The organism is Arthrobacter sp. P4_F11 (genome assembly GCF_056401395.1).
In genome coordinates this window covers 1-115343 of the sequence record NZ_JBFUJK010000003.1, presented here as the reverse complement: position 1 = coordinate 115343, position 115343 = coordinate 1, and the positions used below count along the sequence as shown (strand labels likewise).

Genomic DNA, 115343 nt, shown 5'->3' with positions numbered 1-115343 from the left:
GCCGGCGTCGGCGCCGTCCCAGCTGACGGTCGCGGCGTCGATGCGGTGTAGATCGGTGACCCCGTAGTATTCCCGCCGGCCGCCCTTGGCCGTGCCCGCAGTGCGCACGCCGGGGAGGATCCTGCCCGCAACAGGGCTGACCGCACGCAGCCAGCGCGGATGCACCGCCAGAGCCCGGGGGACCAGCCGCGCCACGGCGCCCAGCCGGGTGCGGGACCCGAGCCGGGCGCGGATCCGCAGCGGCCCGGCGTCGACGGCGAGCTGCCCCGCCCCATGCTCTGATGCCAGTGGCACGATGCAGGTCTCGTCGAAGTTATAGACCGCGCTGATGAAATCGGCGGCCTCGACGCTCGGTGCCAGCAGGATCCGGTGGCCGGAGGGCAGCTGGACCATCGCGTCGGTGAAGGACCCGAACGGGGACTGCGTCCACACGCCCACCACCGCGCGCAGGCCCGATCCCGTGCCGAGCCCGGCAATGTGTCCGTCGAAGATCCAACGCTGTCCGTTACGCCAAAGCATGACGCCACAGTACGCCGAAGCGGCGCCCCGCGTCCGCTGGGATAACCTAGAGCAGTGACTTACGAGATTGAGATTGGCCGAGGCAAGCGTGGGCGTCGTGCCTACTCCCTGGATGACATTGCGATCGTCCCCAACCGGCGCACCCGTGACCCCAAGGACGTCTCCGTCTCCTGGCAGATCGATGCCTACAAGTTCGACATGCCGGTCATCGCGGCGCCGATGGATTCGGCCATGTCGCCGGAGACCGTCATCGCCCTGGGCCGCCTCGGCGGACTCGGTGTGCTCGACCTCGAAGGCCTGTGGACCCGGTACGAGAACCCGCAGTCCGTACTGGACGAAATCGCGGGCCTGGCTGACGAGACCAACAGCCCGGCCGTCACCCGGCGCATGCAGGAGCTCTACCAGGCGCCGATCCAGCCCGAGCTGATCACCTCCCGCCTCGCCGAGATCCGCGCCGCCGGCGTCACGGTGGCCGGCTCCCTGACCCCGCAGCGCACGCAGGAACACTACAAGACCGTGGTGGCCGCCGGCGTCGACATCTTCGTCATCCGCGGGACCACTGTCTCGGCCGAGCACGTCTCCAAGGACCACGAGCCGCTGAACCTCAAGCAGTTCATCTACGAACTCGACGTCCCCGTGATCGTCGGCGGGGCGGCCGGCTACACCCCGGCCCTGCACCTGATGCGCACCGGCGCCGCCGGCGTGCTGGTCGGATTCGGCGGCGGAGCCACCACCACCACCCGCCGCGCCCTGGGCATCCACTCGCCCATGGCCTCCGCGATCTCCGATGTCGCGGCGGCCCGCCGTGACTACATGGACGAGTCCGGCGGACGCTACGTCCATGTGATCGCTGACGGCGGCATGGGAGCCTCCGGCGACATCGTCAAAGCCATTGCCATGGGCGCCGACGCCGTGATGCTGGGCAGCGCCCTGGCCCGCGCCGACGAAGCCCCCGGCAAGGGCTGGCACTGGGGCCAGGAAGCCCACCACCTCGAACTGCCCCGCGGCGACAGGGTCAACGTGGGAACGGTCGGGCCGCTCGAAGAGGTCCTGTTCGGGCCCGGCCACCACACCAACGGCACCTCCAACCTCGTCGGCGCGCTGCGCCGTTCAATGGCGACCACCGGCTACTCGGACCTGAAGGAATTCCAGCGCGTCGACGTCGTCGTCTCGCCGTACGCCGGCAACTGAAACCGCGCGCGGGCCGTTGAGGGCCCTGCCCATCCGGGAAACTTGGACGTAGTCTGGTGCCCTACGAGGTTTGATCCGGATGGAGGCGTGACATGAACAGTTTTCCCGGCGGTTCTGCCGAGGCCGGAGGTGCCCTCGGGCCAGCGGCTCGCGAGGCTTCAATCACTGTGCTCAGGGGCAGCACCGCCCCCGGCAAAGAGCTCGACATCCTGATCGTGGGCGGAGGCATCGTGGGTGCCGGCGCCGCCCTCGACGCCGTCACCCGCGGGCTCAGTGTGGGCATCGTCGAGGCGAACGACTGGGCCGCGGGCACGTCGTCGCGGTCCTCGAAGCTCATCCACGGTGGCCTCCGGTACCTCGAAATGCTCGACTTCGGCCTGGTCAAAGAGGCACTGCATGAGCGCGGCCTCATTCTCTCCGTCCTGGCGCCACACCTGGCCCGGCCGGTCCCGTTCCTTTACCCGCTCCACAAACCGTTCCTGGAGCGGCCCTATGTCGGCGCCGGAATCGCCCTGTACGACGCGATGTCCATCACCGGCGGGCACAGCCGCGGCGTCCCCTTCCACAAGCACCTGTCCCGGCGCGGGACCCTGCGCGCCGCCCCCAGCCTCAAGGACGACGCCTTCGTCGGATCCATCCGCTACTACGACGGCCAGGTCGACGACGCCAAGTACGTCGCCAACCTCGTGCGGACCGCGGCGCACTACGGCGCCCACGCGGTCAACCAGATGTCGGTTGTGGACTTCGTGCGCGAGGGCGAGCGCGTGGTCGGCGCCAAGGTGGTCAACCACGAGGACGGCTCCAGCTTCAAAATCCGGGCCAAGCAGGTCATCAACGCCACCGGAGTCTGGACCGACGAGACCCAGGCCATGGTGACAGACCGCGGGCAGCTCAAGGTGCGGGCGTCCAAGGGCATCCACCTCGTGGTGCCCCGCGACCGGATCCAGTCCACGGTGGGGCTGATCCTGCGGACCGAGAAATCCGTGCTGTTCGTAATCCCCTGGGGCAGGCACTGGATCATCGGGACCACTGACACCGACTGGCACCTCGACAAGGCCCACCCCGCGGCCTCCAGCAAGGACATCGACTACCTGCTCGAGCACGTCAACAAGGTCCTCAAGCGCCCTCTGACCCGCGAGGACGTCGAGGGCGTCTACGCGGGACTGCGGCCGCTGCTGGCCGGGGAAAGCGATTCCACCGCGAAGCTCTCCCGCGAACACGTGGTGGCCCACCCCGTGCCGGGCCTCGTGGTGGTGGCGGGCGGTAAATGGACCACCTACCGGGTCATGGCCAAGGACGCGGTCGACGAGGCGACGCGCAGCATGGACGAGCGGGTCCCGGCCAGCTGCACGGAGTCCGTCCCGTTGCTGGGGGCGAGCGGTTTCAAGGCCGCGTGGAACCAGCGGAACCGGATGGCGGAGGAGACAGGCGTCCACGTTGCCCGGATCGAACATCTCCTCAACCGCTACGGTGCCATGACGCCGGAGGTGCTGGCGCTCATCGCCGACAGCCCGGAACTGGCCGAACCGTTGCCGGGCGCTGACGACTACCTGGCTGCCGAAGCCGTCTACGCGGCCACGCACGAGGGCGCCCGGCACGTCCAGGACGTCCTGACCCGCCGCACCCGGATTTCGATTGAAGCGTGGGACCGCGGTGTGTCCGCCGCTCCGGTAGTCGCTAAACTAATGGGAGACGTTCTCGGCTGGAGTGATGCGCAGCGCGAGGGCGAAATCAAGCACTATCTGGCCCGGGTTGATGCCGAGCGCCTGAGCCAACAGCAGCCGGACGACGAATCCGCCGACGCCGCACGGCTGGGCGTGGAGGACATTGTGCCCCTGCGCTAAGACTCAGCGCCGGCCGGCAGCGCAGGATTACAACGCTAGTCATTGGACTGCCGGCCGGCGTCACTGACGCCACTTCGAAGGGACATCTCTTGGCGGAACCACTGGACCGGTACGACGCCGAGCTCACCACACCCGAGATGGTGATCCTTGAAATGGACGCCACGGACAAGCTCGACGCCACTTCCCAGCTCGCGGAACGCATGCATGCTGCCGGACGTATCTCCGATCTCGAGGGCTTCCTCAAGCAGGTCAATGCCCGGGAGCACCAGCTCGCCACCGGCCTGCCCGGCGGTGTCGGTCTGCCGCACGCCCGCAGCGAGCTCGTGTCACAGACATCCATCGCGGTCGGCATCACGAAGTACGGCAGGGCGCTGGACTTCGGCGCTGCCGACGGCCCGGCCACAGTGATTCTGCTCATCGCCACCCCGGCGAGCTCCTTTTCCGATCACCTCGAAGTGCTCGCGACGCTGGCACGCTCACTGTCGAAAGAGTCCTTCCGCGAATCGCTCCGCCGCGCCTACGACGCCGAAGTGATCGCCGAACTGATCAATTCCAGCCTGGTGTTCTTCGACCACTGAGATTGGGGCAGGCCCTTTCGTGTCGACTCCGTCGCCACGCAGGGACCCGGCTGCCCCACTCTTGGGGCAGGCCCTTTCGTGTCGACTCCGTCGCCACGCAGGGACCCGGCTGCCCCACTCTAGGGGCAGGCCCTTTCGTGTCGACTCCGTCGCCACGCAGGGACCCGGCTGCCCCACTCTTGGGGCAGGCCCTTGCGTGTCGACTCCGTCGCCACGCAGGGACCCGGCTGCCCCACTCTAGGGGCAGGCCCCTTCGGCGGCCCGTTTCGCTGTTCTACACAGGGACGAAGTACCTTTAAGGGGTGCTGAAAACTGCCCTCAAACCCCGCTGGATCGCCGGACTGGTGTTCGCGATCGCCATTTCCGGGGTCTTTGTGCTGCTCAGCCAGTGGCAATTCGGCCGTTCAACGCACGCCGAAGCCCCGCTCTCCACCACAACGGAGCAAACGCGGCAGCTCACCTCGGTCCTGCAGCCGGGTGGGTTCTTCCCCGGATCCGTGGCTGACCAGATGGTCTCCGCCACCGGCAGCTACGACCCCCAGAAGCAGGTCCTCGTCCCCGGCCGGCTCAATGACGGTGCGAAGGGCTACTGGATCGTAGCGGCCTTCGCCGTCAAGGATGCCCCGGCCCTGAAAGGCGGCGGGGCCACACCGCAGACCTGGATTCCGGTCGCACGCGGCTGGGTCGCGGATCCCGCGGACGCCGTGGCGCCGCCGTCGGGCACCATCGAACTGACCGGGCGGCTGTTGCCGTCTGAGTCCCCGCTCCCGCGGACGGATCCCGGACCCGGCCGCGCCAGCGCCGTCTCGGTTGCCGAACTTATCAACGACTGGAACGTCAGCAGCTACCCGGGCTTTGTCGCAGCGACCACCGAACTGGCCGGCGGCACCGACGTCGGGGCCGCCGCTGCGGGCGGCGACGTCAGGCCCCTCCGGATCGGCCCGCAGCCGCCCGCGCAGCAGGTCAACTGGCTCAACCTCTTCTATTCCGTGGAATGGGTGGTCTTCGCCGGTTTCGCGTTGTTCATCTGGTGGCGGCTCGTCAAGGACGACTACCGCCGTGACCTCGAAGACGCGCTCGACGAGGAAACGGCCGGGGAAGAGCCCCCAACCGACCGCCACGCGGCCCACCAGGGGGCCCAGGCGCCCACCGACTCCCATCCCACAGCCCCCCAACCCACAGACCCGAGAGTGCAATCATGATCGAGCCCCAGCCCGCCATCCAGCCGCAGTCCACCAACGGCACGGGGAAAGCCGGGAAGAAGCGCCGCTTCGGCGGCACCGAGGCCCAAATCCGGTCCGCCCTGAAGTTCTACAAGGTGCTCGCCTACCTGACGGGCACGATGCTGCTGCTGCTCTGCGCCGAACTGATCGCCAGGTACGGCTTCGGTCAGTACCTCTTCGCCGGCGGCACCAACGCCGTCACTGGCCAGCCGTTCGGCCTCGGATTCGCCGACGCCGAGCCGCCAGGGGTGATCGGGGGCGTCAACCTCTCCATCACGGTCCTGATCGTGCACGGCTGGATGTACGTCGTGTACCTGATTTCCAACTTCCGGCTGTGGTCGCTCATGCGCTGGCCGTTCACCAAGCTGGTGGTTATGGCCCTGGGTGGCGTCGTGCCGTTCCTGTCCTTCTTCGTCGAGAAGAAGTTCCACGCCGAGGTCGAGGCCGAACTCGCAGCAAACCCGCAGGCGCCCCAGCGGTACTGATCCCCTTCTGACCCGCGCCTTCCTGAGCAGTGCCTTCCTGAGCAGTGCCTTCCGGAACAGTGACACGACGCCGGCAGCGGCCGTCGGGCATGTGAGTTCGCTTACCTCGGCCCGCGATTCGGGCCCGCACGGGCTTCTCAATGTGCGGGCGGGCAGCGGCGCAAAGTAGGCTAGTGGGGTGACTACTCCCACTGCATCCCAGACGTCCCACAGGCCGGTTCTGGTTGTTGACTACGGTGCCCAGTACGCGCAGCTGATTGCCCGCCGCGTCCGGGAAGCAAATGTGTATTCGGAAGTGGTTCCGCATACGTACAGCACCGAGCAGCTGCTGGCCAAGAACCCCGCCGCGATCATCCTCTCGGGAGGGCCCTCGAGCGTCTACGCCGACGGCGCCCCCAGCGTCGGTGCCGACCTCTTCGAGGCCGGCGTCCCGGTCTTCGGCATCTGCTACGGCTTCCAGGCCATGGCCAACGCCCTCGGCGGCAAGGTGGCCCAGACGGGCCTGCGCGAATACGGCGCCACCGAGACCACCACCCTCGGCGAGGGCCGCTCCATCCTGGCCGGCATGCCCCAGCACCAGAGCACCTGGATGAGCCACGGCGACTCCGTCCACGAAGCCCCCGAGGGCTTTGAGGTCCTGGCGACGACGGCAGGTGCCGACGTCGCGGCGTTCGCCAATGAGGACAAGCATCTCTATGGCGTCCAGTGGCACCCCGAAGTCAAGCACTCGGCCTACGGCCAGCAGGTCCTGGAAAACTTCCTCTTCAAGGGCGCCGGGCTGGAACCGAACTGGACCACCGGCAACATTCTGGAAGAGCAGGTCCAGCGGATCCGTGACCAGATCGGCGACGCCCGGGTCATCTGCGGCCTCTCCGGCGGCGTCGACTCGGCTGTGGCCGCCGCCCTGGTACAGCGCGCCGTCGGCGACCAGCTGACCTGCGTCTTCGTGGACCACGGGCTGTTGCGCGAGGGCGAAGCAGAACAGGTCGAACGCGACTTTGTGGCCGCCACCGGCGTCAAGCTCTACGTCGCCAACGAGCAGGAGCGCTTTCTGAGCGCCCTTGCCGGCGTCAGCGATCCCGAGACCAAACGTAAGATCATCGGCCGCGAATTCATCCGAGCCTTCGAGGAAGCCGAACTGGCGATCATCGCCGAGGCAGCGGCGCACGGGGAAAAAATCAAGTTCCTCGTCCAAGGCACCCTGTACCCCGACGTCGTCGAATCCGGCGGCGGCGAAGGTGCGGCCAACATCAAGAGCCACCACAACGTGGGCGGGCTCCCCGAAGACCTGCAGTTTGAACTTGTTGAACCGCTGCGCGCCCTGTTCAAGGACGAGGTCCGCGCGGTCGGTGCCCAGCTCGGCCTGCCGCAGGAAATCGTCGGACGCCAGCCCTTCCCCGGCCCGGGCCTCGGCATCCGGATTGTCGGCGATGTCACCAAGGAACGCCTGGACCTGCTCCGCAAGGCCGACGCGATCGCCCGCGCCGAGCTGACCGCGGCCGGACTGGATGACGAAGTGTGGCAGATGCCCGTGGTGCTGCTGGCGGACGTCCGCAGCGTGGGCGTCCAGGGCGATGGCCGCACTTACGGACACCCGATTGTCCTGCGCCCCGTGTCCTCCGAGGACGCCATGACGGCCGACTGGTCGCGGCTGCCCTACGATCTCCTGGCCCGGATTTCCAACCGGATCACCAACGAGGTGGAAGGTGTCAACCGCGTGGTGCTCGATGTGACCAGCAAGCCGCCGGGAACCATCGAGTGGGAATAGCAATCTGAGTGGCCGGCCTTTCGAGGCCGGCCATTTCATTTTGTTCCTGACAATGTTTCTGACAATTCAGCCTGAATTTCGCACCGCCCAGTGTTGCGGCCCCGCACCTGCGGGGGATTCGGGCTACCCTCGAAAGCATGCCGGTATGGTCCAAGGCGTCCCGCGCGAGCCTGGCAACCGCGAGCACACAAGATGCGGCCAGGGAAAGCGCGGACGCAACACAGACGAGCGTTGATACGACGAACCCGCCAGAGTCGAGCCCGCCGCGGTCCGGCACAGAGAAGTCGAGCACAGAAAAGAAGGCAGCAGTGTCAGTTGGTCAGGGCCACCCCGAGGGCTCCGAGGAGTTCAGGAAATGGCTGTCGGGGCTCAAGCCCGTCACCGGTGCAGATACCATGCTGCGCTTCACCAAGACGCCCGAAGGCTCAATTGACCTGACTCATGCCCATCCCTCGGGGCTCGCCCAGCTGATGGCAGGGCGGCGCACCCGGCTCTCGACCCTGATCCGCGACCGCCAGCAATTCGTTGTCGCGGCCAGGGCATCGCGCAACCTGCGCTCCAAGATTTTCGAACTCGCCAATGACCGCGGCATCGACGCGGGATATTTCTCCGCCGGCACGGTCGTCTGGACCTCCGCTGTCGGCGGTAAGCCGCAACGGATCTCGGCCCCGGTCATGCTCACCGCCATTTCCCTCACGGTGCGCCCCGGCGAGGACGACTACGAGCTGCAGCTCACCGAACAGGCGCAGATCAACCCGGCGCTGGTCCGGCACCTCAAGACCGTCCACGGGATCGTTTTCGACGTCAACGCGGTGACGCGGATGGCGTACAGCACGGCACGTTACGACCCGCAGCCCGTTCTGGACCGCCTGGGCACCCTGGTCCAGCCGATTCACGGTGCGGAGGTCGAACACAACCTGCTCGTCTCCACCTTCGCCGACCTCTCCGGCAACCTCGATGACCCGTGGATCAACCAGAACAACCCACTGGTCACCGCGCTGGCTCGGTCCGGTTCCGGCGAACTGGTCGACGTGCCTGCGCTGGAACCCGGCCGCTTCCCCAGCACGGACGACCGTGACCCCGCCGACGAGCTTCTGCTGCTCGACGCCGACACGGACCAGCAGTATGTGGTCGACGCCGTCCGGGCGGGCGACTCGCTGGTGGTCAGCAGCCCGCCGGGCACGGGCCAGACCCAGACCGTCATCAACACCATCGGCGCCCTGGTGGACGAGGGCAAGTCCGTCCTGGTGGTTGGCGACAGGCGGGCCAGCCTCGCCGAGATCTCCGGGCAGTTGGATGGCCTGGGCCTGGATTCGGTCCTCTTGCAGCTGACAGGCAGCGCCAGCCCCCTGCAGCTGAAGGGCCAGCTGGTGCGGGCGATCGTCCGCAACGAGAAGTCGCTGCAGCCGCAACTGAGCAACCTGCACGCCACACTGACCGGGCACCGCCACGCCCTCATGGACCACGTAGCCTCCCTGCACAACGTACGGGCGCGCTGGGGTTGCTCGCCGTATGAGGCCATGCAGTCCCTTGCCGAGCTGACCTCCATCCAGCCGGCACCGGCGACGACCGTCCGGCTCAAGCGCAGCGTGCTGGACAATATCCGGGACCGCGAGGAGCTCGCGGGCCGGCTCCGCCGCGCCGCCGAGCTCGGCAGCTTCAGCCGCGCGTCGACCACCAGCCCCTGGCACGGCGCGCGCCTGCTGACCCGCAAGGAGACGCAGGAAGCGCAAGGCGTTGCCCAGTCCGTTTCGGAAAAACTGCCGTTGCTGCGCGGGCGCATGGATGCTGTGGCGGAACACGCAGAGATCCGGCTCGGCCGGACCTTCGCCGAATGGGGCGAGCAGATCGAACTTCTCGTGGCCGTCCGCGAAAGCCTGGACAAGTTCACTCCCGACATCTTTGACCGGCCCGTCCACGACCTGATCTCGGCCACCGCGTCCTCTGCCTGGCGCCGGGAACGCGGGATCGAAATGCCGTCCATGCAGCGCTCACGCCTGCGCCGCGTGGCCAAGGAGTACGTCCGGCCCGGCGTGCACATCGCGGACCTGCACAGCTCCTTGGTCCTCGTGCAGGAACAGCGCGCCGCCTGGTCCGGCTACGCGACCACGCAGCGGCACCCGGCCGTGCCGTCCGGGCTGGCTGAAATCACCGGCCTTTACCGGGAGCTCGCAGCGGAACTGGCTGAACTGGGCCAGGCTGTCAAGCACACCGCCGCCGGCGGCGACTTGGACCGCGCACCCTACGACGAACTCCTGCCCCGGGTGCGGAGGCTAGTCGCCGACACCGCGACCCTTGAAACCCTTCCGGAGCGCACGCTGCTCGTCGAAAGCATGCGAGAGCACGGCCTGGGCGAGCTTCTCGCCGACCTTGCCGAGCGCGAGGTCCCGGAGGGTTCGGTGACCGCCGAACTCGAGCTGGCCTGGTGGCAGTCGGCCCTGGAGGCCATGATCAGCGGCGATGACTACCTCGCCATGTCCGACGGCGACGCCCTGCGCCAGCTTGAGGCGGAGTACCGTCTCGCGGACAACGCCCATATCGCCAGCGGCGCTGCCCGGCTGCGCTGGAACCTGTCCGAGCGCTGGCGCACTGCCATCTCGGCGTACCCCCGCCAGGCCGAGCTGTTGCGCAGCCTGCTGAAGGACGGCCGGGTGACCCTGGCAGCCCTGAGCGGCCAGGCGCAGGAGCTGCTGCCCACACTGGTGCCGGTGTGCTCCGTCAGCCCCTACCTCATGACGGGCCTGCTGCCGATCGAGCAGACTTTCGATGCCGTCGTGATCCTCGACGCCGAGACGACCTCGTTGCAGGCCGTCCTCCCGGCAATCGCCCGGTCCCGGCAGGTCATCGCCTTCGGCGACGAACAGATCGCCAGCCCCCGGACGTTTACCGTGGGCGTCGAACGGCTCGCCGCGGGGGAGAGCTCCTACCAAAGCGTTGAGAGCTCGTACCGGGCACTCTCTGCCGTGCTTCCGGTCTGGAACCTGAGGACCGTGTACCGTGCGGTCGATGAAGACCTGGTGCGCCAGCTCAGCAAGGGTTTTTACGGCGGGGAACTCACCCGCCTCCCGGAGGGTCAATCCGCCACAGGGCTGGACCGTACCCTCAGCGTGGAGTACCTCCCTGACGGCACGGGGCTGCCCAGCGCTGACCATGACGGCGTCGAATCGGTTGTTGCCGAGGTCAACCGTGCGGTGGAGCTGGTCTTCGAGCACGCCCGGCTCCGCCCCCGGACGTCGCTGGCCGTGGTGACCGGCAGCCTACGACATGCCGCCCGGATCGGCGAGGCCATCAGGGCGCAGCTGCCCAACCACCCCATGCTGGGCAGCTTTTTCAGTGCGGGGGATGAGTCCTTCCGCGTGGTGGATCTGGAACGGGCCCAGGGCCTGGTCCGCGACCACGTCATTTTTTCCCCGGGCTATGGGCGCACCCCGCATGGGCGCACCCTCCACAGCCTCGGGCCGCTTTCCGCCGAAGGTGGCCGAGCAAAATTCGCCCTGGCGATGACGCGTGCCCGCCGGTCCCTGCACGTGCTCAGCTGCTTCCGGCCCGAAGACCTTGACGTCAGCCGCCTCAGCCACGGCGCCGTGGACTTCTACGAACTCCTGGACCGTGAGATCGCGGGCAACACGGACCTTGGCAGCCCCGCCTCCCGGGCAGCGGCCAGCGAGCAGGCGCTCGGTGCCGATCCGCTCGTGGCCGACCTGGGAGACCGGCTCCGGGCCCGCGGGGCACGGGTGTGGCACCAGTACGACGGCGTCCTGAACATGGTGGCGGCCGCCGATCCGATGACCACGATCGGCCAGGACGATGCGGAGATTCCCCGTCCGGTGGCGATCGAGTCGGATGGCACCAGCCACTACCGGCGGATGAGCGTCCGGGAACGGAGCAGGCTCCGGCCGCAACTCCTGGAGCGGCTTGGCTGGCGGTACATGCCCCTGTGGACCATAGAGGTCTTCACCGACCCCTCGGCCTGCGCCGACCGGATTGGCGGCTACCTCGGGTTGGAGAAGCCCGCCGTGTCCAGCCGGTTGCGGACATCGCCCGGGTTCTTCGACGACGGCATTGAGCACCTGGCGATCGACGAGGCGCGGGCCGCCGAGCACCACGTGGCGGCCGAACCCTCGGGACAGGTATTCCGCGGCCACGAAACTGCCGGCCAAGAATTCCGCCGGCAGGCACCAGCATCCGCAATGACAGGCGATACAGGCAGTAAGGAGGCCGGCGGCATGAGTGCGGACGGCATCACCAGCAACACCGGCAAGACCGGCGACACCGACAACACGAACGACGCCGGCAAGACCGGCGACACCGGCGCCCGCGAAGCCGGCGTGGCGGGGGCCACGGCCGACACCGCGGGGCCGAAGACCGGTGAATCGACCGGCGCCGCGGCCGACACCGCTGGGCCGAAGTCCGGCGAAACGACCGGGGAATCGCCCGGCGACGGGCCGGACCAGGAGGCCGCGAAGGAGACGTCCCGCCGCTCCGAGGCACAGGCCACCGTTCCGGAGGGTGTGCTGCCGAACAAGGCGGCGGAAGACGACCCCCGGCGTTGGGGTGACCAGCCTGATAATTACGATCACGACGCCTGGCTCCAGGAACAGAAGCCTCCGCACTGGGGCTGACGGGCCCCAAGCTCGGAGCCTGCGGGCGCGGCCTGCGTCGGAGCAAACCGCCCGGCCACTGGCCCGGCGGGAACGCCCTGCTGGCTGGACAGCTAGCCCGGCGGTGACGCCACAAGCACGAAAAACAATTTGCCCTGGGTCGACGCGCCCGCCAGCCTTCGGGCCTGCTCGGCGGTCGCTGCCACCACCACCAGCCCGTCAGTCTCCGCAGTAGCGGGCCAGGGGCTGGCCTTGCCGCCCTGCGCCGACGTCCAGAGCACTGGCACGGCTTCGGCCAGGATTTGGCTTTCGCCGGGTTGTTCCATGCCGTTGCCGGCAGTCAGCACCACATTGACGAGCTGCCCGGGGGAGACGAGTTGGATGGAGGCCGGATCTGCCATCCTCAGCGGCACGGCCGCGGAGCCGCGTGGGCTTCCGGCGAGCAGGCCCGGTCCCAGGATCTGGGCGTCGGTGAGGAGCTGTCCCTGGCGCAACGGTGCGGCCAGCTGTTTTCCCTCGAAGGCGGTCTCGCTGCCGGGGCTGCCCGCAGGAATAAGGCCGCGTGGCACGCTGATCCTGCTGAGATCGCCGGGTTCCAGGGACTTTCCAGCGGGCAGATCGGCCGCGGCGGCGAAGGCTGCGACAGTGTCAATCGGCGCTGGAGCCAGTTGCTGAACTGTCAGTCCGGCGGGGATGCAGAACAGGAGAGCCGCGATCAGCCGCCGGTTCCGGTTCAGCCAGCTGCGCAGGCGGCGCCACGACGGACGGCCGCGGGGCGGACGCCGGCGGGGTTTCGCGGTACCGATCCGACTCCGGAACGGGAGGCGTGCGGCGGAAAACGTGGCGGCAGGAAGGCTTGCGGGGCGGATCCCGGTACGGGACCAGCGGCCGGTGCCCGCTTCAGGCATTGCGGCGCGGAACGGCCTGAACGAAGGCGCGGAAGACGGCCCGGACGCCGCCGGGGCAGCCGTCTTAAACGAAGGCGGGGAAACCGCGGTGAGGAAAAGTTCCATGCCGCCACGCTACGGATCCGCGCAGAGCGGCGGCAGCCGCGGAACGTCCTATGTGGACAACGGCAACAGCGGCCAGCGCCGGGCAGTGCCCAGCATCAGCCGGCGGCCGGCGCCAACCCGGCAGGTGCCTTAGCTGGCGGCGGCGGCGGCGGGCGCGGGGGTGGCCGCGGGAGCTGCAGGAGCCGGGGAAACCGTGCTGCCCTTGGTGTCGCGCGAATCGGTCCGGTAGAAGCCGGAGCCCTTGAACACTACGCCGACGCTGTTGAACTTCTTGCGCAGCGTGCCCTGGCACTCGGGGCAGGACGTCAAGGAGTTGTCGCTGAACGACTGCACGATCTCGAAGGCGTGGCTGCAGTCCTTGCAGGCGTATGCATACGTGGGCACTGGAAATCCTCCTCAGGGGCAAACGAGCAGGTCCCGTGCCGCCGAGTCCGGATCACCGCCGATATGTCTATCGACCTGTTCCGTCTTTGGCAGTCGCAGGGCCTGAGTGCCAATTCTATCACCTTGGCGGGAACCCGGATCAGGCGGCCCGGGATCGGCCGAGCCGGATGATCCCGCCCGGGGTCAGCGCCGTGTCGACTTTCCGGTCGAACGACTCCGCGGGGATGCTGCCTGCGGGCAGCACCTCCGTGTCATAGACGACGGCGGCAGTCGGCAACGTGACAGCGTCGGCTGCCATGTCCACCGCCCCGTCGGGCGCGGAGGACATGGCAGCCAGGGCGGCAAGGAACTTGTCGTAGTAGCCGCCGCCTTGCCCGATTCGGTTGCCCGAGAAATCCACCGCGGTGGCCGGCAGGAAGATTGCGGTGGCGTCCCGCATGACTTCGGTACCGTGTCGCTCTCCGACAGGCTCCTGGATAGGCGCGTACCGGCTGCGGACAAACCCGGACTGGGGAGTCCAGTAAACCCAGCTGAGCTCGATGTCGGGTTCGCAAACGGGCAGCAGCACCTTGTGCCCGGCCTCGACCAGGGCAGTCAGCAGTGGCAGTGTGGGCGGTTCGGCGCCCACCCCGAGGTACGCAGCGAAGGTGCCCTGGCGGCCGCGGCCAAGCCCGGAGGCCCACTCGAGCCCATGGCTGGCGATGCCCGCCGCGGCGGTGTCCTGTGCGGCCAGCGGGAGTGCAGAACGCGCCGCCCTGTGGCTGGATCGAATTTCATCTTTTGACGCCATCTTGGCCCGTCCTCTGCCTCTTGCGGCCGCGCTGCACCGGGGGGCCCGGCAGGCGGTTCGCATAATGATTACGCAATGATTGGTCCCTCCGTTAGATTAGTCGTGTGAATACACCCATCGCTTCCGTCCGCAAGGCCGTTATCCCCGCCGCGGGCCTTGGTACCAGGTTTCTCCCGGCCACAAAGGCCATGCCCAAGGAAATGCTGCCTGTCGTTGACAAGCCGGCCATCCAGTACGTCGTCGAGGAGGCCGTGAATGTCGGCCTGAACGACATCCTGATGATCACTGGCCGCAACAAGCGGGCGTTGGAGGACCACTTCGACCGCGTCCCCGCGCTGGAGTCCACCCTGAAGGCGAAGGGTGACACTGCGAAGCTCGAATCCATCCAGGCCGCCAGCAACCTCGGTGACATCCACTACGTCCGCCAGGGCGATCCCATGGGCCTCGGCCACGCCGTCCTCCGGGCCAAGCAACACGTCGGGCAGGAGCCGTTCGCCGTCCTCCTGGGAGATGACCTCATTGACGCCCGCGATGAGCTCCTCAGCACCATGATCGAGGTCCAGGCCAAGACCGGCGGGTCGGTGGTCGCTCTGATCGAGGTGGACCCGTCCCAGATCAGTGCCTACGGCTGCGCGGACGTCGAGGCAATCGGCGGTGAGGACTACGTCCGCATCAACCAGCTCGTGGAGAAGCCCGATGTCGCGGACGCCCCGTCCAACCTGGCCGTGATTGGCCGCTACGTGTTGCACCCGGCCGTCTTTGAAGTGCTGGAGCGCACCGCGCCCGGCCGCGGCGGGGAAATCCAGCTCACGGACGCCCTGCAGGAACTCTCGGCCGGCACCGGCGAGGGCTACGGCGTGTACGGCGTCATCTTCCGCGGCCGTCGCTACGACACCGGCGACAAGCTCAGCTACCTCAAGGCCTGTGTCCAGCTCGCCTGCGACAGTGAGGACCTCGGCCCGGGCCTGCGCGAATGGCTGCCCGGCTTCGCGTCCAGCCTGGCCCCCAGCCTCGCCAAATAACTCCCGTGGGGGGCAGCTTCACCTGGCCGGTGACCTTGGAGAGCGGCGATATCCTGTTGCGCCCGATCCGGTACCGGGACCGCAAGGAATGGACAGCGCTCAGGTCCCGCAACTGCGAGTGGCTGGCCCCCTGGGAGGCATCGAACCCGGTCCCCGGCGGCGGCCTGCCGGACTACCGGCAGATGGTGCGCTCGCTCAAGGCGCAGGCCGCGCAGGCCACGGCCTTGCCGTTCGTAATCGCGGAATGGACTCCAGGCCATCAGGCTCCGGTGATCGTGGGGCAGCTGACGGTGTCCTCGATCGTCTGGGGGTCGGCCATGATGGCGACGCTTGGCTATTGGGTCGACAAGGAACGGGCCGGCCGGGGGATCGCCCCGACCGCCGTGGCCATGGCGACCGACTATTGCTTCGGCACCCTTGGCCTGCACCGCATGGAGATCAACATCAGGCCGGAGAACACGCCGAGCCTGCGCGTGGTGGAGAAACTCGGGTTTCGTGACGAGGGATTCCGGCCCCGGTTCCTGCACATCAACGGTGAATGGGCAGACCACCGGACCTTCGCGCTCACGGCTGAGGAAGTGCCGGAGGGCCTTCTCGCGCGGTGGCTGAGAACCCGCCAGTCCTGATGCCCGTGATAGCCGCCTGACCAGCCACGACGCCCCGACGCCGGCCAGTCGCCGCTGCGTGCGCGACACACCCCTGACAATGCGGGGCAGCACCCCATATACCTCATACGGTTTTGAGTGTGGACTTCCCTCTTAGCAGCTCTGTGATCCTTGTCATTGCTGTTGCGCTCTGGATCGTGTGGGTGGCGCCTTACGTTCTCCGGAACGGACGCCACCAGCTGCAGCCTGCAGGCGAATTCCTGGCGGATGTCATTGACATGGAACCAGCAGATCCACATGCGGGGAAGGTTATGAAAATGGCGGCGCAGCAGGAGAAACCCATGATCAGCACACAGCGCGCAGACCCTGCCGGCGGCACACCTGGGCCCGGGGCGGGCAAAGCGGCGACCCCTCGGGTGAGCCCGATTGCTGCGGCGGGCTCCCCGGCGTTCCGGATTCGTTGGGGGCGGCTGGTGCTGGCGGTAGCCGGGCTCCTGGCGCTCCTCACGGCAGTGGTGTCCGGAGTCCTTCGACTTTTCGGCATCGGTTCAGGCTGGCTGCCGGTGACCGCCCTCTTGGGCGCCTTCGCCGCAGTGGCGCTGCTTCGCCGTCTTGCCGTCCGCGATCGCCGGCGGAAGATCAACGCTGCATTCCGTGAAGCCATGGGCAGCCCGGAACGCACCCCTGCGCGGCCGTCCGTGCCCGAACAGACCCCCTCCCTTCCCGACGGACGTCCCGCTGCCCGGCCGGAAAGCCCGCTCTTCGACGCCGAAGCGGGCCGCGACACGCCCGAGCCCGCGCCGAAGCCGCTGACCGCACTGGAACTCCGCCAGGCCGCCCTCGCTGAAGCCGTCGCCTCTGGGGATGCCTCGGCGGCCATGGCAGCCGACACGGGTGCAGTAGCGGAGGGCGCGAGCTGGGAGCCCGTCGAGGTTCCCAAGCCCACCTACGTCGAAGCGCCGAAGGCCGAACGTGCAGCCCCAATGCCCCTCGACCTTCCCGAGGCGCCGAAGGCCGTAGGGAAACCGTCTCTCAAACAGGCCTCGGCGCGACCGGCGGCGTCCGATCCGCAGACCGCCGACGATTCTGAGTCGAAGCAGCTCAGCAAGGCCCAGAGCGCCTTGAGCAACCTGGATGACGTCCTCCAGCGGCGCCGCGCCTGATCCGACCAGTCCTTCCGGAGATTACCCCGGGCAGCCAGCGATGGCGGCCCGGGGTTTTCCATTTCCCCGCAGCGTCGCCGGCGGGCTTCGCTGCGGTAGCCTCGGGTCATGACAAGGATCTGCGTTGCCGGTGGAACCGGGCAAGTGGGCCGAGAAGTGGTGCGCCTGGCCGTCGACGCCGGGCACGCCGTGGCCGTCCTTAGCCGCAACCCGCCAGGGGCCGGCGCCGCCGGCAACATCCGGGGCGCGGAATACTTCCGCGCGGACGTCACGACGGGAGGGGGGATAGCGGCCGCCTTGGCCGGCGCCGACGTCGTGATCGATTGCCTGGACGGACGCGCCGGGAAGGCGCGCAAGAACTTCGCCGACGGCGGTGCGCTGCTTCTGGCCGCTGCACAGGACGCGGGAACGGCCAGGGCCGTCATGCTGTCCATCGTGAACTGCGATCGCAGCAACTCCTCCTTCTACCGGTCGAAAGCTGCCAAAGAACACGCCTACGAGCTGTCCGGACTCGAGACCGTGGTGGTCCGGGCCACCCAGTTCCACTCATTGCTCGCGATGATGTTCGGCGCCGGCTCAAAGCTGCGGATCATCCCCGTGGTCAGAGGTGCCAGGTTTCAGCCGGTATCGCCGGCCGACGCAGCCGCGGTGCTGCTGGAGACCGCCGTTGAACCGGCGCCCGTTCCAGCCGCGGGCCCGCGGCACCGGGTACTGAACCTCGGCGGCCCGGAATCCAAAGACATGGTCGACTTTGCCCGGGAATGGCAGCGGGCCACCCGCGCAAAGGGTCAACTCGTGCGCTTCCCACTGCCCGGAGCGATGGGCCGCTACCTGCGCGAGGGGTTGAACCTGGTGCCGGAAGCGCGACACGGCGCCGAGACTTTCCGCGGCTGGCTGGAAAACAGCGCAGATAGTTTGTAGCCTAGGGACACCGGCAACGCCGTTCCGTCAGGACCGGCGTTGCTTCGGGGCTATAGCTCAGTTGGTAGAGCGCTTCGTTCGCATCGAAGAGGTCAGGAGTTCGAATCTCCTTAGCTCCACAGATTTCAAGGGTTTTTGAACCTTTGAGTGCGCGAATGTGTGCGTGAAAAGACATTGCCGGCCGCCCTCGGCGTCCCTGCCCGGTTCCGGGTCGATGCGATGGTGCGTACTAATGCCCGCCGACTGATGCCCGCCGACGAGGAGCAAACATGGGAGCCGCAGCGATCGGGACCCGGGCGGCGTCGAACGTCGCCCTGCACGTCGGCACACCGGGACCGGCCGTGGCCAGCGAAGCGGCAGCGCTCCTCAACGAATCTCTCGGCTCCGGTTTCACTCAGCCATCAGCTCTGGCGCAACTCTCAGCCGATGGCGGGGGAGTCCTTATCCGTGCCCGCGGCCGGGGCGGCGGGCTCCTGGGCGCGGCAACCGCCCGCGTCCTGGACCCCGTGCGTCCCACGCCGTACTGCAGGACCGCCTGCGCATCACCGGAGTCGACGCCGGCCTGGACGGCCGCCGGGTTGGGGAGCTGAAGTCCGTCGTCGTCGCGCCCGCAGCCAGGGGGACGGGCGTCGGCTCGATCATGATCGCGGCCAGCCTGGACTTTCTGAAGGCCCGCGGCTGCCACGATGTCGTGTCCGCGTCCTGGGTCTCGGCCGATCCACAGCACTCTTCCCTGGGGATGCTGGAGCGGGCCGGTTTTGCGCAGGTGGCCACGATCCCCGCCTTCTGGGCGGACGACCAGCAGGCAGCCGGCTACCTCTGCCCCCTCTGCGGCGCCGGGTGCGTCTGCGCGGCCGTCATCCTGGTCTCCCACTCGAGGGCAGCGCCAGCCGCGGCTAGAGCGCTTCCTTGGCCAGGGCCGCGGTGCCGGGAGGGGTCGTGCGGCCGAGCCGGTCGTCCAGTCTGACGCGCAGCCTGGCGGCGGCGACCCGAACCCGGTGATGCGAGAGGGCCGCCGGGCCGGTAATCTGCGCAGCGACGTGCTGCCCGTTGACTGTGCTTTCCCCGGCCCCGTTCACGGACTCCCACGCGATGTCCAGAAGCTCAAGCTCCTCGTTGCGGGCCAACTCGCTGCGGGCGAGCACATCCAGCGCTGCCAGCCCCAGGGCTTTGCTGTCCCCGTCCTCGTCCAGGGCACGGTCCAGCGCCCATTGGGTCCGTTTCCACCACTCGGCCCGGTCGTCGGCGACGGCCTTCTGGCGCAGAGTCCGCCAGGCCATGAACGCTCCCACGGCTGCCGCTACAAGTACAGCAACAGGGGCAAGCGCGGCAACGATCTGCCACCACTCGGCCGGACCTGTGTGGAGGAGGACTTCAACCGGAACCGGAGACGGGGCAGGTGTTGGCGGCATGCGACCAGCCTAAGCCGCGGCCCGGACAGTGGCAGGCGGCGTGGCGGGCGCGGCGTGGTTCGGCACTCCCGACCGGTCACCGGTACGGAACACCAGTGATTTCATGAGATGGTGTGAACCTGCGTGAACGGCGCCGTGGCCGCGCCGGCGCAGCAATCCGCGCGGCAAGACCATCGTGCAATCCAGCGGCAAGGCAGCCGAATCCAGCGCAGGCATCCAAGATAGACATCCAGCGCAGACAAGGCCACCACCGATGAAGAACACCACCCCGATCGCCCTGGCCCTGCTGTCTGTTCTGCTGACCGCGGCCTGTTCCGCCTCCCCGAGCCCCGAGCCGTCCGCAGGGACCCCTGCGGCGGGCCTGCCGGCGTCGCTGCCCAAGCCGGACCCGGCCCAGCAGGAAGCGTTGCTGGCCGCGCTGGCCAAGATCAACCCCCGCCTGCCAGACGACCAGGCAATCGACAAGGCCCGCCGCCTGTGCGGCCGACTGCTGGGGCAATCGACGGCGGACCAGCTCATCGCTGCCGCAAAGACGGAGTTCAGCGGGGACGTCCCCGCCCTCCCGGACGAAGACGCCCAGCGGATCATCTCGGCGATCGGGGCCAACGGGTTCTGCCGCTAGCCTTGTTAACAACACGAGGAGAACTATGACCACCCTGAAAGAACGCCTGCACGCCGACGTCGTGAGCCACATGAAGGACCGCAACAAGGTTGCCCTGACCACTGTGCGCAACGTCCTGGGCGAGATCGAAACCCGGGAGAAATCGGGTAAGACGCCAATCGTGCTGGACGACGCACAGGTGACCGCACTCCTGCAAAAGGAAGCCGCCAAACGCCGCGACACGGCCCGCATCTACACCGAGGCCGGCGAAGCCGAGCGCGCAGCGGCCGAGATCGCCGAGGCCGAGGTGATCGAGGCCTACCTGCCCAAGCCACTGACCGCGGCGGAAGTCGAGACGATCGTGGACGAGGTCATCGCCGCGCTCAAGGCCGACGGCGTCGAGCTGTCCTTGCGTCAGCTGGGGGCAGTGATGAAGCCCGTCACCGCCACGGTGGCCGGGCGTTTTGACGGCAAGGCCGTCAGCGAAATCGTCCGCAACCGTCTCGCGCAGCAGTGAGCCTGGTCCGGCTGCAGGACGTCAGCGTCCGCTTCGACAACACACAGATCCTCCGCGAGGCGTTCTTCCGTCTGGAGCCCGGGGACCGGGTGGGCCTGATCGGCAAGAACGGCTCCGGGAAGACCTCCATCCTCAAGCTCGTCCTGGACCAGGTCTCCCCGGATACGGGAACGGTCACCGTGGAGCAGGGAACCAGGGTGGGGTACTTCTCCCAGTTTTCCGAGCTCGACGGCGAGGCAACCATCCTTGCGGTCCTTGACGGACTGTTTGTCGAGATCAAGGCTGCCGAGGCCGAGCTGGCAGCCATCGACGCCGCCATTGCGGCTGACCCGGCCGAGGCGGAGCTGGACCGGCTGATCCGGCGCCAGGCCGAGCTGTTCGAGGACATGGACCGCCTCGACGGATGGGATTACCAGCGGCGCATCGACACAGTCCTGACCACGCTGGGGTTCAGCGACGCCCACCGCACGTGCGCGATTGACGAACTCTCCGGCGGGTGGCGCAACCGCGCCGCCCTGGCCAAGATCCTGTTGGAGGGCCCGGACGTCCTGCTGCTGGATGAACCCACCAACTACCTCGACGTGGCCGGTGTCGAATGGCTCGAAAACTGGTTCCGCGACTACCGCGGCGCCGCGATCATCGTCTCGCACGACAGGAAGTTCCTTGATGCGGTGGTCACCCGGATCATCGAGGTGGAAAACTTCCACCTGCACGAGTACCCCGGAAACTTCGCCGAGTACGTGGTCCAGAAGCAGTTCCGGCTCAAGACGCTCGAGGCGCAGTTCGTCCATGAGTCAGAGCTCCTGGCTTTTGAAGCGGAGGGCATCGCCGACCGCAGGGAGGCCGCCAAGGCCGCCAGCCGCGGGTTGGGGAACCAGCTGGCCAAGATCAAGAAAGCGCGGACACCACGTCCCGTGGACCAGATCGTCACCGAGATCTACGGCGGGCTGCACGTGAAGGATGTCCTCTGCCGGGTCGAAGGACTGGGCAAGTCCTATGGCGACAAGGTCCTGTTCGAAGACCTGAGCTTTGAGATCCGCCGCGGCAACAGGATTGTGGTCCTGGGCTCCAACGGCAGCGGCAAGTCCACGCTGCTGAAAGTGCTGACCGGGGAGGAACCGGCGGATTCCGGTGAAGTGGTCTGGGCGAAGGGGCCGGGTTTTGTTTCCTACAACAAAATGCTGGAAGAGCTCGACGACGCCGACACCGTTTCGCACGCGGTCAACGCGCTGCCGGACAGCCTGGCCTTCAGCGCCACTAAGAAGTCCGTCAACAGGTTCCTCGCCATGTTCCAGTTCTCCGAGGCCGACCTCAAACAGAAGATCGGGAACCTCTCCGGCGGACAGAAAGCCCGCGTCGCCATGGCCCAGTGCCTGCTGTCCGGGGCCTCGATGCTGCTCTTGGACGAGCCCACCAACCACCTGGACATGTCCAGCACCCAGGTGATGGAGCGGGCACTGCTCCACTTCCCCGGCGCGGTCGTCGTGGTCAGCCACGACCGCTTCTTCACCGAGAAGATCGCCACCCGTCAGCTGGTCTTCGGAACCGACGGCGCAGAACCCGGCGAGGTCGACGTACGCGCGGCCTAAGGGCGTGGTGATTGCCCCGAGCCCCAGTGTTTGCCCAGCATTGGCTCAGGATGTGGAATGAGCGGCTAAAGGGCCGACAATTGGTTGTTTCCGAGCGGTAGCGTGGCGCTGGCTGCCGACCGGGGGGACGGCAGCGGTCTCATATCCGCTGTGAAAGGATTCTCCCGTGGCAGGAATCATCGGCTGGCTCAGTGCTCTGGGCACCACAGGCAAGGCAGTAGTAGTGGCCTCCGTCGTCGTCACTGGCGGGGCCGGCGCAGCGGCGGCCACCGCGACCACCAATCTCCCGGCTGACCCGGCGTCAACCATGACGGCGACCGGCACCGAAACCTCTGACCCGGCCGAGTCGGGCGGGTCGGAGACTCCGGCAGTGGGCGACCAGGAAGCCGCCGCCGAGGAAGCCGCGATCACGAATCGTCTGATTCGTCTGAACCGTCTGCATCGGGCGATCCGGCTGAGTCGGATGACCAGGGGGCGGACGACCAGGGCGCAGGCGATCAGGGCACAGAGGTGGACGCGGACGACCAGAACGCGGACGACCAGGGCGCGGAAGAGGTCGCGGACGCGCAGGAGCCTGCCGCCCCGGCCCCGGCCCCCGCATCCCCGGCCGCCGAACACCGTGCCGCGCCGGCCGGTCTTGACAGCGACCACGCCGCCAAGACCGGCAAGCGCGGCGACTCGGGCGGGCACGGCCACAGCAAGTAGCCCAAAAGGCATGCAAGGACGGGGCCCGGACCACTGGTCCGGGCCCCGTCGTCGTGACGGCACGAAAATGTCCCGGCACGAAAATGTTGCAGCGCGAAAGTGTCCAACGGTTCGGTCTCAGAGGTGCGGCGCTTCGGGTCCGCGAGATAATGGAACCATGACCAATCAGCAGCAGGACCGCGACCCGTGGGAGGAGTTCGACAAGCTCCAGCCCGCCGGTCCGGACCGGGTTGCGGGGTACCCCGGTGGGGAACCGCAGGGCTTCGGCTTCCGCACCGGCGTCCGCAGCGCCAGGGTAGCCCTCGGATTTGCCGTCTACTCCCTGGCGCTGGGGAGCATTCTGGTCCTCACCGGGGCCATCGTTTTCATCGGCAGCGGGAAGTGGCTGCTGCTCGGGCTGATGGTGCTCATCGAGGTCGTCTTCGTCCTGGCGTTCCGACGGCTCATGGTCCAGGTCCGGCACCGCCGCGCGTCCGGCTAGAGCCAGCCCTTCTTCTTGAAGATGGCGTACATCAGCGCCGCCGTGCCGGCCATGAGCGCGATTGCCATCGGGTAGCCAAGCGTCCAGTGCAGCTCCGGCATGTTGTCGAAGTTCATGCCATACAGCCCGGCCACAAATGTCGGAGCGAAGAAGATCGCGGCCCACGACGAGATCTTCTTGACCTGTTCGTTTTGTTCCGCGCTGGCCTCGTTCTGGCGGTTGGCGGTCAGGGTTCCGTCCAGGGTGAGCGCATTCTGCAGCAGGTCACGGAACGAATCGGCGCGGGAAATCAGCCGCTCCACGTGGTCCTCGACGTCGCGCAGGCTGTGCTGCAGTTCAATGTCCACCCGGTACTTCTCGAAGCCCCGGCGGAGCTGTTGCATCATTGCCGGGAGCGGGTGGATGGCGCGCTGGAAATGGATGACTTCCCGGGCGAGCTCGTAGATCCTCCGGGACACCAGGGGGTCGCCGCTGAAGAGCTGGTCCTCGATCTCGTCGATGTCGTTTTCCAGCCCGGCCACCACGGGACCGTAGTCATCCACCACCTGGTCCATGAGTGCGTACAGGACGGCCTCGGGCCCGTGGCGCAGCAGATCGGGCCGGCCCTCCATCCGGCGCCGGACCTGGCCCACGACTTTCGTCTCGGCGTGCCTGACGGTGACCACGAAGTTGCGCCCCGTGAAGACGTGGAGCTCGCCGAACTCCACGGTTTCGGTCTCGTCCAGGTACCGGGCGGGCCGGAGCACAGTGAACAGGTTGTCGTCGTAGCGTTCCAGTTTGGGGCGCTGATGGGCAGAGATCGCGTCCTCCACCGCCAGCCCGTGCAGGTTGAATTCTGCCGCCACGGCCGCCATTTCCTCAGTGGTCGGCCGGTACAGGCCGATCCAGGCCATGCCCCCGTGCTCGGTCAGGGTCTCGAAAGTCTGCTCGAGGTTCCGCGGCTCGACGCTGCGGATGCCGTCAACGTAGACGGCGTTGTCGATGATAGTCACCGGGACATTATCCTTTGTCCACCTGGAATTCGGCGGACCCGGACCGCCGCGACGCGGACCGGCCGGGAGCCAGCGCGTTGCCTTGGGCGAGCCGGCTGATCAGCGGTTCGGTCCGGTACGGGATATGGGTGTGCAGCGCCAGGACGGTCTCGGTGCGGATGACCCCCTTGACCCGAAGGATCGACCGGAGTGCCGCCTGGAGATTGTGCGTATCCGTCGCCACCACCCGGCACCAGACGTCGCCGCGCCCGGAGATCTCGTGCACTTCCAGGACCTGGGCGATCAGCCGCAGAGCCCCCACGACGCCGTCGAGTTCCCGATGGTTGACCTCGATCGTCACGAACGCGACGACGTCGTACCCCACCGCCTCCAGATCGATTTCGCGGCCGCCGTCGTGCAGCACACCGGAGCGCAGCATGCGCCGCACGCGCGACTGGGCGGTGTTCCGGGCAATGCCCAGAGCGTCGCTGAGCTCGCCGATCTGGATCCGCGGATCCCGGATCAGTTCCAGCAGGATCTTCAGGTCGGTAGGGTCCAGACTGTTCAAATCATCACTCCGGTTCACTTGGACAGCCAGAGAATGACTGTTTTGATCAATTTTGACACAAATGTTGGCCATGCAGATCACTGGTATTGCATTCTTTAGGTACCAATCTTTCGACCGGGCCGTCGGTGTTCCCTACAGGGAACGCATGCGGCCCGATTTCATGCAAGGGCACGGCCATGACAGTCTTTAGCGAACTCCGCATGCGCCCGGCCACAGCTGACCGCTGGGGCTGGGACGCCTCCACCACCGCACGGCTCGTGATGGCAGGGGTGGTGATCTTCACGCTGCTCGTCGGCGCAAATCTTGCGACGCCGCTGTACCCGCTGTTGCAGGCAAAACTCGGAATCACCGCGCTCGATGTCACGGTGGCGTTCTCTGCCTACGTCCTGGCGCTCGTGGCCACCCTCGTCCTCGCCGGCCACTGGTCCGACCACATCGGCCGCCGCGCCGCCCTCGTGCTGGCAGTGCTGGTGGGCCTGGCCGGCGGCTTTGTCTTCGCCACCGCGGACAACCTCGTGGCGCTCTCCGCCGGGCGCGCCCTGCAGGGCGTCGCCGTCGCGCTCGCCACCGGGGCCAGCTCGGCTGCCCTGCGCGAGCTGCTGCCCAGCCGGCCGGAGTGGGCCTCACGGTTCACGCTCCTGGCCTCCGCCGGCGGGGTGGCGGCCGGCCCCGCAATCGGCGGGATGCTGTCCCTCCTGCCGGGCCCGACCTCGACGCCGTACTACCTGCACTCCATCGTCCTCGCCGCCGTGCTGGTGCCCCTGTACCTGCTCAAGGCGCGGCCCGCCATCAGCCTGCACGCCGGTCCCCAGACCCTGCGGGTCCTGGCACCGCGGCGGCCTTCGGTCTCCAGCGACGCGCGCGGCGCCTTCTGGCTGGCGTCGTCCGTGGGCTTCCTGAGCTTCACCGTTTTTGGCTTCTGCCTCTCGCTGGCTCCCGGCTATTTCGCCCAGATTGTCCACGCCGATTCGCGGCCGCTGATCGGCCTGCTTGCGGGCCTGACGCTGGGGTCCTCAGCCCTGAGCCAGCTGCTGGCCATCCGGGGACGGTTTGCCGTGTCCGCCGGCCTGGCCGTCCTGGGCGTCTCCGTCCTGCTGATCGCCGCGGCCGCCGCCTGGAGCAGCCCGTGGCTGCTGATTCTGGCCAGCATCACTGCCGGCGTGGGGCAGGGCGTGGCCTTCCGGACCGTGTTCAACGACGTTGCCGGCAGGGTGGAGGCCGCCCGGCACGCCCAGATCATCAGCACCGTCTATGTGATCACGTACCTTGGCAGCGCCTTCCCGGTGATCGGGTTGGGGCTTGCAGCCGGGATCGTCGGGCTGCAGAGCGCGGTCGCCGGTTTCGTCACGGTGTGCGCCGCCGCCGCACTGACGCTGGCGGCCGTAACGCTGCGAAGCGCCCTGCGCCGGGTCTAACTGCGCTGGGTCTATCTGCGCCGGGTCTAACTGCGTCTGCCGGGCCTGTTAGGGCAGCGGGCCGTGGTTGCCCTGGATGTGGTCGAAGACCAGCGTGGTTTCGGTGTGGCCCACCACGGGGTCGGTGGCCAGGTTGTCCAGAACCCAGTCACGGAGGTCCTCGGTGGTGGCGACGGCGATGTGCAGCAGGTAGTCCACCGACCCGGACGTGTGGAACGTCGAGAGCACTGCCGGCAGTTTGGGCACCCGGGCAGTGAAACGGTCGATCTGCTCGCGGTCATGGGCCCGGAGCCGTACCGCAATGAGGGCCTGGACCGAACGCCCGATCGCGGACAGGCTCAGATTGGCCTCGAAGCCCTCGATGATGCCGCGCTCGGACAGCGCGCGGGTGCGCATCAGCGCGGTTGACGGCGCGATCCCCACGAGCTCTGCCAGCTGTTTGTTCGAGATGCGGGCGTCCGCGACGAGGGCAGCGAGCAGGCGCTCGTCGATCGCGTCCAGCGGTTCGCCGGCTCCCGGCCGAACATTCTTCGCAGTGCTGCTCACGGATCCTCCTAGTAGTGTTCTCCGTTCATCATAAATGGCGTTATCCGACAGTTCCATTCAGAACCCCTACAAAAGCGCGAATTATTGCCAGATACTTGCGGAATTCAATGGTGAATATTCGTAAGGAGCTAGGGTGCTTTCTCAAGATTCATTGGCGGTCCTCGCAGGCCGGAGCGGGCTCACGGAACTGGGCGTCCACGCGGTGCCCATCGATCTGTCCACGACGGCGCCCCTGCCGTCCGTGCACGACGGAGGCCTTGCCTACGAGCACATGGCCACCGGCGGCTCACATGTGGAGGGGCAAAGCACGGTCTACCAGCGGCTGTGGAACCCCACGGTGGCTCGCTTTGAGGAAGGCATCGCTGTCCTGGAAGGCACGCCCGAGTCTGTCGCCTTTGCCACCGGAATGGCGGCGCTGAGTGCGGCGCTCCTCGCGGTTGTGGCCGCGGGCAAGAAGCACGTTGTCGCCGTGCGTCCGCTGTACGGCGGCAGCGACTACCTCTTGGCCTCCGGCGTCCTTGGCAACGAGGTCACCTTCACGACGCCGGAGGGCGTCGGCGCCGCACTCCGGCCGGACACCGGCCTGGTGATCCTCGAGACGCCGGCCAACCCGACCCTCGAGCTGGTGGACATCGCCCGCGTGGCAGCCGCCGCCGACGGTGTGCCGCTCCTGGTGGACAACACGTTCGCCAGCCCGGTACTGCAGCAACCCTTCAAGCACGGCGCGGCCATGGTGCTGCACAGCGCCACGAAGTTCTTGGGCGGCCACGGGGACGCCATGGGTGGCGTGGTGGCCGCAGGCTCTGAATGGGCGGTGCGCCTGCGCCAGATCCGGGCCGTGACCGGCGGCATCCTGACCCCGTGGCCGGCGTACCTGCTGCACCGCGGGCTGGCAACGCTCCCGGTCCGGGTCCGCGCCCAGCAGGCCGGCGCCGAAAAAGTCGCTGTTGCGCTGGCAGGGCACGGGCTCGTGAGGCGGGTTTACTACCCGGGACTGGCCGAATGCGACCCGCAGGGCCTCGTGGGCACACAGATGTCCGGGCCGGGATCGCTCATGGCCTTCGAGCTCGCCAGCGCCGAGCACGCCGAGCGGATCCCGGCCGCCGTCGGCATGATCACCCACGCCGTGTCCCTCGGCGGGATCGATACCCTCATCCAGCACCCGGCGGGCCTGACCCACCGGCCGGTCGAAGCCGCGGCCAAGCCGCACGCGAACCTGCTGCGGATCTCGGTGGGGCTGGAGGACCCGGCCGACATCGTCGCCGACCTCGTGCAGGCGATCGAGGCTACGCGGTAGCCCGCGGGTCCGAGCCCGATGCCGTGACCCTGCCGGCGGCCGCGGTGCCGGTTGCGGGCACCGGCGCGGGATGCGCGACGGCGGTGATTGCCGCCGTCGCGCCGGCCAGTCCGATGACAGTCAGCGCAAGGGCCGTCCAGCCGAACCGCTGGAAGACCAGGCCGCCGGCCCAGCCCAGCACGCTGGAGCCGAGGTAATAGGCCAGGTTGTACAGCGAGGCGGCCTGCGCCCGGCCCGTCGTGGCGATCAGTCCGGTCCAGCCGGAGCCGATGCTGTGTGCCGCGAAGAAGCCGCCCGTGAACAGCAGCAATCCCGCCAGGATCGCGGCCAGCTGTTCCGTGAGCGTCAGGGCCAGGCCGCCTGCCATCAGTGCGGTGCCGGCGATCAGGACGGTGCGCCGGCCGAACCTCGACGTCAGGCCCGCTGCCCAGCGCGCCGAGACGGTTCCGGAGAGGTAGGCCAGGAAGATCAGGCTGATCGCGGTCGCGGGCAGGCTGAACGGTTCCCCTGAGAGCCGGAATCCGAGGTAGTTGTAGACGGCCACGAAACCGCCCATGAGCAGGAATGCCTGGACGTACAGGGCCAGGAGCCGGGGATTGCGGCCATGGCCGGCCAGCGTGCGAAAGGCCCCGCGGAAGCCGCCCGCGGCCGCGGCGGTGAAGCCCTTGGCCCGGGGCACCAGAACCAGGAACAGTACTGCCGCTCCGGTGGCCAGAACGGAAACCGCCAGGGCCGCGGCCCGCCAGCCCCACAGTTCGCCCGCAGGCCCGGCGACCAGCCGGCCGGCCAGGCCGCCCAGGGTGGTCCCGGCGACATAGCTCCCGGCGGCGAGCGCGGCGTGTGCCTTGTTGACTTCCTCGTTGAGATACGCGATGGCGATCGCCGGGATGCCGCCGAGGGCCATTCCCTCCAGCATCCGCAGGGACAGCAGTACAGGGAAGCTGGGGGCCAGTGGGACCAGCAGGCCCAGGACGGTGGCCGCGGAGATGCCCCACATCATTGCCCGGACGCGGCCGATCCGGTCGGCCAGGAAGGACCACGGGAGCACCGTCAAGGCCAGCCCCACCGTCGCCAGGGAGATGGTCAGCGCGGCCTCGGCGGCCGAGACGCGAAGATCCGCCGCCAGCAGCGGGAGCACCGCCTGGGTGGAGTAAAGCTGCGCGAAAGTTGCGACGCCGGCAAAGGCAAGCCCGGCGAGGATCCGGCGGTAGGCCGTGGAGCCCTTCGGATGGCCCGCCCATGCGGCAGCGTTAGCTGCAGGATCAGCTGCAAGATTGGCTGCAGAATCAGCTGCGTCCTTGGCCGCGGGGCGTGGGCCGGTGCCGGTGGGTGCGGAAATGCGTGGCATGCCTTTAGGCTAAAGCCTGCCCGAGGGATGCTTCCAATGCATGATTTCCATAGAATAGATAGCAAATATGGATCAGTGCTGGAGGCGAACATGGACGTCGAACACAGGCAGCTCGTGCAGCTGCTGCCCCTGCTGCCGCTGCTGGCGGAACTGGGGCGGACGGAGCACATTACCGAGACGGCCGAGCTCCTGGGCCTGCCGCAGTCGACCGTGAGCCGTGCCATTGCGCGGGCCAGCGCCATCGTGGGGACGGAGCTGCTGATCCGGGACGGCCGGGGCGTGCGGTTGACGCCCGCGGCGAAGGCGCTCATGCCCCACATCGAGGCCGCCCTGGCCGAATTCCAGACGGGGCTTGACAGCGTCAGGCACGAGTCGGAGGTGGTCCGCGGCCGGATCGCCGTGTCGTTCCAGCACACCTTCGGCGAGGCAATGCTGCCGCTGCTCATCAGTGCGTTCCGGAGCAGGCACCCGCAGACTGCTTTTGACCTCAGCCAGGGTGCACGGGACGGCTGCCTCGCGGAACTGGCCGCGGGCTCCGCCGACGTGGCGCTCACGGCACCCGTTGCCACACCCAGTAAGCGAATCGGTTCGGCCGCGCTGTACCGCGAACCGTTGCGCCTGGTGGTCCACCACCGGCATGCCCTGGCCGGCCGCCGTCGGGCCAAAGTTGCCGAGATCCGGCAGGAGCCCTTCGTGGCGATGGGGTCCGGCTACGGCATGCGCTCGCTGACCGACGCGTTGTTCCGCGAGGCGGGGTTCCGCCCGCGCATTGCCTTCGAGAGCCAGGACTCGCACACCGTCCGCGGCCTCGTCTCGGCCGGACTCGGCGTCAGCATCCTGCCGCCCGGGGGCTCCGCACCCGGCAGAGCCGCACAAAACAGCCACCATCCGTCGCGGGGCACCGAATCCGACGATGGCGGACCGGGCTGGGTGGAGATTCCCCTGGATTCAGACCTGGCGTTCCGCGAGATCGGCCTCGCGTGGCGGGAGCCGGTTTCGCGGAATGCCGTGGCCGATGCCGAGTCCGATCCCGTGCGCTTGTTCCGCGAATTCGTGCTCCGCGACGGTCCGGCGCTCCTGGCAGGCTTCGTGCGCGAACGCTCGGCAGGCTGAACCTGGCCGGGGCCGGAGCGCCGGGGCAGGTGCGCCGGGGCTGGAGCTGGTGCGCTCAGGTCGCCGGTTAACCCCGAGGTCGCCGTAAGGTGACGGCGGTTTGGCACGTTTCCGGCGACTTCGGGGTCCTGACGGTGTCCGGACGGGGTCGGCCGCTGTTCGGACGGGGGTCGGCTGCGGTCAGCGGCCGGCGAGCAGCCCGTGCACGACGCCGGCCACGGGTCCGGCGTGTGCCTTCTGCCAGCCCGTTCCCGCCCACAGGTTCAGGCGTTCCGCGTCGCCGGCTGCGGTGGCCGCGGCCCGGATGGGCGCCGTGAGGTGGTGGACGGCAGGGTAGGCCTCCGGCGCCTCGGGGTGGTCGCGGACGAATTCGTTCTCCAGGGCCCGTGCCTGCCGGCCGGTGAAGGCGCGCGTCAGCCGGGTTCGGGTGAAATGCGGATCGGCCAGGGCATCTTTATGCAACTGCTTGGCGCCGCTTTGGTCAGTGCGGAGAAACGCGGTGCCGAGCTGGGCTGCGACGGCCCCGGCACGCAGCACGGCGTCCAGCCCGACCGCATCCATGATGCCGCCCGCAGCCACCAGCGGGAGGTCGACGGCGGACCGTACCTCGGCGAGCAGCTGCGCCGTTGTGCCGCCCGGCTGCGCCGCGTAAGCCGGCTGCGCCGGGGACGGGAGGAACGCCGCGCTGTGTCCGCCGGCGCTCGTGTGCTGCACGACGAGGGCGTCCACGCCTTGCCCGGCCGCCTGCACGGCCTCGGCCGCGGTGGTGACAGTGGCCAGTACCGCCGATCCCGCCCGCTGCAGGGCCCGAACGACGTCCGGGCCGGGCAGCCCGAAAGCGAAACTGACCAGCTCCACGGGGTCTGAGAGAAGGGCATCGATCTTTCCCTGCCATTCGTCGTCATCGTCGAGACGCAACTGCGGAAGCTCCACGCCGTAGCGCCGGGCGTCGGTGCGCAGCTGAAGCCGGTAATCCTCGAGCTCCGCCAGCACCGCCGCGGAGGGCGGCAGTTGGGCCGGATCCGGCACAAATACATTCATGCCGAACCGGGCGCCGGACTCCCGGAGGGTGCTGATTTCCGCCTGCATGGCCGCCACGCTCTTGTAGCCTGCCGCGAGGAAGCCCAGCCCGCCTGCGCGGTGCACGGCCTCGACGAAGGCCGCTGTGGAGGTGCCTCCGGCCATGGGCGCCGCGATGACGGGTGTGCCGACAAGATCGTGGGGCATTGCGGGCTCCTTGCAGCGATTCAGTAACCTGTTCCAGTGACTAACACTGACACGCCGCCGGCGGCGGACTCCGTTCCATCTTCCACCACGCCATCTGCCAAGGCGACGACGGGTGCCGTGATCGGCCTGGACATCGGCGGCACCAAAACCCGGGGCGTCAGGTTCGAAGGCGGCGCGCCCGTGGCCGATGAATCGGTGGGTAGCTCCAATGTCCAGAACGTCAGCCCCGAGGAAGCCGCCTTGAACCTGGCGGAACTCTTCGCCAGGATCGGCGGGGGAGACGTCGCCCAGGTCTACGCCGGAGCCGGCGGCATCGACACCGATGACGACGCCGCGGCGCTCGCGGCACTGATTGCCCCGCACGTACCCGGCGCCCGGATCACGGTGGTCCACGACTCCCGGCTGCTGCTCGCCGCAGGCGGCGCCAGCACCGGCGTCGCCGTCATCGCCGGCACCGGATCGGCCGCGTGGGGCAAGAATGGCCGCGGCGAGGAGGCCCGGGCCGGTGGCTGGGGCTACCTGCTCGGCGACGAAGGCAGCGGCTACTGGCTGGGCCGGGAGGCCGTCCGCCACAGCCTGCGCCGGATGAACCAGGGGCTGGAACCGGACGAACTCAGCACGGCCCTGCTGGCATCCTGCGGGGTGGATGACCCCAACAAACTGATCGCCATGTTCCACTCGCCCGAGACCGGGCGCCGGTTCTGGGCCCAGCAGGCCCGGCTCGTGGTGGAGGCTGCAGTCGCAGGGCATGCGCCGAGCCGGGCCCTCATGGAACAGGCCGGGCGCGACCTCGCCGACCTCGCCGCGCAGACCGTCCGGCAGCTCGGCATCGAGGGCCCTGTCATCCTGGGCGGCGGACTCGGCATGAACGTGCCGAGGCTGCAGGAGTCGTTCCGCACGGCACTGGCCGCCGCGGGGATCACCGATGTCCGGGTCCTGGCGCAGGAGCCGGTCTTCGGGGTGCTGCAGCTGGTGGCGGAACAGGAGTAGTCGGGGGCGATCCGCCGGCCACTACGCTGGGGGGATGAGCATGCAATTCGACACCCGGCCCGCGGCCTACGCCGTCATCATCCGCGACGCCGGGATCCTCCTGGCGTACTGGAAGCAGGACGGCCGCGAGGGCTGGACGCTGCCCGGCGGCGGCCTGGACCTGGCCGAACACCCGGTGGACGGGTGCCGCCGCGAGATCCACGAGGAAACCGGTTACGACGCCGAGGTCGGCGCCATGCTGGGGATCGACGTCGGGCACTGGCCCTCCGAAGTCCGGCTCGACGGCGGCGTACGGGACTTCCAGTCGCTCCGGCTGGTCTACGAGGCGACGATCACGGGCGGGGAACTGCGTCACGAAGTGAACGGCAGCACCACCCACGCGGCCTGGATTCCACTGGATGAGGTGGCGCAGCTGAACCGGGTCTCGCTCGTGGATGCCGGGCTGCGTCTGTACCGTGAGCGGCCGCTGAACGGAAAACTTTCCGGCTAAACCGCTGGCCAGGCACGGGCACCATGGCTATCCTGAAGAAACCGCCGGCCGCAGCAGGCCGGCAATCGACGGGGAGGTGGAAGCAATGAATGCGATATTTCTGAGCGCGCAGCGCACCGATACACGCCATGTCATTACTCCTGCCCCGTCCCACGGCGCAGCCTAGCCATCGAGCGCTAGTCTCCGCGCGCGGCATCCAAACCGCCGCAGCCCGCGATGCGCCGCACCACGGGGCCCCACCAAAGGGTTTTCGTTGACCATTCATCCTGCATCCCGGGGCGCCGGCAGCGCCCTCATTACTAATTCATCCGAACCTCATTCATCTGTGGCTCATTCATCTGTGCCTCATACGGCCGTGCCCTCCGATGAGGCTGGCCCCGAAGGTCCTGTCCTCTACGGCTACACGGCCGGCGTCGCCGAGCGGTTCGCGGCCCAGCCGGTGCCGGGAGGCGAACGCCCGGGCCGCGTCATCCGGGTGGACCGCAACCTCGTCCTGGTGGCTGAGGGCGGCGGAACCGCCCACCTGCCCTACCCGCGCGGCGGGGAGCTTCCCGCCACCGGGGACTGGGTTTGGCTGGGTCCGAACGCGGCGGGGGAGCCCGCCATCGTGGGCATCCTGCCCCGCCACTCGGAGCTGAGCCGCAAGCGTGCCTTCGAGGCCTCGTCCGAGGCGCAGGTCCTTGGCGCCAACATGGACGTCGTCGGGATCGTCGTTCCGGTGGATCGTCCGCTCACGCACAACCGGCTCGAACGGACCCTGGTTGCGGCGTGGGACTCCGGTGCCACGCCGCTCGTGATCATCACGAAGGCGGACATCGCGGACCTCGCGGACGACGTCGTGGCGACGGTCGTGCGCCAGGCAGCCGGTGTCGACGTCGTCACCACCTCTGCCGAGAACGGCGATGGCCTCGATGAAGTGCTGGGCCATCTGCCGCCCGGCGGCACGCTGGTGCTGCTGGGGCCCTCTGGCGCCGGAAAATCCACGCTCATCAATGCCCTCGCCGGCGTCCCGGCCCAGGAGACGGGGGCAGTGCGGGCGGGCGACGGCAAGGGCAGGCACACCACCACGTCGCGCGCGCTCGTTCCCCTGCCCGGCGGCGCCGTCCTGATGGACACGCCGGGGGTGCGCGGCTTCGGGGTCTTCGACGCCGAGGGAGGAATGGAGGAGATGTTCGGCGACCTCGAAGAGCTCTTCGAGCACTGCCGCTTCTCGGACTGCGCGCACGGCCGGGAGCCCGGCTGTGCCGTGCAGGCGGCGCTCGCCGACGGCGTCCTGGAGGACCGCCGGTGGGCCAGCTACCTGAAGCTGCAACGCGAACTCGCCGCCCTGGCGCGCCGCCACGACGCGGCCGCGCGGCGCGCCTACCAGCGCGAATGGCACCAGAAGATCGCCGTAGCGGGCAAGAGCCAGCGGTCGGCCGAACGGGACAACCACGAGAACGCCCACGGCGGCGGCGGCGGAAAGGGCGGTCACGGCAGAAAAAACAGCGGCGCGAAGGGTGCGCGGCGGCCCCGCTGAAGCACACCGCCGGGTGGGACAAGGGCGGCGGTGGTGCGCCGGAAGGATTTCCGGCGCACCACCCATCCAAAATCGTTGTGCTTCCGAAGCCTTATGGGAGCCCCGCGCCGCTGACATAGTCCGGGGTGCTGGTTAGTCTATGAGCTAACTGCTTTATGGCCAGCACACTGACGAACAGTGCGCTGGCCCGACCAATGTTGCCGCCAACAGTTAGGTAAGCCCGGAAATGGCCGAAGCCATGATCGAGTTCCAGAACGTCACCAAGCAGTACCAGGGCGGTCAGGCCGCCGTTGACGGGCTGACCATGTCCATCGATAAGGGCGCCATCACTGTCTTCGTCGGACCCTCCGGCTGCGGTAAGACCACGTCCCTGCGGATGATCAACCGCATGGTGGAGCCCACGTCCGGCGTCATCACCGTGGACGGGGCCGATGTCACTTCAATCCCTGCCGCGCAGCTGCGGCGGTCCATGGGGTACGTCATGCAGTCCTCCGGGTTGATGCCGCACCGCTCCGTGCTGGACAACATCGCCACCGTTCCCCGGCTCAACGGCGTGTCCAAAGCCGACGCCCGCAAGCGCGCCCAGGAACTGCTCGACGTCGTCGGGCTGGCCTCTTCGCTCGGCAAGCGGTACCCGTCCCAGCTCTCGGGCGGACAGCAGCAGCGCGTAGGCGTGGCCCGGGCACTCGCGGCCGATCCTCCGGTGCTGCTCATGGACGAGCCCTTCAGCGCCGTGGACCCGGTGGTCCGCGATGAACTCCAGAAGGAGCTCCTCCGGCTCCAGCATGACCTGGCCAAGACGATCGTATTCGTCACCCACGACATCGACGAGGCCACCGTCCTGGGCGACAAAGTGGCCGTGTTCGCCGTCGGCGGCAAGCTGGCGCAGTACGCGGCCCCGGCGGAGATCCTGCGGGCCCCGGCGAACGAGTTCGTGGCCTCCTTCGTGGGCCGTGACCGCGGGTTCCGGCACCTTGCGTTCAGCCCCTCCGACGGTGTCACCATCCACCCCGTCCCCACTCTCACGCCCGATCAGCTCAGGGCTGAGGGCGGCTCCGATGAATGGCAGCTGGTGGTCGACGACGCTCTCCGGCCCCTGGGCTGGGCCGGGCCCCGCAGCGCCGCCGGAACCGCCCCGGCGATGGTTCCCGGCGGCTCCCTGTTCCGGAAGGGGGACACGCTCCGCCGGGCACTGGACGCGGCCCTGTCCTCACCTTCGGGCCTTGGCGTTGCCGTGGACGACGACGGCCGGGTGGCCGGAGTCATCGGGGCCGCCGAAGTCCTCGCCGTCATCGAGTCAGACCGCAACGTCCGGCACGGAGGGCTCTGATGGAGTGGTTCCTGGCCAACAGGGCGGAAGTCTTCAGCCTCGCCGGCCAGCACCTCATCCTGGCCATCCTGCCGATGGTGTTCGGGGTCCTTATAGCCGTTCCGCTGGCCCAGCTCGCCCGGCAGAGCCGCGGGCTCCGGTCCGTGGTGCTCACCGGGTCCTCGTTGCTGTACACGATCCCCTCGCTGGCGCTTTTCATCATCCTGCCGACCATCCTCGGGACCCGGATCCTGGATCCGGTCAACGTGGTGGTGGCCCTGACCATCTACGCCATCGCCCTGCTGGTGCGCGCCACGCTGGATGCCTTCGACTCGGTGGACGAGGACCTGCGGCAGGCCGCCGTCGCCATGGGGTTCAAACCCTTCGCCCGCTTCATGCAGATCGACCTGCCGCTGTCCTTGCCGGTGCTGTTCGCCGGGCTGCGCGTGGTCTCGGTCAGCAATATCTCGCTGGTCAGCGTCGCGGCACTGCTCGGCATCGGCAACCTCGGAATGCTCTTCACCTCCGGCCTCCAGCGTGACTTCGTCACCGAAGTGGTGGTGGGCATCATCGCCATCCTTCTCCTGGCGCTGCTGATGGACGCCGTCCTGGTGCTGCTTGAACGGCTGCTGACGCCCTGGACCCGTGCCGCGGCGGCCACGGGTGGCGGCACCGGTTCGGGCGCCGGCCCGGACAGGACTGGCCCCGCCGCGGCGGCGATGCGGTTTTCGCGTCCCAAGACCGGAGGGGGAAACGCGTGAATAACGTCGTCACGGACACCTTTGCCTGGCTCAGCGATCCGGAGAACTGGTCCGGCAGCGCCGGAATCCCGGTGCGCCTGGCCGAACACCTGTTCTACACGGGCCTGGTGATGGTGATCGCCATCGCCATCGCCGTCCCGATCGGCCTGTTCGTCGGGCATACCGGTCGCGGGCGGGTTGCGATCGTGTCAGTCGCGGGCGCGCTGCGCGCCCTGCCCACCCTCGGCTTGCTCACCTTGTTCGTCCTGCTCGCGGGCATCGGGCTGATGCCGCCGATTTGGGCGCTCGTGATCCTGACCGTGCCGCCGCTGCTCGCCGGCACCTACGCCGGAATCTCCAGCGTCGACCGCAACGTGGTGGATGCCGCCCGCGCCATGGGCATGACCGAGTGGCAGGTCCTGTTCCGGGCGGAATTCCCGAACGCGCTGCCGGTGATGTACGGCGGGTTCCGGACCGGGGTGCTCCAGGTGATCGCCACCGTTTCCGTGGTCGCCTACATCAACCTGGGCGGCCTGGGCCGTTATCTGTTCGACGGGCTCGTGCTCTCCGACTTCCCGCAAATGCTGGGAGGCTCGCTGCTGATCGCCGCCCTTGCCATCAGCGTCGACCTTATCCTCGCCCTAATTCAGAGGCTGTTCCTGTCACGGGGCGCCTCATCCAAGCCGAACCGCAGCCAGCAGGCTGCGGTTGATCTCACAGACCCCGCGATCGCGGAGACTGTTGTTCAAGGAGGTACGTCATGAAGGAATCCCGCCAACGAGGTCTTGGCCGGCGCGCATTCGGCGGCCTGGCCGTCGGCGTCGGCCTGGCCATGGCCCTGTCTGCCTGCGGAGGCTCATCAAACCCGCTGAGCTCGGCCCCTGCCAGCAGCGGTGCCGCCTCCGGTTCCGGCGGTGCCCTGGTGATCGGGTCGGCTGATTTCCCCGAGAGCCAGATCCTCGCCGAGGTCTACGCTGGCGCCCTGAACGCCGCGGGCGTCACCGCCAGCACCAAGCCGAACATCGGCTCGCGCGAGGTCTACATCAAAGCAGTCCAGGACGGCTCGGTGGACGTTGTTCCCGACTACAGCGGCAACCTGCTGCTGTATGTAAACAAGGACGCCACCGAGGTCTCCGCCGAGGACATCGCCAAGGCACTCCCGACCAAGCTCCCGCAGGGCCTGGCCGTGCTCGATGCCTCCAAGGCTGAGGACAAGGACGCCATGGTGGTCACCAAGGCCACGGCCGAGAAGCACCAGCTGAAGTCCATCGAAGACATGGCGAAGGTCTGCGGCGATCTGGTCATCGGCGCCCCGGCGACCTTCGCCGAGCGCGCCTACGGCCTGCCGGGCCTGGCGAAGAACTACAACTGCGTGCCCAAGAAACTCGAGCCGTTCAGCGACGGCGGCGGCGCCGTCACGCTCAAGGCGCTGCTCTCGGACCAGGTCCAGGTCGCGGACATCTACACCACCACCCCGTCCATCCCGGACAACGACCTCGTGGTGCTGGAGGATCCGAAGAACAACTTCATCGCCCAGCAGGTGCTGCCGCTCTACAACACGGCCAAGATGACGGACAAGGCGAAGGAAGCCCTCAACAACGTGTCCAAGGTCCTCACCACGGAAGACCTCATCAACCTCAACCGTGCCGTCAGCGGCAGCCAGAAGCAGAACCCGAAAGATGCCGCCGACGCGTGGCTGAAGGAAAAGGGCCTCGCCCAGCAGTAGACCGCTGGCGACCCTGCGACGCCGGTGTCCGGGCTTACAGCCCGGGCACCGGCGTCGTTGTTGTTACTGCGGCGCCCGCGTGTGAGTCATGTCTCAGCGGAAGAACATCCTCCATATGGCATATTTGATGAATGGCAGAATTCAAGCAGTCCACCAAGCTTCATAATGTCCTTTACGACATCCGTGGACCGATTCTTCAGGCCGCCCAGCAGATGGAGGCGGAGGGTCATCGCATCCTCAAACTGAACATCGGAAACCCGGCCCCCTTCGGGTTTGAAGCGCCGGACGCGATCCTGGTGGACATGATCCGCCACCTGCCGCATGCCCAGGGCTACAGCGACTCGCGCGGCATTTTTTCGGCCCGCACCGCCGTCTCGCAGTACTACCAGACCCGCGGGATCCAGAACATCCACGTGGATGACATCTACCTCGGCAATGGCGTCAGCGAACTGATCACAATGTCGCTCATGGCCCTGCTCGACGACGGCGATGAGGTCCTCATCCCCACCCCGGACTACCCGCTGTGGACGGCCTCGGTTGCCCTGGCCGGCGGGAAGCCCGTGCACTACCTCTGCGACGAGGAATCCGGCTGGCAGCCCGACCTCGAGGACATGGAAGCGAAGATCACGCCGCACACCAAGGGCATCGTGGTCATCAACCCGAACAACCCGACAGGTGCGGTGTACCCGAAGGCGACGCTGAAGAAGATCGTCGCCCTCGCGGAAAAACACGGCCTGGTGCTCTTCGCCGACGAGATCTACGAGAAGATCCTCTACGAAGACGCGGTACACGTAAACCTCGCCTCGCTCACCGGCGACGATGTCCTGTGCCTGACCTTCAGCGGGCTCTCCAAGGCCTACCGGGTCTGCGGCTTCCGGGCCGGCTGGATGGCCATCTCCGGGCCGAAAAAGGCCGCCGCGGACTACCTCGAGGGCATCAACCTGCTGGCCAACATGCGCCTGTGCGCCAATGTGCCGGCCCAGCACGCCATCCAGACCGCCCTCGGCGGTTACCAGAGCATCAACGACCTGATCCTGCCCGGCGGGCGCCTCCTGGAACAGCGGAACAAGGCCTATGACATGCTCAACGCCATCCCGGGCGTCAGCACCCAGCAGGCCCGCGGGGCCATGTATCTGTTCCCGAAGCTGGACCCCGAGGTCTATCACATCCGCGACGACGAGAAATTTGTCCTGGACCTGCTCCGCGAGCAGAAGATTCTTCTGTCCCACGGCAGGGCGTTCAACTGGGTCCGTCCGGACCACTTCCGGATGGTGACGCTGCCTAACGTCAAGGACCTCGAAGAAGCAATCAACCGCATGGCGGACTTCCTGAGCCGGTACAAGGGGAACTAGGCTTCGGTCAGCAGCGGAGTTCGGGGACTCGCCCGCGCAGCGGCTGCACGAAACTGGAAAGAGGCTTTCCATGACAGATGCTGTGATGTTCGAGCGGCACCCCGCCGAGACGCTGCTGGTCGGAAAAAAATTCAAGCTGAAGGACTGCGACCCGGACTCCACCCCGGGCTACCCGGGCGGGAAATCCGACGGCGAGGCGCTCCTGGCAGAGCTCGATGGCAAGCTGACCACCCTGCAGGAGCAGCTTTTCGCCGAATCCCGGTTCGGCGGCACCAAGCGCGTCCTGCTGGTCCTGCAGGCGATGGATACCGCAGGCAAGGGCGGGATCGTCAACCACGTCATGGGCCAGATGGACCCGCAGGGTGTCCAGCTCAAGTCCTTCAAGGCGCCGACCCCGGAGGAGAAATCCTACGATTTCCTCTGGCGGATCGAGAAGGCAGTGCCGGCGGCCGGGATGGTGGGCGTTTTTGACCGCTCGCATTACGAGGACGTCCTGATTCACCGGGTCCACCGCTGGGCAAGCCCCGAGGAACTGGAGCGGCGCTACAAGGCCATCAACGAATTCGAGGCAAGGCAGGCGGCAGCCGGGACCACGGTGGTCAAGGTCATGCTCAACATCAGCCGGGACGAGCAGAAGGACCGGCTGCTCGCCAGGCTGGATGACGAAACCAAGGTGTGGAAGTACAGCAGCACCGACCTCAAGGAGCGCGCCTTCTGGGGCGACTACATGGATGCGTACCAGGAGGCGTTCGAGAAGACGGCCACTGACATCGCGCCCTGGTACGTCGTGCCGGCCAACAAGAAGTGGTACGCCCGCATCGCGGTGCAGCAGCTGATGCTGGACGCCCTGGAAGGGCTGAAGCTGCAGTGGCCGGATCCGGAGTTCGACGTCGATCTGGAACGGGATCTGGTCGAACGCTCCTAATACGGAGGGAACTGGCACGCCGCGGCGTGCCGGTGCCTAGTTCTTGTCCGCGGCCTGGTCCCGGGCGGCGGCGAGCCGCTTGCGGGCGCCTTCCAGCCACTGTTCGCAGCGCTTGGCCAGCGCTTCGCCGCGTTCCCACAGCGCGAGCGATTCCTCCAGGCTTGCGCCGCCGGCCTCCAGCTTGCCCACCACGGCGACCAGCTGCTCGCGGGCGTCCTCGTAGCTGAGGGCCTCGATGTCGGCGTTCGGGTTGGGTTCTGCTGCCATGTGGGTGCTCCTTGGTTGTCGCGGTTTGTGCCGCGGTGACGCTGTCTGTGGTGCTGACCGTGGTGCCTGTTCGGGGCGCTGACGGGTGGCCGTGTTGGCGCTGACGGGTGGCCGTGTGGCCACGACCGTCCGCCTGGGTTATTCCTCGGCCGGTTCCTGGCCGCCGGTGGATTGGGCGGTGAACCGGCCGCCGGCCACCCGAACCGTGAGGTCCGTGCCGGCGGGCGCCTGGGACGGATGGCGCACAACGTCCCGGTGCGCTGCGGGGGCGTTTCCGGCGCCGGCGAGCTGGACCACCGCGTAGCCGCGATCCAGTGTCTTTTGCGGCGAGAGTGCACGCACCTGCGCCTTGAGGTGGACCAGTTGGTCCGCTGCCCGCACGACGGCGGCGCTGATCGCCGAGTGCGAGCGGACCTTGAGCCGTTCGACGTCCTCGTGGCGCTGGCTGATCATGACGTCGGGGGAGAGCAGCACGGGGCGCGAACGCAGGGAGGCCAGCCGGTCGCCCTCGCGTTCAACGAGCCGGGTGACTCCGCGACGGAGCTGGTCCCGTGCCTGCCGGACCCTGACAAGCTCCTCGGCGACGTCGGGAACTATCCTCTTCGCGGCGTCGGTGGGCGTTGATGCCCTGAGGTCTGCGACGTCATCGAGGATAGGCCGGTCCGCTTCGTGCCCGATCGCGCTCACCACGGGGGTGGACGCGTCAGCGACGGCCCGGATGAGCTCCTCGCTGCTGAACGGCAACAGGTCCTCGAGGGCGCCCCCGCCGCGGGCGATGACGATGACGTCGACCACGGGGTGGGCGTCGAGTTCCCGCAAGGCCGCGATCATCTGGGCTACGGCGGTGTTCCCCTGGACCGCTACTTCGCGGATCTCGAATTCGACGGCCGGCCAGCGCAGGGCGGCATTGCGCAGCACATCCTTCTTGGCGTCAGAGTCGCGGCCGGTGATCAGGCCGATCCGGTGCGGGAGCAGGGGAAGCCGCTTTTTGCGGGAATCGGCAAAGAGTCCTTCGGTGGCGAGGGCCTGGCGCAGCCGCTCGATCCTGGCCAGGAGGTCGCCGAGGCCCACGGGCCGGATGTCCTTCACGGACATGTTCAGCCGGCCCGTCTTGAGCCAAAATTCGGCCTTGATCAGGGCTACAACCCGGGAACCGCGTTCGAGCGGGGCGGCCTGGCGGTCCAGCACTGTGGTCCAGACCGATGCCGGCAGCGAGATTTCGGCGTCGATGTCCCGCAGTGTCAGGTAGGCGTTGCTGCCACGCCGGTTGAGCTCGATTACCTGCCCCTCAACCCACGCCGAGGGCGCGCGGTCGATATGCATCTTGAGCTTCTGGGACAGCAACTGCAGCGGCCAGGGGTTGTCCGGACTGGTTTGGGCCGCGGTGGCCGGTAGCGTGGTTGCTGCCGACGCGTCCTCAGGCATGCGTGGGCTCCATGGCCGGAAGTGCCTGGTGGAGTGCCTTGTGCATATGTGTGCGTGTCCTTTGCTGCGTGCCGGTTACTGCATGTCCTTACACCGGGACTGCCGGCGGCCCGCTTCCCGGCGGGTGGGCCGGCCGGCAGCCGGAAGTTGTCTCTGTCAACTCTATCCATAGCTCACCACCGGGGTCCGACTTTATGGCCGCGCCCGGCCCCGCCCTAGGATGGGAGGGATGCCATCAACCTCCTAGGAATCCCTTGCGCACTTTTGTCTCTGCCGTCGCCGTCCTCATCGGGCTCCTGATGGCAGCCGTCGCCGTTCCAGCCATGTGGGTGGACCAGAACATCGTCCAGGAAGAGGGCTTCGTCGCCCTGACCGCGCCGCTGGGCAAGGACCCGGCGTTCCAGCAGCGGCTGGCCGCGGCCGCCGTCGACGGACTGGCCGCCAGCGCCGGCAATCCCGAAGCCTTCACGGAGCTGGCCCGGCCGGTCCTGGACAGCGCGGCGCGCTCGCTGACGGGACTGCCCGGCTACCCCGACGCCTGGGCTGAAACCCTGCGCAGGAGCCACCGCCTCACGTTCGCGGACCCCAGCACGCTGCCGCCGGAGGTTGACGGCACGTCCTCGCTCACCCTGGATGTCGCGCCGCTTGCCGGGCTGGTGGCCAAGCAGGTCACTGCGGCGACCACCCTTCCGCTGGAGGCGCCCGGCCAGGTGCTGATCCATATCGGGCAGTCCGACCAGCGCCAGATGATCGAACGCGTTACCGTCTACGCCCCGATGGGCTACGCCGTTGCCGTCGGCTCGGCCATCGCCTTCATTCTGGCGTTCGTTGCGGCCCGACGCCGGTGGACCGTGCTGGTCGGGATGGGCGTTGGAACGCTGGTGCTCGCGGGGGTGTGGAAGCTGGCCAGCGACGCCGCCGGCGCCGCGGTCGCCGGGACCTCGAGCGGTAACGATGTGGCGGAGCTGTTCAAGAACGAGTTCGTCGCGGCGTGCTCTGCCAGCTTCGGCCAGTGGATCGTCGCTGCTGCCGTCGCGGGAGCGGCACTGGTAGCCACGGGAGTGGCTGTCCGGGTCGCCGGCGGGCGCAAACGGGGCAGGATTGAACACCGGTAGCATGGGAGCATGACCACCACCGCTGTCTCCGTTCCGATGCCATCCGTTCCGCGCAGGCGGCGTTCACCGGAAGACGTCCTGGCCGCGGCCCCGGTCGCCGGTCCCAAAAAGGTCCTTCTGGCAGCCCCGCGCGGCTACTGTGCCGGCGTGGACCGTGCAGTCATCGCGGTGGAAAAGGCCCTGGAACACTACGGCCCGCCGGTCTACGTCCGCAAGCAGATCGTGCACAACGTCCATGTGGTCAGCTCACTGGAGGAAAAGGGCGCCATCTTCGTCGATGAAACCGACGAGGTCCCGGAAGGCGCCCTCGTCATCTTTTCCGCGCACGGAGTCTCGCCCGCCGTCGTCCAGTCCGCCGAGGACCGCGGCCTGCGCACCATTGACGCGACCTGCCCGCTGGTCACCAAGGTGCACCGCGAAGCCGTCCGGTTCGCCAAGGATGACTTCGACATCCTGTTGATCGGCCACGACGGCCATGAGGAAGTCGAAGGCACCGCCGGCGAGGCCCCCGAACACATCCAGATCATCAACGGCCCGCACGAGGTCGACAAGGTCACGGTCCGCGACCCGGAGAAGGTCATCTGGCTCTCGCAGACCACCCTCAGCGTGGACGAAACCATGGAGACCGTACGCCTGCTCAAGCAGCGGTTCCCCACCCTGCAGGACCCGCCCAGCGACGACATCTGCTACGCCACCACCAACCGCCAGGTGGCCATCAAGAAGATCTCGCCCCAGGCGGATCTGGTGATCGTGGTGGGTTCCGCCAACTCCTCAAACTCCGTCCGCCTCGTGGAGGTGGCACTGGAATACGGCGCCAAGGCCTCCTACCGGGTCGACTTCGCCAATGAGGTTGACGAGACGTGGTTCGAGGGCGTCGCCACGGTGGGCGTGACGTCGGGGGCCTCCGTCCCGGAAGTCCTCGTCAAGGACGTGCTGCGGCTCCTCGCCGACTACGGCTACGGATCGGTCGAGGAAGTCGTCACGGCCGAGGAAGACCTCCTGTTCTCCCTGCCGAAGGAGCTCCGGGCCACCCTGAAGCAGGCCGGCGACGTCACCCGCGCCCTCGGCGGCCGCGGCACCCGCCCCGAACAGTCCTAGGCCCCGAACAGTCCAAAGCACTGGACAGTCCTGGGCACCGAACAGTCCTTGGTACTGGACAGTCCTTGGGCGCTGAGACCCTGGCTCAGTACACCTAGGCCGCGGACTCTTCTGACTCGTCGCGGGACTGAAGTTCCGGGGCTGCGACTGCCCGCGGTGTGACTTCGACGGCGGGGGGAGTGGCCAGTCCGGCGGTTTCCAGGGCGTTGAGTTTCCTCGCGGTGGGCAGGACGCGGGCCTCAAGGGTCCCGACCATGGAGTTGTACCGCTCAACCGAGGTCTTCAGCGAGGACCCCAGCTTGGTGACGTTCTCGCCGAGCGTGCCCATCCGGTCGTAGAGCTGCCGGGCGAGCTCGAAGAGTTCCCGGGCGCTGTCCGTCAACACGTCCTGCCGCCACGTGAACGCCACCGACTTCAGCACCGCCAGCAGGGTCCCGGGGGAGGCCAGGACGACGTTCTTGGCCAGTGCGTAGTCCAGCAGGGCCGGGTCGGCCGTGAGGGCGGCGGCCAGGATCGATTCCGCCGGCAGGAAGCAGACCACCAGCTCCGGAGAGTTGCCTGGGATGTCCCAGTACTTCTTGCTGCCCAGCGCGTCCACATGGGCCTTTAGGGCCTTGGCATGGGCGGCGAGGTGCGCCTGCTGGCTGCCGGGCAGCTGCGAGGACTGCTGGCCTGCCTGGGCGGCGCCGAGGTCCTGGGCGGCAAGGTACGACGCCAGAGGGACCTTTGCGTCGACCACCAGCTGCTTGTCGCCGGGCAGCTGCACCACGAGGTCGGGCCGGAGGCTGCCGTCCGTGCCGGAGCTGTGGGCCTGCCCGCTGTGGAGCTGTTCGTGGAAGTCCACGTGCCGCAGCATGCCTGCCGCCTCGACCACCCGGCGCAGCTGGACCTCGCCCCACTGGCCGCGGGCGCTGTTGGAGCGCAGGGCGGACTCCAGCGCATGCGTGGACCGCAGCAGCTGCTCATCGGACAGGCGGGCCTCCTGCAGTTGCTGGGCCAGCTGGCCGTACTGCTCCAGCCGGTCGCGTTCGAGCAGGGATACCTGCTGCTGCACGGCGGTGAGCTTTTCCGCCACGGGCGCCAGCGCACGGAGCACACTGCCGTCATGGTTCCGGGACTCGCCGAGCTCGCGGTTCTGGGCCGCGAGCAGGCGCCTCTCGGCGTCGGCGGCGGCGAACTGGGCGCTGACGTCGGACAGCCGGGCTGACACGCCGTCGAAGTCCTGTTCCACGGCCAGGTAGCGCCGGCGCAGCAGGACATAGACGACGACGGCGCCCGTGACGGCGCCCGTAAGCAGCATGAGCAGGGCGAGAATCAGTGAAAAAGCTTCCATGCCTTCACTGTGGCATGCCCCTGTGACAGTTTTGGTTTCGACGCCCGGAACACCCGGAACATCCCGGGACACCGTGGGATGTACCCGCCGCAACACCCGACATCGCCCCGCGACCACCCCCACACCTACCCGCGCCGGCACCCTGCCGCCCCACAGGTGTAGCCACGGGCCCGCAGCAACGGCCGGCCGCTGGTGCGGGTAGAATATATGCTCGTGGCTCTTACTATTGGCATCGTCGGACTGCCCAACGTCGGCAAATCAACCCTTTTCAACGCACTGACCCGAAACCAGGTCCTCGCGGCGAACTATCCGTTCGCCACGATCGAGCCCAACATCGGCGTCGTGAACCTGCCGGATGCCCGGCTTGAAAAGCTGGCCGGCATCTTCGGCTCCGCCCGCCTGCTGCCCGCCGCCGTGTCCTTCGTGGACATCGCCGGCATCGTCAAGGGCGCCTCCGAGGGCGAGGGCCTCGGCAACCAGTTCCTCGCCAACATCCGCGAGGCCGAGGCCATCGCGCAAGTTGTCCGCGTGTTCGATGACCCGGACGTCATCCACGTCGACGGCAAGGTCGATCCCAGCTCCGACATGGAGACGATCAACACCGAGCTGATCCTGGCCGATCTGCAGACCATCGAAAAGGCCATCCCGCGGATCGAAAAAGAAGTCAAGATCAAGAAGCGGGAGGCGGCAGAGCTGGCGGCCATCCTGGCGGCGCAGGCAGTGCTGGAACGCGGCGACACCATCTTCTCTTCCATCAAGAGCGACAAGCTGGAGATGGAGCACCTCAAGGAACTCGGCCTGCTCACGGCCAAGCCTTTCATCTATGTCTTCAACTCCGACGAGGGAATCCTCGGCAGCCCGGAGAAGCAGGCGGAACTGCGTGCCCTCGTGGCCCCTGCCGACGCCATCTTCCTGGACGCCAAGCTCGAGTCCGACCTGGTGGAGCTCGACGAGGCAGAAGCCCGCGAGATGCTGGAAATGAACGGCCAGGATGAATCCGGGCTGGACCAGCTGGCCCGCGTCGGCTTCCACACCCTCGGACTGCAGACCTACCTGACGGCCGGCCCCAAGGAAACCCGCGCGTGGACCATCCGCCAGGGCGACACCGCCCCGCAGGCGGCCGGCGTGATCCACTCCGATTTCCAGCGCGGTTTCATCAAGGCCGAGGTCGTCTCCTTCGATGACCTGATCGAGGCCGGTTCCATGGCCGAGGCGAAGGCCCGTGGCAAGGTCCGGATCGAAGGCAAGGAATACATCATGGCCGACGGCGACGTCGTTGAATTCCGCTTCAACGTCTAGTTCCTGACCTCTCTGAGGCCTTAGAGGCGCGGGGCTAGAAAGTGCGGCTCAACGCGCCACGGTCCGGTGACCGGCATCAAGGCGCCGGGTCCAGCCGCGAGAGTCCAGATGTTCAAGCAACGGGACTGCGACTCGACGGGTCGTGCCCAGAGTCTGGCGCGCTTGGCTCGTGGTGAAGGGCTGCTCCAGACCGGCCAGTAGGCGCATCGCAAGGGCGGGGGCCGTCGGCAGTAGAACCACCCCATCGCGCAACCGCAGCAGACGCCCGGTGCGCTCCGCCGCCGCGAGCTCGCGGGCGCCCAAGCCCAGTGCGGCCAACTCCTGGGCTTCGGGGGCGTGAAACGGATGTGCGGTCAGCGTGCGCTCCACCTCGGCGATCGCTGGCTCTGCGGCGCCGAGAGAATCTCGGCTGCCAGGCAGCCGGACGTGGCCGCCCTCCGCTTCCAGCCGTGCGCCGCGGATGACGTGGGACAGCAGCCTCTCCTCGGGCAACTGCAGTAGGTCCCGCGCCGCGCCCAAGGACATTCCGGCGGCCAGCGGGTCACGTTCCTGCAATGCCTGGACCGCGGCGCGCAGCCGTTCCTGCCATGCCTCGAGGACAGGCGCATGCACCCACCAATCACCGATGACCTGGACCTCCGGGGGCGCGGCCGTCTCGGGACCGGGCAACAGCCCCAGCCGGTGAAGGTGTTCTGCCCGAACTGCTCCGCGGGCGGCGACTTCACCGAGCACGTCGCCGGCGGGGTCGAGGCCGGAAAGCCGCTCCGCCCAGCGGGCGCCGTCGCCCCGCCGCCGCAGGGAAGGCGGATCGGCGTCGAGGATACGCGCCCCACCCAGCACTGACCGGCTTCCGGGGTCGCGCAGCACCAGCCGGTCGCCGAGAACGAGGGGCAGTTGCCTGTCAAGGACGAGCCGGGCGTGATCCGCGCCGAATGGCCGTAAACGGGCAGGCACGGACGCGGTGCCAACGTGCACCATGAGCTGTTCGGGCACAGCCGTATAGGCCACCCCTGTCGTGCGCTGAATACCGACGACGCCGGTCGTGGGCCACGCATCCGGGGTCAGCAGCGCATCTCCCCGGCGGATGTCCGTGGCGGCAACGTCCCGTAGGTTCAACGCCACCCGGCTGACGGGCTGCACGGACGCAAAGGCGGTGTCCCTGCTTTGCAAACCGCGGACCACCACGGCCCGGGAACCGTCGTGGCTGAGCAGCTGGAGCCGGTCACCCCGTTCGAGTGTTCCTGCCGCCAGCGTTCCGGTCACTACCGTTCCCGAACCGGAAATCGTGAACGAGCGGTCAACCCACAACCGGACCCGCCCTGAGGTGGCGGGGGCGGGCACGCGGGCCAGGACACCGTCGAGTGCTGAACGCAGGTCGGCCAGACCGGTACCGTCAAGAGCGGATACGGCAACTGCGGGGGCTTCCCTCAGGCCCGTGCCGGCCAGCTCCGTGCGGCTCCGCGAGAGCACGTCCGCGATCCGACGGCTGGACGCCCGGTCCGCACGGCTTAGCACGACCACGCCGTGTTCTATTCCAAGCGCAGCGACGGCATCCCGGTGATCACTTGACTGCGCCTGCCAACCCTCGTCCGCGGCGACGACGAAGCAGACCACCGGGGCCGGTCCGATTCCGGCAAGCATGTTTCCCAGGAAGCGTTCGTGGCCCGGTACGTCGACGAACGCTACATTCTGTCCGGACGGGAACGTGGTCCAGGCGTAACCTAGGTCGATGGTCAGCCCGCGGCGCCGTTCTTCCTCCCAACGGTCCGGCTCCATGCCGGTGAGGGCGCGAACTAGGGTGCTTTTGCCGGAATCGACGTGCCCGGCGGTGGCTACGACGTACACTCCTCAGCCCACCCCGCCTGCGTCCGCGGCCTTGAAGGCTGCCAGCGCTTTCCGTATCGCGTCGAGAATCCTGTCGTCATCCGCCGGGGCGATGCAGCGCAGATCGATCAGGCACGAGCCATCGTTGACGCGTGGCAGCACAGCCGGATCACCGGTGCGCAAAAGTCCTGCGAGTCCCTCTGGGAGCCGTAGTGCCCATCCCGGCAGAGGCACTCCCGGGGCGCCGCCGCCACCTACCCGACCGTCATGGGACACCACGGGCACGTCGAGTTCCCGGGCGAGCCGGTCCGTGCGGCGCCGCAAGTGCCCGGCGTCGGCGTGCAGGGCCCGGACAACCGGCGGCGGGCCGCCCGCCAGCGTGGCTTCCAAGGCGGCAAGGGCGAGTTTGTCAGCCCGGACCGCACGGGCGAGCGGGTGGCGGGCCAACCGCGTGATGATTTCCTTGCGGCCCAGCAGCAAGCCAGCCTGTGGGCCGCCGAGTAGCTTGTCACCGCTGGCGATCACGACGTCGGCTCCGCTCACCAAGGCGGAGGCGGCGTCCGGCTCCTCCGGCAGGAAAGGGTCGGGCGACAAGAGCCCGCTGCCCAGGTCGGCCACCAGAGGTACCCCGTGGGCTACGGTCAGCGGGCTGATTTCGTGCAACGGGACAGTGGAGGTAAATCCATCGACCCGGAAGTTGCTGGGATGGACCTTGAGTACGCACCCGGTGTTCGACCCCAGAGCACCGGCGTAGTCTTGTAGGTGGGTGCGGTTGGTCGTACCTACCTCGCGTAGCTTCGCCCCCGTCGACTCCATTAAGTCGGTCAGCCTGAAGCCGGCACCGATCTCGACCAGTTCCCCGCGGCTCAGCACCACCTCCCGGCCGGCGGCCAAGGCAGTCGTGGCCAACACCAGCGCTGCGGCGCCGTTGTTCACCACCAGCGCATCCTCAGCCGCGGGACAGGCGGCGAGTAATGCAGCGCGCGCCCCGGCGCCGCGCCCGCTCCGGCTGCCGGTTGCCAAGTCGAGCTCCACGTCAACGTAGCCGCTGGCCGCGATAACAGCTTCCACCGCGTCTTCAGAAAGTGGAGCACGGCCGAGGTTGGTATGGACGATGACGCCGGTTGCGTTGAGCACCGGACGAAGGGTCGTCGCCGTGCGGTCGGCTACGGCGGCGATCAGTGTTCCTTCCACTTGTCCGGGCGGGAGCTCACCACGCCGTGCCTGATCCTGGATTTGACGAACGAGGTTGCGGATGACGCGCTCGTTCAGCCTGCTCCGGGCCTTGGAGACGGCCGGCAGAGCCAGCAGGTCATCGGTGCGCGGAATCAGGCGCCGGGGATCGACCGGGTCCACAGCCCTCCTCTGCTCGCGGCGCTCGGGCCGGAAGTTGGCGGTGGCGGACGGGAATCGAACCCGCCAGGCCGAGATGCTCGGCCGCACCGGTTTTGAAGACCGGGGGGCCCACCAGGACCCGGACGCCACCGGGGCTCAATATAGCAGGGTTGCCTGAAGGAGTACGCTAGGCGGGTGAACGAGGCCCAGACGCCAGTCCAGCAACTCGGTACCGGTGCTGCCGGAACTCTCCGGCTCACCGGCTATGCCCACGGTGGCGGCTGCGCGTGCAAGATTCCGCCCGGCGAACTCGAAGAAGCGGTACGCGGACTCACCGGCCAGCCCGGCGCCGATGTGCTGGTCGGGCTTGACAGCGGCGACGACGCAGCCGCCGTTCTGGTCCGTGGGGACCTGGCCGTATTGTCCACCGCTGACTTTTTCACCCCCGTGGTAGACGACGCCTTCGATTGGGGCCGGATCGCCGCCGCCAATGCGCTCTCCGACATTTACGCGATGGGCGGGCGCCCGATTATGGCGATTAACCTCGTCGGCTGGCCCCGTGGCGTACTGCCGCTGGAATTGATGACCGAGGTACTCCGCGGTGGCCTGAGCGTGGCCGCCGAGGCAGGGTGCCCGGTCATAGGCGGACACACTATCGACGATCCGGAACCGAAGTACGGCATGGCGGTCACCGGCGTCGTCCACCCCGACCGATTGCTGCGGAACGACGCCGCCCGGCCCGGGCTGCCCATCACGCTCACCAAACCGATCGGCGTCGGACTGCTCAACAACCGTCACAAGCAGACCGGCGAAGTGTTCACCGAAGCAGTAAAGACGATGACGCGCCTGAACCGCGACGCCGCCGAGGATGCGGTGGCGGCCGGTGTGCGGGCAGCCACGGACGTGACGGGCTTTGGCTTGCTCGGACACCTGTACAAGATGTGCCGGGCCTCCGGGGTCGGGGCAGTGGTGGACCGGAAAGCGGTGCCGCACGTCGACGGCGCCCGGGAAGCGTTGCGCGATGGGTTTGTCTCCGGCGGAACGCGGCGCAACCTGGACTGGGTGCGGCCCTATCTGCGTGCCGCCGCGGGCGTCACGGAGGACGATCTTCTCCTGCTCGCCGATGCACAGACCTCCGGCGGGCTACTCGTCGTCGGTGAATTGCCGGGCCATCCAGTCATCGGACACACCATCGCGGGCCAGGGCATCGAGATCCGCTGAAACCCGGCCATTCGTCTTCAGCCGCCGGTGGTGATCGCGTCGTCGGTGATTCCGGCCGCACGGCGGGCGGCGAGCCGCGTCTTCTGCGGTTCGATGGTGTACCGCGGATCTCTGGCCGAGGCGAGGCCCGCCTCAAATACACCAAAACGCGTCAGGGCGGACGCGGTCAGCAACGCGAGTCCGGAGGCCGCAGCCGCTCCGCGGTGTCGGCCGCCCAGCAGTGTTCCCAGCCCGCCGGCGACCGCCAAACGCTCGCTCCATTTCAGCATGGCGCCCGCCTTGCCCTGGTGTAGGGGTTCCGCCGCCACCGGGTCCATCCGTTGTTTCATGACTTTCATGGCAACCACCTCACCTAAGACGCCGAGCACGGCGAGCTTCCGGGCCGGCCCCGTTTCGCGCACCGGCGTGGTGACCATGGCGAGCCCGGCAGAAGCGAGGGCTGCCGAACTTACGAAGACGAACGGCAGTTCCTCGTGGGCAGCGTTCCACGTCGGTGTGGCGGTGTCTCCGAGCAGCACTGCCGTGTAAGCCGCCAGAGGTCCGGCAAAGACGGCGGCCTCGAAGCCGGCCGGTCCCTCGACAGCCCGCAGCACGCTCCGCAACGGGCCCAGCGGAAGCCGGGATCCGCTCATCCGGTCGATCTCCGCCACCGCCGAGACCCCCGCACCTGCGCTGAAGGCGCTGAGGATCCACGAGCCCACACTCATCGGCGAAGTGACCTTGAAGGTCCGCAGCATATGCAGAAAGCGCTCCGGCCTGCCGAGGTCCTTCACAAGCGCAACAGCCCCGGCACTTACCGCTGCCAAAGCGCTCAAACGCGCGTTACGGCGCAGCGTCGGCCGCCCGCTCAACTGGCCGCCGAGTCCGAGCAAAGCCGAGCCGGCGGCAACGCCGCCCAGGAACAGGTACGCGGCCACATCATTACCCCAGGGTGCCGGCTTTACAACCGGACGGCCGTAATACGAGCTGAATTCCGGCTCGGGAACCATGGGCATTTCCCGGGAGCCGTCGCCATTGGCCGGGCGGCGGCCCGGTCCTCGTTTGCCCTCCCGCCGGCGACGGCGGGCGGGTTCCGATGGCCGGAAGCTGTCGAACTCTGAGAGGGTCATGCACGCCCTCCCAGGAATGCCACTGCAACTGCCGCGGCCATGCCCGCTACTGCCATGCCGGCCCTTCGGTACATCTGCGGAAGGTCGGCCGTGGGTACCCGTGGGTCCGGCGGAAGTCCGTAGACCTCGGGTTCGTCGAGGAGCAGGAAGACTGATCCGGTTCCGCCGACGCCGTCGTTTTCGTTCGCACCGTAGAGCCTTGCCTCCGTCAGACCTTGCGCGTGCAGGCTGGAAACGCGTTCCCTGGCCGTCTCCACCATGTCGTCATGGTCGCCGAACTTGATAGACGTCGTAGGGCACGCTTTGGCGCACGCGGGGGTCTCATCCGCGACAAGCCGGTCGTAGCACAGCGTGCACTTCTGAGCGATGCCCGCATTGGGGACGGCGGGATGCTTGGCGTGCTGGTCGTTCCTGCTGGTGGCCACCTTGACCGAGCCATCGGCGCGGCGCTCGATGACGCCGAAAGGACATCCGGCGACGCAGGTTCCACAGCCGTTGCAGACGTCATCCTGTACCACCACGGTGCCGAATTCGGTGCGGAAAAGCGCTCCGGTGGGGCACACATCGAGGCACCCGGCGTGCGTGCAGTGCTTGCAAACGTCGGAGGACATCAACCACCTGAAGTCTGCCGTGTCCGGGGGCGTGGTGTCGGCCTCGGCCAGGTCCGTCGCAGCTGGCGATGCCGTGGCCGGCGGACCAATACGCGGCATGCCCAGGCTCACCAGGGCGCGGCCTGATTCCCGCGCCTCCACAATGCGGTCCTGACCTTGCTCGATGAACGCCACATGACGCCAAGTGCTGGCGCCCAGCGCCCCGGTGTTGTCGTAGGACGACCCGAGCAGCTCCAGATTGCCGTCCTGCGGGTTATGGTTCCACTCCTTGCAGGCAACCTCGCAGGCCTTGCACCCGATGCAGATCGAGGTGTCGGTGAAAAAGCCCTTCCGCGGATGGCTGTGCTCCCAGTGGGCATCGGCGGTGGGGTCGGTCGGTCCTGACAGCTGGCCCATCTAGTCCTCCAACATCGGATTGGTAATGGCGCGGTTGCCGGTCTCGGCGGTCAGTCCCGCCCGCGCCTGATAGGCGGCGACCATTGCCCGCAGTTCCTGCCCGCGCGGCCGGCGGCCCGGGCGGATATCGCAGGAGGCGACCTTGGACTCCTGGATCTGGACGTTGGGGTCCAGCGTCACGCCAAGCAGGTCATTGGCGGCGTCGCCACTGACGACGGCGTTACTGCCCACGCCCCAGTGGTAGGGCAGCCCGATCTGGTGCACGGTGTGACCGCCCACGGCCAGGGGTTTCAGCCGGTCAGTGATGAGCACCTTCGCCTCTATGGCCGAGCGGGGCGAAATAATGGTGGCCCACCCGTAGGGCTCAAGCCCCCGCTCGGCAGCCAGTTCAGGCGAAACCTCACAGAACATCTCCGGCTGCAATTCGGACAAGTAAGGAAGCCAGCGGCTCATCCCGCCGGCGGTGTGATGCTCAGTAAGCCGGTACGTGGTGAAGACGTACGGGTACACGTCGGCGCCGGGAGTACCGGCACTTGGCGCACTGAAGTTGCCCGCGTGCGGGAACACCAACCGCGCCGGACTCTGCTGCTGCGGGTAGAGCGCGTTGGCCACGGGGGATTCCTGAGCCTCGTAGTGGGTGGGAAGGGGCCCATCCACAAGGCCCTTCGGGGCGAACAGCCAGCCCTTGCCGTCGGCCTGCATGATGAAGGGGTCATCTCCGCTAAGGGCTGCAGGGCCGCCGAGGGCCGGGTCGGGCTGGCTTCCCGGAGCCCGGTCCACCGGGAAATCGGGAACGTCGTCGCCGACCCACTTTCCTTGCTCCTGGTCCCACCAGATGTATTTCTTCCGCTCGCTCCACGGCTTACCGGCGGGATCCGCGGACGCACGGTTGTAGAGGACCCGGCGGTTGGCCGGCCATGCCCAGCCCCATTCCGAAGCCACGGGCCCTTGTTCCTGACCAGGCTTACGGTTGGCAGCGTGGTTGGAGCCACCAGCGTAAACACCGGTGTAGATCCAACAGCCAGCGGCCGTGGAACCGTCGGCGCGAAGTTCGGTGTAGGCGGAGAGGGGCTTACCGGCGTCCGGTCCAGCCAGTTGGCGGCCGTTGATCTCCGCAAGCACAGCCTCGGCATCCGGATCGCCGTGCTCATCCGTGGGATAGTCCCAGGTCAGGTCGAGCAGCGGACGGTCCCGCTCGTCCTCGGAGCCAGCCAGCTTCGCCCGGATCCGTTGGCCTAGCTCGAAGAAGAACTGCAGTTCGCTCTGGCACTCCCCGGGCGGTGCCACCGCCTGGTGCCGCCACTGCAGCAGACGCTGGGTCTGCGTGAACGAGCCGGCTTTCTCCACATGGGTGGCTGCGGGCAGGAAGAAGACTTCGGTCTCGATGTCCTCGGTGCGCAGTTCGCCGGATTCGATCTCCGGGCCGTCCTTCCACCAGGTGGCCGACTCGATCATGTTCAGGTCACGCACCACCAGCCACTTCAGATGGGACATGCCAAGCCGTTGCAGCCGGCCGTTGGCCGAGCCCACTGCGGGGTTCTGTCCAAGGATGAAGTAGCCCTCCACCTCGTCCTTGAGCATGCTCATAGTGGTCTCATATGTGCCGTGCGCCCCCGTCAGCCGCGGAAGGTAATCATAGGCCCAGTCGTTGTCCGCGGTCGCGGCTTCACCCCACCAGGCCTTCAGCAGGCTGACGGTGTAGGCGTCGGCGTCGGCCCAAAAGCCCTTTTGCTGTTTTGACCCGACGGCTGCCAGATATTCACTGAGGCTGTCGTGGCGGCCGGCACTGGGCATCGGCAGGTAGCCGGGTAGCAGGTTGAACAATGTGGGGATGTCGGTGGACCCCTGGATGCTGGCATGGCCGCGAAGGGCCATGATCCCGCCGCCGGGGCGCCCCACGTTTCCCAGCAATAGCTGAAGGATCGCCGCGGCCCGGATGAACTGCGCTCCCAAGGAATGCTGAGTCCAACCCACCGCGTAGGCAAAGCAGGTAGTCCGGTCGCGTCCCGAGTTTTCCGTGATGCTGCGGGCAAGATACTCGAAATCCGCCACTTTGATGCCGCACATGTCCCGGACCATCTCCGGGGTGTACCGGGCATAATGCCGCTTGACGATCTGGAAGACCGTCCGGGGGTCTTGCAGTGTGTCGTCCCGCTGAACTTCGGCATGCTCCAGCGGCGGCCCGCCACTGCCGAAGGTGTCGGCGGCAGCACGGGCGGACGCTTCGGCGCCGTGTTCGCGGCTGGGCCCGGGCTCATGAATCGCGCCCTCACCTTGTTCCGCGTACGCCCAGGACGACGTGTCGTACGCCCTTTTTTCCGGATCGAAACCGGAGAACAGGCCGCCCAGGTCCTCGGCATCGCGGTAGTCCGCATGCACCAGCGTCGCCGCATTGGTGTACGCGCCGACGTACTCCTTGAACCAGAGGTCATTGGTGATGACGTAGTTAATCAGGGCCCCCAGAAGGACGACGTCAGAGCCGGCCCGGATCGGAATGTGCTTGTCCGCGACGGCGGAGGTACGCGTGAAGCGGGGATCGACGTGGATGACCTTAGCTCCGCGTGCCTTAGCCTCCGCAACCCACTGGTATCCCACCGGGTGGCATTCGGCCATGTTGGAGCCCTGAATGACAATGCAGTCGGCATTGGCCATGTCTTGCAGTGATTGTGTCGCACCACCGCGCCCAAACGAGGCTCCCAAACTGGGAACCGTGGAGGAGTGTCAAATGCGGGCTTGGTTCTCGATCTGTACCGCACCGGCAGCCGTGAAGAGTTTCTTGATCAGGTAGTTCTCTTCGTTATCGAGTGTTGCCCCGCCCAGCGAAGCAATCCCCATCGTGCGGCGAAGCAGCCTGCCTTCCCCGTCTTCTTGCTGCCACGTCCTGCGGCGGGTCTCGATGAAGCGGTCCGCCACCATGTCGACGGCGGTGGCCAGGTCCAGGTGCTGCCACTGGGTGGAGCGCGGCGCACGGTAAAGCACACCGGTTTGACGGCCTGGCGAGTTGACCAACTGTTCACTGGCAGAGCCCTTGGGGCACAAGCGGCCGCGGGATATTGGCGAATCCGGATCGCCCTCGATTTGAACGACCTTTTCGTCCTTGACGTAGACCAGCTGTCCGCAGCCCACGGCGCAATACGGGCACACGCTCTGCACCACGCGGTCAGCGGTGACCGTCCGTGGAGTAATGGCCCTGGTCTGCGGGGATGTCACCGCCGGACCGCGGCCCAAGAGGTCGCCCGTACTCAACTGCCGGACGACCGGCCACTGAAGAAAACTGCGTCGTGCCATGAAAGGAGCCTACCCAATCAGGGCCCCGGGGAACAGGGGCGGGTACTGACTGTGGAGGAACGAGTGTCATGGTTTCCGCAACAGACCCCCTGCCAGCTTCTTCCCGTTTGTTATGTCGATTATTGGGAATGCAGACAGAGAATGCCGCTCGGAGGACGCAACGAGTGCGACTGCGGATAACGCTGACCGCCACACCGCTTTAGAATTTCTGGTAGCTGTCACCCGGGACCAGGGACGGGAAACCACGATGAAAGGAAGCCCATGAACACTGACCCAAGCAAGGCCGGGGCCGTGAATGCTGAGCCACTCACCGTGGACCCTACCGGGCAGGACCCCACCGTTAAGGACCCTGCTGCGGATGTGAAGCTGCAGCTTCAACTTGCTATTTTCGAGGCCAGCAAGGACTCCGAAGGCAAAAGCCTCGCCGAGATCCTAGAAAGCCTGCGGTCCGCCTTCGCCGCGCGCGGCGTTGCGGAACCGCCGGCCACGTGGTTAGAATCCGTCGCCTCTTCAGCGTTCTATGGTGAGCCCTACCTCCTTGATTTCCCCACTGCGATCGCAGCAGACGCCGTCGTGCCCGCTCCGAATCAGGAAGTCCGGAACCGCCTCGCGGCCCGCCGCGAACTTCGGGCGGAAGAGCTTCCGCCCGGAATCTTCCCCTCCGGGAACGATTGGGACGTGCCCGTCATCGAAGCTCCCGCGGGTGCCCCCGAGCCTGTCAACCCGGCCACCATGTCCCGGCGGGCGACGAGAATCGCTGCGGGCCTGGCGTTCGTAGGAGTTGTGGCCGCGGCCACCGTCGTGATCGTCCAGTCTGCCCGTGCATCCAACCGACACAGGACGACCCTACGGGCCCGCACCCCTGGAGGGAGAGTCAGCTAAGGCAGCAAGCTCAGCTGCCCGCTGGCTCCCCGCCGCTTGGAGAAGAGGTTATTCTGCGACGGAACGTGGTGGAGTTCCGCTTTAACGTCTGAGTCAGCTCCGGTACCTCCCGGGAATCCTCGGCCGAAGTGTTGGGGAACTTAACGTTCTTCCGAGACGGTGATTGTTCCCGAGGCGGTGGCGGCTCGGAGTGCGCTAGCCTGAACGGCGTGGACCGCATAGACATGGATGACGCTGCAACGCTCGTGACCCTGCTGCATGATGGGAGGCGCTCCTCGTCGCTCCGTGCGCTGCTGCCGGGGTGGGACATGCTGCAGGCCGACGTCCCTTCCCGGGAACGGGTAGAGACGGCAATAGCGGTCCTGGTCGGTTCCAGCCTTGCTGAGGTCGACTCATCGTGGGGGATGCGGCTCACGGAGCAGGGCGTGCAGCTCAGGCGGTCCGTGAAAGGTGCTCGGGGGATGCGGGAGATCCCGGGGGCAATCAGCGATCTGCTGGTAGGACGCCAGTTGAGCCGTGCAACGCTGAGTCTTCCTCACGAGGTCTTTGATGCGGCGCGCGAGGACTATCTGGACGCGGCCCAACGCAGGGCTGAGCGCCGATCGCGACATCGCTGGTGGTGGCCCGACCCATCCAGGCCCCGTCCAAGGAAGCCGTCGGGCTAGGATCGCCGCGCCGCTGAGCATGCCGACGTTGTCGCGGACGAGCTGCGCCAGCTGGGTCACCCGAACACATCCGAGTCCTTCACCCGTCTGGCCGACCACCTGCGCAGCGGTGTGACGAGGGCCGCGCAGGGAGTTCAAAGCAGACTTGTGTTCTATGCTGCGGGCGGGTTGCGGAAAGATCGCGGGCCAGCGGTTGCCAACGGCGGCCTGAATCCACAGGTCCTCGACCGTGCACCGCTGGTGGCGGAGACGTTTATTCGTTACGGAACGTCGTGGAGTTCCGCTTCAACGTCTAGTTTCTGATCTGCTTGAGGCCAAAAGCGATAGCCGCTAAGAACACGTGTTCTTGGCGGCTATCGCTTTTGCGAGCGGGTGAGGGCTTCACGGACGGTTGGTTATGAGGCGGACTCAAGCCAGGAGCTAACGGCGTCCCGTGCGGCGGCGGGCTGCTCGTGGAACAGGAAGTGGCCGGCACCCTCGACGACGGTGAACCGGGCCGTGGGCAGCGCTTTTCGAAATGCCCGCCTTCAACGAGCACGGACTGGCGCGCCCGCGCTTGGAGCTGCTCCGCGGAGTCGGCTCGGGCGGACGTGCTTACGAGTGCGAGAGCGGTGACGCGATCTGGCGCTTGTCGGATGACTTCGAGGGCGACGTACCCTCCCATGCTTGTTCCGAGAACAGCAATGTCGCCGACGTTCTCGCGGAGGATCCGTTCGGCCATGGCCGCAATGGTGTCGTCTTGCCGGGTGTCGGCCAAAGTGACTTGCCCGCGCGTCCAGACGGTATCGATCACCGGGGCGTAAGCGAGGGAAGAGCAGAGCAGAGGCGGTATCAGGACAATCTTCACGTTCTCAGTCTTGCTGCACCCGCCGACAATAAACTATCGACGCAGGCGTTCTGGCTCACGGTAATCATTTCGACCATCAGAACAGACCAACCGCGTTGATCCAACGAACGAAACCGAATCTGTTATCAACGGGCGATGCTTACGGGCTTTACGGCCAGGTTGTTAGGATCGGGCCGACCATACTGACCATGAGCGTTTACCCGAGAGAGCGAGGATCCGTGAAAGCCGACCATTATGACAGTTTTGCCGGGAGCTACTCGGCGGAAAACGAGTCTAGCCTCCTCAACGCCTACTACGAGCGGCCGGCGATGATTGACCTCGCCGGCGACGTCGACGGCCACCGGGTCCTGGATGCAGGGTGCGGCTCCGGGCCCCTGTCCGCGGCACTGAGCGCGAAGGGCGCGATCATGACCGGCTTCGATTCCAGTCCTGCGATGCTCGAATTTGCAAGACTGCGACTGGGCGCAACCGCGGATCTATACTTGGCCGACCTCAACAAGCAGCTCCCTTTCGCGGATGGCTCCTTCGACGACGTTGTCTCGTCCTTGGTCCTGCACTACCTGGAGGACTGGTCAGCGCCGCTTGCCGAACTGCGGCGCGTGCTGAAGCCGGGCGGTCGTCTGATCCTGTCGGTCAACCACCCCACGGTCAGCGTGATCACCCAACCAGCCGAGGACTACTTCGCCATCCGGCAGTACTCGGAGGATTACGAGTTCGATGGCGTGCCTGCGGTTCTGACTTTCTGGCACCGACCACTTCACGCGATGATCAACGCCTTCACATCGGCGGGATACCGCGTCGCCACCGTGAACGAACCAGGGCCATCTCCAGACACGCCGCACGAACTCCTTCCGCCGCGCATCCTCACCGGCGAGAAGACAGCATTCCTGTCCTTTATCTTCTTTGTCCTCGAAGCCGGCTGATGGCAGCTGAGGGACGTGAGGACACGAGCCGCCGCCGTCCCACGTTCACGCCAACGACCTGTCGCGATGGTCAACTGATGAGAAGGAGGCTCTTCGCCGCCCGGCAGCGCGGTAATTCTGCCAAGTAATTAAGGATTAACTGGAGGAGCCCCGATTCTCGGATCGGGGCTTTTCCCGTGTGCGGCGCTTTTATCCTTTTGTTACGCCGCGTCAACGTTTTGTGGGAAAGCTGGCCCTGCGGAACCTGCCCAATGTTGCAGCTCCATAACGAACTTTACGGTGAGTCAACTTTGGTGGCTCCAAACGGTCTTTGGGGTTACGCTTCATGCCATGTGAGACGGGCCACACTGCCGCTGGGGGAGTGTGGACGTCTGTCTGGCGCCTTCGGCGCCGGTCTCACCCACACCACAGAAACAAGGAGGCGGAATGCGCTTGGGTCGTATTTCCAAAGCAGTGGGCGTGGCGGCAGCAGCTGCCATCGCCCTCAGCGCCTGCGCGGGCAACAGCGGCGGGACAACCCCGACCACTGCGGCGGCAGCAAGCAAGCAAGGCGGATCGGCAACCGTAGTAGAGGTCAACGCGTTTAACACGTTCAACCCGAACACGGCCGATGGAAACACTGACATCAACTCGAAGGTCAGCTACGCCACGCACTCGGGCTTCTTCTACATCGACAACAAGCTCAACGTTGTCCGCAATGAGAAGTTCGGCAAGATGGAAAAGGTCTCTGACGATCCGCTGACGGTGAAGTACACCATCAACGACGGCGTGAAGTGGTCCGACGGCACTCCTGTTACCGCAGCCGACCTTGTGCTGCAGTGGGCCGCCTTCTCCGGTTACTACAACGACGCCGACGCGGAAGGTAAGACCGGAACGTCCTACTTCTCCTACGCCGGTGACCCCACCGGTATCGCCCTCACCGACTTCCCGGAACTCGGTGACGACGGCCGCAGCATGACGCTGAAGTACTCCAAGCCCTTCGCGGACTGGGAAATCGCCCTCGGCGGCCCCGGTATTGACATCCCCGCCCACGTCCTGGCCAAGAAGGCAGGCCTGGCGGACACCAAGGCGTTCATTGACCTGCTGAAGGGCATGCCCCGCGGCGATTCCAAGGCCCCCAAGCCGGCGAACGCCCAGCTCAAGGCTATGGCGGACATGTGGAACACCGGCTTTGACACCAAGACCCTGCCGGCCGATCCGAGCCTGTACCTCTCCAATGGCCCGTTCCTCGTCAAGAGCATCAACCAGGACCAGTCCCTGACCATGGTCAAGAACAAGGACTACAACTGGGGACCGGAAGCCAATCTGGACGAAATCACCGTCCGCTACATCGGTGAGGCACCCGCCCAGGTCCAGGCTCTCAAGAACGGCGAGGCGGACATCATCGCCCCGCAGGCATCCGCGGACACCGTGGAGCAGCTCAAGGCACTCGAAAGCCAGGGCGTGACGGTCGACGTCGGCAACCAGCTCGCGTACGACCACATCGACCTGAACTACTCCGGCCCGTTTGCCGACAAGAACGTCCGCGAGGCTTTCATGAAGGCCGTCCCGCGTGCGGACATCGTCGACAAGATCGTCAAGAAGCTGGATCCGAAGGCTGCACCGCTTGACTCCCAGCTCTTCGTTCCGGACCAGGCCCCGTACGCCGACTCGGCCAAGAACAATGGTTCCTCCGCCTACCAGGGTGTGGACATCGAGGGTGCCAAGAAGCTCCTCAACGGCGCCACCCCCGAAGTTCGCATCATGTACAACAAGGACAACCCCAACCGTGTTGACGCTTTCTCCCTGATCAGCGAGTCCGCCACCAAGGCCGGCTTCAAGATCGTCGACGGCGGCCTCGGCAAGTCTGACTGGGGCAAGGCCCTCGGTGACGGCAGCTACGATGCCACCATCTTCGGCTGGAGCAACTCGGGTGTCGGCGTGTCCGGCGTTCCGCAGATCTTCAAGTCCGGCAACGACTCCAACTTCAACCAGTTCAGCGACCCCGCAGCCGACAAGCTGATGGACGAACTGATTGTCACCACCGACAAGAGCAAGCAGGACGGCCTCGTTGCGCAGATCGACAAGATGATCTGGGATTCGGCCTACGGCCTGCCGCTGTTCCAGTCGGTTGGCGTGGACGCGTACAGCGACCGCATCACCGGTGTGAAGTACATGCCGAACCAGACCGGCGTTTGGTGGAACTTCTGGGAATGGGCACAGAAGTAGCCCGCGACCCCAAGTAACACTGCTGGAAAGGCGTCGGGACCACAGCTTCTTCGGTCCCGGCGCCTTTCTGGCGACATCCCTGACGATGCCGTGGTCCCGCCGCCACATCGGCGGGAACCGGCCAAACTCCGCGACCGGTCCGGGCAATCCCTGGGCCCGAATTCCGAGGTTCTATTCCAATGGTGACCTACATCTTCCGGCGGCTCGTGACTGCCGCCCTCATCCTTCTCGGTGCGTCCTACCTCGTATATCTCCTGACAGCGGCGTCCGGCGATCCCCTCGAGGAATTCCGCGCCAACCCCACGCCCCAGAAGCAGCAGCTCATGGACGCGAGGACCGAGCTCTTGCAGCTGGACACACCGGCCCCGCTGCGGTACTTCAAATGGTTCGGCGGCGCTGTCCAGTGCCTCGTTCCGTTCGCCAACTCCTGTGACCTCGGGAAAAACATCGCCGGTCAGCCCATCACCGAAGCCCTCGGCTTCGCGCTCGTCCAGACCCTGACCCTCGTCACCGCGGCAACGGTGCTCGCCATCCTGATTGGCATCACCCTGGGCATCGTCACCGCCCTGCGGCAGTACAGCACCCTGGATTACGGCGTGACGTTCATGGCCTTCCTGTTCTTCTCACTGCCGATCTTCTGGGTCGCCGTCCTGCTCAAGGAATTCGGCGCCATCGGCTTCAACGACTTCCTGCGCAACCCCGACGTGCCGCTGCCCGCGGCCCTCGGGATCGGCGTCGTCGTCGGCGCAGTGACAGCCGTCGCGGCGGGCGGCACCATGCGGCGCCGGCTGCTGGCCGGCGCCGTCGCCTTCGCCTTCGTCACCGCGGTGCTCATTTACTTCTCCGCCACCGAATGGTTCAAGACCCCGGGCCTTGGCCCCGTGGTCATCGCCATCGCCGGTGTCGGCATCGCGTTCGCCGTGACCCTGCTCTCCGCCGGGCTGAAAAACCGCAAGGCCCTGCAGTCGGCCCTGATCGCCGTCGGCGTCGGAGTCGTGCTCTACTTCCTCCTTCAGCCGCTGCTCAATGAGGCCACATTCCTGATGATCGTGCTCCTGGCGGTCGCCTTCGTCCTGATCGGCATGGGCATCGGCTACCTGGTGGGCGGCTACGACCGCGGGCAGTCCATGCGGGCGGCAGCCATCACCTCGTTCCTGGTCGGCTTCCTGATCCTGCTGGACCGGTACATGCAGGCGTGGCCCAGCTACTTCAACAACAGCCGTGTGCGCGGCCGGCCGATCGCCACCATCGGTGCCAGCACGCCGAACATCCAGGGCGACTTCTGGGTCCTGAGCCTTGACTCCTTCACCCACCTGATCCTGCCCACCCTGGCCCTGATCCTCATTTCACTTGCCAGCTACACCCGCTTCACCAGGGCCTCGATGCTCGAAATCATGAACATGGACTACATCCGCACGGCCCGGGCCAAAGGTCTGAGCGAGCGGACCGTCATCATGCGCCACGCCTTCCGCAACGCCCTGATCCCGATCGCCACGATCGTGGCCTTCGACATTGGGGCGCTGATTGGCGGTGCCGTCATCACCGAAACCGTCTTCTCGGTCCGCGGCATGGGCTTCCTGTTCCTGGACGGGATCGCGCACACCGATCCCAACCCGGTCATGGGCGTCTTCATCTGCGTGGCCATCACGGCCATGGTCTTCAACCTCATCGCGGACCTCGCCTACTCCGCACTGGATCCGCGCGTAAGGGTAAAAGCATGAGCCAGCCAAGTCAGCAGGAAGTAATCATGGCCGAAGACGAAGCCTCGCGGATATCAGCCGCGGCCGGCGTTGAGCCGGTCCTTGAGGCCAAGGGCCTCAGCCAGGGCCAGATCGTCCGGAAGCGTTTCCTCGGACACTCCGGCGCCATTATCGGCCTCGTGGTGTTCGCCTTCATTTTCATCCTGGCCTTCACCTCGGTGGGCTACCTGGGAATCCCCGGCTGGTGGAAGTACTCCCACACGCAAGTCTCGCCACTGGTCAACGGCGGCGCGCCCACCTCCTCGCTGTGGCCGCTGGCCTGGGGCGAACATCCGTTCGGCCAGGACCGGATCGGCCGCGACCTCTTCGCCATGACCATGCGCGGCGCGCAGCAGTCCATCACCATCATGATCGTGATCGGCCTCATCGCCGGCCTGATCGGCGTCGTGGTCGGTGCCATCTCCGGCTACTTCCGCGGCTGGTCCGAGGCCATCCTGATGCGCCTGACCGACGTCATCATCATCATTCCGGCCCTGTTGCTGGCCGCCGTCATGGCCGCCCTCGCCGGCCGCCGGGACCAGGGGAGCTGGTTCGCCTCCTTCGCCAGCACCAACGGCGTTCTGGCCCTCGGGATCTTCCTGGGCCTGATCAGCTGGGTCGCCCTGGCCCGGCTGATGCGCGGCGAATTCCTGTCCCTGCGCGAACGCGAGTTCGTGGATGCGGCCCGGATTTCCGGCGCCAGCAACGCCAGGATCATCTTCAAGCACATCCTGCCCAACGCTGTCGGCGTGCTGATCGTGAACGTGACCCTGACCATGTCCGCCGCGATCCTCACCGAGACGGCGCTGAGCTACCTCGGCGTCGGCGTCAAGGCCCCGGACACGTCACTGGGCCTGCTCATCTCCCAGAACCAGCAGGCTTTCGCCACACGGCCCTGGCTCTTCTGGTTCCCGGGCATGTTCATTGTGCTCATCTGCCTCAGCATCAACTTCATCGGCGACGGCCTGAGGGACGCCTTTGACCCACGGCAGAAGAAGTTCAATGCCAAGAAGGCGGCCGATCATGGGGGTGCCGCGGTGCAGGCAGGTACCGTCACCGGACTTGGCGCCTCGGCGCCTGAGGATCCTCGCAACGACGGGCCGTCTGACGGAACACGGGGCCAGTAGATGCCGGCCCCCTGCACGACCGCTCTAACCGGCGGTAATCGCCAGGTAGCTTGCCGCCAGGAGCAGTACGACGGCGCCAATCGCCACCCAGCGGACTGTCACCGTTGCCGCGGTGCTGGCGGCGTCGCCTGCGGCGAGCTGCCCGCCTTCCACGAGGTCATGCCACCGCGCCCGCACCATCATGGCAGCCTGGCCGGAGTCCGTGGTCTTCAGATCTCCCGGACGGACCGACTTGCCGGGACCGTAAGTGGTTGCCGGCAGGCCGTGGAGGTCCTCCGGGCGGGCATGGCGGCCGCCCCAGATACCGGGGGCGGGCGCGGCCCAGGAGGTGTAGCTCTTCCGGGCGGTGACCAGCGTCAGTGCAAAACGGGTATCGACGTGCACCAGCGCTGCCCACGGCACCTCGATCGAGCGGAACGGATTCTCCAGGGTGACGCCGGCATCGTGGACTACAACGGACGGCATCCAGAACAGTTGCCAGCCCATGAAGGCAATGAAGGCCAGCGGGGCGATGCCGCCCAGCGCCCCCGGACCCGCCATGACGACCGTGACCACGACACCGAACGCGGCCACCGCCCAGGACAGCAACGCGAACCACTTGTTGGTTCGTGCTTTGAAGACTTCAACATTTCCGGCGTGCGGCGTAGAGCTCATGCCCCCAATAATTCAGTATTCCGAGCCGCAGCACTAATCCCCGGTGCACCGGCGGCCCGGGCGGAAGGATAGCCCAACATGACTGACTTCATCACCCTCGATCCGCCGGCGTCACCTGTGCCTGGCAAAGGCGAAACTGTCCTGGAGGTCCGGGATCTCAGCGTGGATTTCGGCGTGGACAAGAAATGGGTCCCGGCAGCGATCGGCCTGAACTACGAGGTCCGGGCCGGCGAAGTACTCGCCATCGTGGGGGAGTCCGGCTCCGGAAAGAGCGCCAGTTCAATGGCGCTGCTGGGTCTGCTGCCCAGTAACAGCCGTGTGACAGGAAGTGTCAAGCTCGCCGGCCGTGAGCTGCTGGGGAGCAATGAGGCCAATATCCGCGCGGTGCGCGGCAAGGACGTCGCGGTGATCTTCCAGGAGCCGATGACGGCCCTGAACCCGGTGTACACCGTGGGGTCGCAGATTGTTGAAACTGTGCGTCTGCACAACGAAGTTTCCCCGGAAGAAGCCCGGCTCCGGGCCCTGCGCATGCTGGAACTTGTCGAACTGCCGGATCCGGAGAAGGCCTTCCGGTCCTACCCGCACCAGCTTTCCGGCGGCCAGCGCCAGCGCGCCATGATCGCCCAGTCGCTCTCCTGCGACCCGAAGCTGCTCATTGCCGATGAGCCGACCACGGCCCTCGACGTGACCGTCCAGGCCGAAATCCTTGACCTCATGCGCAACCTGCGGAACAAACTGGACAGTGCCATTGTGCTCATCACCCACGACATGGGAGTGGTGGCCGACCTCGCCGACCGGATCGCCGTCATGCGCAAGGGCCTGATCGTGGAGACGGGCACGGCAGCGCAGATCTTCCACAACCCGCAGCACGAGTACACCAAGGCGCTGCTGGCTGCGGTCCCGCACCTGGGTCAGGGTGGCGCGGATTCCACGGCGGACGTGGACGTCACCGCCGCCCTCGCCGCCGCGACCCACGTCGAGATCCTCTCCATTCCGGAAGACGAGCTGATCCGGCGGGAGCGCGAAAACGCCGCCGCCTTGGCCGCGGCCGAAGCGGCCAAGCCGAAGGGCGAGCCGGTCCTGGAGCTCACCGATGTCGCCATCGAGTACCCAAAGCAGGGCCGGGTGCCGGCCTTCCGTGCCGTGGAAGGGGCCAACCTGGTCATCTATCCAGGCCAGGTGGTCGGTCTCGTCGGCGAGTCGGGCTCCGGAAAGACCACCATCGGCCGGGCCGCCGTCGGCCTGCTGCCGGTGGCGGCAGGCACTATGCGGGTAGTCGGGCAGGACATTTCAGCAGCCAAGAGGAACGGCCGGCAGCTCCACGAGATGCGCCGGCATGTCGGCATGGTGTTCCAGGATCCGTCGTCGTCCCTGAACCCCAGGCTACCCATCGGGGAAAGCATCGGGGAGCCGATGTTCCTGGCACGGGCCGCAAAGGGCGCCGACCTGCAGCGGCGGATTGAGGCGCTGCTGGACCAGGTCGAGCTGCCGCGCGACTACCGCAACCGCTACCCGCACGAGCTCTCCGGCGGCCAGAAGCAGCGCGTGGGGATCGCGCGGGCCCTCTCGCTCAAGCCCAAGCTGATGGTCGCCGACGAGCCCACCTCCGCCCTCGACGTCTCAGTCCAGGCCAAGGTGCTCGATCTGTTCCAGAACCTGCAGAAGGAACTGGGGTTCGCCTGCCTCTTCGTCACCCATGACCTCGCGGTGGTGGACGTGCTCGCAGACCGGATCTGTGTCATGCAGCGCGGCAGGATCGTGGAGCAGGGGACCCGCGACCAGATCCTCCGCAATCCCCAGGAGCCCTACACCCAGCGGCTTTTGGCGGCGGTTCCGCTGCCGGATCCGGACAGGCAGCGAGAGCGCCGCGAACTGCGCGCGCAGCTGCTGTCAGGGGCCAGCTGAGGCTTACCCCGAGGGGGCTGGAACGGGGCCGAAAACCGGCAGATTCCAGTTAAGCGCGAGTAACCCAGGTCACACTGCGGGCGAATACTACCAGTCAGTAGCGTGTGACTTGAAATACCCTCCACTTGACGTTAATCGTCATGAGATTGTCGGATCACGGTTTGGCAACAGAGTTCCAACATTTGGACGGTTTAGGGCTAGGCTACTTCCATATGTAGGCCACGTCACAGGGGATACCCCTGTGCTTGCTTACGGGGAAGCATAAGTTTTTCCCTCACGAACTCCCACAACTCATAGGAGGCGGAATGCGTTTTTCGCGCACTTCCAAAGCACTGGGCATGGTGGCTATCGCCGCCCTCGCCCTGACCGGATGCGGTGCCAGCGGCTCCGCGACCGGTAGCGGCAGTACCGGCGGCGACACCAGCAAAGTGATCCTCGCCGACGGCTCCGAACCCCAGCGTCCCCTCATGCCCGCCGACACCAACGAAGTCGGCGGTGGCAAGGTCATCGACATGATCTTCGCGGGTCTGGTCAGCTACGACCCCAGCGGCAAGCCGGTCAACGAACTCGCCGAGTCCATCGAGGGCAAGGACGGCCAGCACTTCACCATCAAGGTCAAGAAGGGCCAGAAGTTCACGAACGGCGAGGCCATCACGGCCAAGTCCTTCGTCGATTCCTGGAACTTCGGCGCCGCAGCCAAGAACGCCCAGCTCAGCGGTGGCTTCTTCGAAAGCATCAAGGGCTACGACGAAGCCAGCGCAGAAGGCTCCAAGGTTGAGACCATGTCCGGCCTGAAGGTCGTTGACGACCAGACGTTCACCGTCGAACTGAAGCAGCCGGAATCTGACTGGCCGCTTCGCCTTGGCTACACCGCGTTTGTTCCGGTTCCCTCCGGTGCCCTGAAGGACCCGAAGGGCTTCGGCGAGAAGCCGGTCGGCAATGGTCCGTACAAGCTCGCGGACGGCGGCTGGCAGCACAACGTGCAGATCCAGCTCGTTCCGAACCCGGACTACAACGGCCCGCGCAAGGCCAAGAACGCCGGCGTAACGTTCAAGATCTACCAGAACGACGACTCGGCGTACCAGGACCTGATGTCCAACAACCTGGACATCCTGCAGACCATCCCGACCAGCGCGCTGAAGAACTTCAAGTCTGACCTCGGCGACCGCACCATCAACAAGCCGTACGCCGGCAACCAGACCATCGCCATCCCGGAATACCTGCCGGAATGGAGCGGCGAGGCCGGCAAGCTCCGCCGCCAGGCGATCTCCATGGCGATCAACCGCGAAGAGATCACCAAGGTGATCTTCAACGGCGCACGCCAGCCCGCCAAGGACTTCACGGCCCCCGTGCTTGACGGCTACAGCGACTCGATCGCCGGAGCCGAGAACCTGACTTTCAACGCCGACAAGGCCAAGGAAGCCTGGGCCAAGGCCGACGCCATCCAGAAGTGGGACGCGAACAAGACGTTCACCATTGCCTACAACGCCGACAAGGGCGGACACAAGGCCTGGGTTGAGGCAGTAGTCAACCAGCTCAAGAACACGCTCGGCATCAAGGTTGAAGGCAAGCCGTACGCCACCTTCAAGGAAGCCCGCAACGACGCCACCGCCAAGACCCTCACCGGCTCCATCCGTGCCGGCTGGCAGGCAGACTACCCGTCGCTGTACAACTTCCTCGGCCCGATCTACAAGACCGGTGCCGGCTCCAACGACGCCAGCTACGCCAACCCGACGTTCGACAAGGCCATCTCCGACGGCCTGAACGCCGCCTCGGTCAGCGACGGCAACAAGGCCATGAACAAGGCCCAGGAGATCCTCCTGACGGATCTGCCGGCCATCCCCCTGTGGTACCAGGTTGCCCAGGGCGGCTGGAGCGACAAGGTCTCCAACGTCGACTACGGCTGGGACGGCGTCCCGCTGTACTACAACGTAACCGGTAAGTAACAACAAAACGACGGCGGGGGCCGCCCATACTGGGGCCTCCGCCGTCGTCGTGTTTCCCCTCCATTTATTTTCTTGGTGCCCGGCTCTTTCGGGCGAACTTTTCGCAGCCCTGCCGCCGTGAGCAAACCGGCGCCGGCCTGCATCCATAGTGAAAAGGTTCTTTGATGAACAACTCCGCCGCATCCCTGGACAGGATGCCTGCCAACGAGGGTGTGACTCGCTGATGTCGACATACATCCTCAAGCGTTTCCTGCAACTGATTCCCGTCTTCCTGGGCGCAACACTGCTGGTCTATTTCCTGGTCTTCAGCCTGCCCGGTGACCCCATCGTGGCCCTGTTCGGCGACAAGCCGGTGAACGAGGCGGTCGCAGCCAAGCTGCGCATGCAGTACCACCTGGACCAGCCGTTCTGGATGCAATACCTGCTTTACCTCAAGAGCATCTTCACGTTTGATCTCGGCCAGGACTTCTCCGGACGCCCCATCGCCGCCGTGCTCGGCGAGGTCTTCCCCGTCACGGCGCGGCTGGCCATCATGGCGCTGATCTTCGAGGCCTTTTTCGGCATCGTCTTCGGCCTTATCGCCGGCCTGCGCAAGGGCAAGCTCTTTGACGCCACGGTCCTGGTCGCGTCCCTGGTTGTGATCGGCATCCCGATCTTCGTCCTGGGCTTCCTGCTGCAGTTCACCATCGGAGTCCAGCTCGGCTGGGCCAAGCCGACCGTCAGCTCCGCGGCGACCATCCCGGACCTCATCCTGCCGGCGATCGTGCTGGGACTGGGATCGTTCGCCTATGTCCTGCGCCTGACCCGCACGTCCGTCATCGAAAACATGAACGCCGACTACGTCCGCACCGCCACCGCCAAGGGCCTCTCCCGGTTCCAGGTGGTCCGCGTGCACATCCTGCGCAACTCCCTGATTCCCGTCATTACGTTCCTGGGCGCCGATCTCGGTGCCTTGATGGGCGGCGCAATCGTCACTGAAGGCATCTTCAACGTCCCGGGCGTAGGCAACCGGCTCTACCGGGCCGTGCTGTCCGGGGAAGGGCCCACGGTGGTCTCGATCGTCACCGTCCTGGTGCTGATCTACTGCCTGTCCAACCTGCTCGTTGACCTGCTTTACGGCTGGCTTGACCCGAGGATCCGTTATGACTCCTGATTACACCACCACCACCGCACGGCACGCCGATTCCCGCCGCCCGGCCCGCCGGACCGAGCACTTCGTGGCCGATGTCTCCGAGACCCCGCTCCAGGTAACGGACCGGGTCAAGGACGAAGCCGCACCGCTGAGCCTGTGGGGCGAGGCCTGGAAGAACCTGCGCAAGCAGCCGCTCTTCCTCATCTCCGCGTTCCTGATCCTGGTGGTCGTCGCGGTCTCCGTCTTCCCGGGAATGTTCTCGCAGATCGACCCCACGTCGGAGGCCTGCCAGTTGGCCAACTCCGACGCGGGCCCCGCAGCGGGCCACCCGCTGGGCTTCACCCAGCAGGGCTGCGACGTCTACGCCCGTGTCATCTTCGGCACGCGGTCCTCGGTGACGGTGGGCCTCTTCACCACCATCGGAGTGCTGCTGATCGGCGGCATCCTGGGTGCCGTCGCCGGCTATTACGGCGGCTGGATCGACTCGGTCCTGGCCCGCATCAATGACATCTTCTTCGCCCTGCCCCTGATCCTGGGCGCGATCGTGATGATGCAGCTGCCGATGTTCCGGACGAACAAGACCGTGTGGACCCTCGTGCTCATTCTGGTCATCTTCGGCTGGCCGCAGATTGCCCGCATTACCCGCGGCGCCGTCATCGAGGTCCGGAACGCCGACTTCGTCACGGCCGCCCGGTCGCTGGGCGTCTCGAAGTTCGGCGCCCTCATGCGTCACGTGATGCCGAACTCGCTGGCCCCGATCATCGTCGTGGCCACCATCTCCCTCGGCACGTTCATCGTGGCCGAATCCACGCTGTCCTTCCTGGGCATCGGGCTGCCGCCCAGCGTCATGTCCTGGGGCAACGACATCCAGGCGGCGCAGGCCTCGCTCCGGTCCAACCCGATGCCGCTGCTCTACCCGGCCATCGCGCTGTCCATCACCGTCCTGAGCTTCATCATGCTGGGCGACGCCCTGCGTGATGCCCTCGATCCCAAAGCCCGCAAGCGATGAAAGGGGACACCATGAGCGCCTCTGTTGACTTCCAGGAAGCTGAGTACGCCACTGAGCGCCCGCTGCTTGAAATCAAGGACCTGGCCATCGGGTTCACCACCAGCAACGGCGAGGTCAACGCCGTCCGCAACGCCCATCTCACCGTCATGCCGGGCGAAACCGTAGCGATTGTGGGCGAGTCGGGCTCCGGCAAGTCCACCACCGCGCTGGCTGCTATCGGCCTGCTCCCGGGCAACGGGCGGGTCGCGGCAGGCCAGATCCTGTTCGATGGCGAGGACATCTCCAACGCCAGCGAAAAGCGGATGATCGAACTGCGCGGCAACAGCATCGGAATGGTCCCGCAGGACCCGATGTCCAACCTCAACCCGGTGTGGAAGATCGGCGACCAGGTCCGCGAGACGCTGAAGGCCAACGGACTCCCGAGCGGCCCCGACGACGTCGCCAAGGTCCTGTCCCAGGCCGGGCTGCCCGACGCCGGAAGCCGCGCCAAGCAGTACCCCCACGAGTTCTCCGGCGGCATGCGCCAGCGCGCGCTGATCGCGATCGGGCTCGCCTGCCAGCCGCGCCTGCTCATCGCGGACGAGCCGACCTCGGCGCTCGACGTGACCGTGCAGCGCCAGATCCTCGATCACCTGGACAAGATGACCACGGAACTGGGCACCGCGGTGCTGCTGATCACGCACGACCTCGGCCTCGCCGCCGAGCGTGCCGACCAGGTGGTGGTCATGTACCGCGGCCAGGTTGTCGAGTCCGGGCCCTCGCTGGAGCTGCTGCAGAACCCGCAGCACCCGTACACCCAGCGGCTGGTCGCCTCGGCGCCGTCGCTGGCGTCCCGGCGCATCCAGGCGGCCAAGGAACTCGGCGTGGAAACCGACGACATGCTCGCCCCGAGCGAGACCGGCGTGGTTGAGCCGGCCAAGTCCGACGACGTCCTGCAGATCCAGAACCTCAGGAAGGTCTTCAAGCTGCGTTCCGGCCTGGGCAAGTCCACGGACTTCACCGCCGTCGACGACATCTCCTTCAACGTCAAGCGGGGAACGACGACGGCGATCGTGGGGGAGTCGGGTTCCGGCAAGTCCACGGTGGCGCAGATAGTCCTGAACCTCCTGACGCCGACCTCCGGCAAGATCATCTTCGACGGCGTGGACACCTCCACGCTGAACAACAAGGAGCTCTTCGCCTTCAGGCGCCGGGTACAGCCGATCTTCCAGGACCCGTACGGTTCCCTGGATCCGATGTACAACATCTTCCGGACCATCGAGGAACCGCTGCGGACCCACAAGATCGGTGACAAGGCCAGCCGCGAGAAGAAGGTGCGGGAACTGCTGGACCAGGTGGCGCTGCCGCAGTCCACCATGCAGCGGTACCCCAACGAGCTCTCCGGCGGCCAGCGCCAGCGGGTCGCGATCGCCCGCGCCCTGGCCCTGGACCCCGAGGTGATCATCTGCGACGAGGCCGTCTCGGCACTGGATGTGCTGGTGCAGGCGCAGGTGCTGAACCTGCTCGCCGAACTGCAGTCCCGGCTCGGCCTGACCTACCTGTTCATCACCCACGACCTCGCAGTGGTCCGGCAGATCGCCGACCGCGTGTGCGTCATGGAGAAGGGCAAGCTGGTGGAAACAGGCTCGACGGACGACGTCTTCGAGTCGCCGCAGCAGGACTACACCCGGGCGCTGCTCAACGCCATCCCCGGCGCCGGCCTCATGCTGCCGCCGGAAATGGACGTGGCCTGAGCGGCCGCTTCCTGAGGGCCTGAAGAAGTCCGCCGCCAGCAGCGCTTAGCAGCTGGCAGTACAGGAGCCGGTGTCCTCCCTCCGGGGCGGACACCGGCTCCTTTGTTGTGCTGTGGCCCGCGCGCTGGCGGTGCCAGCGGCGGTGGGACAAGCCTGCGTTAGTGGGACAAGCCGGCGAGCATGCTGGGGTCGGCGTAGTCAAACCCCAGGGACTGCAGCCTCTGGCCGAAAACGGCGCCCAAGGCCGCGTGGCCCTGCCGGGTCAGGTGGACCCGGTCGGCCATCGAGCCCGTCAGGTTGTACCGGGTGAGCCAGTCGCCCGCGCTGACGAAAGCCAGCCCGTGCTGGTCCGCCACCCGTCCCAAAAGCGCGTCCACCTCGCTCCGGCGTCCTCCGCCGTAGTGGGCGCCGCGCCCGAGTGTGCCGACCATGAGTATCCGGGCGGCGGGGTAACGCTGCTGGATGCTGGCGATCAGCCGTTCCGCGTTGGAGACGATCTGCGCGTCGGAGGCGCCGCGTGCGGCATCGTTCCCGCCGCCTTCGATCACCACGAGGGGAGGAGTGCCGTACGGGAGTTTCCAGTCGCCGCGCTGAAGCGCGTCGATGTAGTTGCCGGTCCTGCCGTTGGACGCCACGAAACCGGTGCCGCCCCGGCCACAGAAGAAGACTTTGTACCCAGCCGCGGCCAGACCTTGCCTGGGCCAGCCGTAGGAAGGTTCCGATTGCGAGTCGCCAATCAGCACGGCGACATTGCTGGTGTCCTTGACGATGATCTCGTTGCGGCCGTTTGCAGGATTGCGGTAGGTCGAGCCGCTCGGCAGAGCGGCGGGGTCGATGGTGGACCCGATGCGCGTCTTCGCCGCGGACCCGGCCGCGACCGGCATTCCTGCGCCGGCGGCCGCTCCGGCCCCGCCGCCGGTCAGCGGCATGCCCACAGTTCCCGCCTCTGATGATCCAGCGTTGGAAGAGCCCGCGTCGGGCGCAGGTGAATGAGAGGTCTGTCCGCAGCCGCCAAGAACCACTCCGGTGGCGATCATCATTGCGACGAAGCGGGACAGGGCCGAGGCGTTTCGCATGAATGTCTCCGGGCTTGCTTGCTGCTATCAGAGCAATGATGGTGCATGGGCGCTGGAAAATCCAGTGACTTTACTCACACGTAATAGACCACATCCGTGCGCCCGTCCTGCTCTGGCGACAGCGCGGATGCTGGTCACCGATTCGCATTTTAGGCCAATAAATGACCTAGCGTTTAGAATGGTAGTAGGTGCCCTGTGCCAAAGGGACTTATCTGTCGTGCGTTCCGGTTGGAAATGTCGCGATACCACAGCTGACTTCACCACTGAATCGAGCAATAACGCATGTCTGAAACCACCACCAACACCGCGGTAGCCACTGCATCGCGCAGTGACCTGCGCAACGTCGCGATCGTGGCCCACGTTGACCACGGCAAGACCACGCTGGTCGACGCCATGCTCAAGCAGACCAACTCCTTTGCCGAGCACAACCACCTCGAAGACCGCGTCATGGACTCCGGTGACCTGGAACGCGAAAAGGGCATCACCATCCTGGCCAAGAACACCACGGTCGCCTACAACGGACCGTCCTCCAACGGCGAAACCATCACCATCAACGTCATCGACACCCCCGGCCACGCCGACTTCGGTGGCGAGGTGGAGCGCGGCCTGTCCATGGTCGACGGCGTCGTCCTCCTCGTTGATGCCTCTGAGGGCCCGCTGCCCCAGACCCGCTTCGTGCTGCGCAAGGCCCTCGCCGCGCACCTGCCGGTGATTCTCCTGGTCAACAAGACCGACCGCCCCGACGCGCGGATCGAAGAAGTTGTCCACGAATCCATGGACCTGCTCCTGGGCCTGGCCTCCGACCTCGCCGACGAAGTTCCGGACCTCGACCTGGACAAGATCCTGAACGTGCCGGTTGTTTACGCCGCCGCCAAGGTCGGCCGCGCCTCCCTCGAGCAGCCCGCCGACGGCAGCGCCCCGGAAAACGAAGACCTCGAGCCGCTCTTCCGGGCCATCATCGAGCACATCCCGGCTCCGACCTACAACCCGAACGGTGTCCTGCAGGCACACGTCACCAACCTGGACGCCTCACCGTTCCTGGGCCGCCTGGCGCTGCTGCGCATCTACAACGGCACCCTGCGCAAGGGCCAGACCGTGGCTTGGGCACGCGCCAATGGCGAGCTCAAAAACGTCAAGATCACCGAACTTCTCGCGACCAAGGCACTGGACCGCGTCCCGGCTGAGTCCGCTGGCCCGGGCGAGATCGTCGCCGTCGCCGGCATTGAGGAGATCACCATCGGTGAGACCCTGACCGACGCCGAGAACCCGCAGCCGCTGCCGCTGATCACTGTTGACGACCCGGCCATCTCCATGACCATCGGTATCAACACCTCGCCGCTGGCCGGCAAGGTTAAGGGCGCCAAGGTCACGGCCCGCCAGGTCAAGGACCGCCTCGACAAGGAACTGATCGGTAACGTCTCCATCAAGGTTCTCCCCACCGAGCGTCCCGACGCCTGGGAAGTCCAGGGCCGTGGCGAGCTTGCACTGGCCATCCTGGTCGAGCAGATGCGCCGCGAAGGCTTTGAGCTGACCGTCGGCAAGCCGCAGGTGGTTACCAAGACCGTCGACGGCAAGGTCCACGAGCCGATGGAACACATGACCATCGACGTGCCCGAAGAGTACCTCGGCGCCGTCACCCAGCTGATGGCCGCCCGCAAGGGCCGCATGACCAACATGGCCAACCACGGCACCGGCTGGTGCCGCATGGAGTTCATCGTTCCGGCCCGCGGCCTGATCGGGTTCCGCACCAAGTTCCTCACGGACACCCGCGGTGCCGGCATCGCCGCCTCCATCTCCGAAGGCTACGAGCCGTGGGCCGGCCCCATCGAATACCGCACCAACGGTTCGATGATCGCCGACCGCGCCGGTGTTGTGACTCCGTTCGCCATGATCAACCTGCAGGAACGCGGATCCTTCTTCGTCAAGCCCACCTCCGAGGTGTACGAGGGCATGATCGTGGGCGAGAACTCCCGCGCCGACGACATGGACGTGAACATCACGAAGGAAAAGAAGCTCACCAACATGCGTGCAGCTTCCTCGGACACCTTCGAGAACCTGACGCCCCCGCGCGACCTGACCCTCGAAGAGTCCCTCGAATTCGCCCGCGAAGACGAGTGCGTTGAGGTTACCCCGGATTCAATCCGCATCCGCAAGGTCATCCTGGACACCAACGAGCGTGCCAAGGCCAACCGCGCCCGCGCCAAGGTCTGATCCCGGTCTCCGGGCTTCAGCCACAACGTGATTAAGAGAGCTGCCGGTACGGCAGGCGGCATTGCCGCCGCCGTGCCGGCAGCTCTTTTTGTTGCCCTGGCCGGCACCGCCCTGCACCGCCACGATCTGGTCCTGGGCGGAGTGGACGTCCCGTGGGGCGCCATCGCTGCGCTCGTGCTGCTGGGCTCGGTTCAGCTGTGGCTGGGGGCGGCATTCCGTTCTGTCACCCCGACGGCGGCTTGCGGAGTCCTCTGCTACGCGCTGATTGGCTGGTGGTCCACCCTGGAAGCGGGCAAGCGCCTGGTCATCGGCGACGCCGCGGGCAATATCTGGGTCTTTGGCATCGCAGGCATCACCGTGGCCATGCTCGCCTTGTGCCGGCGCTACAGGAGGCCGACCGGCCAGGACCGGTGACGACGGGCCAGGACCGGACAGCCCCGCCCGGCTCCCCACGGGACATGCCCATTTTTTGATCGCTCGAGTGGGCGCAATGGCATTATGTCCGGCCCCGGGCTGGTGCGCGGGACATGCCCCGCGCTTATGGTCGGACCTGTCCGGCTCCGCCCCCCAGCCGGCCGGTGCAGTTTTCCACATAGTGCGGGATCCGACTTCCAGGGCGCAGAGTGCGGCTCCACCATGGGTGAATGGCCAACATCATCCAGGTGCTCTCGAATTACGACGGCGTCGCCCGCGCCAAATACATTGCCGCCGCGGGTGTCTCCGATTTTCAGCTCAAGTCCGCGATGGCCTCGGGAGCCGTGTCCCGGGTGGCCCGCGGCGTCTATGCGTTGCCCGGTGCAGACGAGCACCTGATCGCCATACGCTCGCTTCCGGCGGAACCGGCGTGCATCACCGCGGCACACTTCAGCGGGCTGTGGGTCCTTGAAGCCCCGGCCCAGCCGCACGTTGCCCTCACCCACAGCAGGAGCTACCAGGGCTTCGTCTGCCACCGGGCGCCCGCGCCGCCGACACTCCTGGGCACGGTCATCCAATGCTTGCGCTGCCTACCCGAACCTCACGGGCTGATCATCGCCGAATCCGCCGTCGTGCTGAAGGGACTCCCGCTGGGCTCGTTGCGTCAGCGGCTCGATGGCCGGAACGACACCCGGGAGCGTCGGATCGTGTCGGCGATTGTCCCGCAGTCACAGTCGCTCATTGAGTGCCTGGCCCGGTTCCTGCTGCGGCGGGCCGGTTTCCATGTTGAATCGCAGGTCAACGTTCCAGGGATGGGACACCTGGACCTGATGGTCGACGGCCGTCTCGGCATCGAGACCGACGGGGCGGGATTCCACATGGACAGGGCCAGCTTCGAGGAAGACCGGCGGCGTTGGAACGTCACCACGCGCCGGGGAATCCCGACTCTTGTTGTGACGTACCCGCTGCTGAGGGACCACCCCGAGGATTTCATCACCATGGTCCGCGACGCCCTGAACCGGCTGTCTGCGGCCGCCTAGAGTCAGACTCCACGTCCAGCTTCGTTCGCCCTTGCGATACGGTTCGGCACTGTGGTCCTGCACTCTGATCCTGCACCGCGCCCAGCCACCGCGGAAATTGTCCCGTGCTCTTTCGATGCACCGCTGGACATGTCCCTTGTTCCGTTGGTTATCCCTGCACATGTCCCTTGTTCTGTTGGTTTACCACTGGACATGTCCCTTGTTCTGCTGGTTTACCACTGGACATGTCCCTTGTTCCGTCGATTCACCACTGGACATGTCCCGCGCTGGGTGGCGGCGATGAGCAAGGCTCCGAATTGTCCATCTCCTGAGGCAAGGAGAGGGCATGTCCATTGGTGGCCGGGGGTGGGGTTGGGCATGTGCGTGGTTGACCAAGTCGGGAGGGCATGTCCATTGGTCGACGTGGGCGGGGTTGGGCATGTGCGTGGTTGACCAAGTCGGGAGGGCATGTCCATTGGTCGACGTGGGCGGGGTTGGGCATGTGCGTGGTTGGCCAGCCAGGGGAGGGCATGTCCATTGGTCGGGCGGTGCGGAGGGCATGTCCCCTAGGTGCTACCACCGACGCGCCCACCCCGGAACCGCCCGTCAGGGCTCCTGCACCCGTGGGGCGCGGCGCGGCGGGGGCGGCGGGACTTCCTTGGCCGCAACGACAAGGGGGAGGGCAATGACGACGTCGGAGCGGCGGGTGCGGACGGTGCATACGCCGTCGGCGCGTTCCACGAGCTCGCCGAGGGCATCCGTCAGGCCGCCCTCGATCCTGTACCGGACCACAACGCGGGTGCCGAGCGGGGCTGAGGAGAGGAACTGCTGGGGCAAGGGCAAAGGCGAGCTCATCAGATCATCGTAAGACGCGGAGCATGTGTGACGTCCGGCTAGGTTCGCGGGAACAGGCTGGGAGATAATAGGCTCAGAAGTCAGCAGCCCGGCTCAGGGCCTGGAAATCATCCGGCCGGTCGCCGGAACCAACGTGGAGAGGCCAGGGACGTGACGTACGTAATCGCGCAGCCGTGTGTAGATGTCAAAGACAAGGCATGTATTGAGGAGTGCCCCGTCGATTGCATTTACGAGGGTGAGCGTTCCCTGTACATCCACCCCGACGAGTGCGTGGACTGCGGTGCCTGTGAGCCGGTCTGCCCCGTGGAGGCGATCTACTACGAGGACGACACCCCCGAAGAATGGGCCGACTACTACAAGGCCAACGTCGAGTTCTTCGACGAACTCGGGTCCCCGGGCGGCGCCGCGAAGGTTGGGAACACCCACACCGACCACCCCATGATCGCCGCCCTGCCGCCGCAGAACCAAGAGAACTAGGACGGCGCTACGGTGACATCCGCGGTGCGCACCTTCGGCCTGAGCCTGCCCGATTACCCGTGGGAGGCCATGGCGCCGTATCTCGCCACGGCAGCCAGGCACCCGGCAGGAGCCGTCAACCTTTCCATCGGAACCCCGGTGGACGCGACGCCGGCCCTCATCCAGGACGCGCTGCGCGCCGCCGCGGACGCCCCCGGCTATCCCACGGTGCACGGGACGCCGGCCCTGCGCGAAGCCATCGCCGGCTGGTTTGCGCGCCGGCGCGGCGTCCCCGGGCTCGACCCGCAGAATGTGATGCCAACGGTGGGTTCCAAGGAACTCGTCGCGTGGCTGCCGTTCCTGCTCGGCCTGAAGCCGGGCGACGTCGTCGTCCGGCCCACGGTTGCGTACCCCACCTATGACATCGGGGCCACCTTCGCCGGTGCGGAGCAGGTCGCCGCGGACGACCTCGACGAGCTCGACGCCGGCACCCGGGCCCGCGTGCGCCTGGTCTGGGTCAATTCACCGGCCAACCCCACCGGCAGCGTCCGGGACATCGCGTCGCTGCGGCGGATCGTCCGGCAGGCCCGCGAGCTCGGCGCCGTCGTCGCGTCCGATGAATGCTACGCCGAGCTCGGCTGGGGGGAGTGGGACGTCCAGCGTGGCGGCGCCCCGGTCCCGAGCGTCCTGGATCCGCAGGTCGCAGAAGGCTCCCACGATGGCCTGCTCGCCGTCTATTCGCTGAGCAAGCAGTCCAACGTGGCCGGTTACCGGGCGGCATTTGTCGCCGGTGATCCGGTGATCATGGCGAACCTGGTCAACAGCCGCAAGCACGCCGGGATGATTGTGCCCTATCCGGTCCAGGAAGCCATGCGCGTGGCCCTCGGCGACGACGCCCACGTCCAGGCCCAGAAGGACCTGTACCGGGGCCGGCGGGAACGGATCGTGCCCGCGCTGGAGGGTTTCGGCCTGACAATCCATGAATCGAGGGCGGGGCTTTATCTGTGGGCCACCGCCGGCGAGGCGACGTGGGACACCGTGGGCCGGCTCGCGGACCGCGGAATCGTCGTCGGCCCCGGGGTCTTCTACGGCGACGCCGGCAACGGGTTCATCCGGGTGGCGCTGACCGCCAGCGACGAAAGGATCGACGCCGCCGTCACGCGGCTGGACCCGTAAGCGTAACAATGCTGTGACGCGTGCCACATGTGGCGTGTTTTTGGCCTTTTGCGGGCCCCCCGGATTAGTGCCACCCGCGAAGTGAAGGTACTTTTTAACTGACGATCAATGGTGGCTTTCCACAAGAAGGCAGCGCAGCCTTTGGAAATCCTGTCCGCACAGGATCCGCGGGCAGCTTCACCAGATGTTGGACCAGCTTTCGACAGAGGCCCCGATGCCTCATGAGGAGACTCCATGACTGAAACCACCAGCGCAACCCTGCGCCATGCCGGCGGCGAACTCGAACTCCCGCGCATCAAGGTTGTAGAAGGGAACGAAGGCTACGACGTTTCCAAGCTGCTGAAGCAGACCGGCGCCGTCGCCTTCGACCCCGGTTTCATGAACACCGCGGCCACCACCTCGGCCATCACCTACATCGATGGTGACGCCGGCATCCTGCGCTACCGCGGCTACCCGATCGAGCAGCTGGCCCAGCACTCGAGCTTCCTGGAAGTCTCCTACCTGCTGATCTACGGCAACCTGCCGACCCCCACCGAGCTGGAGTCCTTCGACCAGCGGATCCGCCACCACACCCTGCTGCACGAAGAGCTCAAGGGCTTCTTCAGCGGCTTCCCCCGTGACGCCCACCCGATGCCGGTGCTGTCCTCGGCCGTGTCGGCGCTGTCGACGTTCTACCAGGACTCGCTGGATCCGTTCAACGCCGAGCAGGTGGAGGTGTCCACCATCCGCCTCATGGCCAAGATGCCGGTCATCGCCGCCTACGCCCACAAGAAGTCGATCGGGCAGCCCATGCTGTACCCGGACAACTCGATGAACCTGGTGGAGAACTTCCTGCGCCTGAGCTTTGGTCTGCCGGCCGAGCAGTACGAGGTGGACCCGGTCATCGCGAAGGCCCTGGACCTGCTCCTGATCCTGCACGCCGACCACGAGCAGAACTGTTCGACGTCGACCGTCCGCCTGGTCGGTTCCTCGAACGCGAACCTGTTCGCCTCCGTCTCCGCCGGCATCAACGCCCTCTTCGGCCCCGCCCACGGCGGTGCCAACGAGGCCGTCCTGAAGATGCTGCGCCAGATCCAGGCCGACGGCATCAAGCCTGAGGACTACATGGAGAAGGTCAAGAACAAGGAAGACGGCGTCCGCCTCATGGGCTTCGGGCACCGCGTCTACAAGAACTACGACCCGCGCGCCAAGATCATCAAGGCCACGGCCCACGAGGTCCTGAGCAAGCTCGGCGGAAACGACGAGCTCCTCGACATCGCCATGCGCCTTGAAGAGAAAGCCCTGGGCGATGACTACTTCATCCAGCGCAAGCTCTACCCCAACGTGGACTTCTACACCGGCCTGATCTACAAGGCCATGGGTTTCCCGGAGAAGATGTTCACCGTGCTGTTCGCCATCGGGCGCCTGCCGGGCTGGATCGCCCAGTGGCGCGAGATGATCAGCGACCCGAACACGAAGATCGGCCGCCCGCGCCAGCTTTACGTCGGCGAACCGGAACGCAACTACCCCTCGCTGTAGCCCGCCCGCCGGCCACGGCGCGCGCGATAGACAGTACGACGCCGGCCGCGCACCTTTTGCTGAGGTGCGCGGCCGGCGTCGTACTTGCGGGGGCACCGTGCCGCTGTGACCCGCGCCACGTCCCCGCCGGGACCGGTGTGGCCCGGGGCGGCCGCGGCACGTACGTGCTAAAAAAGACCCGTGCCTAAATTTGTCGACGCCGTCATCCGGCGCCAGGAAATAGTTGACGCAGTCTTCAGGATCATCGCAACGGATGGCCTCGAGCGGGCCTCGCTGCGGGAAGTTGCTGATGAAGCGCAGCTGGCCGTCGGCTCGGTGCGGCACTATTTCGCCAGCAGCGACGAGCTGTTGACCCACGCGTTCGCCGTGGTGGTGGACCGAATCGTCGGCCGCCTCACCGACGCGGACTCCCTGCTGGGCGATGCGCCGCCGGCGTCGGGGGAGCAGCATGCGGCCGTCCTGGCACTGCTGGGTGAGTTTCTTCCACTTGACGAGCAACGGGCGGTTGATGCCTGCGTCTGGATGGCCTTCAAGAATGCCGCCCGGACAAGGCCGTTCCTGGCCGCCGAGGCCGACCGCAGCCACCGGGCGGTGGCCGCCGTCGTGGGCGGGCTCATCCTGGGCCTGGCCGAGGCTGAAGGCGTTGACGCCGACCACGCGGCCGGCCTCGACCAGCAGGTGCTCGTCACCGAAGCGGAACTGCTGCTGGCAGTCCTGGACGGTCTGACGATGCACGCCCTCCTGCAGCCCGAGTGGATGACGGCCGTGATGTGCAGGGATGTGCTCGAAGCCCACCTGGAGGGCCTGAACCGACGGCTGGCGGCCGGGCAGCCAGCCGTTAACGCCTCATAACAACAGGAATAGACTGAGATCGTACGTCTTGCCAAGGAGGCAATTGGATGCACCACACCGGCGGACCAGGCTGGCGGATCACGATGGATACTTCTGGTCCCATGCTCATTGCCCTCTACGTTCGTGACGCCGCCGGTTTGGACACCGCGGGACACCCGGCGCTCTGCCATGCGGCACCGAAGATCCGCGCCTCGGACCACTCCCACCTGATCGCCGAGGTTGGCGGCCCGGCTGCGCTCAAGACCGAATGGGAGGCCTGGTGGGAACAGCTGCTGAAAGACCACCCGGAAATGTCCCCCGAGCTCTCCCCGCCGGGCTTCCGTGCGTTCAGCAATTCGCCGGCCCTCCGGCGCGTGCTGCAGGCCCACTTCGGGGCCGCTTTGACGTGGGCCCGGGAGCGCCTCGCGGAATACGGGACCCTCGAGGCGGAGCGCGAAGCCAACGGCAACAACGAGCTGCTGGCCGACATGGTGGAGGACCGCCTGCTGGACGTGGGACGGGCTTCAAAGGATTTCGGCCTTACGATCATCGAGCTCCCGCTTGCGGAGCCGCGGGCCTGGTATCTCGAGCCCGACAAGATCATCATGAGCCACGAGCTGTTGTCCCAGCCGGAGCTGTTCCGCAGCTACGTGCAGCCGGTGGTCGATCTCCTCGTCTGAGCCCGCCCGGTTGCGGCTGACCCCGTTAGCGCGGCTGACCCGGCGGCGGCTGACCCCGGTAGCGGTCAGGTGCCGGGGGCGTCTGCGACGGTTACCCTGACCTGGCCGGCCGGGACTTGGGCCGGCTGCCAGCCGTCGCGGGACTGCCGGTTCCAGGCGCGGCCGTCGACCTCCACGCTGGTGATTTCGAGCTCCTTTGCGTTGGCCACGGCCCACTGGCCCACGGCCCAGGCCTGGCTTCCTTCGGCCTCCACGAGCAGGGTCCGGCCGTCGGTGGACGCCGTCACGTCCCCGAGCGCAGCGGTCAGCCCTGCGGTGACGGCGGCAGGACTCCCGGCGGCATCGGGGGAGCGCAGCGAGCAGTCCAGGCCCGCGGGCGTCTGCCCGCTCAGGGCGGAAGCGAAGGCGCGGGCCATCACCTCATGCTGGGCGTAGGCCTCCGGGTACGCCGAGCGCTGGACGCGCTGGGCGGCAACGGTGATATCGAGCGACTCGTACCCGGAAACCTCGACGAGCGCATCGTAGAACGCATTGCTGGCGTGGTACGGGTCCATCACCTGCGCCGTGGTGCCCCAGCCCTGGGACGGCCGCTGCTGGAACAGTCCGCGGGAGTCGGGACCGGCCTGGTCGCCATGGCCGATGTTGCGCAGTTTGGATTCCTGCATCGAGGTGGCCAGCGCGATGCTGGCGGCCCGGGCCGGAAGTCCCCGCCGGACCGCGACGGCTGTGATGAGGGCAGCGTTGGCCGCCTGGTCGGTGGAGAGGTCATCGCCTCCGCTGCCCGTGGCTGTGCAGCGTTCGGTGATCAACGTCTCCGACCGCTGCAGGAACGCCACCGCGGTGTAGATGCCGCCCGCGACCATCGCAAGGGTCAGCAGAAGGACGATCCGGCGCCGCCAGCTCCCTCGTCGTGCCACGAAAATACTCCCTCAGGCCCCTGCGGGCTGCGTCATCGGCTTTTTCGTCGGGGCGGGTCGGCCCCGCCAGCGCGGTCTTCGCCGCCCGCCATACCGTACCAGCCGGTGCGGTCAGTTGGCGTGCAGGGCCTCGTTGAGCTCCACCGTCTGGCCCTTGCGGGGGAGGACCTCTACCTCACCAGTGGTGGAATTGCGGCGGAAGAGCAGGTTCGGAACGCCGGAAAGGTCCACGGCCTTGACGATCCGGCTGGTGTCTTCGCCGTCGGCGTCCTTGGGGCCGATCACGCGCACACGGGTGCCGGCGGTGACGTAGAGGCCTGCCTCCACCACCGAGTCGTCACCGATGCTGATGCCCACCCCGGAATTGGCGCCGAGGAGGACCCGCTCGCCGAGGGAGATCTTTTCCTTGCCGCCGCCGGAGAGGGTTCCCATGATCGAGGCCCCGCCGCCGACGTCGGACCCGTCGCCGGTGACGACGCCGGCCGAGATCCGGCCCTCGACCATGGAGGTACCCAGGGTTCCGGCATTGAAGTTCACGAAGCCCTCGTGCATGACCGTGGTGCCTTCGGCCAGGTGCGCACCGAGCCGGACCCGGTCGGCGTCGGCGATCCGGACGCCGGAGGGAACGACGTAGTCCACCATGCGCGGGAACTTGTCCACGCCGAACACCGTGACGGCGCCGCGCTTGCGCAGGCGCGCCCGTGTCAGTTCGAAGTCCTCCACGGCTGCGGGGCCGAAGTTGGTCCACACCACGTTGGGAAGCTTGCCGAAGATGCCGTCAAGGTTGATGGTGTTGGGCTGGACGAGCCGGTGGGAGAGCAGGTGCAGGCGAAGGTAGGCGTCCGCCGTGTCCGCGGGTGCCGCGTCCAGGTTGATCTGGGCAAAGACAACTATCTGCTCGGTGCCCCGGTCCGGGTCAGTGCCGCTGGCGGCGATGTCGATCAGCGACTGGTCCGCGTTCTCCACGTCATGCAGGTGCTTCGCGGCGACTCCGAGCGCCGGCGCCGGAAACCACACGTCCAGCACGGTGGCGTCACCGTTGCGGGTGGACACGGTGGCCACCCCGTAGCCATAGGCAGAGCGGGCGTCAGAACGAGCGTCGGAGCCGGCGTCGGCGGGCACAGCGGAAGCAGCAGTTTCAGTCATGGCCCAAGTCTAACGAGAGGCCCCTCGGGCCCTGAAACTCATGACAACCCGATTGGCACGCTGCAGGGGCCACTTGACGCCTGGGAACGGCCCCGGCAGCGACTCAGGTGGGACGGGGAGGCAACAGATAAGGTGGAACGGTGACCCCCACGAACCCGCGCACCCCTGCCAGTGCCACCGCCAGCGTCCCTGTCCGCACACCGGTCCATCTGGACCTCCGCCAGGACGTCGCCCTGCTCACGGCCGCCCTGATCGACATCAACAGCGTCTCCGGCAACGAGGGGGTCCTGGCCGACGCCGTGGAGCATGCCCTCCGCCAGCTGCCGCAGCTGGAGCTGGTCCGCGACGGCGATTCGATCATCGCCCGCACCAACCTGGGCCGGGCCGAGCGCGTCATCCTGGCCGGCCATCTGGACACCGTGCCGTTGCCCACCACCGAGGGCTCGCTGGGGACCGTGCCGGCGTATTGGCCCTCCGGGGCCCCGGGAGAGGGGATCCTCTACGGCCGCGGCGCCACTGACATGAAGGGCGGCGTCGCCGTGCAGCTGGCGCTGGCGGCCACCATGTTCGACGGCGGGGCGGAACCAGGCAAGGACGTCACGTTCGTCTTCTACGACCACGAGGAGGTCGAGGCCGTGAAGAGCGGCCTGGGCCGTCTGGTGCGCAATCACGGCTCCCTGCTCGGCGGGGACTTCGCGATCCTGCTCGAGCCGACCGACGGGACGGTGGAGGGCGGCTGCAACGGCACCAGCCGCTTCGAAGTGACCACGAACGGCGAGGCTGCCCACTCGGCCCGGGCCTGGATGGGCAGCAATGCCATCCACGCCGCGGCCCCGGTCCTGGCCCGGCTGGCGGCGTATGAGCCGCAGACCGTGACGGTTGACGGCCTGGACTACCGCGAAAGCCTCAACGCCGTGAAGATCCACGGCGGCACGGCCGGAAACGTCATCCCGGACAAGTGCGTCGTGGAAATCAACTACCGCTTCGCGCCGGACAAGACCCCGGACGGAGCCGAAGCCGTCGTGCGCGAACTGCTGGACGGATTCGACGTGGTGCGCACCGACAGCGCGGCCGGCGCGCGGCCGGGCCTGAACCACCCCGCGGCGGCGTCCTTCGTCGCCGCCGTCGGCGCGGAGCCGAAGCCCAAGTACGGCTGGACCGACGTCGCACGCTTCAGTGAACTGGGCATCCCCGCGGTGAACTTTGGACCCGGCGATGCTCTGCTGGCGCACAAGGACAACGAACACGTCGAAGCGGACGCCATCCGCGAATGCCTGCGGGCGCTGCGGACCTGGCTGAGCGCCTAGCAAAGCCTAGGAAGCAACGCCCAGGAACCAACGCCCAGGACACAAGTAACGGACAAAGGGTCCGGAACCTCCGTGAGGTTCCGGACCCTTTGTGGGTGGGACGGCTTACTTGGCGGCCGGAATACCGGCGACCGGCACGTGCGCCACGCCGCCGGCGGCGCGCTTGGAGCCGCGGCGTTCGAGCCAGATGGCCAGGCGGGAGACCGCCAGGTCGATCGCGATGTAGATGGCCGCGGCCACGAAGAACACCGGGAACAGGTACTGCGGACCCAGGAAGTCCGCCATGACCTGCACGGCCCGGAGCAGCTCGCCGTAGGCGACGATGTAGCCGAGCGACGTGTCCTTCAGCAGCACCACGAGCTGCGCGACCAAGGACGGCAGCATGCGCCGGATGGCCTGCGGCAGCTCGATGGTCAGCCGGCACTGGAAGCTCGTCAGGCCGATCGCCAGGCCGGCCTCACGCTGGCCCTTGGGCAGCGACTGGACGCCGGCGCGGATGATCTCGGCGAAAATCGCCGAGTTGTAAAGGACCAGGCCGGCCACGACGGCGATGAACGAGCTCGTGGCAAAGACGAGCAGCACGAACAGCATCATGAGCACAACGGGCATGCCGCGCAGGAATTCCAGCACGATCCGGGTGGGCACCCGGATCCAGGCGTTGTCCGAGATGCGCATCAGGCACAGGAGCAGGCCCAGCGGGAAGGCAATCACGGCCGACACGGCCGCGGCGGCCAGCGTGGCGCCGATGCCGGCGGCGATCAGGGCCCAGACCTCGGGAAGCTGGAAGACCGCCCAGCGTTTGGGGTCGAAGATTCCCTGCTGGGCCAGGGTCATGACGGCCAGGACGAGGAGGCCGCCGATCACGATCACGCCGATGATGGAGCCGATCAGCGAGACCCGGCGGGCTTTGGGGCCGGGGACGTCATAGAGAACGGAGCTCATCGTGCGATCGCCACCTTTCGTTCAACGACGCTGGCGAGGTAGCCAAGCGGGATGGTTATCAGCAGGTAGAAGAATGCGATGCCGACCAGAACCCACATGACGGCGTCGCCGTTGGCATTGGCCAGCTGCTTGCCCTGGCCGAACAGTTCCAACACATAGAACGCGCCGGCCACAGAAGAGTTCTTGACCAGGGCGATCAGAATGTTGATCAACGGCGGGATCACGGTGCGCAGGGCCTGCGGCAGGATGATCAGCGAGAGCACCTGGGTGAACTGCATGCCGATGCTGCGGGCCGCCTCCGCCTGGCCCACCGGGACACTGTTGACGCCGGAGCGCACTGCCTCGGCAATGAAGGCCGAGGTGTAGGCGCTCAGGGCGATGATGGCGGCGACCTCGAACTGCTGGAACGTGACGCCGAGGCGGGGCAGAACCACTGCTGCGAAGAAGAACGCGATGGTCAGCGGGGTGTTCCGGACGATCTCGACGTACGTCATGCTGAAGCCACGCAGCGCGGCGACGGGCGAGACACGGGCGGCAGCCAGGATGGTGCCGAAGACCAAGGCGATAATCCCCGAGATCAGGGACAGGAAAAGGGTTCGGAGAAAACCGTCCCAATACTGGGGGAGGTTTTCAATGATGACGTCCATAAGTTCCTTCAGCTGCGTTGAGGGGATTCCAGGCGAAAGACGGGAGTGGCGGCCGTCGGGCCGCGGAAAATCCGCGGCCCGGCAGCCGCCACAGCCGGCTAGTAGCGGTCGATCGTGGGAAGCGCGGGCGTGGTCTTGATGACCGTGCCGGCGGTGTCTTCCCAGGCCTTCTTGTAGGACCCGTCCTTGTCGGAGGCCTCCAGCTGGTCATTGACCCACGTGCGGAAGGCGGTGTCGTCCTTCTTCAGGCCGATGCCGTAGGGCTCCTTAGTGAAGGTCTGATCCGATGCCAGCTTGAAGGCGTCCGGTTCCTTGGACACGAAACCGGCCAGGATGACGTTGTCGGTGGTGACGGCTTCAACCTGGTGGTTCCGCAGCGGTTCCAGGCAGGCTGAGTAGGTCGCGGCCGGAACCAGGACGGCTCCGTACTTCTCCACGATCGTCGAGGCTGGCGTGGAGCCGGTCACGGAGCAGACGTTCTTGCCCTTGACGTCTTCGGGCTTGGTGATGGAGTTGTTGTCCTTGTTCACCATGAGCGCCTGTCCGGCCTCGTAGTACGGTCCAGCGAAGTCGACTTCGGCCTTGCGCTTGTCGTTGATGGTGTAGGTGGCGACGATCATGTCCACCTTGCCCTGCTTGAGGAACTGCTCGCGGTTGGCGGAGACAGTTTCGACCCACTCGATCTTGTCGGCGGGAATGCCCAGCTTGGCAGCCATCAGCTTGCCGATTTCGACGTCGAAGCCGACGGGCTTGCCGTCGAGGCCCTTCTGGCCGAAGAGCGGCTGGTCGAACTTGGTGCCGATGGTGATCTTGCCCGCGGATGCAAGCTTGGCCATGGTGGAATCGGCAGGAAAGCTCGGCTTCTCGGCCACGGGCGGGTTGGTGGTAGTGGAGGAGCTGCCGCCACAGGCGCTCAGGCTGAGTGCCAGTGCTGCGGAAGCGGCAACCAGAAGGGATTTCCTTCGGGTCAAAAATGCCATCATGACATTCCTTTCATTGGGCGGCCGCCGTCCGGCAGCCAGGGTGCGAAAACGTAGTCGGTCAGTGTGTCAGCAGCTTGGACAGGAAATCCTTGGCCCGGCTGCTCTTGGGGTTGTTGAAGAATTCCTCGGGGGTCGCGTCCTCAACGATCTGGCCGTCGGCCATGAACACGACGCGGTCGGCCGCCTTGCGGGCGAAGCCCATCTCGTGGGTGACCACGATCATGGTCATCCCCTCCTTGGCGAGCTGGACCATGACGTCCAGGACCTCGTTGATCATTTCCGGGTCAAGTGCCGAGGTGGGCTCATCGAAGAGCATCACCTTGGGCTTCATCGCCAGGGCGCGGGCGATGGCAACGCGCTGCTGTTGGCCGCCGGAGAGCTGGGCCGGAAGTTTGGGGGCCTGATGCCCGACGCCGACCCGCTCCAGGAGGGCCATGGCGTCCTTGTCGGCCTCGGACTTGGCAACGCCCTTGACCTTGATGGGGCCGAGGGTGACGTTTTCCAGAATGGTCTTGTGGGCGAACAGATTGAACGACTGGAAGACCATGCCGACGTCGGCGCGCAGCTTGGCCAGTTCCTTGCCCTCCTCGGGCAGTTCCTTGCCATCGATCTTGATGTCGCCGTCGTCGATGGTCTCGAGGCGGTTGATGGCGCGGCAGAGCGTCGACTTGCCGGAACCCGAGGGGCCGATGACAACAACAACTTCACCCTTGCGGACGTTCAGGTTGATGTCCTTCAGGACGTGCAGCTGGCCGTAATGCTTGTTCACGGCCTTCAGGGAGACGAGGGCATCGCCGGGCACTTGAGTAGTCATAGTACGAATCTAGCGAAGATTGACCAGATATGACGGCAATCACTCATTTTGGTGCAGATCGTGATTCAAGAGATACCTGCACGTCAGGTCCCTTGCCGGACTGCGTCGGACATTCGCCGTTGACCTCGGCGAACGGCCTCGGCAGGCGCTTGCGGCCGTGCGGCGCCGACGCGCCGACGCGGCGGCGGCCGAGTTCCGCGCTAGCCTATGGGCATGAGTACCGATCCGCAGCACGGCCCCAAGCGAAACCTCGAGCAGAACCCGGAACAGAACCCCGCCGGAAAGCCGGCCCGGGAGGCCCGGAGCACACCGGCGCCCAACGGAATCCGCCACAAGGGTCCGCTGGAGCTGCGCCGCAAGGCCGCCAAGGTCACGATGTCCGACCAGACCTTGCTGGACACCAAAGGGCCGGGACAGTTCGTCCACACCGACCCCTGGCGCGTGCTGCGGATCCAGAGCGAGTTCGTGGAAGGATTCGGCGCGCTGGCCGATCTCGGTCCGGCAGTCAGCGTCTTCGGTTCCGCCCGCACCGTGCCGGGGAGCCCGTACTACGAACTCGGCGTCGAGGTCGGACGCCGGCTGGCCGAGGCCGGACTGGCCGTGATTACGGGCGGCGGCCCCGGCTCGATGGAGGCCGCCAACATGGGCGCCGTGCAGGGCAACGGCGTCTCCGTGGGGCTCGGAATCGAACTGCCCTTCGAGCAGGGCATGAACCAGTGGGTGGACCTGGGTATCAACTTCCGGTACTTCTTCGCCCGCAAGACCATGTTCGTCAAGTACGCCCAGGGCTTCATCGTGCTCCCCGGCGGCCTCGGCACCCTGGATGAGCTCTTCGAAGCCATGGTCCTGGTCCAAACCCGCAAGGTCACTTCCTTCCCGATCGTCCTGGTGGGAACCGCTTTCTGGAGCCCCATGCTCGAGTGGGTCCGGGACACCCTCGTTGCGGAGGGAATGGTCTCGGCTGAGGACCTGGACCTCGTGCAGGTGGTGGACGACCCCGCGCGGGCGGTCGAGCTGGTCGTGGAAGGCGCCGCCCGCCACCGGAACCCGAATGGCGGCTCCACCAACGGGACCGGCACGGCGGACATCAAGGGAACGCGGGGCTGATCCGTCGGCCTGAGCGCCCCGGCGTCCGGCTTCTGGCACGATGGTCTAGTGAGTCTCTTCCTGGTTTTCCTGGCGATTGTGCTGATCGGCGTCGCCGTCCTCCTGGGCACCGGCCTGGCAACGAAAATCTTCCGTCGCCGCCGGGACGGCGGTGCGGGCGGTTCTTTTGACGACGGTTTCGACGAGCCGGTCGCATCCCTGCCGCCGGTCCTGCTGCCCGAGCGCGCGGCCGCGGCGGACATTGACCGTCTGCGCTTCGCCGTCGGACTCCGCGGCTACCGGATGGACCAAGTGGATCAGGTCCTGGATGACCTGCGGGAGCAGATCGTCGCCAAGGACCAGGAGATCGAGGCACTTGGGGAGGAACTGGAGCGCCTCCGTCCGCCGACCGAAGAGCGTCCGTGAGCCGCGTGGAAGACCCGGAGACCGTCGCGGCGCCTGAGGCCCGGAAGCCCCAGGGGTTGAACGCGGCCCTGTGGAGCCGCATCGCCGCCGCGGGCGCCGGGATGGCGCGGTGGCCCTGGTGGGCGCAGGTGGCCGGACTCTACATCGCCGCGAGGCTGGTCAGCGCCTGCATCTTCATGGCCGCCGCCCTGCACCAGGGCGTGAATCCGTGGTTTCCCGCCAAGCCCGACTATTGGAACTTCACTAACATCTGGGATGCCCGCTGGTACGCCCAAGCGCTGCAGGCGGGGTATCCGGCGCTTCTGCCGACCGACGACGCCGGCACCGTCCAGGAGAACACGTGGGCCTTCTACCCCCTGTTTCCCGTGCTGGGCCGGGTGGTGTCCGGCCTGACAGGCACGGGCCCGGCGTGGTCCCTGACGGCCATCGCCCTGGTGTCCGGAGTGGGTGCAGCCCTCGTGGCGTACAGAATTTTCCGGCACCGGGCCACGCACCGCACGGCGCTCTGGGGGACCGTGTTCCTGGCGGCTTTCCCGGTGGCGCCGGTGCTGCAGGTGCCCTACGCCGAATCCCTCAACCTGCTGCTCCTCGGCGCCGCGCTGCTGCTTGTCATGGAGCGCCGGTACCTGTGGGCGATGCCCGTTGTGGTCCTGATGTGCCTTTCCCGGCCCACGGGGGTTCCGTTTGCCGCGATGATGGGCCTGTTGCTGCTCTACCGTTTCTGGCAGCGCCTCACTGCGAAAACCCGCACTGCGCAAACCCATACTGCGCAGACCCGCGCTGTGCAGCATCCCACGGCGCAACACTCCGCGAATCAGAGCCCCGCGACACAGGGCGTCACAGTGCAACGCCGGGACGGCGCCGCCGAGCTGTGGTCATTGGGCGGGCTCACCGCCGTCAGCGGCATCGGTGCGCTGCTGTGGCCTGCCATCGCCTGGGCCGTGACCGGCGATCCGGGCGCCTACACCAAGACCGAAACCGCATGGCGCGGCGATGACCTGGTGCCGTTCAAGCCATGGTTCGATGCCGGCATCATGCTGTTCGGGCCGACGCTCGGCGTGCTGGCTCCCTTCGTGTTCGTTGCCGCGTTCACGCTGCTGATGATGTCCCGGCCGGTCGTCGCCCTGGGCACCGAGCTGAGGCTCTGGTGCTGCTGCTATATGGGCTACCTGCTGGTCTTCCTGCACCCCCAGACCAGCACGTTCAGGATGCTGCTGCCGCTGTTCCCGCTCGCCCTCAGCGCCGCCCTTCTCTCGCGTTCCCGCGCCTACCGGGGCACCGTGGTGGTCATGTTCGTGCTGCTGCAGATCGTCTGGATTGTGTGGCTGTGGGCGTGGGCGCAACTGCCGGGCGGAGGGGACTACCCGCCGTGACGCACAGCACCATTTCGCGGCGCCGGCCCGGCCTGGCGGGACGCGCTGGAAAGTCCAACGATTAGCTACGGGCGCATTGTTACGCGATAATAGAGGATAAGCAAGGACAAGAAGCACACAGTTTGTAAGCGGTTTATTTGTGAGTTTGCCGGTCATGGCAGCCTCCTGGAGCGCTGCCGGACGGCTTGATTGGCCAAGCGGACGCAGCCCGGCCGGGCTGGTATGTCAGGGACTAATGGAGGGGATATTCCTTATGGCGGCAATGAAACCACGCACCGGCGACGGCCCTATGGAAGTGACGAAAGAGGGACGAAGCCTGATCATGCGTGTTCCGCTCGAAGGCGGGGGGCGGCTTGTAGTCGAACTCAATGCCGCTGAGGCGACGAACCTCAAGGAATGCCTCGTCGGCGTCACCGAATAGCGTCACGCCAAGAGCTTCGCAACAGGGCGGGGTCCCGGCCACCGGGCTGCGGACCCCGCCCTTTGCTGTCAGTACCCGCCCCTTGCACCCGGGCTAGTGAATCCTGGCTGCTACTTCTTCACCGCGATCAGCAGGCCGTCTCCGGTGGGCAGCATGGCGGAGGCGAGACGGTCGTCGTCGCGGATGGACTTGCCGATCTGGCGCAACACCACGGTGGTGGCTTCCCGGGCGGCCGGGTTCGCGACCCGGTCCTTGTCGAGGGCATCATTGACGATTAGCAGCCCGCCGGATTTGAGCAGCCGCACGGCCTGTTCGACGTAGCTGGGGTAATTCGGTTTGTCCGCGTCAATGAAGACGAGATCATAGGCGCCGTCCGTAAGCCGCGGCAGGACATCCCCGGCCCGGCCAGAAATGGTGCGGGTGCGGTTGGCCGGGCTGCCGGCCTCCTGGAACGCTTCGCGCGCTGCCTTGAGGTGTTCGACGTCGACGTCGATAGTGGTCAGGACAGCCTGCGGACCCAGCCCGCGCAGGATGCACACGCCGGACACGCCTGCGCCGGTGCCGATCTCCACGGCGGTCTGTGCCTTGGACGCCGCCGCCAGCACCGTCAGCACGGCGCCCACGCCGGGGCCGATCGGGGTCACGCCAAGCTCGAAGGACCGTTCGCGCGCGTGCAACAGGACCTCATCCTCGGCAGGCAGATCTTCTGCATAGGACCAGCTCGTGGACTTATCGGCGCTCATGGGATATCGCTTTCTGGGCGGCAGGGGAGTGTTCCCTACAGCGTACTGTGTCCGGCGGGACGGGACGCGGAGGCGGCAGCACCGTGGCCCCGGCCGGAGGGGGTCGTTCTGCCTTCGGCGGAAGACCGCGGTGGATCAGGAAATTCCCAGCTTATTTTGAAATGATGGGTATCCGCTCATCCGCGTGGTGATCGGCGTCGAATGAATGGTGCAGGAACCTGTGCAAGCAGGCACAATTCAGGCGTAGGTACCATCCACGAGGGGAGTGGACGATGTCGATTCCGGCACCTGTCCCGGCAACTGAGGCAACAGATTCAACCGGCCAGTCCCGGACCGCGGCGGAAGCCGAATGGGTCCGGCCGACCTGGGAGGAAGTGGTGACGAACCACTCCGCCAAGGTCTACCGCCTTGCGTACCGGCTGACCGGAAACAAGTACGACGCCGAGGACCTCACCCAGGAGGTGTTCGTCCGGGTCTTCCGTTCACTCGAGAACTTCAAGCCCGGCACGCTCGATGGCTGGCTGCACCGGATCACCACCAACCTGTTCCTGGACCAGGCCCGTCGCAAGAGCCGGATCCGCTTTGACGCTTTGGCCGACGACGCCGAGTCGCGGCTGCCGGGCCGGGAGCCCGGGCCGGAGCAAAGCTTCGAATTCAACAACCTCGACGTCGATGTCCAGGCAGCGCTCGAGGAACTTCCGCCTGACTTCCGCGCCGCCGTCGTGCTGTGCGACCTCGAAGGGCTCTCCTACGACGAAGTCGCCGCCGCGCTGGACATCAAACTCGGGACCGTCCGGTCCCGGATTCACCGCGGCCGGACAATGCTCCGTGAAAAGCTCGCGCATCGCGACCCGCGCCCGGCGCAACCGGCCAAGCAGTCCCTCAAGCCGCGGCTCAAGATGCCGCGCATCGCCGGCCTCCTCTGAACCGGTCAATGGGTCTGCTGAGACGTTTACTGGGAGCACCAGGCTGCAAGTTCTGGTGCGGGCCCGGGGCTACCCGGAAATGGGCCGCCGGCCGCCACGACCACGTGGAAGCATGTGCCGAATGCCGCGCCCGGCAACAGCGCGAACGCCAGTACCTCGAGAAGCTCCGCGGCGCCGCCGTGCCCGAGGCCAGTGAGGACCTGACTGCACGGCTCCTGGCACGGACCGGTCAGCTGGCCGCGGAACGGGCGGCGTCGGAACGGACCGCCGAAGCGGAGCGGGAACAAACAGCCCCGGCAGCTCCGGCGCCTGCAGCTCCGGCACCTTCAGCTCCTACACCTTCGGCACCTTCAGCTCCGGAACGGGCCATGGCGGAACGCCCCGACCCGGCCGTCACAGCGGAAGTATTGGACACAGCGGAAAGGCCGGGCGCGGCTGACGCCGCCGGGGCCGGCCATCGTCCGTGGCCCTCGGACCGGTTCCATGCAGAACACCCCGCGACGGGTGGGCCAAGGACGGCGGGGCCGGTCGCCGGTCGCGCCGTCGCCGCGGGTCCACACGGCGCCCGCCGCCGCGGCCCGCGCCTGCCGGTACTTGCTGTCGGCGGAGCCGTCGCCGCCTTGGCCCTCATCACCGGCACCGCGTACGTCATGGGAGGCGACGACGCGGTCCCCGCCGAGGGTGCAGAGACTGCCACCCTCGCCCACCCGGATGCCCCCGGGCTGCCCGCCAGCGGTGAGCCGCTCGGTGCAACGGAGCTGTTCGACGCCAGCGGATCCGGCGTCCCCGGCGCTGAGGGAACCGGGCCCCGTGTCGCGTTCGGCCTCGGCGGCGAGCCCGACTTCACCCCTGACGGGACGCTGAACACCGGCGAGCTTGCCGCGTTCCGCTCGCAAGGATGGACATGTCCGGAGCTGCACGAGCTCGGATTCCACCTCATCTGGGCCCGCGCCGGCGTCATCTCCGGGGACGAGGTCCTGGAACTTCGCCTCACGGATGGCCGGCACTTCGCCACGGTCCTTGAGCAGCACGCCTCGACGCGGGCGCCCGCGGCGCCCCCCGCACCCGCACGGGCCGAAGTTTCGCCCATCAACGTGCTGACCGGACACACCGCCGTGGCAGACGGCTTCATCCCGGCCAAGGCCGGCACGCCGTCGGCCGCCCCCGAACCCGGAAATGGCTTTCTTTGGGTCAACCCCGCCCCGCCCTACCGGGCCATCTACCAGACGTCGGCGGCGACATACACGTACATTTCGGACCTGCCGGCCGAGCAGGCGGACGACGGCGTTGCCGCTCTGACCCGGGTCAGCAGTGGCACTCCCGTGCCGGCCTCGCACAACGGAATTCCGGAACGGATCGAACGTGGATTGAGCCGAATCCTGGAGCACCTGGCACCGTGAGGCAGGGACGGGCCGGACATGGCCGGCATACGGACTTCGCGGAATCGTCGCCAGCCCGAGCGAGAGGGTAACCTTCCTAAAGTGCTTGGAATCAATGGACCGGAGTTCTTACTTCTGCTGATCATCGGCCTTCTGGTGATTGGTCCCAGCAGGCTGCCCGAATACACCCAGAAACTTGCCAATATTGTCAAGGAAGTGCGCCGGATGGCGTCAGGTGCGCGGGAACAGATCAAGGAAGAAGTCGGCATCGACATCGATGAGGTCGACTGGAAGAAGTACGATCCGCGCCAGTACGATCCCCGCCGGATCATCAAGGAAGCGCTCCTTGACGATGACACCAAGCCGATGAGCGCCGGGGCACCCGCAACGGTCTCCGCGGCCGCTGCCGCGACTGCCGTCGCCGTGCACCGCCCCGAGCGGGTGCTCGAGCGGCTGCCCGAGGGCGAACCGGCACCCTTCGACTCAGAGGCGACCTAGGACTTCCCGCGGCGGACCTGCCGCAGTGCCTTCGCAGTGATGCGGACGGGCCCTGTCAGCGGGGCTGCAGACCCAGCGGCATGCCCTTGAGGCCGCGGGGAACCGACGCCAGCCTGCCGGCGATCCCCGCCAAGGCCACGGCCGCAGGCGTCTCCGGACGGCCCAGCACCAGCGGCACTCCGGAATCCCCACCCTCACGCAGCAGGACTTCGAGTGGAATCTGGCCCAGCAGCGGCACGTCCTCACCCACGGTGGCCGAGAGGCGCTCGGCCAGCACGGCGCCGCCGCCGCTGCCGAACAGTTCCATCCTGCCGCCGTCGGGCAGTTCAAGATACGACATGTTTTCCACGACGCCGGCCACGGTCTGGCCCGTCTGGGTGGCGATCGCACCCGCCCGCTCGGCAACATCCGCGGCGGCCGCCTGCGGAGTGGTCACGACGAGGATCTGCGCCTTGGGCAGCAGCTGGGCGACGGAGATCGCGATGTCGCCGGTGCCGGGGGGCAGGTCCAGGAAGAGGGCGTCGAGGTCGCCGAAGTAGACGTCGGTGAGGAACTGCTCGAGCGCCCTGTGCAGCATCGGGCCCCGCCACGCCACGGGCTGGTTCCCGGTGACGAACATGCCGATGGAGATGACCTTGACCCCGTAGGCCACGGGCGGCAGGATCATGTCGTCCACCCGCGTGGGGGCCTGTGTGATGCCCATCAGCGCCGGAACGGAGAAACCGTACACATCCGCGTCCACGATCCCCACACGGAGCCCCTGGGCGGCCAGGGCGCATGCCAGGTTGACCGTGACGGAGGACTTGCCCACGCCGCCCTTGCCGCTCGCGACGGCGTACACCTTGGTCAGCGAGCCCGGCGCGTTGAACGGGATGCCGCGCTGGGCGCCGGCGCCCCGCAACTGCTCCTTGAGGGCGTCGCGCTGGACCTGCGTCATCACTTTAAGGTCCACGTCCACGCCGGTGACGCCCGGGACGGCGGACAATGCAGCCTCGGTGTCCGCCGTGATGGTGCCGCGCAGCGGGCAGCCCGCGATGGTCAGCAGCACCGCGATCCGCACGCGGCCGCCGTCGCCGATCTCAACGGACTCCACCATGCCGAGCTCGGTGATGGGGCGGCGGAGCTCAGGGTCGATCACGGTGGCAAGTGCGCCGTGCACTGCCTGTTCCAGCGGGGTGCTCATGCGGGCGATGCTCAGCTTTCGGGGATGGTGCGGTGTGCGGGCTGGCGGGTGGGATCGGTCACGGCCTCAGAGTGGTTCGCCGACGGGTTCGGCAGTTTCCCCGAGGGGTTCCCTGTCGGGTCCTGTGAAGAGTCCTGCGACGGGTCCACCGCACGGTCCTTCGCCGGGTCATCGCGCTTGCCGCCGGCCTTGACCCGGGGGATTTGCTGGGTCCGGGGGCTGCGCTGCTTGTCGCGCCGCTCCTTCATCTTCTCCTTGACCTTTTCCCGCGGGGTCTCGTGGGCGCCGGCGGAAGGATCGTGGGTGCGCAGTTCCTCCTGGGCCTCCAGCATGTCCTCCAGCAGGCTGCGGAGCTCGGCGCGGACGTAATCGCGGGTGGCGACCTCGCGCAGCGCGATGCGCAGGGACGCAAGTTCCCGGGTCAGGTATTCAGTGTCGGAGAGATTGCGCTCGGCCCGCTGGCGGTCCTGCTGCAGCGAGACCTTGTCGCGGTCGTCCTGGCGGTTCTGGGCCAGCAGCAGCAGGGGCGCGGCGTAGGAGGCCTGCAGGGACAGCATGAGGGTCAGCAGCGTGAACCCCAGCGCCCGTGAATCGAACTGCCATTCCTCCGGCGCCCACGTGTTCCAGCCCAGCCAGAACAAGCAGAACACCGTCATGTACATCAGGAACGCGGGGGTTCCCATGAAACGGGCGAAGCCTTCCGTGGCATGGCCGAAGGCGTCCGGGTCGGGACGGAAGTTGGGCAGGATACGCTGCCGGCCGCTCAGGGGCGTGTCGAGGCCGCCGGTGGTCCTGCCGCCAGGGCGGACGTTGGAGGTCCGTGGTGCTGTGGGATCAGCCAATGCGGCCTCCAAGCTTTCTTATCGGGGCATCGTCCTCGTGGGCGCGCCAGTCGTCCGGCAACAGATGATCAAGCACGTCGTCAACAGTCACCGCCCCCACAAGCCGTCCGTCATCGTTGACAACTGGAAGCGAGTTGAGGTTGTACGTTGCCAGCGCGCGGGCGACCTCGCTGATGTGGGCCTGGTCGGAGACCGGCTCCAGGCTCTTGTCCACCAGATTGCCCAGCGGCTCCGGCGGCGGAAAGCGCAAGAGCTGCTGGATATGGACGACGCCGAGGAATCGTCCCGTCGGCGTCTCCAACGGGGGCCGGGCGACGAAGATCGACGACGCCAGGGCGGGGGAGAGTTCCTCCCGGCGTACGTGCGCGAGTGCCTCGGCGACGGTTGCTTCCGGGGGAAGGATCACCGGCACGGGCGTCATGAGCCCGCCGGCGGTGTCCTCGTCGTATTCGAGCAGGCGGCGGACGTCTTCGGCGCCTTCGGGTTCCATCAACTGCAGGAGTTCTTCAGCCTGGGCGCTGGGGAGTTCGGCGAGGAGGTCGGCGGCGTCGTCCGGATCCATCTCCTCGAGGACGTCGGCGGCGCGGTTGACGTCCAGGGCGGAGAGGATCTCCACCTGATCGCCTTCGCGCATCTCCTGCAGGACGTCCGCGAGCCGTTCGTCCTGGAGTTCGCTCGCAACCTCGAAGCGGCGCTTGTCGCTCATTTCCTGCAGGGCCTCGGCGAAGTCGGCGGGCTTGAGGTCCTCGTGCGTGGCCACGAACTGGGTGGCGGCCTGTGGCTCGGTCTTGGCGCCTTGCCGGGCATCGGCCCAGTCGATGATGAGGGTTTCATTGCGGCGCAGCCGGCTCAGGGGCGAGAGGGAGTGGCCGCGGCGGACGAAGAGCTTGCTGACGAACCAGTCGCCGGAGCGGTGCCGGTCCATGGCGATGTCCTCGATGGTCGCGTCGCCGCTGCCGTCCGCAAGGGTCACCCGGCGGTCGAACATTTCGGCCACCACAAGGGTTTCCGCGCCGCGCTGTTCGAAACGGCGGAGATTGACCAGCCCGGTGCAGATGACCTGGGTCTGGTCTATGGACGTAATCCGGGTCATCGGCACGAAGACGCGCTTCTTGCCGGGGACCTCGACGACGATGCCCACCACGTGCGGGGCGCCTCTGGTTCCGCGGGAGAGCACCACGACATCGCGCAGCCGACCCAGACGGTCGCCCAATGGGTCGAAGACGTCCAGTCCGAGGAGGCGCGCGACAAACACTCGCGAAAGATTCGTGCTCACCCCTACAGGCTACCGAGTCTGCTCTCTTTTAGCTGAATTTCCAGCCGCACACCAGCCCGATGGGTGAGAATGGGCATATGTCAAACATTTTTGGTGCTCCCAGGGCCGGTGCCCCCAACGGCTCGGACGAGGCCCGCACCGTCCCGAGAGGCGACGTTGTCGGTTCCTACAACTCCTACCTGGATGCCCAGAAGGCGGTGGACTACCTGGCTGACCAGCAGTTCCCCGTGCAGATGGTGTCGATCGTGGGCAATGACCTGAAAATGGTCGAGCGGGTGACCGGCCGGCTCACCTACCCCCGCGTCGCCCTCTCCGGCGCCCTCAGCGGCATGTGGTTCGGCCTGTTCGTCGGCGTCATGCTGTCCTTCTTCTCCACAACCCCCGGTTATTTCTCGATTGTGACGTCAGTGCTGATGGGTGCCGCGTTCTTCATGCTGTTTGGCATCGTCACGTACGCCATGCAGCGCGGCAAGCGTGACTTCACCTCAACCAGCCAGGTGGTGGCGACCAATTACGACGTCGTGGTCTCCTTCGAGGCCGCCGGCGAAGCCCGGCGCCTGCTGCACCAGTTGCCTATGACGGCGCATGACGCGTCCGGTGCCGCGGCCGGCGGTTTCGCTCAGCAGGACTACCGCCATCAGGCACCGCAGCAGCCCGGCCCACAGCAGCCGGGACAGCAGACCCATGCGCCGCAGCGCCCCGCGGGCTGGAACGACCCTTACGGCCAGAGAACGCCGGAGACCGGCGCAGACCCGGCCGGGCAGTACCAGGGCGGTGCACCCCAGCAGGAGGGCCCCGCAGGCCCCGCTCTGACGGCGCCGGCCGCGGCTGAGGAGGCGGCGGCCCGCCCGGCCGGCCGGGTTTCCGGGGTGAGCTATCCGGATCTCCCGGACGGCCGCCCGCAGTACGGGGTCAGGGTCACGGACAGCGAGAAGCCCGCGGCGGGCCAGGACGGCCAGCAGCACTGATTCAGGCAACACTGAGGCCAAGCAAAAACAGGCAGCAACAAGGGAGGGTCCCGGACATCCGGGACCCTCCCTTTTTTGCTGCTTTTCCTGCTGTTTACTGCCTGACTGACCTACGGAGTCTGGCCGTCTACTTCCAGGTAGATGCCGGCCATCCAGGACTCGACGTCGTCGGCCTTGCGCGGCAGTGCGGCGCTGAGGTTGACCGGGCCGTCGGCCGTCATGAGGATGTCGTCCTCGATCCGGACGCCGATGCCGCGGTATTCCTCGGGGATGCCGATGTCCTCGCTCTTGAAGTACAGGCCGGGTTCGATCGTGAACACCATGCCGGGCGTGAGCACGCCGTCGAGGTAGAGTTCCCGCTTCGCCTGGGCGCAGTCGTGGACGTCGAGGCCGAGGTGGTGGCTGGTGCCGTGCGGCATCCACCGGCGGTGCTGCTGGCCCTCGGTGCTCACGGCTTCCTCGACGGAGACGGGCAGGAGGCCCCATTCGGCAAGCCGCTCGGCCAGCACCGTGGTGGCTGCCGTGTGGATGTCCCGGAACTTCGTGCCCGGCTGGGCGGCGGCAAAGCCGGCGTCGGCGGCGTCGAGCACTGCCTCGTAGACCCTGCGCTGGACCTCGGAGAACTTGCCGTTGGCCGGCAGGGTACGGGTGATGTCCGCGGTGTAGAGGGAATCGGCCTCGACTCCGGCGTCCAGCAGCAGCAGTTCGCCCGCGTTGATCTTGCCGGTGTTCCGGGTCCAGTGCAGCACGGTGGCGTTGTTGCCGGAGGCGGCGATGGTGTCGTAGCCGAGCTCGTTGCCTTCCTCGCGGGCCCGGGCGAAGAACGCCCCTTCCACGACGCGCTCGCCGCGGTGGTGGGTCAGCGCCCGCGGGATCGCCTTGACCACCTCGGTGAAGCCGGCAACGGTGGCGGCGACGGCGATCTTCATCTGTTCGATTTCCCACTCGTCCTTGAGCAGGCGCAGTTCCGAGAGGGCCTCTGTGAGTTTCTCGTCCAGGGCGTCGAGCACGCTCAGGTCGAGGTTGTCGGGGTCCTTGGCCGTGTTGTAGCGGGCAGTGTCGACGAGCGCGTCGATGTTCTCGTCAACCTTGCGGACCAGCCTGATGGAGATTCCGCCGATCTCCGGCGCACCGACATTCTTGGTGATGGCGAGTTCGAGTTCGGCGATGTCGGCCGTGTCGAGTCCCAGCTTGGCCTTGAACTCGGCCAGGGTCGGGCGTGCGCCGATCCAGAACTCCCCGGAGCGGGAATCGGCGTAGAACTGCTCGGTGTCGCGGCCGGCCAACGGGCGGAAGTACAGCGTGGCGTGGTGGTTTCCGCCGTCGTCGCCGGTGCCCTCCGCGACCGGTTCCAGGATCAGGACCGCATCAGGTTCGTGGTCCAGGCCGAGGCCGGTGAGGTGAGCGAAGGCGGAGTGCGGCCGGAAGCGGTAGTCGCAGTCGTTCGAGCGGACCTTCAGCGGGCCGGCGGGGATGACCAGGCGTTCACCTTTGAACTGGCCTGAGATGGAGCGGCGCCGGCCTGCGGCGTGGCCCGCGACGGCGTCCCGCTCGGGGAGCTGTTGCGAGGCCGGCGCCCAGTTGCTGGCCATGAAGGCTTTGAAGGCGTCGGAGCTGGGCCGCTGCGAGCGGTTGTTGACGCGCTCTTCGAGGGGCTGGGAAGCGGAGACTAGGGTGTTATCTGCATCGTTCACCGTCCCATAGTCTCACCAGCGCCGCGGCTTAGGCCAACGGCGCGCTCGCGCTGCAGGGCCGCTGCAGGGCCCGGCAAGAAGGGGCCGAGGCTTTGGATACTGCCATCTACTAGGCTGGTGAGGTGAGGATTGACCTGCATGCGCACTCCAACGTTTCCGACGGCACCCAGGCGCCGGCCGGCGTCATGGAGTCCGCCGCCGCCGCGGGCCTCGACGTCATCGCCCTGACCGATCACGATTCCACTGCCGGGTGGGCGGAGGCCGCCGTCGCCGCCCGGAAAGCCGGGGTCGCGCTGGTCCCGGGGATGGAGATCTCCTGCCGCACAGCGGAAGGCATCAGCGTCCACCTGCTCAGCTACCTCCACGACCCCGCGCATCCCGGACTGCTTGAGGAAATCACCAAGTCCAAGGACGCCCGGCACACGAGGGCGCAGAAGATGGTCACCCTTTTGTCGGAGGACTACCCGCTGACATGGGACGACGTGATTCACCACGTCGCGCCGGGGGCCACCCTGGGCCGCCCGCACATCGCCGACGCGCTCGTCGCGGCCGGTGTGGTGGAAGACCGGGCCGAGGCTTTTGGTTCCATCCTCACAGCACGTTCGCGCTACTGGGTCCAGCACTATGCGCCGGAGCCGGCGCTCGCTGTCGAACTGGTCCGTGCGGCGGGGGGCGTGCCGGTGTTCGCCCACCCCGTGGCATCCGCCCGCGGCCGGATCGTGGGGGAGGGGACCTTCCGGGAGATGATCGACGCCGGCCTGGCAGGCCTGGAAATCTACCACCGGGACAACCCCGAGGAGGGCCGGACGTTCCTGCGCCGCATCGCCGAACGCTATGGCCTGCTGATCACAGGGTCCTCCGATTACCACGGCGCAGGAAAGCCGAACCTGTTGGGCGAGAACCTGACCTCCGCAGAAGTCTTTGCCCGGATCGAGGAACTGGGCACAGGCTCGTCCGTGGTGCGCTGAAAAGCCGCCCCGGCCCCGGGTTGCGCTATCACTTAGCGTCCGTTTGAAGCCCCCCCCGGGCCCCGAATCGCCGCCACAAGTGATAGCACAACGGGTGGGAACGGCGGGGCTCGCTGGAACGGCGGGGCGCGGTGAGAGCGGCGGGTCAGACCGTCGGGAAAGACGTGAACTGCGCCTGCGCGGCCAGGCGCTTGGCCATGACGTCGATGGCCGGCTGGTTCTGGTCCACGCACACGAACCTGCGGTCGAGTTTCGCGGCCACGGACCCGAGCGTGCCAGAACCTGCGAAGAAGTCCAGGCACCAGTCGCCCGGCCGGCTCGAGGCCGCAACCACGCGGCGGATCAGCCCCTCCGGCTTCTGCGTCGGGTAGCCGGTTTTCTCCTTGCCGGTCGGCGAAACGATCGTGTGCCACCACACGTCCGTGGGCAACTTGCCGAGCTCGCGCTTGGCGGGGGTCACCAGTCCGGGCGCCATGTAGGGCTCACGGTCCACCTCGGCGCTGTCGAAGTGGTACTTCGCCGGGTTCTTGACGTAGACGAGGATGTTGTCGTGCTTGGTGGGCCAGCGGTACTTGGCCCTTGCACCGTAGTCGTACGCCCAGATGATCTCGTTCAGGAAACATTCGCGGCCGAAGATCGCGTCCAGCATGACCTTTGCGTAGTGCACCTCGCGGTAGTCCAGGTGCAGGTACAGAGTGCCGTCGTCGGCCAGGAGCCGCCAGGCCTCCACGAGCCGGGGCTCGAGGAAGGACCAGTAGTCGCTGAACGCGTCGTCGTACTTGTGCAGCGCGCCCTTGATGGTGTCGTAGGACCGGCCCTTGAACCCGACGCGGTCACCCTCGCCGCCGGCGTTGAGCACCATCCTGGTTTCCTGGCGCCGCTGGACCCGGCCGGTGTTGAAGGGCGGGTCCACGTAAATCAGTGTGAAGGCGCCGTCCGGCAGCGTGGGGAGGTATTCCGCGTTGTCCGCGTGAACCACCAGGTTGCTGCCGTCCGGCGCCCAGACGGTGTCAGTCATGGAGGGGATTAGGCCTCGGCGCCGCTCGGCTGTGCGTCGCCGCCGGCCACTACCTCGCCGTTGCGGCGGCGGGTGCGGGTCCGGCGCCGGGCACGGGTCGCCCGGTCCACCTCGGTGGGGGCCTTCGCCGGAGCGGCGGCGGCAGCTTCCGGTCCCTGTCCGTTCGCGGGGGACGCCGTGGCGGCATCGGCCTCGGCGGGACGGCGACGGCGGTCGCCGGAGCGGCCGCCGGCTTCGGTGCCGCTGCGGCGCGAGTCACGTCCGCCGGTGCGGCTGCCCTCGCGGGCGCCGTCACGGCTGCTCGTGCGGCTGCCTTCACGGGCGCCGTCACGGCTGCTCGTGCGGCTGCCGTCCTTTGCGCCGTCCCTTCCGCTGTCCTTTGCGCTGGTGCGCGAGTTCTTCTTGCCGGTCTCGCCGAGGTCCTCGAGGACCTCCGCGTCGACGCCGGCCAGCACACGCTTGTCGCGCGGCAGCCGGCCCTTGGTGCCTGCGGGGATGTCGAGTTCCTCGAACAGGTGGGGCGAGGACGAGTAGGTTTCCACGGGCTCGGGGTAGCTCAGGCCGAGGGCCTTGTTGATGAGCCCCCAGCGCGGCATGTCGTCCCAGTCAACAAAGGTCACGGCGGTGCCCTTGTTGCCGGCACGGCCGGTGCGGCCCACGCGGTGCAGGTAGATCTTCTCGTCTTCGACGCACTGGTAGTTGATTACGTGGGTGACGTCGTCGACGTCGATGCCGCGGGCGGCGACGTCGGTGGCAACGAGGACGTCCACCTTGTTGTTGCGGAAGGCGCGCAGCGCCTGTTCGCGGGCGCCCTGGCCGAGGTCACCGTGGATGGCGGCCGCAGCAAAACCGCGGTCCACCAGTTCCTCGGCCACCTTCGCGGCGGTGCGCTTGGTCTTGGTGAAGATGATGGTCCGGCCGCGTCCGCGGGCCTGCAGGATGCGGGCTACCACTTCCACCTTGTCCATGCTGTGGGCACGGTAGATCAGCTGGCGGATGTCGCGCTTGGTCAGGCCCTCGTCGTCCGGGTCCGCGGCGCGGATGTGGGTCGGCTGGGTCATGTAGCGGCGGGCCATGGCGATGACCGGGCCGGGCATGGTGGCGGAGAACAGGAGCGTTTGGCGGACCGCGGGCGTGCCGGCGATCAGGGTCTCGACGTCCGGCAGGAACCCAAGGTCCAGCATCTCGTCGGCTTCGTCGAGGATGACGATCTTGACGTTCTTCAGGCTCAGGTGCTTCTGCTTGAAGAGGTCGATCAGGCGGCCGGGGGTGCCGACGACAACCTCGACGCCGTTCTGCAGCGCCTCGACCTGCGGCTCGTAAGCGCGGCCACCATAGATGGTGGCGATGCGGGCGTTGCGCTTCTTGGCGGCGTTTTCGAGGTCCTTGGCTACCTGGACGGCGAGCTCGCGGGTGGGCACGATCACCAGGGCCTGCGGGGCGCCGGGAACGGCCAGTTTGTCGAAGCCGGCGTCGTCGCGGCCGACGACGCGCTGCAGCGCCGGGATGCCGAAGCCGAGCGTCTTGCCAGTACCGGTCTTGGCCTGGCCGATGATGTCATGCCCTGCCAGTGCGACCGGCAGGGTCATGGCCTGGATCGGGAAGGGGTGGGTGATGCCGGCGTCGGCCAGGGATTCCACGATGTCCGCGCGGACATTGAAGTCGGCAAAGGTCTTCTCGGCAATCTCGTGCGGCTTTTCGTCCGAGATGATGGTCTCTTCGGGCTCGATGCTCTCCGTGCCGGACTCATCGGTCAGAAGCTGGTGCGTGTGCAATTCACTCACAGGGGAGTTTCCTTATTCATTTTGGGCTGCGCTGCTTGCTCAACGGGGCCGGCCATGGCGGCCGTTCCGGAGCACGCTCAGGCGCGCAAGCAATTCCAGTGGAAGCCGATCGCGGGCTATCTAAATGCTGGCACTGGGGACCAGCGGGTGTATCTCAAGATCGCGTAGGGGCGGGCTTGTTGAATTCGAAAATCATGGAAATCAACGACCGGGCATCCATTTCTACCTCTTCAGTCTAGCTGTACAAGGCGCGGATCCTCGACTGGGCGGGTGATTGCGCCTCGGAAGGTGACCGGGAGGGCGGCCGGCAGCGCTGGCTGGCGACGGCGTGGGGACGGCCCGCGGACCGCCAGCGGGCCGTCAGCCCACGAGCTCCAACTGGATTTCCCGCGTGGCGATGTCCGAGGACACCACCCGGACCCGGACTTTGGTGCCCGGTTCCAGCTCGCCGGGGCAGCGTGCGGTCACGGCGGGCTCGGCGATCTGGACGATCCCGGACGGGCCGTTTCCGTTGCCGTTGGTCTTCCCGTTGCCGTTGCTGGTGCCGTTGGTGCCCTTGGCCGGCTTGGGACCGGAGATGACGACAGCGTCGAATTCCTGGCCGATGTGGTTGACGAGCAGCGCCGCCTCAACGGTGTCCAGCGACAGCCGCTCCAGTTTCGCGGCCAGCTGGTCCGAGGTGCCCATGATGGCAGGGAGGGACGGCAGCGCCTCCCGGGCCCAGGCAGGAACTTCGGTGCCGTTGCTCAGGGCCTCGCAGATCACCAGCACGAAGCGGTCGACCAGCCGCCGCAACGGTGCCGTGGAATGGGCGTAGGCGGCGCCAATGGCGGCCTGGACGGCGGCGTTGGGCACTGTGCCGTCGAAGGGTGTGTATCCGGCACCGCGGAAGAGCATCCCGGCCGAATGCACAATGGCCAGCTGCCGGGGGTCCGTCGGGTCAAGGGTCCGCAGGTACTCGCCGTAGCGCATTTCCCCGTCCCAGGGCTTGCCGAGGGCGTGGGTCTGCCGGTGGAAGTGGCGCAGTGACGCCTCGTCCGGGGCGGGCATGGTGCGCAGGATGCCGACTTTGCCCTGGAGCATGAGCGCCGCGGCGGCCATCCCGGTCATGAGTGAAATCTGGGCGTTCCAGTCCTCCACCGGCAGCGGCGGGGCCGCCACGATCCGGTAGCCGCCGTCGGGCAGTTGCTGGATCTCCTGTTCCGGCATGTTCAGGCTCGCGCCGCCGCGCAGGCGTTCCAGTTCCACCCGTTTAATGCCTACTTCTTTCAGCAGCTGCAGCACGGGCGACGCGGTGCCGGCGTCGAGCTCGGCCTGCACGCCCTTGTAGTTGAGCTTCGCGCGGCTGCGGACCTGTGCCCGGCGCACGAGGACCGAGGCGACCTCTGCCGCGGCGTCGAGCTCGAACTCCCAGACGAAAGCAGCGCACAGCTGCCCGGCGAGCAGGCTGCCGGCGGCCTCGCTGATGATCTCCGGATGCAGCGGAATCCGGCCGTCCGGGGTGTAGAAGGTCTGGCCGCGGCGCCGGGTCTCGGCGTCGAGCGCCCCGCCCGGGGCGACAAAAGAGGGGACGTCGGCGATGGCATAGAAGACCTTGTAGCCGCCGTCGCTCCGTTCGATAAAGAGGGCCTGATCCAGGTCGGTGGACGACGCCGGATCGATGGTCACGAACTCGACATGCGTGAGGTCAAGGTCCGGGAGCTTGTGCTCGGCCACTGCCGCCTCCGCGTCGCGCAGCACAACTTCGGGGAACGGGCCGGGCAGTTCCAGCGTGGTGCGCAACGCCTTGAGGGCCCCGGCAAGCTGGTTCTGCTGCTCGTGGACACTGGGGGTCAGGCGATGATGGGACACGAAAATCAGGGTAGCCCGATTTCCGCTATTAGTCTTGGATGATGAGCGCAACTGCGGACGATCCGGCCCTCTACAACAGCTTCATCGCCGACCTGCTGGGAGTCTTGGCGTACGGCGAGCTTTCCGCCTTCGAACGGCTGTCCTCGAGTGCCCGGTATTCGCCCACGCTGCATGACCGTGCGGTGCTGGGCAGGATGGCGGTGGTCGAGTTCCAGCATTACGAACTCGTCCGAACCCGCCTCGAACACATGGGCTTGGATACGGAGGCCGCCATGCTGCCGTTCCAGCCCTCGGTGGACCACTTCCACGAACGCACGCGCCCGTCGGACTGGTACGAGGCCCTCATGAAGGCCTACGTGATCGACACGGTCGCCGCGGACTTTTACGGCGTGGTGGGCCGGTACGTCGACGCCGCGACCCGTGAGTTGATCGGGCAGGTCCGCTCCACCGGTGAGTCCACGGCCGTGCTGCAGGCCCGCCTCAAGGCGGCCCTGGCCGATGACCCCCGGCTCGCGTCGCGCCTGGCGCTGTGGGCCCGGCGCCTGCTGGGGGAGGTCCTGAACCACGCCCAGCGTGTCAGCGCTGAGCACGCGTTCCTCGGCGGACTGTCGGGGCTGGACGACGCCGGCGCCCGGGCGCTGGTCAACGGCCTGGCGGCCGAACTCGCAGCGAATCACGCGCGCCGGATGACGGAGCTGGGTCTCGCCGGATAGTTTCAGTGCCGGCCGGTATTACGGGCCGGGGACCTGCTTAGGATGCGGCGGCGTCCAGCGCCGCCAGCAAGGCTCCGGCCGCGTGGGCCGGATCAGCGGCGTCGGTGATCGCCCGGACCACGACGATCCGCCGGGCACCGGCATCGACTACCTGCTCCACGTTACTGAGGTCGATCCCGCCGATCGCGAACCACGGCAGCAGGCTTTCGTTGACCTTGCCGGTTCCCTCCGTGTCCGCCCCGCCGATCGCCTGGGCGGCGTAGCGCACCAGATCGAGGCCGACGGCGGCGCGTCCGGGTTTGGTGGGCGTCGCCCACACGGGGCCAACACAGAAGTAATCGAGTCCTTTGCGGCCGGGCGCGGCAGCGATGGCGGCGTCCACCTGCTTCGGGCTGTGGGTGGACAGGCCGATCACGGCATCCTTGCCGAGAAAGCCGCGGGCGGCGTCGAGCGAAATGTCCTTCTGACCGACATGGAACACCGGAGCCCCGGACAGGGAGGCGATGTCCGCCCGGTCATTGACGGCCCACAGACGCCCGTGGCGCTGCGCTGCGGTGTGCAGGACCTCCAGCAGTTCCAGCTCCTCGGAGGCCTCGAGCGACTTGTCGCGCAACTGGATGATGTCCACGCCGCCGGCGAAGGCGGCGTTCACGAAGTCCTCGAAGTCGCCGCGGTCCCTGCGGGCGTCGGTGCAGAGATAGAGGCGGGCGGTGGTGTGGAGAGGGTCCTGGCTCATGGGACCAGCCTAGTTCCTCTAAACTGGGCGCATACCGCGGGAGCCCGCAGCAGCCATGTCGCCGCTGCCCGGCTGAGAGGGCGTCAGAGCCGACCGCTTGACCTGATCCGGCTAGTACCGGCGTAGGGAAGGAATTCTTCATGGGCACACGAGCAGGCCGTGCGGCCGGAGCCGCAAATGACGCCGCCGCCCAGGTTTGTGACACAGGGCCCGGTACCGCAGAGGGAATCATCGCGGGGGATTCGACTGCCGACGTGGCCGTGATCGGCGGCGGGGTGATCGGCCATGGCATCGCGTTCGAGGCCATCCGCTCGGGCCGATCCGTGGTCCTGATCGATGATGCTCCCGGCAGCGGAGCCAGCTGGGCCGCGGCCGGCATGCTGGCCCCCGTCAGTGAACTGCACTACCAGGAGGAGCAGCTCCTGGAACTGATGCTTGAGGCCTCCCGGTTGTGGCCAGGATTCGCTGCGGCTCTCGACGCCGGTGCCGCCGGCGCGGATTCCCCGGCGGGTACCGGCTACTTAACGACGCCGACCCTGGCGGTGGGGGCCGACGCGGCGGACCGGCGCGCGCTCGCGGACTTGAGGGAAGTCCAGCAGGCGTGCGGCCTGGCCGTGGAGCCACTGACAGTGCGCGAGGCACGCACCCGGGAGCCCCTGCTGAGTCCCGGCATCTCGTGTGCCTTCGAGATCCCGGCCGACCACCAGGTGGACCCCCGCCTGCTGATCACCCGGCTCGCGGGCGTGCTCGGTGCGGAAGGCGGCAGCTTCGTCCGGCGGCGCGCGGCAGGCCTGCTGTGGCAGGACGGACAGGTGGCGGGTGTGCGGTTGGCCGGCGGCGGTACCGTGCGGGCTGCCGAGACCGTGGTCGCCAACGGGCTCGGTGCCGCCGCGCTCGAGGAGCTTCCGGCCGGGCTGGCGCTGCCGGTGCGGCCCGTCTACGGCGACATCCTCCGGCTCCGCGTGCCCCCGCATCTGCAGCCGCTGCTCACGGCCACCGTGCGGGGCATGGTGCGCGGCGTCCCGGTGTACATCGTCCCCCGCCAGGACGGCACCGTGGTGATCGGGGCCACCCAGCGCGAGGACGGGCCGTCGGATCCTCACGCGGTTTCCGCCGGCGGCATTTACCAGCTGCTGCGGGATGCCCAGCAGCTGGTGCCCGCGGTCGCCGAGCTGGAGCTGCTGGAAGCCACGGCGCGGGCCCGGCCCGGCACACCGGACAACGCCCCGCTGTTGGGGCGGGTCGCACGACCGGACGGCGGGGACGTCCCGGGGCTCATCATCGCCACGGGATTCTTCCGGCACGGCGTCCTGCTGACCCCCGCCGCTGCAGTCGTGTGCCGGCAACTCATGGACTTCACGCCGGACCCGCGCTGGGCCGGGTTCCGCCCCGACCGTTTTTCCCGCATCCCGGATACGTCCGGGGACAGCCCCAAGAAGGAAGCAGCATGAACATCCGACTCAACGGAACGGAGCAGAGCGTCGCCGACGGCGCCTCCGTCTCCACACTCGTCAGCCAGCTCACGGGCCGGAGCATCGGCCCCGACGGCCGCGCTGCCGACGGGCGGAAGCTCGGTGTCGCCGTGGCCCGCAACGCCGAAGTGGTGCCGCGCAGCCAGTGGCACGCCACGGCGCTCGCCGACGGCGACGACGTCGAACTTGTCACGGCAGTCCAGGGAGGATGACCAGCATGAACGAGACGACGTTCGCAGGAACACAGGCCGTCCCCATGACCGGTGCGGTGGCCGATCCGTTCGTGGTCGACGGCGTAAGGCTCGGCTCCCGCCTCATCATGGGAACCGGCGGTGCGCCGAGCCTGGACGGGCTCGGGGCGGCGCTGGTGGCGTCCGGGACGGAGCTGACCACGGTGGCGATGCGCCGCTATTCGCCGGCGGAGACGGGCTCGCTGTTCCAGCTGCTCGAGGACCATCAGATCCGGGTGCTGCCGAACACGGCAGGCTGCTTCACCGCCAAGGACGCCGTCCTCACCGCCGAACTGGCGCGGGAGGCCCTGGAAACGGACTGGGTCAAGCTCGAAGTCATTGCCGACGAGCACACACTGCTGCCGGACGCCGTCGAACTCGTGGACGCAACCGAACAGCTGGTGGCCCGAGGCTTTAAGGTCTTCGCCTACACGAACGACGACCCCGTGCTTGCCCTCCGGCTCGAAAACCTCGGCGCGACGGCCGTGATGCCGTTGGGCGCCCCGATCGGCACCGGACTGGGCATCCTGAACCCGCACAACATCGAGCTGATCGTCTCGCGCGCGTCCGTGCCCGTGGTGCTGGATGCCGGGATCGGCACGGCTTCGGACGCCGCCCTGGCGATGGAACTCGGCTGCGACGCCGTGCTGTTGGCTACGGCGGTGACCCGTGCGCAGAATCCGGTGCTCATGGGCGAGGCCTTCAAACATGCCGTCATCGCCGGCAGGCTGGCGAAAGCGGCCGGCAGGATCCCGCGGCGGGAACACGCCCTGGCGTCCTCTTCAATGGAAGGCCGGGCCGAGTTCCTCTAACGCCCGCTCGGCCGGCGGGGCTGATCTGGTTGCACCGGCCGGACGTCCTGATCACCATTGCTCTTGATGACGCGCTGGCGCGATCATCCGAAGGCCCGGCCCGGCCCGGCCCGGCCGGGTCGACGTGCGGCGGGGATGAACCAGGTATGCCGTCGGTCCGCATCCGGATGGTTCGCTGTCCTTGTGGATCAAGTGGTGGTGCGAGTAAGGCAGGGTCCCGTTAGCGCGCTGGAGACACTTTCACGAAGAATGGCGTTGCCACTTCTTTGCTTTTCCAGCTGCCCTTTTCGAGGTCAGGTGCCATCCCTTGCAGCCTCCGCATGGGTATACGCTCGCGGGCAACTTGCCCCCAGATGACGAGCCCTGCCGGATGATTTCTTGGAGGGCGCGGTTCGCGTGCCAGGGGGTGGAGTAGGTGATCTTGGTGCAGCTTGCCATCGGGCGAAACCCTTCTTGAAAGAGTACGCGCGTGGCTCATATCCACACTTGAGCGCCACCTAACAGTTGCGTCCCAGGTTCCACATGATTGTGTCGTTCAAGGCACAACGTATCGCAGCCCTAACTGCGTTGCAATCGTGAGTCTTCGGCCCAAGATTCTCTGAGAAATAGCTGCTGCTCCCAGAGCTCTTATTAACGACCTGTCCCGTTGCCGGGTTCCGGTGGTTCCGGCGCGGAACTACTACGTGATGGGGTGGCCTTCGCACCAGGACGCGGAGAGATTCGGCCGGTGTCCAAGACCTGGCCCTCGCCGCCGAGGACGACGGCGATCAAGTCGGAGTCGCAGCCGATATTGCGCGCGGTGGGGGCGGTGACGCGTCGGCGGGACTAGCCGTGGGCGCCGGGGTCACTCCAGGCGGAAGTATCTGTTCCGGCGGGGTGTCCGGGCGGGGTCGAGGTGGGGTGGCGGGATGAACCAGGGGGTCCCGGTGCGCATCTGGATGCTCCAGTGTTCCTTGTGGATCACGTGGTGGTGATGGGAGCAGAGCAGGGTGCCGTTGCCGGCTCCGGTGGTTCCGCCGCGGGACCAGTAGGCGATGTGGTGGGCCTCGCACCAGGATGCGGGGATCGTGCATTGCGGGAAGGCGCAGCCCTGGTCCCGGGCCGTGATGGCCTTGCGGATATGCGGCGGGAAGACGCGGGAGGCCCGGCCGATGTCCAGGATCTGGCCCTCGCCGCCGAGGACGACCGGGATAATGTCCGCGTCGCAGGCGATTTTGCGGATGGTGCCGGCGGTGACCGGGCCGGTGAACAGCAGCGTCCCGGTGCCGTGTCTGGTTCCCGTGCCGTGCTGTGCGGTGTTGGCAGGGCCGCCTGCTTCGGCGGGAGTCGTCCCGAGCCGGGTGAGCAGGTCCCGGTAATCGATGGTGGCCATGACCTGGGGCCGGAGCCCGCCGGCCGCGGGCAGCCCTCCGGCGGCGAGGGCTGCCTTGCACGCGCCGACCAGGCCGTCGAGCAGCCGTTGGGGCCGGGAGCGGAGGTCCAGGGACGGCAGCGCGGGGTCCTCCCGCGGGGCGGGCTCATCAGCCGCGCAGGGCGCATCCGCCGCCGCGGACCCGTCACCAGGTCCGGTGGCGGTGCTTTCGCCGGTGCGGGGGTTGGTGGCGGTGTTCATCACGGTGATCAGGTGTTCGAACTGGTCCGTGGTGGCGAAGATTTCCAGGTGCTGCAGGCCGTGCCGGGGTTTGCGGAGGAAGGCGCCCTGGAGCTGGCGGAGCAGTTCCTCGGAGGGTTCGGCGCCGTCCTGGTCCAGCGCCTCGGCCCAGCTGCGGCTGACCCGGGCCAGGAAGTCGGCGTCGTTCTCGGCCGCGGTGCGGGTCAGGGCGTGCTCCATCGCCGCCGCGGCCTCCGGGAGGCAGGCGTGCCGGACCCGGTCCAGGGCGAGCGTGATGACGGTCGCGGCCCGGGACGCGACC

At 67.2% G+C, this 115343-nt stretch carries 104 protein-coding genes, 2 tRNA genes and 1 riboswitch (1 of these 107 running past the window's edge); of the genes, 67 read left to right on the top strand and 39 right to left on the bottom strand.

What is annotated here, in order from left to right:
- On the bottom strand, nt 1-519 hold the 5' portion of the coding sequence (locus AC1DRO_RS05085) for a hypothetical protein (protein WP_476950054.1). It extends 114 nt beyond the left edge of the window; 519 of the gene's 633 nt are visible here — the first part of the coding sequence; it begins with the start codon at nt 517-519; its stop codon lies off the left edge, out of view.
- 54 nt (nt 520-573) lie between these two features.
- Between AC1DRO_RS05085 and AC1DRO_RS05080 the strand changes: the two genes are divergently transcribed.
- From AC1DRO_RS05080 to AC1DRO_RS05050, 7 genes are all read left to right on the top strand, one after another.
- Nucleotides 574-1710, top strand: coding sequence for a GuaB3 family IMP dehydrogenase-related protein (locus tag AC1DRO_RS05080; protein WP_476950053.1), 1137 nt, complete (start codon nt 574-576; stop codon nt 1708-1710).
- Nucleotides 1711-1802: 92 nt separating this feature from the next.
- Complete coding sequence (locus AC1DRO_RS05075) at nt 1803-3554, top strand: glycerol-3-phosphate dehydrogenase/oxidase (RefSeq protein WP_028275740.1); 1752 nt, start codon at nt 1803-1805, stop codon at nt 3552-3554.
- Between the two features lie 89 nt (nt 3555-3643).
- Nucleotides 3644-4132, top strand: a complete 489-nt coding sequence (locus AC1DRO_RS05070; RefSeq protein WP_018773745.1) for a PTS sugar transporter subunit IIA — start codon at nt 3644-3646, stop codon at nt 4130-4132.
- Between the two features lie 302 nt (nt 4133-4434).
- Complete coding sequence (locus AC1DRO_RS05065; RefSeq protein WP_476950052.1) at nt 4435-5334, top strand: SURF1 family protein; 900 nt, start codon at nt 4435-4437, stop codon at nt 5332-5334.
- On the top strand, nt 5331-5840 hold the full coding sequence (locus tag AC1DRO_RS05060) for a DUF3817 domain-containing protein (protein ID WP_028275738.1): 510 nt from the start codon (nt 5331-5333) through the stop codon (nt 5838-5840). Before AC1DRO_RS05065 ends, AC1DRO_RS05060 begins: the two co-directional genes overlap by 4 nt.
- A 178-nt stretch (nt 5841-6018) precedes the next feature.
- Nucleotides 6019-7608, top strand: coding sequence for a glutamine-hydrolyzing GMP synthase (guaA, locus tag AC1DRO_RS05055; RefSeq protein ID WP_476950051.1), 1590 nt, complete (start codon nt 6019-6021; stop codon nt 7606-7608).
- 308 nt (nt 7609-7916) lie between these two features.
- Nucleotides 7917-12230 (top strand): AAA family ATPase, encoded by a 4314-nt coding sequence (locus AC1DRO_RS05050; protein ID WP_476950050.1) that lies wholly within the window; start codon nt 7917-7919, stop codon nt 12228-12230.
- A gap of 92 nt (nt 12231-12322) precedes the next feature.
- On the opposite strand, the gene AC1DRO_RS05045 is transcribed toward AC1DRO_RS05050, so the two are convergent.
- From AC1DRO_RS05045 to AC1DRO_RS05035, 3 genes are all read right to left on the bottom strand, one after another.
- Nucleotides 12323-13117 carry an RcpC/CpaB family pilus assembly protein gene (locus AC1DRO_RS05045; RefSeq protein WP_476950049.1) on the bottom strand — a complete coding sequence of 265 codons (795 nt, stop codon included), beginning with the start codon at nt 13115-13117 and terminating at the stop codon, nt 12323-12325.
- Between the two features lie 234 nt (nt 13118-13351).
- Nucleotides 13352-13606 (bottom strand): FmdB family zinc ribbon protein, encoded by a 255-nt coding sequence (locus tag AC1DRO_RS05040; RefSeq protein ID WP_476950048.1) that lies wholly within the window; start codon nt 13604-13606, stop codon nt 13352-13354.
- A gap of 139 nt (nt 13607-13745) precedes the next feature.
- On the bottom strand, nt 13746-14396 hold the full coding sequence (locus AC1DRO_RS05035) for a 5-formyltetrahydrofolate cyclo-ligase (protein ID WP_476950047.1): 651 nt from the start codon (nt 14394-14396) through the stop codon (nt 13746-13748).
- A 104-nt stretch (nt 14397-14500) separates the two neighbouring features.
- Here AC1DRO_RS05035 and galU point away from each other — a divergent pair, with 104 nt between their 5' ends.
- From galU to AC1DRO_RS05000, 7 genes are all read left to right on the top strand, one after another.
- Nucleotides 14501-15418 (top strand): UTP--glucose-1-phosphate uridylyltransferase GalU, encoded by a 918-nt coding sequence (gene galU / locus AC1DRO_RS05030; protein ID WP_476950046.1) that lies wholly within the window; start codon nt 14501-14503, stop codon nt 15416-15418.
- A gap of 5 nt (nt 15419-15423) precedes the next feature.
- On the top strand, nt 15424-16044 hold the full coding sequence (locus tag AC1DRO_RS05025) for a GNAT family N-acetyltransferase (protein WP_476950045.1): 621 nt from the start codon (nt 15424-15426) through the stop codon (nt 16042-16044).
- Between the two features lie 143 nt (nt 16045-16187).
- Nucleotides 16188-17186 (top strand): hypothetical protein, encoded by a 999-nt coding sequence (locus AC1DRO_RS05020; protein WP_476950158.1) that lies wholly within the window; start codon nt 16188-16190, stop codon nt 17184-17186.
- 108 nt (nt 17187-17294) lie between these two features.
- Entirely contained in the window at nt 17295-18107 is an 813-nt protein-coding gene (locus tag AC1DRO_RS05015) for an SDR family oxidoreductase (protein WP_476950044.1), read from the top strand.
- 46 nt (nt 18108-18153) lie between these two features.
- A tRNA-Ala gene (locus AC1DRO_RS05010) sits at nt 18154-18226 on the top strand.
- A 150-nt stretch (nt 18227-18376) separates the two neighbouring features.
- The gene (locus AC1DRO_RS05005) at nt 18377-18697 is read left to right on the top strand and encodes a hypothetical protein (protein ID WP_476950043.1); all 321 of its coding nucleotides are present in this window, start codon (nt 18377-18379) and stop codon (nt 18695-18697) included.
- On the top strand, nt 18631-19074 hold the full coding sequence (locus AC1DRO_RS05000; RefSeq protein WP_476950157.1) for an N-acetyltransferase family protein: 444 nt from the start codon (nt 18631-18633) through the stop codon (nt 19072-19074). Before AC1DRO_RS05005 ends, AC1DRO_RS05000 begins: the two co-directional genes overlap by 67 nt.
- On the opposite strand, the gene AC1DRO_RS04995 is transcribed toward AC1DRO_RS05000, so the two are convergent.
- Nucleotides 19004-19519: a hypothetical protein gene (locus tag AC1DRO_RS04995; protein WP_476950042.1), complete on the bottom strand. Its 516-nt coding sequence runs from the start codon at nt 19517-19519 to the stop codon at nt 19004-19006. The two genes, AC1DRO_RS05000 and AC1DRO_RS04995, sit on opposite strands and share 71 nt — an antisense overlap.
- A 253-nt stretch (nt 19520-19772) precedes the next feature.
- Between AC1DRO_RS04995 and AC1DRO_RS04990 the strand changes: the two genes are divergently transcribed.
- From AC1DRO_RS04990 to AC1DRO_RS04970, 5 genes are all read left to right on the top strand, one after another.
- On the top strand, nt 19773-20141 hold the full coding sequence (locus tag AC1DRO_RS04990) for a hypothetical protein (RefSeq protein WP_476850315.1): 369 nt from the start codon (nt 19773-19775) through the stop codon (nt 20139-20141).
- Nucleotides 20142-20166: 25 nt separating this feature from the next.
- Entirely contained in the window at nt 20167-20637 is a 471-nt protein-coding gene (locus AC1DRO_RS04985; protein ID WP_476950041.1) for a GatB/YqeY domain-containing protein, read from the top strand.
- Nucleotides 20634-22226, top strand: a complete 1593-nt coding sequence (locus tag AC1DRO_RS04980) for an ABC-F family ATP-binding cassette domain-containing protein (RefSeq protein ID WP_476950040.1) — start codon at nt 20634-20636, stop codon at nt 22224-22226. The genes AC1DRO_RS04985 and AC1DRO_RS04980 overlap by 4 nt, the downstream gene beginning before the upstream one ends.
- A gap of 510 nt (nt 22227-22736) precedes the next feature.
- Nucleotides 22737-22931, top strand: a complete 195-nt coding sequence (locus tag AC1DRO_RS04975) for a hypothetical protein (protein ID WP_476950039.1) — start codon at nt 22737-22739, stop codon at nt 22929-22931.
- A gap of 157 nt (nt 22932-23088) precedes the next feature.
- Nucleotides 23089-23412, top strand: coding sequence for a hypothetical protein (locus AC1DRO_RS04970; protein WP_028275726.1), 324 nt, complete (start codon nt 23089-23091; stop codon nt 23410-23412).
- On the opposite strand, the gene corA is transcribed toward AC1DRO_RS04970, so the two are convergent.
- Together corA and AC1DRO_RS04960 are read right to left on the bottom strand one after the other, a co-directional pair.
- Entirely contained in the window at nt 23409-24404 is a 996-nt protein-coding gene (corA, locus tag AC1DRO_RS04965) for a magnesium/cobalt transporter CorA (RefSeq protein WP_476950038.1), read from the bottom strand. The genes AC1DRO_RS04970 and corA overlap by 4 nt on opposite strands.
- A 7-nt stretch (nt 24405-24411) precedes the next feature.
- A complete protein-coding gene (locus AC1DRO_RS04960; RefSeq protein WP_043434882.1) occupies nt 24412-24951 on the bottom strand; it encodes an Lrp/AsnC family transcriptional regulator in 540 nt (179 codons plus the stop codon).
- Between the two features lie 176 nt (nt 24952-25127).
- On the opposite strand from AC1DRO_RS04960, the gene AC1DRO_RS04955 reads away from it, so the two are divergent.
- Entirely contained in the window at nt 25128-26366 is a 1239-nt protein-coding gene (locus AC1DRO_RS04955; RefSeq protein ID WP_476950037.1) for an MFS transporter, read from the top strand.
- Between the two features lie 48 nt (nt 26367-26414).
- Here the strand turns inward: AC1DRO_RS04955 and AC1DRO_RS04950 are convergent, their stop codons facing one another.
- Nucleotides 26415-26912 carry an Lrp/AsnC family transcriptional regulator gene (locus tag AC1DRO_RS04950; RefSeq protein WP_476950036.1) on the bottom strand — a complete coding sequence of 166 codons (498 nt, stop codon included), beginning with the start codon at nt 26910-26912 and terminating at the stop codon, nt 26415-26417.
- A gap of 133 nt (nt 26913-27045) precedes the next feature.
- Here AC1DRO_RS04950 and AC1DRO_RS04945 point away from each other — a divergent pair, with 133 nt between their 5' ends.
- Nucleotides 27046-28209, top strand: a complete 1164-nt coding sequence (locus AC1DRO_RS04945; protein WP_476950035.1) for a trans-sulfuration enzyme family protein — start codon at nt 27046-27048, stop codon at nt 28207-28209.
- Here AC1DRO_RS04945 and AC1DRO_RS04940 read toward each other — a convergent pair.
- Nucleotides 28199-29557 carry an MFS transporter gene (locus tag AC1DRO_RS04940; RefSeq protein WP_476950034.1) on the bottom strand — a complete coding sequence of 453 codons (1359 nt, stop codon included), beginning with the start codon at nt 29555-29557 and terminating at the stop codon, nt 28199-28201. The genes AC1DRO_RS04945 and AC1DRO_RS04940 overlap by 11 nt on opposite strands.
- 90 nt (nt 29558-29647) lie before the next feature.
- Between AC1DRO_RS04940 and AC1DRO_RS04935 the strand changes: the two genes are divergently transcribed.
- Nucleotides 29648-30670 carry a LysR family transcriptional regulator gene (locus AC1DRO_RS04935; protein WP_476950033.1) on the top strand — a complete coding sequence of 341 codons (1023 nt, stop codon included), beginning with the start codon at nt 29648-29650 and terminating at the stop codon, nt 30668-30670.
- 180 nt (nt 30671-30850) lie between these two features.
- On the opposite strand, the gene AC1DRO_RS04930 is transcribed toward AC1DRO_RS04935, so the two are convergent.
- Entirely contained in the window at nt 30851-31897 is a 1047-nt protein-coding gene (locus tag AC1DRO_RS04930) for a nitronate monooxygenase (RefSeq protein WP_476950032.1), read from the bottom strand.
- A gap of 36 nt (nt 31898-31933) precedes the next feature.
- Here AC1DRO_RS04930 and AC1DRO_RS04925 point away from each other — a divergent pair, with 36 nt between their 5' ends.
- The 9 genes from AC1DRO_RS04925 to AC1DRO_RS04885 all read left to right on the top strand — a co-directional run bounded on the left by AC1DRO_RS04925 (nt 31934) and on the right by AC1DRO_RS04885 (nt 40948).
- A complete protein-coding gene (locus tag AC1DRO_RS04925; protein WP_476950031.1) occupies nt 31934-32887 on the top strand; it encodes an N-acetylglucosamine kinase in 954 nt (317 codons plus the stop codon).
- A 34-nt stretch (nt 32888-32921) separates the two neighbouring features.
- Nucleotides 32922-33377, top strand: a complete 456-nt coding sequence (locus tag AC1DRO_RS04920; protein WP_028275721.1) for an NUDIX hydrolase — start codon at nt 32922-32924, stop codon at nt 33375-33377.
- A gap of 355 nt (nt 33378-33732) precedes the next feature.
- Nucleotides 33733-34896, top strand: a complete 1164-nt coding sequence (rsgA, locus tag AC1DRO_RS04915; protein WP_476950030.1) for a ribosome small subunit-dependent GTPase A — start codon at nt 33733-33735, stop codon at nt 34894-34896.
- Nucleotides 34897-35122: 226 nt separating this feature from the next.
- A complete protein-coding gene (locus tag AC1DRO_RS04910) occupies nt 35123-36226 on the top strand; it encodes an ABC transporter ATP-binding protein (RefSeq protein WP_476950029.1) in 1104 nt (367 codons plus the stop codon).
- Nucleotides 36226-36966: an ABC transporter permease gene (locus tag AC1DRO_RS04905; protein ID WP_476950028.1), complete on the top strand. Its 741-nt coding sequence runs from the start codon at nt 36226-36228 to the stop codon at nt 36964-36966. Before AC1DRO_RS04910 ends, AC1DRO_RS04905 begins: the two co-directional genes overlap by 1 nt.
- Entirely contained in the window at nt 36963-37709 is a 747-nt protein-coding gene (locus tag AC1DRO_RS04900; protein WP_476950027.1) for an ABC transporter permease, read from the top strand. The genes AC1DRO_RS04905 and AC1DRO_RS04900 overlap by 4 nt, the downstream gene beginning before the upstream one ends.
- Complete coding sequence (locus tag AC1DRO_RS04895) at nt 37706-38671, top strand: ABC transporter substrate-binding protein (RefSeq protein ID WP_028275717.1); 966 nt, start codon at nt 37706-37708, stop codon at nt 38669-38671. The genes AC1DRO_RS04900 and AC1DRO_RS04895 overlap by 4 nt, the downstream gene beginning before the upstream one ends.
- A 131-nt stretch (nt 38672-38802) precedes the next feature.
- Nucleotides 38803-40023 carry a pyridoxal phosphate-dependent aminotransferase gene (locus AC1DRO_RS04890; RefSeq protein ID WP_028275716.1) on the top strand — a complete coding sequence of 407 codons (1221 nt, stop codon included), beginning with the start codon at nt 38803-38805 and terminating at the stop codon, nt 40021-40023.
- Nucleotides 40024-40093: 70 nt separating this feature from the next.
- Nucleotides 40094-40948 (top strand): polyphosphate kinase 2 family protein, encoded by an 855-nt coding sequence (locus AC1DRO_RS04885; protein WP_476950026.1) that lies wholly within the window; start codon nt 40094-40096, stop codon nt 40946-40948.
- Nucleotides 40949-40984: 36 nt separating this feature from the next.
- On the opposite strand, the gene AC1DRO_RS04880 is transcribed toward AC1DRO_RS04885, so the two are convergent.
- Nucleotides 40985-41215, bottom strand: a complete 231-nt coding sequence (locus AC1DRO_RS04880; RefSeq protein WP_018773784.1) for an exodeoxyribonuclease VII small subunit — start codon at nt 41213-41215, stop codon at nt 40985-40987.
- Nucleotides 41216-41353: 138 nt separating this feature from the next.
- Nucleotides 41354-42640, bottom strand: coding sequence for an exodeoxyribonuclease VII large subunit (gene xseA, locus AC1DRO_RS04875; protein WP_028275714.1), 1287 nt, complete (start codon nt 42638-42640; stop codon nt 41354-41356).
- A 254-nt stretch (nt 42641-42894) separates the two neighbouring features.
- Between xseA and AC1DRO_RS04870 the strand changes: the two genes are divergently transcribed.
- Both AC1DRO_RS04870 and AC1DRO_RS04865 read left to right on the top strand, forming a co-directional pair.
- Entirely contained in the window at nt 42895-43755 is an 861-nt protein-coding gene (locus tag AC1DRO_RS04870; RefSeq protein WP_476950025.1) for a hypothetical protein, read from the top strand.
- A 9-nt stretch (nt 43756-43764) separates the two neighbouring features.
- The gene (locus tag AC1DRO_RS04865) at nt 43765-44853 is read left to right on the top strand and encodes a 4-hydroxy-3-methylbut-2-enyl diphosphate reductase (protein WP_028275712.1); all 1089 of its coding nucleotides are present in this window, start codon (nt 43765-43767) and stop codon (nt 44851-44853) included.
- A gap of 94 nt (nt 44854-44947) precedes the next feature.
- Here AC1DRO_RS04865 and AC1DRO_RS04860 read toward each other — a convergent pair whose 3' ends face one another.
- The gene (locus AC1DRO_RS04860) at nt 44948-46186 is read right to left on the bottom strand and encodes a DNA recombination protein RmuC (RefSeq protein ID WP_476950024.1); all 1239 of its coding nucleotides are present in this window, start codon (nt 46184-46186) and stop codon (nt 44948-44950) included.
- A gap of 213 nt (nt 46187-46399) precedes the next feature.
- On the opposite strand from AC1DRO_RS04860, the gene ychF reads away from it, so the two are divergent.
- A complete protein-coding gene (gene ychF, locus AC1DRO_RS04855; protein ID WP_028275710.1) occupies nt 46400-47485 on the top strand; it encodes a redox-regulated ATPase YchF in 1086 nt (361 codons plus the stop codon).
- A 48-nt stretch (nt 47486-47533) separates the two neighbouring features.
- Here the strand turns inward: ychF and selB are convergent, their stop codons facing one another.
- The 3 genes from selB to AC1DRO_RS04840 all read right to left on the bottom strand — a co-directional run bounded on the left by selB (nt 47534) and on the right by AC1DRO_RS04840 (nt 50795).
- A complete protein-coding gene (selB, locus tag AC1DRO_RS04850; protein ID WP_028275709.1) occupies nt 47534-49330 on the bottom strand; it encodes a selenocysteine-specific translation elongation factor in 1797 nt (598 codons plus the stop codon).
- A gap of 3 nt (nt 49331-49333) precedes the next feature.
- The gene (gene selA / locus AC1DRO_RS04845; protein ID WP_476950023.1) at nt 49334-50665 is read right to left on the bottom strand and encodes an L-seryl-tRNA(Sec) selenium transferase; all 1332 of its coding nucleotides are present in this window, start codon (nt 50663-50665) and stop codon (nt 49334-49336) included.
- Nucleotides 50666-50700: 35 nt separating this feature from the next.
- A tRNA-Sec gene (locus AC1DRO_RS04840) sits at nt 50701-50795 on the bottom strand.
- A 44-nt stretch (nt 50796-50839) separates the two neighbouring features.
- On the opposite strand from AC1DRO_RS04840, the gene selD reads away from it, so the two are divergent.
- Nucleotides 50840-51865, top strand: a complete 1026-nt coding sequence (gene selD / locus AC1DRO_RS04835; RefSeq protein WP_028275707.1) for a selenide, water dikinase SelD — start codon at nt 50840-50842, stop codon at nt 51863-51865.
- Between the two features lie 17 nt (nt 51866-51882).
- Here selD and nrfD read toward each other — a convergent pair whose 3' ends face one another.
- From nrfD to fdh, 3 genes are read right to left on the bottom strand one after another with little or no spacing between them, the layout of a single operon-like run.
- Complete coding sequence (gene nrfD / locus AC1DRO_RS04830) at nt 51883-52974, bottom strand: NrfD/PsrC family molybdoenzyme membrane anchor subunit (protein WP_243180963.1); 1092 nt, start codon at nt 52972-52974, stop codon at nt 51883-51885.
- Nucleotides 52971-53981, bottom strand: coding sequence for a 4Fe-4S dicluster domain-containing protein (locus AC1DRO_RS04825; protein WP_028275706.1), 1011 nt, complete (start codon nt 53979-53981; stop codon nt 52971-52973). The genes nrfD and AC1DRO_RS04825 overlap by 4 nt, the downstream gene beginning before the upstream one ends.
- Nucleotides 53982-57269, bottom strand: a complete 3288-nt coding sequence (gene fdh, locus AC1DRO_RS04820; protein ID WP_476950022.1) for a formate dehydrogenase — start codon at nt 57267-57269, stop codon at nt 53982-53984. It lies immediately after the preceding gene.
- A 261-nt stretch (nt 57270-57530) separates the two neighbouring features.
- Between fdh and AC1DRO_RS04815 the strand changes: the two genes are divergently transcribed.
- The gene (locus tag AC1DRO_RS04815; RefSeq protein WP_476950021.1) at nt 57531-58151 is read left to right on the top strand and encodes a hypothetical protein; all 621 of its coding nucleotides are present in this window, start codon (nt 57531-57533) and stop codon (nt 58149-58151) included.
- A gap of 957 nt (nt 58152-59108) precedes the next feature.
- Here AC1DRO_RS04815 and AC1DRO_RS04810 read toward each other — a convergent pair.
- Complete coding sequence (locus AC1DRO_RS04810) at nt 59109-59537, bottom strand: alpha/beta fold hydrolase (RefSeq protein WP_476950156.1); 429 nt, start codon at nt 59535-59537, stop codon at nt 59109-59111.
- Between the two features lie 344 nt (nt 59538-59881).
- Between AC1DRO_RS04810 and AC1DRO_RS04805 the strand changes: the two genes are divergently transcribed.
- The 4 genes from AC1DRO_RS04805 (at nt 59882) to AC1DRO_RS04790 (ending at nt 65660) form a co-directional block, all read left to right on the top strand.
- The gene (locus AC1DRO_RS04805; RefSeq protein WP_476950020.1) at nt 59882-60586 is read left to right on the top strand and encodes a class I SAM-dependent methyltransferase; all 705 of its coding nucleotides are present in this window, start codon (nt 59882-59884) and stop codon (nt 60584-60586) included.
- Nucleotides 60587-61012: 426 nt separating this feature from the next.
- The gene (locus tag AC1DRO_RS04800; protein ID WP_028275701.1) at nt 61013-62794 is read left to right on the top strand and encodes an ABC transporter family substrate-binding protein; all 1782 of its coding nucleotides are present in this window, start codon (nt 61013-61015) and stop codon (nt 62792-62794) included.
- A 179-nt stretch (nt 62795-62973) separates the two neighbouring features.
- Entirely contained in the window at nt 62974-64515 is a 1542-nt protein-coding gene (locus AC1DRO_RS04795; RefSeq protein WP_028275700.1) for an ABC transporter permease, read from the top strand.
- Between the two features lie 26 nt (nt 64516-64541).
- Nucleotides 64542-65660, top strand: coding sequence for an ABC transporter permease (locus AC1DRO_RS04790; protein ID WP_028275699.1), 1119 nt, complete (start codon nt 64542-64544; stop codon nt 65658-65660).
- Nucleotides 65661-65684: 24 nt separating this feature from the next.
- Here the strand turns inward: AC1DRO_RS04790 and AC1DRO_RS04785 are convergent, their stop codons facing one another.
- Nucleotides 65685-66314, bottom strand: a complete 630-nt coding sequence (locus AC1DRO_RS04785) for a PH domain-containing protein (RefSeq protein ID WP_028275698.1) — start codon at nt 66312-66314, stop codon at nt 65685-65687.
- Between the two features lie 78 nt (nt 66315-66392).
- On the opposite strand from AC1DRO_RS04785, the gene AC1DRO_RS04780 reads away from it, so the two are divergent.
- The 5 genes from AC1DRO_RS04780 to AC1DRO_RS04760 all read left to right on the top strand — a co-directional run bounded on the left by AC1DRO_RS04780 (nt 66393) and on the right by AC1DRO_RS04760 (nt 74039).
- Nucleotides 66393-68219, top strand: a complete 1827-nt coding sequence (locus AC1DRO_RS04780; RefSeq protein ID WP_028275697.1) for an ABC transporter ATP-binding protein — start codon at nt 66393-66395, stop codon at nt 68217-68219.
- A 305-nt stretch (nt 68220-68524) separates the two neighbouring features.
- Nucleotides 68525-70165 (top strand): peptide ABC transporter substrate-binding protein, encoded by a 1641-nt coding sequence (locus AC1DRO_RS04775; RefSeq protein ID WP_028275696.1) that lies wholly within the window; start codon nt 68525-68527, stop codon nt 70163-70165.
- Between the two features lie 223 nt (nt 70166-70388).
- Nucleotides 70389-71318 carry an ABC transporter permease gene (locus AC1DRO_RS04770; RefSeq protein ID WP_018773796.1) on the top strand — a complete coding sequence of 310 codons (930 nt, stop codon included), beginning with the start codon at nt 70389-70391 and terminating at the stop codon, nt 71316-71318.
- Nucleotides 71308-72306: an ABC transporter permease gene (locus AC1DRO_RS04765; RefSeq protein WP_476950019.1), complete on the top strand. Its 999-nt coding sequence runs from the start codon at nt 71308-71310 to the stop codon at nt 72304-72306. Before AC1DRO_RS04770 ends, AC1DRO_RS04765 begins: the two co-directional genes overlap by 11 nt.
- 11 nt (nt 72307-72317) lie before the next feature.
- On the top strand, nt 72318-74039 hold the full coding sequence (locus tag AC1DRO_RS04760; protein ID WP_476950018.1) for an ABC transporter ATP-binding protein: 1722 nt from the start codon (nt 72318-72320) through the stop codon (nt 74037-74039).
- A gap of 158 nt (nt 74040-74197) precedes the next feature.
- On the opposite strand, the gene AC1DRO_RS04755 is transcribed toward AC1DRO_RS04760, so the two are convergent.
- On the bottom strand, nt 74198-75115 hold the full coding sequence (locus AC1DRO_RS04755; RefSeq protein ID WP_476950017.1) for an SGNH/GDSL hydrolase family protein: 918 nt from the start codon (nt 75113-75115) through the stop codon (nt 74198-74200).
- A gap of 282 nt (nt 75116-75397) precedes the next feature.
- Between AC1DRO_RS04755 and typA the strand changes: the two genes are divergently transcribed.
- The 3 genes from typA (at nt 75398) to AC1DRO_RS04740 (ending at nt 78780) form a co-directional block, all read left to right on the top strand.
- Nucleotides 75398-77326, top strand: coding sequence for a translational GTPase TypA (typA, locus tag AC1DRO_RS04750; protein ID WP_079550304.1), 1929 nt, complete (start codon nt 75398-75400; stop codon nt 77324-77326).
- Between the two features lie 27 nt (nt 77327-77353).
- Complete coding sequence (locus AC1DRO_RS04745; protein WP_476950016.1) at nt 77354-77740, top strand: hypothetical protein; 387 nt, start codon at nt 77354-77356, stop codon at nt 77738-77740.
- A 230-nt stretch (nt 77741-77970) separates the two neighbouring features.
- Nucleotides 77971-78780, top strand: a complete 810-nt coding sequence (locus AC1DRO_RS04740) for a type IV toxin-antitoxin system AbiEi family antitoxin domain-containing protein (RefSeq protein ID WP_476950015.1) — start codon at nt 77971-77973, stop codon at nt 78778-78780.
- 585 nt (nt 78781-79365) lie between these two features.
- On the opposite strand, the gene AC1DRO_RS04735 is transcribed toward AC1DRO_RS04740, so the two are convergent.
- Nucleotides 79366-79614, bottom strand: coding sequence for a putative acetyltransferase (locus AC1DRO_RS04735; RefSeq protein WP_043434852.1), 249 nt, complete (start codon nt 79612-79614; stop codon nt 79366-79368).
- A 150-nt stretch (nt 79615-79764) separates the two neighbouring features.
- Here AC1DRO_RS04735 and fdxA point away from each other — a divergent pair, with 150 nt between their 5' ends.
- From fdxA to AC1DRO_RS04710, 5 genes are all read left to right on the top strand, one after another.
- Nucleotides 79765-80091 (top strand): ferredoxin, encoded by a 327-nt coding sequence (fdxA, locus tag AC1DRO_RS04730; protein ID WP_028275689.1) that lies wholly within the window; start codon nt 79765-79767, stop codon nt 80089-80091.
- A gap of 12 nt (nt 80092-80103) precedes the next feature.
- Nucleotides 80104-81246 carry a succinyldiaminopimelate transaminase gene (gene dapC, locus AC1DRO_RS04725; RefSeq protein ID WP_476950014.1) on the top strand — a complete coding sequence of 381 codons (1143 nt, stop codon included), beginning with the start codon at nt 80104-80106 and terminating at the stop codon, nt 81244-81246.
- Between the two features lie 234 nt (nt 81247-81480).
- A complete protein-coding gene (locus AC1DRO_RS04720) occupies nt 81481-82764 on the top strand; it encodes a citrate synthase (protein ID WP_028275687.1) in 1284 nt (427 codons plus the stop codon).
- 180 nt (nt 82765-82944) lie between these two features.
- Entirely contained in the window at nt 82945-83616 is a 672-nt protein-coding gene (locus AC1DRO_RS04715) for a TetR/AcrR family transcriptional regulator (protein ID WP_028275686.1), read from the top strand.
- Nucleotides 83617-83663: 47 nt separating this feature from the next.
- On the top strand, nt 83664-84275 hold the full coding sequence (locus AC1DRO_RS04710) for a hypothetical protein (RefSeq protein WP_028275685.1): 612 nt from the start codon (nt 83664-83666) through the stop codon (nt 84273-84275).
- Nucleotides 84276-84340: 65 nt separating this feature from the next.
- Here AC1DRO_RS04710 and AC1DRO_RS04705 read toward each other — a convergent pair whose 3' ends face one another.
- Both AC1DRO_RS04705 and dapD read right to left on the bottom strand, forming a co-directional pair.
- Nucleotides 84341-85192, bottom strand: coding sequence for a hypothetical protein (locus tag AC1DRO_RS04705; protein WP_476950013.1), 852 nt, complete (start codon nt 85190-85192; stop codon nt 84341-84343).
- A gap of 111 nt (nt 85193-85303) precedes the next feature.
- Nucleotides 85304-86338, bottom strand: coding sequence for a 2,3,4,5-tetrahydropyridine-2,6-dicarboxylate N-succinyltransferase (gene dapD / locus AC1DRO_RS04700; protein ID WP_476950012.1), 1035 nt, complete (start codon nt 86336-86338; stop codon nt 85304-85306).
- Nucleotides 86339-86547: 209 nt separating this feature from the next.
- Between dapD and dapE the strand changes: the two genes are divergently transcribed.
- The gene (gene dapE / locus AC1DRO_RS04695; RefSeq protein WP_243181144.1) at nt 86548-87645 is read left to right on the top strand and encodes a succinyl-diaminopimelate desuccinylase; all 1098 of its coding nucleotides are present in this window, start codon (nt 86548-86550) and stop codon (nt 87643-87645) included.
- 105 nt (nt 87646-87750) lie between these two features.
- Here dapE and AC1DRO_RS04690 read toward each other — a convergent pair whose 3' ends face one another.
- From AC1DRO_RS04690 to AC1DRO_RS04675, 4 genes are all read right to left on the bottom strand, one after another.
- On the bottom strand, nt 87751-88587 hold the full coding sequence (locus AC1DRO_RS04690) for an amino acid ABC transporter permease (RefSeq protein WP_028275681.1): 837 nt from the start codon (nt 88585-88587) through the stop codon (nt 87751-87753).
- Complete coding sequence (locus AC1DRO_RS04685; RefSeq protein ID WP_028275680.1) at nt 88584-89234, bottom strand: amino acid ABC transporter permease; 651 nt, start codon at nt 89232-89234, stop codon at nt 88584-88586. Before AC1DRO_RS04685 ends, AC1DRO_RS04690 begins: the two co-directional genes overlap by 4 nt.
- A 98-nt stretch (nt 89235-89332) precedes the next feature.
- Nucleotides 89333-90217, bottom strand: coding sequence for a glutamate ABC transporter substrate-binding protein (locus AC1DRO_RS04680; RefSeq protein ID WP_028275679.1), 885 nt, complete (start codon nt 90215-90217; stop codon nt 89333-89335).
- A gap of 58 nt (nt 90218-90275) precedes the next feature.
- A complete protein-coding gene (locus tag AC1DRO_RS04675; protein ID WP_028275678.1) occupies nt 90276-91031 on the bottom strand; it encodes an amino acid ABC transporter ATP-binding protein in 756 nt (251 codons plus the stop codon).
- Between the two features lie 207 nt (nt 91032-91238).
- On the opposite strand from AC1DRO_RS04675, the gene AC1DRO_RS04670 reads away from it, so the two are divergent.
- From AC1DRO_RS04670 to AC1DRO_RS04655, 4 genes are all read left to right on the top strand, one after another.
- On the top strand, nt 91239-92138 hold the full coding sequence (locus AC1DRO_RS04670) for an LOG family protein (RefSeq protein ID WP_476950011.1): 900 nt from the start codon (nt 91239-91241) through the stop codon (nt 92136-92138).
- Between the two features lie 48 nt (nt 92139-92186).
- Nucleotides 92187-92543, top strand: a complete 357-nt coding sequence (locus tag AC1DRO_RS04665) for a DivIVA domain-containing protein (protein WP_476950010.1) — start codon at nt 92187-92189, stop codon at nt 92541-92543.
- The gene (locus AC1DRO_RS04660) at nt 92540-93916 is read left to right on the top strand and encodes a hypothetical protein (RefSeq protein WP_476950009.1); all 1377 of its coding nucleotides are present in this window, start codon (nt 92540-92542) and stop codon (nt 93914-93916) included. Before AC1DRO_RS04665 ends, AC1DRO_RS04660 begins: the two co-directional genes overlap by 4 nt.
- Nucleotides 93917-94169: 253 nt before the next feature.
- Complete coding sequence (locus AC1DRO_RS04655; protein ID WP_079550332.1) at nt 94170-94337, top strand: DUF3117 domain-containing protein; 168 nt, start codon at nt 94170-94172, stop codon at nt 94335-94337.
- Nucleotides 94338-94447: 110 nt separating this feature from the next.
- Here the strand turns inward: AC1DRO_RS04655 and AC1DRO_RS04650 are convergent, their stop codons facing one another.
- Complete coding sequence (locus AC1DRO_RS04650; protein ID WP_018773821.1) at nt 94448-95080, bottom strand: O-methyltransferase; 633 nt, start codon at nt 95078-95080, stop codon at nt 94448-94450.
- A 272-nt stretch (nt 95081-95352) separates the two neighbouring features.
- Between AC1DRO_RS04650 and sigE the strand changes: the two genes are divergently transcribed.
- The 3 genes from sigE (at nt 95353) to AC1DRO_RS04635 (ending at nt 97883) form a co-directional block, all read left to right on the top strand.
- Nucleotides 95353-96006, top strand: a complete 654-nt coding sequence (sigE, locus tag AC1DRO_RS04645; protein WP_476950008.1) for an RNA polymerase sigma factor SigE — start codon at nt 95353-95355, stop codon at nt 96004-96006.
- Between the two features lie 104 nt (nt 96007-96110).
- Nucleotides 96111-97406, top strand: coding sequence for a hypothetical protein (locus AC1DRO_RS04640; protein ID WP_476950007.1), 1296 nt, complete (start codon nt 96111-96113; stop codon nt 97404-97406).
- Between the two features lie 81 nt (nt 97407-97487).
- Entirely contained in the window at nt 97488-97883 is a 396-nt protein-coding gene (locus AC1DRO_RS04635) for a twin-arginine translocase TatA/TatE family subunit (RefSeq protein ID WP_028275671.1), read from the top strand.
- Nucleotides 97884-97938: 55 nt separating this feature from the next.
- Here AC1DRO_RS04635 and AC1DRO_RS04630 read toward each other — a convergent pair whose 3' ends face one another.
- From AC1DRO_RS04630 to AC1DRO_RS04620, 3 genes are read right to left on the bottom strand one after another with little or no spacing between them, the layout of a single operon-like run.
- Nucleotides 97939-99066: an Mrp/NBP35 family ATP-binding protein gene (locus AC1DRO_RS04630; RefSeq protein ID WP_476950006.1), complete on the bottom strand. Its 1128-nt coding sequence runs from the start codon at nt 99064-99066 to the stop codon at nt 97939-97941.
- A gap of 11 nt (nt 99067-99077) precedes the next feature.
- Entirely contained in the window at nt 99078-99920 is an 843-nt protein-coding gene (locus tag AC1DRO_RS04625; protein ID WP_476950005.1) for a DUF1003 domain-containing protein, read from the bottom strand.
- Nucleotides 99901-101184, bottom strand: a complete 1284-nt coding sequence (locus AC1DRO_RS04620) for a magnesium transporter MgtE N-terminal domain-containing protein (RefSeq protein ID WP_028275668.1) — start codon at nt 101182-101184, stop codon at nt 99901-99903. Before AC1DRO_RS04620 ends, AC1DRO_RS04625 begins: the two co-directional genes overlap by 20 nt.
- Nucleotides 101185-101261: 77 nt before the next feature.
- On the opposite strand from AC1DRO_RS04620, the gene AC1DRO_RS04615 reads away from it, so the two are divergent.
- Nucleotides 101262-102152 (top strand): YflT domain-containing protein, encoded by an 891-nt coding sequence (locus tag AC1DRO_RS04615; protein ID WP_476950004.1) that lies wholly within the window; start codon nt 101262-101264, stop codon nt 102150-102152.
- 110 nt (nt 102153-102262) lie between these two features.
- Here AC1DRO_RS04615 and AC1DRO_RS04610 read toward each other — a convergent pair whose 3' ends face one another.
- The gene (locus AC1DRO_RS04610; protein WP_476950003.1) at nt 102263-103846 is read right to left on the bottom strand and encodes an aminopeptidase P family protein; all 1584 of its coding nucleotides are present in this window, start codon (nt 103844-103846) and stop codon (nt 102263-102265) included.
- 122 nt (nt 103847-103968) lie between these two features.
- Between AC1DRO_RS04610 and AC1DRO_RS04605 the strand changes: the two genes are divergently transcribed.
- Nucleotides 103969-104814, top strand: coding sequence for a PHP domain-containing protein (locus AC1DRO_RS04605; RefSeq protein ID WP_476950002.1), 846 nt, complete (start codon nt 103969-103971; stop codon nt 104812-104814).
- Nucleotides 104815-104959: 145 nt separating this feature from the next.
- On the opposite strand, the gene AC1DRO_RS04600 is transcribed toward AC1DRO_RS04605, so the two are convergent.
- The 3 genes from AC1DRO_RS04600 to AC1DRO_RS04590 all read right to left on the bottom strand — a co-directional run bounded on the left by AC1DRO_RS04600 (nt 104960) and on the right by AC1DRO_RS04590 (nt 109467).
- Nucleotides 104960-105832: a DNA-methyltransferase gene (locus AC1DRO_RS04600; RefSeq protein WP_028278091.1), complete on the bottom strand. Its 873-nt coding sequence runs from the start codon at nt 105830-105832 to the stop codon at nt 104960-104962.
- An 8-nt stretch (nt 105833-105840) separates the two neighbouring features.
- Nucleotides 105841-107616: a DEAD/DEAH box helicase gene (locus tag AC1DRO_RS04595; protein WP_476950001.1), complete on the bottom strand. Its 1776-nt coding sequence runs from the start codon at nt 107614-107616 to the stop codon at nt 105841-105843.
- A gap of 360 nt (nt 107617-107976) precedes the next feature.
- Nucleotides 107977-109467 carry an RNB domain-containing ribonuclease gene (locus AC1DRO_RS04590; RefSeq protein ID WP_476950000.1) on the bottom strand — a complete coding sequence of 497 codons (1491 nt, stop codon included), beginning with the start codon at nt 109465-109467 and terminating at the stop codon, nt 107977-107979.
- A gap of 38 nt (nt 109468-109505) precedes the next feature.
- Here AC1DRO_RS04590 and AC1DRO_RS04585 point away from each other — a divergent pair, with 38 nt between their 5' ends.
- Nucleotides 109506-110180, top strand: a complete 675-nt coding sequence (locus AC1DRO_RS04585; RefSeq protein ID WP_476949999.1) for a ferritin-like fold-containing protein — start codon at nt 109506-109508, stop codon at nt 110178-110180.
- Between the two features lie 37 nt (nt 110181-110217).
- Here AC1DRO_RS04585 and thiE read toward each other — a convergent pair whose 3' ends face one another.
- Complete coding sequence (gene thiE / locus AC1DRO_RS04580; protein ID WP_476949998.1) at nt 110218-110916, bottom strand: thiamine phosphate synthase; 699 nt, start codon at nt 110914-110916, stop codon at nt 110218-110220.
- 26 nt (nt 110917-110942) lie between these two features.
- Nucleotides 110943-111063: riboswitch (TPP riboswitch) on the top strand.
- On the opposite strand from thiE, the gene thiO reads away from it, so the two are divergent.
- The 3 genes from thiO (at nt 111057) to AC1DRO_RS04565 (ending at nt 113430) form a co-directional block, all read left to right on the top strand.
- Complete coding sequence (gene thiO / locus AC1DRO_RS04575) at nt 111057-112367, top strand: glycine oxidase ThiO (protein ID WP_476949997.1); 1311 nt, start codon at nt 111057-111059, stop codon at nt 112365-112367. (Overlaps the previous riboswitch by 7 nt.)
- On the top strand, nt 112364-112600 hold the full coding sequence (thiS, locus tag AC1DRO_RS04570; protein ID WP_018773837.1) for a sulfur carrier protein ThiS: 237 nt from the start codon (nt 112364-112366) through the stop codon (nt 112598-112600). The genes thiO and thiS overlap by 4 nt, the downstream gene beginning before the upstream one ends.
- Nucleotides 112601-112605: 5 nt before the next feature.
- Nucleotides 112606-113430, top strand: a complete 825-nt coding sequence (locus AC1DRO_RS04565) for a thiazole synthase (RefSeq protein WP_476949996.1) — start codon at nt 112606-112608, stop codon at nt 113428-113430.
- An 844-nt stretch (nt 113431-114274) separates the two neighbouring features.
- Here the strand turns inward: AC1DRO_RS04565 and AC1DRO_RS04560 are convergent.
- A partial coding sequence (locus AC1DRO_RS04560) for a DUF222 domain-containing protein (protein WP_476949995.1) occupies nt 114275-115343 on the bottom strand: 1069 nt, incomplete at its 5' end.

Bases quoted from the DNA above. Each gene is read 5' to 3' on its own strand.
- AC1DRO_RS04790 (WP_028275699.1), top strand. From the start codon at position 64,542: ATGGCCGAAGACGAAGCCTCGCGGATATCAGCCGCGGCCGGCGTTGAG.
- AC1DRO_RS05060 (WP_028275738.1), top strand. From the start codon at position 5,331: ATGATCGAGCCCCAGCCCGCCATCCAGCCGCAGTCCACCAACGGCACG.
- AC1DRO_RS04650 (WP_018773821.1), bottom strand. From the start codon at position 95,080: ATGAGCGCCGATAAGTCCACGAGCTGGTCCTATGCAGAAGATCTGCCT.
- AC1DRO_RS04775 (WP_028275696.1), top strand. From the start codon at position 68,525: ATGCGTTTTTCGCGCACTTCCAAAGCACTGGGCATGGTGGCTATCGCC.
- AC1DRO_RS04865 (WP_028275712.1), top strand. From the start codon at position 43,765: ATGACCACCACCGCTGTCTCCGTTCCGATGCCATCCGTTCCGCGCAGG.
- thiS (WP_018773837.1), top strand. From the start codon at position 112,364: ATGAACATCCGACTCAACGGAACGGAGCAGAGCGTCGCCGACGGCGCC.
- AC1DRO_RS04690 (WP_028275681.1), bottom strand. From the start codon at position 88,587: ATGAGCTCCGTTCTCTATGACGTCCCCGGCCCCAAAGCCCGCCGGGTC.
- AC1DRO_RS04740 (WP_476950015.1), top strand. From the start codon at position 77,971: ATGGCCAACATCATCCAGGTGCTCTCGAATTACGACGGCGTCGCCCGC.
- AC1DRO_RS04985 (WP_476950041.1), top strand. From the start codon at position 20,167: ATGACCACCCTGAAAGAACGCCTGCACGCCGACGTCGTGAGCCACATG.
- AC1DRO_RS04860 (WP_476950024.1), bottom strand. From the start codon at position 46,186: ATGGAAGCTTTTTCACTGATTCTCGCCCTGCTCATGCTGCTTACGGGC.
- AC1DRO_RS04810 (WP_476950156.1), bottom strand. From the start codon at position 59,537: ATGGCCGAACGGATCCTCCGCGAGAACGTCGGCGACATTGCTGTTCTC.
- AC1DRO_RS04770 (WP_018773796.1), top strand. From the start codon at position 70,389: ATGTCGACATACATCCTCAAGCGTTTCCTGCAACTGATTCCCGTCTTC.
- AC1DRO_RS04955 (WP_476950037.1), top strand. From the start codon at position 25,128: ATGACAGTCTTTAGCGAACTCCGCATGCGCCCGGCCACAGCTGACCGC.
- AC1DRO_RS04585 (WP_476949999.1), top strand. From the start codon at position 109,506: ATGATGAGCGCAACTGCGGACGATCCGGCCCTCTACAACAGCTTCATC.
- AC1DRO_RS04995 (WP_476950042.1), bottom strand. From the start codon at position 19,519: ATGCCGCCAACACCTGCCCCGTCTCCGGTTCCGGTTGAAGTCCTCCTC.
- xseA (WP_028275714.1), bottom strand. From the start codon at position 42,640: ATGCCTGAGGACGCGTCGGCAGCAACCACGCTACCGGCCACCGCGGCC.
- AC1DRO_RS04825 (WP_028275706.1), bottom strand. From the start codon at position 53,981: ATGGGCCAGCTGTCAGGACCGACCGACCCCACCGCCGATGCCCACTGG.
- dapD (WP_476950012.1), bottom strand. From the start codon at position 86,338: ATGACTGAAACTGCTGCTTCCGCTGTGCCCGCCGACGCCGGCTCCGAC.
- AC1DRO_RS04630 (WP_476950006.1), bottom strand. From the start codon at position 99,066: ATGAGCACCCCGCTGGAACAGGCAGTGCACGGCGCACTTGCCACCGTG.
- AC1DRO_RS04785 (WP_028275698.1), bottom strand. From the start codon at position 66,314: ATGAGCTCTACGCCGCACGCCGGAAATGTTGAAGTCTTCAAAGCACGA.
- AC1DRO_RS04655 (WP_079550332.1), top strand. From the start codon at position 94,170: ATGGCGGCAATGAAACCACGCACCGGCGACGGCCCTATGGAAGTGACG.
- AC1DRO_RS04895 (WP_028275717.1), top strand. From the start codon at position 37,706: ATGAAGGAATCCCGCCAACGAGGTCTTGGCCGGCGCGCATTCGGCGGC.
- nrfD (WP_243180963.1), bottom strand. From the start codon at position 52,974: ATGACCCTCTCAGAGTTCGACAGCTTCCGGCCATCGGAACCCGCCCGC.
- AC1DRO_RS04880 (WP_018773784.1), bottom strand. From the start codon at position 41,215: ATGGCAGCAGAACCCAACCCGAACGCCGACATCGAGGCCCTCAGCTAC.
- thiO (WP_476949997.1), top strand. From the start codon at position 111,057: ATGGGCACACGAGCAGGCCGTGCGGCCGGAGCCGCAAATGACGCCGCC.
- AC1DRO_RS04920 (WP_028275721.1), top strand. From the start codon at position 32,922: ATGAGCATGCAATTCGACACCCGGCCCGCGGCCTACGCCGTCATCATC.
- AC1DRO_RS04800 (WP_028275701.1), top strand. From the start codon at position 61,013: ATGCGCTTGGGTCGTATTTCCAAAGCAGTGGGCGTGGCGGCAGCAGCT.
- AC1DRO_RS04710 (WP_028275685.1), top strand. From the start codon at position 83,664: ATGCACCACACCGGCGGACCAGGCTGGCGGATCACGATGGATACTTCT.
- AC1DRO_RS04600 (WP_028278091.1), bottom strand. From the start codon at position 105,832: ATGACTGACACCGTCTGGGCGCCGGACGGCAGCAACCTGGTGGTTCAC.
- typA (WP_079550304.1), top strand. From the start codon at position 75,398: ATGTCTGAAACCACCACCAACACCGCGGTAGCCACTGCATCGCGCAGT.
- AC1DRO_RS04905 (WP_476950028.1), top strand. From the start codon at position 36,226: ATGGAGTGGTTCCTGGCCAACAGGGCGGAAGTCTTCAGCCTCGCCGGC.
- AC1DRO_RS04910 (WP_476950029.1), top strand. From the start codon at position 35,123: ATGGCCGAAGCCATGATCGAGTTCCAGAACGTCACCAAGCAGTACCAG.
- AC1DRO_RS05045 (WP_476950049.1), bottom strand. From the start codon at position 13,117: ATGCCTGAAGCGGGCACCGGCCGCTGGTCCCGTACCGGGATCCGCCCC.
- AC1DRO_RS04930 (WP_476950032.1), bottom strand. From the start codon at position 31,897: ATGCCCCACGATCTTGTCGGCACACCCGTCATCGCGGCGCCCATGGCC.
- AC1DRO_RS04780 (WP_028275697.1), top strand. From the start codon at position 66,393: ATGACTGACTTCATCACCCTCGATCCGCCGGCGTCACCTGTGCCTGGC.
- AC1DRO_RS04670 (WP_476950011.1), top strand. From the start codon at position 91,239: ATGGGCATGAGTACCGATCCGCAGCACGGCCCCAAGCGAAACCTCGAG.
- AC1DRO_RS04760 (WP_476950018.1), top strand. From the start codon at position 72,318: ATGAGCGCCTCTGTTGACTTCCAGGAAGCTGAGTACGCCACTGAGCGC.
- AC1DRO_RS04970 (WP_028275726.1), top strand. From the start codon at position 23,089: ATGACCAATCAGCAGCAGGACCGCGACCCGTGGGAGGAGTTCGACAAG.
- AC1DRO_RS04685 (WP_028275680.1), bottom strand. From the start codon at position 89,234: ATGGACGTCATCATTGAAAACCTCCCCCAGTATTGGGACGGTTTTCTC.
- AC1DRO_RS04615 (WP_476950004.1), top strand. From the start codon at position 101,262: ATGTCAAACATTTTTGGTGCTCCCAGGGCCGGTGCCCCCAACGGCTCG.
- AC1DRO_RS05075 (WP_028275740.1), top strand. From the start codon at position 1,803: ATGAACAGTTTTCCCGGCGGTTCTGCCGAGGCCGGAGGTGCCCTCGGG.
- AC1DRO_RS04675 (WP_028275678.1), bottom strand. From the start codon at position 91,031: ATGACTACTCAAGTGCCCGGCGATGCCCTCGTCTCCCTGAAGGCCGTG.
- AC1DRO_RS04795 (WP_028275700.1), top strand. From the start codon at position 62,974: ATGGTGACCTACATCTTCCGGCGGCTCGTGACTGCCGCCCTCATCCTT.
- AC1DRO_RS04735 (WP_043434852.1), bottom strand. From the start codon at position 79,614: ATGAGCTCGCCTTTGCCCTTGCCCCAGCAGTTCCTCTCCTCAGCCCCG.
- AC1DRO_RS04755 (WP_476950017.1), bottom strand. From the start codon at position 75,115: ATGCGAAACGCCTCGGCCCTGTCCCGCTTCGTCGCAATGATGATCGCC.
- AC1DRO_RS05005 (WP_476950043.1), top strand. From the start codon at position 18,377: ATGGGAGCCGCAGCGATCGGGACCCGGGCGGCGTCGAACGTCGCCCTG.
- sigE (WP_476950008.1), top strand. From the start codon at position 95,353: ATGTCGATTCCGGCACCTGTCCCGGCAACTGAGGCAACAGATTCAACC.
- AC1DRO_RS04565 (WP_476949996.1), top strand. From the start codon at position 112,606: ATGAACGAGACGACGTTCGCAGGAACACAGGCCGTCCCCATGACCGGT.
- AC1DRO_RS04940 (WP_476950034.1), bottom strand. From the start codon at position 29,557: ATGCCACGCATTTCCGCACCCACCGGCACCGGCCCACGCCCCGCGGCC.
- AC1DRO_RS04935 (WP_476950033.1), top strand. From the start codon at position 29,648: ATGGACGTCGAACACAGGCAGCTCGTGCAGCTGCTGCCCCTGCTGCCG.
- AC1DRO_RS04680 (WP_028275679.1), bottom strand. From the start codon at position 90,217: ATGATGGCATTTTTGACCCGAAGGAAATCCCTTCTGGTTGCCGCTTCC.
- AC1DRO_RS04885 (WP_476950026.1), top strand. From the start codon at position 40,094: ATGACAGATGCTGTGATGTTCGAGCGGCACCCCGCCGAGACGCTGCTG.
- AC1DRO_RS04765 (WP_476950019.1), top strand. From the start codon at position 71,308: ATGACTCCTGATTACACCACCACCACCGCACGGCACGCCGATTCCCGC.
- AC1DRO_RS05035 (WP_476950047.1), bottom strand. From the start codon at position 14,396: ATGGCGTCAAAAGATGAAATTCGATCCAGCCACAGGGCGGCGCGTTCT.
- AC1DRO_RS04890 (WP_028275716.1), top strand. From the start codon at position 38,803: ATGGCAGAATTCAAGCAGTCCACCAAGCTTCATAATGTCCTTTACGAC.
- thiE (WP_476949998.1), bottom strand. From the start codon at position 110,916: ATGAGCCAGGACCCTCTCCACACCACCGCCCGCCTCTATCTCTGCACC.
- AC1DRO_RS04990 (WP_476850315.1), top strand. From the start codon at position 19,773: ATGAAGAACACCACCCCGATCGCCCTGGCCCTGCTGTCTGTTCTGCTG.
- AC1DRO_RS05015 (WP_476950044.1), top strand. From the start codon at position 17,295: ATGACAAGGATCTGCGTTGCCGGTGGAACCGGGCAAGTGGGCCGAGAA.
- AC1DRO_RS04815 (WP_476950021.1), top strand. From the start codon at position 57,531: ATGAACACTGACCCAAGCAAGGCCGGGGCCGTGAATGCTGAGCCACTC.
- AC1DRO_RS04720 (WP_028275687.1), top strand. From the start codon at position 81,481: ATGACTGAAACCACCAGCGCAACCCTGCGCCATGCCGGCGGCGAACTC.